Source organism: Niastella vici, from assembly GCF_002077945.1.
Taxonomy (GTDB): Bacteria; Bacteroidota; Bacteroidia; order Chitinophagales; family Chitinophagaceae; genus Niastella; species Niastella vici.
The window spans coordinates 173,015-288,357 of the sequence record NZ_LVYD01000113.1 but is presented as its reverse complement, the minus strand read 5'-3'; the positions used below and the strand labels follow the sequence as shown (position 1 = coordinate 288,357).

The 115,343-nt window shown below is 45.3% G+C and carries 86 protein-coding genes and 2 tRNA genes (1 of these 88 cut by a window edge); 55 read left to right on the top strand and 33 right to left on the bottom strand.

What is annotated here, in order from left to right; translation table 11 throughout:
* Positions 1-124 precede the first annotated feature (124 nt).
* The 4 genes from A3860_RS37490 (at position 125) to A3860_RS37470 (ending at position 5,750) form a co-directional block, all read left to right on the top strand.
* A complete protein-coding gene (locus A3860_RS37490; RefSeq protein ID WP_081155729.1) occupies positions 125-2,497 on the top strand; it encodes a TonB-dependent receptor in 2,373 nt (790 codons plus the stop codon).
* A gap of 48 nt (positions 2,498-2,545) precedes the next feature.
* Complete coding sequence (locus A3860_RS37485) at positions 2,546-3,418, top strand: DUF4249 domain-containing protein (protein WP_081155728.1); 873 nt, start codon at positions 2,546-2,548, stop codon at positions 3,416-3,418.
* A 239-nt stretch (positions 3,419-3,657) separates the two neighbouring features.
* Positions 3,658-4,833, top strand: coding sequence for a sensor histidine kinase (locus tag A3860_RS37480; protein WP_081155727.1), 1,176 nt, complete (start codon positions 3,658-3,660; stop codon positions 4,831-4,833).
* A gap of 473 nt (positions 4,834-5,306) precedes the next feature.
* Complete coding sequence (locus tag A3860_RS37470) at positions 5,307-5,750, top strand: response regulator (RefSeq protein WP_081155725.1); 444 nt, start codon at positions 5,307-5,309, stop codon at positions 5,748-5,750.
* A gap of 107 nt (positions 5,751-5,857) precedes the next feature.
* Here A3860_RS37470 and A3860_RS37465 read toward each other — a convergent pair whose 3' ends face one another.
* Positions 5,858-7,297 (bottom strand): PAS domain-containing protein, encoded by a 1,440-nt coding sequence (locus tag A3860_RS37465; protein WP_081155724.1) that lies wholly within the window; start codon positions 7,295-7,297, stop codon positions 5,858-5,860.
* Positions 7,298-7,567: 270 nt separating this feature from the next.
* Between A3860_RS37465 and A3860_RS37460 the strand changes: the two genes are divergently transcribed.
* Positions 7,568-8,128, top strand: a complete 561-nt coding sequence (locus A3860_RS37460; protein ID WP_081155723.1) for a DNA-3-methyladenine glycosylase I — start codon at positions 7,568-7,570, stop codon at positions 8,126-8,128.
* 15 nt (positions 8,129-8,143) lie between these two features.
* Here A3860_RS37460 and mtaB read toward each other — a convergent pair whose 3' ends face one another.
* Positions 8,144-9,439 carry a tRNA (N(6)-L-threonylcarbamoyladenosine(37)-C(2))-methylthiotransferase MtaB gene (gene mtaB, locus A3860_RS37455; protein WP_081155722.1) on the bottom strand — a complete coding sequence of 432 codons (1,296 nt, stop codon included), beginning with the start codon at positions 9,437-9,439 and terminating at the stop codon, positions 8,144-8,146.
* 316 nt (positions 9,440-9,755) lie between these two features.
* Here mtaB and A3860_RS37450 point away from each other — a divergent pair, with 316 nt between their 5' ends.
* From A3860_RS37450 to priA, 3 genes are all read left to right on the top strand, one after another.
* A complete protein-coding gene (locus A3860_RS37450) occupies positions 9,756-10,247 on the top strand; it encodes a DUF4258 domain-containing protein (protein WP_158085487.1) in 492 nt (163 codons plus the stop codon).
* A 118-nt stretch (positions 10,248-10,365) separates the two neighbouring features.
* Positions 10,366-11,112, top strand: coding sequence for a lysophospholipid acyltransferase family protein (locus tag A3860_RS37445; RefSeq protein WP_081155720.1), 747 nt, complete (start codon positions 10,366-10,368; stop codon positions 11,110-11,112).
* 77 nt (positions 11,113-11,189) lie between these two features.
* The gene (gene priA / locus A3860_RS37440) at positions 11,190-13,655 is read left to right on the top strand and encodes a replication restart helicase PriA (protein ID WP_081155719.1); all 2,466 of its coding nucleotides are present in this window, start codon (positions 11,190-11,192) and stop codon (positions 13,653-13,655) included.
* A gap of 54 nt (positions 13,656-13,709) precedes the next feature.
* On the opposite strand, the gene A3860_RS37435 is transcribed toward priA, so the two are convergent.
* Positions 13,710-14,417, bottom strand: a complete 708-nt coding sequence (locus A3860_RS37435; protein WP_081155718.1) for a hypothetical protein — start codon at positions 14,415-14,417, stop codon at positions 13,710-13,712.
* A gap of 133 nt (positions 14,418-14,550) precedes the next feature.
* Positions 14,551-15,222, bottom strand: coding sequence for an NAD(P)H-binding protein (locus A3860_RS37430; protein ID WP_081155717.1), 672 nt, complete (start codon positions 15,220-15,222; stop codon positions 14,551-14,553).
* 22 nt (positions 15,223-15,244) lie between these two features.
* Between A3860_RS37430 and murB the strand changes: the two genes are divergently transcribed.
* Positions 15,245-16,264 carry a UDP-N-acetylmuramate dehydrogenase gene (gene murB / locus A3860_RS37425; protein WP_081155716.1) on the top strand — a complete coding sequence of 340 codons (1,020 nt, stop codon included), beginning with the start codon at positions 15,245-15,247 and terminating at the stop codon, positions 16,262-16,264.
* Between the two features lie 3 nt (positions 16,265-16,267).
* On the opposite strand, the gene A3860_RS37420 is transcribed toward murB, so the two are convergent.
* From A3860_RS37420 to A3860_RS37405, 4 genes are all read right to left on the bottom strand, one after another.
* Positions 16,268-16,681: an SRPBCC family protein gene (locus A3860_RS37420; protein WP_081155715.1), complete on the bottom strand. Its 414-nt coding sequence runs from the start codon at positions 16,679-16,681 to the stop codon at positions 16,268-16,270.
* Between the two features lie 119 nt (positions 16,682-16,800).
* Positions 16,801-18,321: a sigma 54-interacting transcriptional regulator gene (locus A3860_RS37415; protein WP_081155714.1), complete on the bottom strand. Its 1,521-nt coding sequence runs from the start codon at positions 18,319-18,321 to the stop codon at positions 16,801-16,803.
* A 20-nt stretch (positions 18,322-18,341) separates the two neighbouring features.
* A complete protein-coding gene (locus A3860_RS37410) occupies positions 18,342-19,439 on the bottom strand; it encodes a vWA domain-containing protein (RefSeq protein ID WP_081155713.1) in 1,098 nt (365 codons plus the stop codon).
* A 227-nt stretch (positions 19,440-19,666) separates the two neighbouring features.
* Complete coding sequence (locus A3860_RS37405) at positions 19,667-23,050, bottom strand: protein O-mannosyl-transferase family (protein WP_081155712.1); 3,384 nt, start codon at positions 23,048-23,050, stop codon at positions 19,667-19,669.
* A 378-nt stretch (positions 23,051-23,428) separates the two neighbouring features.
* Here A3860_RS37405 and A3860_RS37400 point away from each other — a divergent pair, with 378 nt between their 5' ends.
* Both A3860_RS37400 and A3860_RS37395 read left to right on the top strand, forming a co-directional pair.
* Complete coding sequence (locus A3860_RS37400; protein ID WP_143774456.1) at positions 23,429-24,103, top strand: hypothetical protein; 675 nt, start codon at positions 23,429-23,431, stop codon at positions 24,101-24,103.
* A 66-nt stretch (positions 24,104-24,169) separates the two neighbouring features.
* Positions 24,170-24,529, top strand: coding sequence for a cyclic nucleotide-binding domain-containing protein (locus A3860_RS37395; protein ID WP_081155710.1), 360 nt, complete (start codon positions 24,170-24,172; stop codon positions 24,527-24,529).
* Here the strand turns inward: A3860_RS37395 and A3860_RS37390 are convergent.
* From A3860_RS37390 to A3860_RS37370, 5 genes are all read right to left on the bottom strand, one after another.
* Complete coding sequence (locus tag A3860_RS37390) at positions 24,467-25,618, bottom strand: aryl-sulfate sulfotransferase (RefSeq protein WP_081155709.1); 1,152 nt, start codon at positions 25,616-25,618, stop codon at positions 24,467-24,469. The genes A3860_RS37395 and A3860_RS37390 overlap by 63 nt on opposite strands.
* Positions 25,609-27,243, bottom strand: coding sequence for a RagB/SusD family nutrient uptake outer membrane protein (locus A3860_RS37385; protein ID WP_081155708.1), 1,635 nt, complete (start codon positions 27,241-27,243; stop codon positions 25,609-25,611). Before A3860_RS37385 ends, A3860_RS37390 begins: the two co-directional genes overlap by 10 nt.
* A gap of 25 nt (positions 27,244-27,268) precedes the next feature.
* Positions 27,269-30,532: a TonB-dependent receptor gene (locus A3860_RS37380; RefSeq protein ID WP_158085486.1), complete on the bottom strand. Its 3,264-nt coding sequence runs from the start codon at positions 30,530-30,532 to the stop codon at positions 27,269-27,271.
* Between the two features lie 209 nt (positions 30,533-30,741).
* Entirely contained in the window at positions 30,742-31,950 is a 1,209-nt protein-coding gene (locus A3860_RS37375; RefSeq protein WP_081155706.1) for a FecR family protein, read from the bottom strand.
* 55 nt (positions 31,951-32,005) lie between these two features.
* Entirely contained in the window at positions 32,006-32,623 is a 618-nt protein-coding gene (locus tag A3860_RS37370) for an RNA polymerase sigma factor (protein ID WP_081155705.1), read from the bottom strand.
* A 287-nt stretch (positions 32,624-32,910) separates the two neighbouring features.
* Between A3860_RS37370 and A3860_RS37365 the strand changes: the two genes are divergently transcribed.
* Positions 32,911-34,761, top strand: coding sequence for a glycoside hydrolase family 97 protein (locus A3860_RS37365; protein ID WP_081155704.1), 1,851 nt, complete (start codon positions 32,911-32,913; stop codon positions 34,759-34,761).
* A gap of 83 nt (positions 34,762-34,844) precedes the next feature.
* Here A3860_RS37365 and A3860_RS37360 read toward each other — a convergent pair.
* Both A3860_RS37360 and A3860_RS37355 read right to left on the bottom strand, forming a co-directional pair.
* Positions 34,845-34,917: transfer RNA gene (locus A3860_RS37360), tRNA-Lys, on the bottom strand.
* A 147-nt stretch (positions 34,918-35,064) separates the two neighbouring features.
* Positions 35,065-35,137, bottom strand: a tRNA-Lys gene (locus tag A3860_RS37355).
* 300 nt (positions 35,138-35,437) lie between these two features.
* On the opposite strand from A3860_RS37355, the gene A3860_RS37350 reads away from it, so the two are divergent.
* The 18 genes from A3860_RS37350 to A3860_RS37270 all read left to right on the top strand — a co-directional run bounded on the left by A3860_RS37350 (position 35,438) and on the right by A3860_RS37270 (position 55,476).
* Positions 35,438-36,244, top strand: coding sequence for an SDR family oxidoreductase (locus tag A3860_RS37350; protein ID WP_081155703.1), 807 nt, complete (start codon positions 35,438-35,440; stop codon positions 36,242-36,244).
* 65 nt (positions 36,245-36,309) lie between these two features.
* Positions 36,310-37,125, top strand: coding sequence for an SAM hydrolase/SAM-dependent halogenase family protein (locus tag A3860_RS37345; protein ID WP_081155702.1), 816 nt, complete (start codon positions 36,310-36,312; stop codon positions 37,123-37,125).
* A 129-nt stretch (positions 37,126-37,254) separates the two neighbouring features.
* Positions 37,255-37,404, top strand: coding sequence for a hypothetical protein (locus tag A3860_RS41410; protein WP_158085485.1), 150 nt, complete (start codon positions 37,255-37,257; stop codon positions 37,402-37,404).
* Positions 37,405-37,666: 262 nt separating this feature from the next.
* Positions 37,667-39,433 (top strand): ABC transporter ATP-binding protein, encoded by a 1,767-nt coding sequence (locus tag A3860_RS37340; protein WP_081155701.1) that lies wholly within the window; start codon positions 37,667-37,669, stop codon positions 39,431-39,433.
* 71 nt (positions 39,434-39,504) lie between these two features.
* Positions 39,505-39,828, top strand: coding sequence for an ArsR/SmtB family transcription factor (locus A3860_RS37335; RefSeq protein WP_081155700.1), 324 nt, complete (start codon positions 39,505-39,507; stop codon positions 39,826-39,828).
* 6 nt (positions 39,829-39,834) lie between these two features.
* Complete coding sequence (locus A3860_RS37330) at positions 39,835-40,317, top strand: SRPBCC family protein (protein ID WP_081155699.1); 483 nt, start codon at positions 39,835-39,837, stop codon at positions 40,315-40,317.
* Positions 40,318-40,328: 11 nt separating this feature from the next.
* Positions 40,329-40,715 (top strand): DoxX family protein, encoded by a 387-nt coding sequence (locus A3860_RS37325; protein WP_081155698.1) that lies wholly within the window; start codon positions 40,329-40,331, stop codon positions 40,713-40,715.
* A 6-nt stretch (positions 40,716-40,721) separates the two neighbouring features.
* Positions 40,722-41,303, top strand: coding sequence for a YdeI/OmpD-associated family protein (locus tag A3860_RS37320; protein ID WP_081155697.1), 582 nt, complete (start codon positions 40,722-40,724; stop codon positions 41,301-41,303).
* 11 nt (positions 41,304-41,314) lie between these two features.
* On the top strand, positions 41,315-41,881 hold the full coding sequence (locus A3860_RS37315) for a DUF4256 domain-containing protein (RefSeq protein WP_081155696.1): 567 nt from the start codon (positions 41,315-41,317) through the stop codon (positions 41,879-41,881).
* Positions 41,882-42,130: 249 nt separating this feature from the next.
* Positions 42,131-43,390, top strand: coding sequence for a DUF4062 domain-containing protein (locus A3860_RS37310; RefSeq protein ID WP_081155695.1), 1,260 nt, complete (start codon positions 42,131-42,133; stop codon positions 43,388-43,390).
* Positions 43,391-43,407: 17 nt separating this feature from the next.
* Positions 43,408-44,565, top strand: a complete 1,158-nt coding sequence (locus A3860_RS37305; RefSeq protein WP_081155694.1) for an AAA family ATPase — start codon at positions 43,408-43,410, stop codon at positions 44,563-44,565.
* Positions 44,565-48,785: a hypothetical protein gene (locus tag A3860_RS37300; RefSeq protein WP_081155693.1), complete on the top strand. Its 4,221-nt coding sequence runs from the start codon at positions 44,565-44,567 to the stop codon at positions 48,783-48,785. Before A3860_RS37305 ends, A3860_RS37300 begins: the two co-directional genes overlap by 1 nt.
* 259 nt (positions 48,786-49,044) lie before the next feature.
* A complete protein-coding gene (locus tag A3860_RS37295) occupies positions 49,045-50,679 on the top strand; it encodes an alpha-L-fucosidase (RefSeq protein ID WP_081155746.1) in 1,635 nt (544 codons plus the stop codon).
* Between the two features lie 20 nt (positions 50,680-50,699).
* A complete protein-coding gene (locus A3860_RS37290) occupies positions 50,700-51,716 on the top strand; it encodes an aldo/keto reductase (protein WP_081155692.1) in 1,017 nt (338 codons plus the stop codon).
* Positions 51,717-51,780: 64 nt separating this feature from the next.
* Positions 51,781-52,389, top strand: a complete 609-nt coding sequence (locus A3860_RS37285) for an RNA polymerase sigma factor (RefSeq protein WP_143774455.1) — start codon at positions 51,781-51,783, stop codon at positions 52,387-52,389.
* Between the two features lie 129 nt (positions 52,390-52,518).
* A complete protein-coding gene (locus A3860_RS37280; RefSeq protein WP_081155690.1) occupies positions 52,519-53,541 on the top strand; it encodes a hypothetical protein in 1,023 nt (340 codons plus the stop codon).
* Between the two features lie 6 nt (positions 53,542-53,547).
* Positions 53,548-54,111, top strand: coding sequence for a hypothetical protein (locus tag A3860_RS37275; protein ID WP_081155689.1), 564 nt, complete (start codon positions 53,548-53,550; stop codon positions 54,109-54,111).
* Between the two features lie 153 nt (positions 54,112-54,264).
* On the top strand, positions 54,265-55,476 hold the full coding sequence (locus tag A3860_RS37270; RefSeq protein ID WP_081155688.1) for a FecR family protein: 1,212 nt from the start codon (positions 54,265-54,267) through the stop codon (positions 55,474-55,476).
* Positions 55,477-55,534: 58 nt separating this feature from the next.
* Here the strand turns inward: A3860_RS37270 and A3860_RS41575 are convergent, their stop codons facing one another.
* Positions 55,535-55,768 carry a hypothetical protein gene (locus tag A3860_RS41575; protein WP_173820319.1) on the bottom strand — a complete coding sequence of 78 codons (234 nt, stop codon included), beginning with the start codon at positions 55,766-55,768 and terminating at the stop codon, positions 55,535-55,537.
* Here A3860_RS41575 and A3860_RS37265 point away from each other — a divergent pair.
* From A3860_RS37265 to A3860_RS37240, 6 genes are read left to right on the top strand one after another with little or no spacing between them, the layout of a single operon-like run.
* Positions 55,746-59,285 (top strand): SusC/RagA family TonB-linked outer membrane protein, encoded by a 3,540-nt coding sequence (locus tag A3860_RS37265; protein WP_245843709.1) that lies wholly within the window; start codon positions 55,746-55,748, stop codon positions 59,283-59,285. The genes A3860_RS41575 and A3860_RS37265 overlap by 23 nt on opposite strands.
* Positions 59,286-59,302: 17 nt before the next feature.
* Positions 59,303-60,850, top strand: a complete 1,548-nt coding sequence (locus A3860_RS37260; protein ID WP_081155686.1) for a RagB/SusD family nutrient uptake outer membrane protein — start codon at positions 59,303-59,305, stop codon at positions 60,848-60,850.
* Positions 60,851-60,878: 28 nt separating this feature from the next.
* Positions 60,879-61,820 (top strand): hypothetical protein, encoded by a 942-nt coding sequence (locus A3860_RS37255; protein ID WP_081155685.1) that lies wholly within the window; start codon positions 60,879-60,881, stop codon positions 61,818-61,820.
* Positions 61,821-61,855: 35 nt separating this feature from the next.
* The gene (locus A3860_RS37250) at positions 61,856-62,956 is read left to right on the top strand and encodes a thioredoxin family protein (RefSeq protein ID WP_081155684.1); all 1,101 of its coding nucleotides are present in this window, start codon (positions 61,856-61,858) and stop codon (positions 62,954-62,956) included.
* Positions 62,957-62,978: 22 nt separating this feature from the next.
* On the top strand, positions 62,979-65,276 hold the full coding sequence (locus tag A3860_RS37245) for a S9 family peptidase (RefSeq protein WP_081155683.1): 2,298 nt from the start codon (positions 62,979-62,981) through the stop codon (positions 65,274-65,276).
* Positions 65,254-67,815 carry a zinc-dependent metalloprotease gene (locus tag A3860_RS37240; protein ID WP_081155682.1) on the top strand — a complete coding sequence of 854 codons (2,562 nt, stop codon included), beginning with the start codon at positions 65,254-65,256 and terminating at the stop codon, positions 67,813-67,815. The genes A3860_RS37245 and A3860_RS37240 overlap by 23 nt, the downstream gene beginning before the upstream one ends.
* A gap of 214 nt (positions 67,816-68,029) precedes the next feature.
* On the opposite strand, the gene A3860_RS37235 is transcribed toward A3860_RS37240, so the two are convergent.
* The 8 genes from A3860_RS37235 to A3860_RS37200 form a co-directional block, all read right to left on the bottom strand.
* Positions 68,030-69,508, bottom strand: a complete 1,479-nt coding sequence (locus tag A3860_RS37235; RefSeq protein ID WP_081155681.1) for a glycosyl hydrolase family 39 — start codon at positions 69,506-69,508, stop codon at positions 68,030-68,032.
* A gap of 235 nt (positions 69,509-69,743) precedes the next feature.
* Positions 69,744-70,826 (bottom strand): efflux RND transporter periplasmic adaptor subunit, encoded by a 1,083-nt coding sequence (locus A3860_RS37230; RefSeq protein ID WP_081155680.1) that lies wholly within the window; start codon positions 70,824-70,826, stop codon positions 69,744-69,746.
* Positions 70,823-74,104 carry an efflux RND transporter permease subunit gene (locus A3860_RS37225; protein WP_081155679.1) on the bottom strand — a complete coding sequence of 1,094 codons (3,282 nt, stop codon included), beginning with the start codon at positions 74,102-74,104 and terminating at the stop codon, positions 70,823-70,825. The genes A3860_RS37230 and A3860_RS37225 overlap by 4 nt, the downstream gene beginning before the upstream one ends.
* Before the next feature lie 9 nt (positions 74,105-74,113).
* Positions 74,114-75,514: a TolC family protein gene (locus A3860_RS37220; protein ID WP_081155678.1), complete on the bottom strand. Its 1,401-nt coding sequence runs from the start codon at positions 75,512-75,514 to the stop codon at positions 74,114-74,116.
* Positions 75,515-75,643: 129 nt separating this feature from the next.
* On the bottom strand, positions 75,644-76,021 hold the full coding sequence (locus A3860_RS37215) for a hypothetical protein (protein ID WP_081155677.1): 378 nt from the start codon (positions 76,019-76,021) through the stop codon (positions 75,644-75,646).
* A 185-nt stretch (positions 76,022-76,206) separates the two neighbouring features.
* Complete coding sequence (locus A3860_RS37210; RefSeq protein WP_081155676.1) at positions 76,207-77,688, bottom strand: amidohydrolase; 1,482 nt, start codon at positions 77,686-77,688, stop codon at positions 76,207-76,209.
* 43 nt (positions 77,689-77,731) lie between these two features.
* The gene (locus A3860_RS37205; protein ID WP_081155675.1) at positions 77,732-77,965 is read right to left on the bottom strand and encodes a hypothetical protein; all 234 of its coding nucleotides are present in this window, start codon (positions 77,963-77,965) and stop codon (positions 77,732-77,734) included.
* Positions 77,966-78,032: 67 nt separating this feature from the next.
* On the bottom strand, positions 78,033-78,803 hold the full coding sequence (locus A3860_RS37200; RefSeq protein ID WP_081155674.1) for an acyl-ACP--UDP-N-acetylglucosamine O-acyltransferase: 771 nt from the start codon (positions 78,801-78,803) through the stop codon (positions 78,033-78,035).
* A 291-nt stretch (positions 78,804-79,094) separates the two neighbouring features.
* On the opposite strand from A3860_RS37200, the gene A3860_RS42190 reads away from it, so the two are divergent.
* The 3 genes from A3860_RS42190 (at position 79,095) to A3860_RS37190 (ending at position 81,206) form a co-directional block, all read left to right on the top strand.
* A complete protein-coding gene (locus A3860_RS42190; protein ID WP_262497357.1) occupies positions 79,095-79,226 on the top strand; it encodes a hypothetical protein in 132 nt (43 codons plus the stop codon).
* Between the two features lie 94 nt (positions 79,227-79,320).
* On the top strand, positions 79,321-80,610 hold the full coding sequence (locus A3860_RS37195) for an MFS transporter (protein WP_081155673.1): 1,290 nt from the start codon (positions 79,321-79,323) through the stop codon (positions 80,608-80,610).
* Complete coding sequence (locus A3860_RS37190; RefSeq protein WP_081155672.1) at positions 80,598-81,206, top strand: CDP-alcohol phosphatidyltransferase family protein; 609 nt, start codon at positions 80,598-80,600, stop codon at positions 81,204-81,206. The genes A3860_RS37195 and A3860_RS37190 overlap by 13 nt, the downstream gene beginning before the upstream one ends.
* Positions 81,207-81,209: 3 nt before the next feature.
* On the opposite strand, the gene A3860_RS37185 is transcribed toward A3860_RS37190, so the two are convergent.
* Genes A3860_RS37185 through A3860_RS37175 form a run of 3 tightly spaced genes read right to left on the bottom strand, consistent with a single transcriptional unit; the run spans position 81,210 to position 85,616 of the window.
* Complete coding sequence (locus A3860_RS37185; protein ID WP_081155671.1) at positions 81,210-82,070, bottom strand: beta-1,6-N-acetylglucosaminyltransferase; 861 nt, start codon at positions 82,068-82,070, stop codon at positions 81,210-81,212.
* A gap of 2 nt (positions 82,071-82,072) precedes the next feature.
* On the bottom strand, positions 82,073-83,413 hold the full coding sequence (locus tag A3860_RS37180; RefSeq protein WP_081155670.1) for an HlyD family secretion protein: 1,341 nt from the start codon (positions 83,411-83,413) through the stop codon (positions 82,073-82,075).
* Positions 83,414-83,429: 16 nt separating this feature from the next.
* Positions 83,430-85,616, bottom strand: a complete 2,187-nt coding sequence (locus tag A3860_RS37175; protein WP_081155669.1) for a peptidase domain-containing ABC transporter — start codon at positions 85,614-85,616, stop codon at positions 83,430-83,432.
* Between the two features lie 463 nt (positions 85,617-86,079).
* Here A3860_RS37175 and A3860_RS37170 point away from each other — a divergent pair, with 463 nt between their 5' ends.
* From A3860_RS37170 to A3860_RS42000, 4 genes are all read left to right on the top strand, one after another.
* Positions 86,080-87,726 (top strand): vitamin K epoxide reductase family protein, encoded by a 1,647-nt coding sequence (locus A3860_RS37170; protein ID WP_081155668.1) that lies wholly within the window; start codon positions 86,080-86,082, stop codon positions 87,724-87,726.
* A gap of 77 nt (positions 87,727-87,803) precedes the next feature.
* Positions 87,804-88,028 carry a hypothetical protein gene (locus tag A3860_RS37165; RefSeq protein ID WP_081155667.1) on the top strand — a complete coding sequence of 75 codons (225 nt, stop codon included), beginning with the start codon at positions 87,804-87,806 and terminating at the stop codon, positions 88,026-88,028.
* Between the two features lie 99 nt (positions 88,029-88,127).
* Positions 88,128-89,261, top strand: coding sequence for a TlpA disulfide reductase family protein (locus A3860_RS37160; RefSeq protein WP_081155666.1), 1,134 nt, complete (start codon positions 88,128-88,130; stop codon positions 89,259-89,261).
* 24 nt (positions 89,262-89,285) lie between these two features.
* Positions 89,286-90,614: a glycosyltransferase family 25 protein gene (locus A3860_RS42000; protein ID WP_245843708.1), complete on the top strand. Its 1,329-nt coding sequence runs from the start codon at positions 89,286-89,288 to the stop codon at positions 90,612-90,614.
* A 15-nt stretch (positions 90,615-90,629) separates the two neighbouring features.
* Here A3860_RS42000 and lepB read toward each other — a convergent pair whose 3' ends face one another.
* The 6 genes from lepB to A3860_RS37125 all read right to left on the bottom strand — a co-directional run bounded on the left by lepB (position 90,630) and on the right by A3860_RS37125 (position 94,620).
* Positions 90,630-91,283: a signal peptidase I gene (lepB, locus tag A3860_RS37150; RefSeq protein ID WP_081155665.1), complete on the bottom strand. Its 654-nt coding sequence runs from the start codon at positions 91,281-91,283 to the stop codon at positions 90,630-90,632.
* Positions 91,284-91,372: 89 nt separating this feature from the next.
* Positions 91,373-91,918: an SRPBCC family protein gene (locus A3860_RS37145; protein WP_081155664.1), complete on the bottom strand. Its 546-nt coding sequence runs from the start codon at positions 91,916-91,918 to the stop codon at positions 91,373-91,375.
* 24 nt (positions 91,919-91,942) lie between these two features.
* Entirely contained in the window at positions 91,943-92,950 is a 1,008-nt protein-coding gene (locus tag A3860_RS37140; protein ID WP_081155663.1) for a zinc-dependent alcohol dehydrogenase family protein, read from the bottom strand.
* A gap of 128 nt (positions 92,951-93,078) precedes the next feature.
* Positions 93,079-93,327, bottom strand: coding sequence for an aldo/keto reductase (locus A3860_RS37135; RefSeq protein WP_081155662.1), 249 nt, complete (start codon positions 93,325-93,327; stop codon positions 93,079-93,081).
* A 162-nt stretch (positions 93,328-93,489) separates the two neighbouring features.
* Positions 93,490-93,825, bottom strand: coding sequence for a hypothetical protein (locus A3860_RS37130; RefSeq protein WP_143774454.1), 336 nt, complete (start codon positions 93,823-93,825; stop codon positions 93,490-93,492).
* A 369-nt stretch (positions 93,826-94,194) separates the two neighbouring features.
* Complete coding sequence (locus A3860_RS37125; RefSeq protein WP_081155660.1) at positions 94,195-94,620, bottom strand: GNAT family N-acetyltransferase; 426 nt, start codon at positions 94,618-94,620, stop codon at positions 94,195-94,197.
* 96 nt (positions 94,621-94,716) lie between these two features.
* Between A3860_RS37125 and A3860_RS37120 the strand changes: the two genes are divergently transcribed.
* The 12 genes from A3860_RS37120 to A3860_RS37070 all read left to right on the top strand — a co-directional run.
* Complete coding sequence (locus tag A3860_RS37120) at positions 94,717-96,126, top strand: aminotransferase-like domain-containing protein (protein WP_081155659.1); 1,410 nt, start codon at positions 94,717-94,719, stop codon at positions 96,124-96,126.
* 107 nt (positions 96,127-96,233) lie between these two features.
* On the top strand, positions 96,234-96,725 hold the full coding sequence (locus A3860_RS37115; RefSeq protein ID WP_081155658.1) for a DUF2231 domain-containing protein: 492 nt from the start codon (positions 96,234-96,236) through the stop codon (positions 96,723-96,725).
* 10 nt (positions 96,726-96,735) lie between these two features.
* Positions 96,736-96,936 carry a hypothetical protein gene (locus A3860_RS37110; protein ID WP_081155657.1) on the top strand — a complete coding sequence of 67 codons (201 nt, stop codon included), beginning with the start codon at positions 96,736-96,738 and terminating at the stop codon, positions 96,934-96,936.
* 72 nt (positions 96,937-97,008) lie between these two features.
* Entirely contained in the window at positions 97,009-98,676 is a 1,668-nt protein-coding gene (locus A3860_RS37105) for a LamG domain-containing protein (RefSeq protein WP_081155656.1), read from the top strand.
* A 66-nt stretch (positions 98,677-98,742) separates the two neighbouring features.
* Complete coding sequence (locus tag A3860_RS41405; protein ID WP_158085484.1) at positions 98,743-98,916, top strand: hypothetical protein; 174 nt, start codon at positions 98,743-98,745, stop codon at positions 98,914-98,916.
* Complete coding sequence (locus tag A3860_RS37100) at positions 98,895-99,194, top strand: type II toxin-antitoxin system RelE/ParE family toxin (RefSeq protein ID WP_081155655.1); 300 nt, start codon at positions 98,895-98,897, stop codon at positions 99,192-99,194. The genes A3860_RS41405 and A3860_RS37100 overlap by 22 nt, the downstream gene beginning before the upstream one ends.
* Before the next feature lie 227 nt (positions 99,195-99,421).
* Positions 99,422-101,311 (top strand): RICIN domain-containing protein, encoded by a 1,890-nt coding sequence (locus A3860_RS37095; protein WP_081155654.1) that lies wholly within the window; start codon positions 99,422-99,424, stop codon positions 101,309-101,311.
* A 287-nt stretch (positions 101,312-101,598) separates the two neighbouring features.
* Positions 101,599-105,813, top strand: a complete 4,215-nt coding sequence (locus A3860_RS37090) for a hybrid sensor histidine kinase/response regulator transcription factor (protein WP_081155653.1) — start codon at positions 101,599-101,601, stop codon at positions 105,811-105,813.
* A gap of 138 nt (positions 105,814-105,951) precedes the next feature.
* Positions 105,952-108,834: a SusC/RagA family TonB-linked outer membrane protein gene (locus tag A3860_RS37085; RefSeq protein WP_081155652.1), complete on the top strand. Its 2,883-nt coding sequence runs from the start codon at positions 105,952-105,954 to the stop codon at positions 108,832-108,834.
* A 19-nt stretch (positions 108,835-108,853) separates the two neighbouring features.
* Positions 108,854-110,578, top strand: coding sequence for a RagB/SusD family nutrient uptake outer membrane protein (locus A3860_RS37080; RefSeq protein ID WP_158085483.1), 1,725 nt, complete (start codon positions 108,854-108,856; stop codon positions 110,576-110,578).
* Between the two features lie 26 nt (positions 110,579-110,604).
* Positions 110,605-113,688 carry a SusC/RagA family TonB-linked outer membrane protein gene (locus A3860_RS37075; protein ID WP_081155650.1) on the top strand — a complete coding sequence of 1,028 codons (3,084 nt, stop codon included), beginning with the start codon at positions 110,605-110,607 and terminating at the stop codon, positions 113,686-113,688.
* A gap of 19 nt (positions 113,689-113,707) precedes the next feature.
* Positions 113,708-115,343, top strand: partial view of a RagB/SusD family nutrient uptake outer membrane protein gene (locus tag A3860_RS37070; RefSeq protein ID WP_081155649.1) — the 5' portion only. 143 nt of this gene lie beyond the right edge of the window; the window shows 1,636 of its 1,779 coding nt (coding positions 1-1,636); the start codon lies at positions 113,708-113,710; the stop codon falls past the right edge of the window.

The window sequence follows — 115,343 nt, the reverse complement described above, 5'->3', positions numbered from 1 at the left end:
GTATAAGATTCTTGCCTTATATGAACCCCATGATCTTTAAAATGATGATTTTATAAAAAATATTGCAACGCAATAGGGGTGATCAACATCCCCGTTGTCTCATATTCTCAAACACACAATTTTTATGATCCGACAGTTGATGCGTTTTTCTGTTATCAGTTTTTTACAAATGCTACTCATTATGGGGGGCTTGCAGGCACAAACCGGCAAATTCACCGTTAACGGGTATATTAAAGATGAATCAAGCGGTGAAGTGTTGATCAATGCTACCATCACCATTCAGCCTTCCGGCATAGCCGTAATGACCAATTCATATGGCTATTACTCAGTTACCCTGCCGGCCGGTAAATATACCATGCTGGTCACCTATTCCGGTTTCAAGGCATCGCAAAAAGAAATTGAGCTGAAAGGCAATACCACTGTTGATGTGTCAATGGCCACTGCGGGTAAAGACATGCAGGAAGTGGTGATCACCGGTGAAAAAAAACTACGCCGCACCAATACCGTTGGTATGGGTATACAACAATTAAGCGCCAGCACAATAAAAAAGATCCCGGCCTTTATGGGTGAACCCGATGTGGTTAAAGCCCTGCTTACCCTGCCCGGTGTTACAACAGTGGGTGAGGGCTCTGCCGGTTTCAACGTACGTGGTGGTAATGTTGATGAAAACCTCATCATCATGGATGAAGCGCCCGTATACAACTCTTCGCACCTGTTGGGTTTCTTCTCTGTATTTAACCCCGATGCGGTAAAGAACGTAACCATGTACAAAAGTGCCTTCCCCGCCGAATATGGTGGTCGCACTTCTTCGGTGCTCGATATTCGCATGAAAGAAGGGAACAACCAGAAGTATAACGTGAATGGTGGTATCGGTAACGTGTTCAGCCGCCTGTCGGTTGAAGGTCCCCTGCAAAAAGACCGCTCTTCCTTTGTGGTGGCTGCCCGCCGTTCGTATATCGACGTGCTGGCCAAACCTTTCCTTAAAGAAAGTGACCGCAACAGTACCATGTATTTCTACGACCTCACTGCCAAAGTGAATTATGAATTGAATGAAAAGAACACCATTTACCTGAGTGGTTATTTCGGCCGCGATGTGTTTGGGTTTGGCAACCAGGTAAAATTCAAATGGGGTAATACAACCGGTACATTCCGCTGGAACCACCTGTTCAACCGCAAATTGTTCCTGAACACCAGCGTATATTATTCCAAATACGATTACAGCCTGAAATTTAAATCAGACGATGATGTGCAACAAGGGTACGACTGGACCTCAGATATTCAAACCTATGGCATTAAGCCATCGCTTACCTGGTATGCCAGCAATAAGCATACAATAAAAACCGGAGTGAACCTGATCTATTATGATTTCTTCCCCGGAAAAGGCGTAGCCAGCAGCGAAGGCAACAAAAACGAGATTTTGCTTAAACGCCGTTATGGCGCCGAAACCGCCGCCTTCCTGGAAGATACCTGGAAAATGAATTCAAAATGGCAGTTACAGGCCGGCGTTCGCCTCAACCGCTACGCATACCTGGGCAATACTTCTGTATTCTACTTCAGGGATACCACCGCCAATGTGCGCAAACCGCTCGACCATGTTGACAATGTAACCAGCAAAAGCCCGGTGAAAGAATGGTATTTCTTTGAGCCCCGCATTTCATTGCGGTATGAGTTACAGAAGAACACTTTCCTGAAAGCCGGTTATACCCGCGCTACGCAATATATTCACCTGTTGACGAACTCCGCTTCGCCCACACCGGTTGACCTGTACTTCCCCAGCACCAACAACATTAAACCTTCTTTAACTGATCAGTACTCAGTAGGGTTTGTTACCCAGCTTAACAAATGGCCGCTGGAAGTTTCGGTGGAAACATTCTATAAGAAAATGCAGGACCTGCTCGATTATATCGACAACGCCAACCTCGACCTGAACCAGTTGGTTGAAGCTGACCTGCTCACCGGCGAAGGAAAATCTTATGGTGTTGAAGTGGAAGTGAAAAAAGAAACCGGTAAATGGCAGGGCTGGATCAACTATACCTTATCAAGATCATTGCGCAGAACAGCAGGTATCAGTAACAACGACTGGTATTTGAGCCGCTACGACCGCACCCATGTGCTCAATACCTGTGTAATGTATACCTTGAACGATAAATGGTCGTTCTCGAGCAACTTTACGCTTGGTTCCGGTACCCCTTCCACTTTCCCCGATTCACGGTTAGACATACAGGGTATGGGTATCCCGTATAACAGCACCAATAAACGCAACGACTTCCGGTTGCCGGCTTATCACCGCCTCGATGTTTCGGCTACCATGCAGGGGCGCCAGGGCAAAAAAATGAAACAGGAATGGGTGTTTGGTATCTATAACCTGTACGCCCACCAGAATGCCTATAGCATCTATTTCCAGACAAATAAAGATGAGCCCGAAAAGAAAGAAGCCGTGCGTTTATCTATCATCGGCTCTCTCATTCCTTCTGTGACCTGGAATTTTAAATTCTAAACAAACCGAAGTTCGAGCGAAAGAAAAATAGGACAAACAAAAATAAAAATGATGCGAAATAAAGTAGTCAAATATATCTCTGTTGTATTAATAGGTGCTTCCTTTGCTTCCTGTACAAAGGTCATTAACCTCGATCTGCCCAAAGCAGATGATCTGCCTTATGTTGATGCCTGGATCACCGATCAGCCCGGGGTACAAACAATCAAGTTTTTAAAGGCAGTTGATTATATGAACAGGAATGCGCCCGAAGTGGTTTCCAATGCACAGATCACTGTAACCGACGTAACAGCGGGTAAGTCGTATCCGTTCACGTTTTCAAATGGCGCCTATAATTACGATGCCGGCAGCAGCTCCATTGGGGTAATTGGGCATACCTATAAATTAAGCATTACCTGGAATGGCGAACAGTTTGAAGCAACCGATGACCTGAAACGCAATACCAAAATAGATTCGCTGACATCTGAATTTAAAAAGAAAGATGGGGAAGATAAAGAAGGCTACTACGTAAAGCTGTATGTGCATGATGCAATAGGTGCGGTTGATTATTACTGGATCCGGACGTACAAAAATGGCTCGCTGAATTATCATGTGGGCGAAATGCTGAGCGCCGATGGCTCTTTTAGTGATGATGGCCTTACTGATGGATATGCTTTTATTCCGCCTTTCCGCGATGGCGTAACGCCAGGCGATCAACCTTACGAAAAAGGCGACGTGGTAAAAGTGCTGATCCGCGGGGTGTCGAAAAACTCGTATGAATTCCTGCAACAGGTGCAGCAGCAGCTTACCAATGATGGGTTGTTTGGCAAGGTGATGCATAATGTACCGGCCAATTTGAACAACCAGTCAACCACCGGTAAAACAAAAATTTACGGTTGGTTTGGCACGGTGTCCGAGATCTCGGCCACCAAAAAAGTAGAGTAACATTTCTGATAATTGATAGGTTAAAGGTGGGTCGCCCTGTAAGGGTGGCTCACCTTGTTTTTTAGTGGTCATTGTTTATACCACTGACCTTTTTTATTTATAGCGTATTTTGTGTTACCTTGGGTACAGGTTAAAACAGGCATTCCGGTTAGGCTCCCAACATCACAATTCCCAGATTTTTATTAGTAGCTGTTAGCGCATTATTGTATTAATACATACAGTACTAAAATCCTTTTTTCATGAAACAGGTAGCCGACTTCTTCCGGAAATTACTCGATACATCAGACTGGCCACCACGCTGGCATTGTGGTAAATGGTCTGAGTTTCACGGTTGGTTGTACATTATCAGCGATATCCTGGTATGGTCGGCCTATTTTGCCATTCCCCTCATCATTATCCGGTATATTTCCAAAAAGCACGACGCCCGTTTTATAAGGGTATACTTTTTATTTGCCGGTTTTATTCTGGCCTGCGGTTCTACCCATTTCTTCGATGCCGTTACCTTCTGGTATCCTGTTTACCGCATCAATGCCCTGGTACGGGCTATAACGGGTATTTTAAGCTGGATCACGGTTTTTTACCTCATCAAACTGCTGCCGGTGGCATTTTCCCTGCGTTCATCGGCAGAACTGGAAGCCGAGGTGGAACAGCGTAAAATGGCAGAGGAGAAGGTCAGGAATCTGTTGGAAACGCTCGAAAGAAAAGTGCAGCAACGTACGGCCGAACTGGAAAGAAAGAACAAGGAGCTGGAACAGTTTGCCTATGTGGCTTCGCACGACCTGCAGGAACCGCTGCAAACCACCTCGGGCTTTGTACAGCTATTGCGTAAACAATACCATGGCCAGCTTGACCCAACGGCTGATCAGTACATTGATTATATTGTTCAGGCCTCAGGTCGAATGAGGATCCTCATCAAGGACCTGCTCGATTATTCCCGCATAGGCCGCGGTAACGAAAGTCGCCCCGTTGATTGCAATGTGCTGGTTCAGGAAGTGCTGGCCGACCTGCATAATATGATCGTCGAAAATGAGGTGCTTATCAAAACAGGCCGGTTACCCGTATTAAATAATGTATTTCCTACTGAATTGAAATCACTTTTTCAGAACCTGATAAGTAACTCCATAAAATTCAGAAAACCCGGTGTTACACCGGCATTATTCATTGACGCCCTGCAAACTAATGGGTACTGGCAATTCTCGGTAAAGGATAATGGTATTGGTATCGATGAACAATACCTGGAAAAGATCTTTGTTATTTTTCAACGGTTACACAATCGTTCAACGTACGATGGTTCGGGCATAGGATTGGCCCATTGTAAAAAAATTGCAGAATTGCATGGTGGAAAGATCTGGGTACAATCGCAACCGGGAGTGGGAAGTACGTTTTACTTTACGATTGCTGATGGCGCACAATAATGATGTAGGGATTTCCAGATTTTGAGATTTGATCAAATCCCAAAATTCCGCAATCGCAAAATCAGAATTCTCGTCTGTATTCCTCATATTAAATCGCTTTAGTATACCTAACGTATAAGTGAAAATATATACATCAGTAAATTAATTATAATTTAATTCGGTTTATATTTTATCTTTATCCGGTTGCAAAATAAACCAGAAGGCCAGTAACCCTAAGAAAACGTACGGGATCATAAATTCTGCCGGTTTCCTGATTTTACCCTGAGTAGTTCCTGAATTTAAATTGGAAACTGCGCGTCCAACATCCCCCGCTCTGTATTTATACATAAACGAACAGGTTACTGTTTTAAGAAGGTTTTCAACCATGCCGGTTGTAAAGAAGTGTGTTTAAACCTTAACCCCTAAATGTTTTAAAACAGTACACAGCAGCTGAAAAATTACCCGTTTAAACCTATATTGAAACCATCTTTGTTATGAAGGTGAAATTAAATTGTATTCTGTTAGTTGATGATGATGAGCCTACTAACTTTTTAAATAAGATAGCGGTTGAAGAGTTGGAGTGTACGCATCATATTAAGATCATTCCTGGCGCCCGCGAAGCATTGGATTATCTTACCTGTGCGGGTCAGCCCGCCCCGTTAAACAAAGACTGTCCCAATCCCGAGATCATCTTTCTCGACATCAATATGCCTGCCATGGATGGTTGGGAATTTTTGCAGCAATACGAAGCTCTGCCCAATGCACGTAAAAGCAGCATCATTGTCATCATGCTTACCACTTCCTTCAACCCAGAAGATGAGTTAAAGGCCCGCAAAATACCCTCTGTGAAAGAGTTCAGGAACAAGCCGCTCACGTCGGTCATGTTGCAGGACATTTTAAAAAAATACTATCCTGATCAATGTGGTTTAGGGAGTTAGTTACCGGTTACCGGTTTCTGGTCGCCAGGAAAAAAATTCGGAGACTCCGACTGCAGGTAGAGTGATCGAAATTCAAGGCCCGGGAATGGGTAACTGGTAACCGGCAACTATCCTGGGATCTCTATCTTCAACGTACAGCCCTTGCCTGGCGCGCTGATGATCTCCATTTTACCATTTTGCATTTCAACCCGGCTAATGATATTGTTCAACCCAATACCCCGGTTCTTTTTACGGGTATCGAAGCCAATGCCATTGTCTTTGATATTCAGCTGAAGCCAGTTGCGCATGGTCTTTAGTTCAATCAATGCTTCCGTTGCGCCCGAGTGCTTCAGTATATTGTTCAACTGTTCCTGTACAATGCGGTACATGATGAGCTTTTTGTTGTTCGACATGTTTTCAATATGCTGGTCGTTGGCTTTTATCCTGATCTTTAGTTCGGGCGATACCGTCAGGTTTTCGATCAACTCAATCAGGGCTTCTTTGAGGCCAATATCGCCCAATGAGGGGGGAACCAGTGTTTTTGAGAGCGCACGTATTTCATTAATGGCCTTGGTGATGTTCTCATAGCTTTTGCTCAGCAGTTCCTTGCGGTGTTCTTCTTCATTGATGGCCATATCAACACACAGCTTGGCGGTGGCCAGTATCTGGTTAATGTTATCATGCAGCTCATGGCCTATTTCGCGCCGTTCCTGTTCCTGCGTTTGAATGGTCACCTGTGTAATAAGCTTTTGCGTTTCGATCTGGTTGCGTACCAGTTCTTCCTGCATTTTCTTGCGTTCGGTAATATCCATCATGGCGCCCAGGATGCGATAGGGTTTGTTGTGTTCGGCTTTTAAAATATAGCCCCGGTCATACACAAATTTATAAACGCCGTTGGCCGATTTATACCGGTATTCTTCCTGCCAGTGGTCAAGTCCTTCGCGCATACAGGCAGAAATGGTTTGCAATATGCGTTCGCGGTCTTCAGGATGAATATTTTGGTGATGCCATTCAATGGTGTTTTGCACTTCGCCGGGGGCGAAGCCAAAAACAGAAGAGATGCCTTCGTTCCAGAGTACATCATTGGTGCGAAGGTCCCAGTCCCAAATGGTATCGCTGGTTGCTTTAATGAGGGTGTTGTACCGTTCGAAATTCTCCACTACTTTTTGCAGGATCTTTTTTCTTTCAATACTGTATTGAATTGATTTGGCCAGCACCTTATCATCAAATTCTCCTTTTACCAAATAGTCCTGTGCACCGCGGGAAATAGTGTTCAGCGCAATTTGCCTGTCGCTTAAACCACTCAGTACAATAATAGAGATATGCCGTGCTTCTTCATTAAGCCGTTCGAAGGAGTTGATGCCATCGCTATCGGGAAGACTCAGGTCGAGAAAAATGAGGTCGGGTTGATGTTCGTGTACTAATAGTACTGCTTCGCTAAGGCGTTCGGCGCGGAATATATTTTTGGTGGGAAGCTTACTGAGCTTCAGGTACTCACAAAAAAGAAAAAAATCACTGGGATTATCTTCCACCACCAATATATTCAAAGAATGGTTCGCTGCAAGCATAGCATGTTTTTGAGTAGTGTATGTTTATACTACCCCAGAGCTATTAACCATGTTTTGTAAAAGTGAACCCGTATCAATTACATAACCAACTGTAAATGTGATACCATTCATCTGCTACTGTTAACCGACTGTAATCTACTCTATTTGATTAAATAAATTCGCATATTCATTCATTAATCAAGGAAACTACTTATTGTATAAGTGAAAACCCTAATTTGTTGATGTGTTTCTGACGCGCTGATCGATTCGCCCAAATCATTATTTTTGATTATGGAAAAACCTGCTAGCTACTGCGAGGCCGTGCATAAAATGGAAGCCGGCAATGTACATATACACTATCACGATAAAGAATATGGTTTCCCCATACATGATGATAATGAATTATTTGCCCGCCTGATCCTGGAGATCAACCAGGCCGGTTTAAGCTGGACGACCATCCTGAAGAAGAAAGATAATTTCTTCAAAGCCTTTGATGATTTCAATATTCAGAAAGTAGCGCGGTACAGCGATAAAAAGGTAGAGAAGCTGATGCAGGATGCCGGCATCATCCGTAACCGGTTGAAAATAGACGCGGCTATTGAAAACGCTAAACGCATATTGCAGATCCAGAAAGAACACGGTTCTTTCAAGAACTGGCTCGATGCCCATCATCCGTTATCGAAAGAAGAATGGGTAAAGCTGTTCAAAAAGACCTTCCGGTTTACGGGCGGCGAAATTGTTGGCGAATTCCTGCAAAGCACTGGCTACCTGCCGGGGGCGCATATTGATTCCTGTCCGGTGTATAAAGTAGTATTGAAACACAAACCGGCCTGGGTTTCTAAGAAAAAATAATAGGAGGAACGAGGCCTACAGCTTCCACTCAACAACCTTATTCACCCATTCCGCTTTGTACGGCGCTACCACCTTGATGTAATTATCGGTGTAGCCTTCCATCATTCCGCTTTTTTCGTTCTCTTCAAACAAAACGGTGCGGGTTTGGCCGGCAAACTGCTGGTTGAAGTACTGTTGTTTCATGTAGGAGAGGTTACGCAGGGTCTTGTTGCGTTCATGCCTTACGTTCACGGGTACTACCGGTCCCAGGGTAAGCGCATGGGTATTATCCCGTTCAGAGTAGGTAAATACGTGCAGGTAGGTTACATCGAGCTCGTGCAGAAAATCGAATGTTTCCTGAAAATCGGCATCCGTTTCGCCGGGAAAACCAACAATTACATCAACCCCTATAGCGGCATGCGGCATCAGCGTTTTGATGAGTTTAACGCGTTCGGCATACAGCTCGCGGCGGTACCTTCTGCGCATTAACCCCAGAATGCGGTTGCTGCCGCTTTGCAGGGGAATATGGAAATGCGGCATAAAGGTATTGCTGTTGGCTACCAGCTCAATAATTGTGTTGGTAAGCAAATTGGGTTCAATAGAGGATATGCGGAACCGTTCAATGCCTTCCAGTTTGTCGAGCGCACTGGCCAGCTCGTAAAAGTTCTCTTCGCGGTTGCGGGGACTGCCCGTGACCGCCGGATCTGGCTCATTGCCTTTTCCAAAATCGCCCAGGTTCACACCGGTGAGCACGATCTCCTTCACACCATTGGCAGCCAGCTGTTTTACATTTTCCACCACCCGTTCAATAAGGTCGCTGCGGCTTTTGCCCCGCGCCATGGGAATGGTGCAGAAAGAACAATTGTAATCGCAGCCGTCCTGCACTTTTAAAAAGGTGCGGGTGCGGTCGTGAATGGAGAACGAAGAATGGAAACCATTTACTTCCTCAATATCGCAGCTGCAAATTTTGGTGGCATCGCCCTTGGTAAGCTCTTTTAAATGCTGGGCCAGATTGAATTTTTCGGCAGCGCCCAATACCATATCAACGCCGGGGATGGCGGCAATTTCTTTGGGTTTCAGCTGGGCGTAACAACCGGTGATCACTACCAGGCTTTCAGGCGATTTGCGCTGAATACGCCGAACCAGCTGACGGCATTCCTTATCGGCATTATCGGTCACCGAACAGGTGTTTATCACATACACATCTGCCACATTTTCAAAGGCCGTCTTTTCAAACCCCTCATTTTCAAGCATGCGCGAAAGGGTAGAGGTTTCTGAAAAGTTCAGTTTACAGCCTAATGTATGAAATGCCACTGTTTTTTTTGCGCCCATAGAGGGCGCAAAGATAATCAAATGCCCCCTAACCCCCTAGAGGGGGAAGTAAGAGCGCTAACTCGATAAATAAACAGGGGCTCACTTAGGGCAACCAGCTGGAATTTGGTCAGAAAATCTGTAACGGTATTACCATTGATCTACAGATATTCCACCTCTAATAAGAGGCCGGTTATCTGCAGGTCATTAGTGGGTTATATGCGGGATATCTCCGGGATATCTCTGTCTTTCCAATAGAAAAACGAGGGTGTTTCCATTGAAAGCCAGTATGCCGTCTTCTACTTTCTCCCTAAATTGCCTTCCTTTTACGTTCATTATGAAGCAAATACTTTCCAGGATATTCGTTTTCGGCTTTGTTCTACTGATCGCCTGTCAAAATAATGGGGGGAACCAGGAGAGCCAGGGTAATCGCCGCAACCATCACAAACAGTATCATAAACAGGACCGTGAAAACCGGGCAACTTCTGATGATCAGTTCGGCAATGGCCCGCAGGCTGCCCCGGATAATGGCAATTCCGGTTCCGACCCTATCGATCGCCACCCCGGTCAACTCATTTTCACCAAACATGCCCGTTGCCGCATGGGGTGCCGCCATATTGACGAGGGGGAAGTGCAGGAGATCCTGGAGAAAGGCCGCATCAATTACCGCAAAAGCGAACCGGCCGGCCGCCCCGATCCCAAATATGCGCTGGAAGGCACTACCCACGATGGCCAGGAAGTGCGCATCATTTTCGCCCCCTCCAAACGGGGCATGGTGGTTGTAACAGTCATTGACCTGGGCACCGAATGGACCTGTGATTGTAAATAAAATACCCTTGTCAACTTGATCTGGCTCAATACTTTTTCAATAATAAGGCTGCGTACTTAATATCCGGATTATATGTAGTATTTTTCTAAAATATTTCCGTCTACCTATTGATACCCACATGAGATTCCTTCGAGTTTTCTATTGTTGTTATGCCCTGCTATTGTTCTTTTTGTGCATGCTGCTGGTAATTCCGCCGGTAGTGGTCGCTTCCTTTTTCGGCAAGGTGCGGGGCGGTAATTTTATTTACCGGCTTTGCGGCTACTGGGCCAGCGTATGGTTCTTTTTGATCGGCATTCGCCACCGCAACCTGTACGAACAACCCCACGATAAAAACAAACAATACATTTTCGTTGCCAATCATATTTCCTATCTCGATGCGCCGGTGATTGTAAAAGCCCTTCACCAAAAAGTACGGGCATTGGGTAAGGTGGAAGTATCGAAAGTGCCCCTGTTCGGGTTTATTTACCGCAATGCTGTTGTGACTGTCGACCGCAGCAGCGCTGCCGCGCGGGCCAATAGCGTTCGCATTCTGAAATCGGTCATTCGTAAAGGCATTTCCATTTTTATTTTCCCCGAAGGCACGTTCAATGAAACCGGTAAGCCGTTGAAAGAGTTGTACGATGGCGCTTTCCGCATAGCCATTGAAACACAAACGCCCATAAAACCCATTTTGTTCCTCGATACCTGGCATCGCATGCATTATTCCACGGTATGGAGTTTAAATCCCGGCCGGTCGCGCACCGTTTTCTTGCCCGAAATACCCGTGAACGCACTAACGGGGAAGGATGTGGGCGCCTTGAAAGAACAGGTTCGCCGGGTTATGGAGGAAAAGTTGAAGGAATATAATGCAGGATGGCTAGAATAGTTGTCAGATCTGCAGGGTTCCCAAAACTTTGAGGGGTGAAGGTAAACTGTGAACTAAGTCTTAACTTGGCCGGTGAAATGAGCCATTCCATTTTGTTTGCAGAAGTCATTATTCCCCTGGCGTTGCCAAAAAATTATACGTGGTCGGTGCCCGAAGCGCTGCGTGAGCAGGTAAAGGTAGGCGCACGCGTGGAAGTAGTGCTGGGTAAGAACAAGAAATACGCCGGCGTGGTGAAACGGCTTCATACCGAAAAGCCGGAAGCTTTCGACGCAAAGGACCTCCTTAATATCCTGGATGCAGAACCGGTTATTTTCCAGGAACAGCTGAAGCTGTGGGAGTGGATAGCCCGCTACTATATGTGCAGCGAAGGCGAGGTAATGGCAGCCGCGCTGCCCGCCCATTTTAAATTGAGCAGTGAAACGGTGCTTGTTTTTAATGAGGAATTCGGCGATAACTTTTCTACCCTCGATCACGATGAATACCTGGTAGGCGAAGCCCTGTTGCTGAAAAAGGAATTGAAGCTGGGCGAAGTGCAGCAGGTACTCGATTCGAATCGCGTATATCCGGTTATAAAACGGCTGATCGAAAAAAAAGTATGCTTTGTTTGGGAAGCGCTGAAAGAAACCTGGGCGCCCAAAAAAGAGACATTTGTGCTGCTGAATGCCAAATACGATAATGAAGAAGAGTTGAGTAATTTACTCAATGACGATAAAAAGCTGCAACGGGCCGAAAAGCAACTGGAGTTGCTGCTCAGCTATCTGCACCTGATAAAAACGCAGGGTGAGGTCACCAAATCGGAATTGCTGAAGAAAAGCGGCGCCTCCGATGCGCAGCTGAAAGGACTGGTCGACAAAAACATTTTGTGGCTCGAAAAACGGCAGGTTGACCGGCTGCAATACCTTCCCCGCAATATTCAAATAGACTTTGAATTAACCCCCGCGCAGCAACGGGCATTTGATGCCATTACCGAACAACTGGTAAGCAAACAGGCATGCCTGCTGCATGGGGTAACGGCCAGCGGTAAAACCCAGGTGTACATCAAGCTCATTGAACGGTACATACGGCAGGGAAAACAGGTGTTGTACCTGTTGCCCGAAATTGCCCTTACCTCGCAGGTCATTCGCCGGTTACAAAAGCATTTTGGCGGGTACATCGGCATTTATCATAGCAAATTCAACCAGAACGAACGGGTTGAGATCTGGAATAAAGTAAAGACCGGTGAGCTGAAAGTGGTGCTGGGCGCCCGCTCGTCGATCTTCTTACCCTTTACCGATCTGGGATTGATAGTGGTGGATGAAGAGCACGATACTTCTTACAAACAGCAGGACCCGGCCCCGCGGTATCATGCCCGTGATGGCGCTATTTATTATGCCTCTTTATTCAATGCGAATGTTTTGTTAGGCAGCGCCACGCCATCGGTAGAAAGTTATTTCAATGCGCAATCGCAAAAGTACGGACTGGCCCTGCTGGGCGAACGGTTCGGTGGCGTGCAACTGCCCGCTATTGATATCGTGGATACAAAAAGAATGTACGGGGCCGATAAGAACAAGATCATCATTACCCCGCCATTAAAAGCTGCTATTGATCATTCGCTTGAACAGAATAAGCAGGTGATCCTGTTCCAGAACCGGCGCGGTTATTCGCCCTACCAGGTTTGCCAAACCTGCGGCTGGATACCCCATTGCAAGTATTGCGACGTTACGCTTACTTTTCATAAGAACACCCATAAGCTGCATTGCCATTATTGCGGTACGGTATACCCGCCGGTACATGCCTGCATGGCTTGCGGCGGCGATAAATTTTCCCAGCGCAATTTTGGTACGGAACGCATCGAAGAACACCTGGAAGAATTATTTCCCAAAGCCCGCGTTGCACGCATGGATATTGACAGCGTTCGCGGAAAAACGGCGCACGATAGCCTGATACAACAATTTGAACAGAACCGGTTAGATATACTGGTAGGTACGCAAATGGTGGTAAAGGGGCTCGATTTTGAAAATGTGAACCTGGTGGGCATCCTCGATGCAGACAGCCTGCTCAGTTTTGCCGATTTCAGGGTAAATGAACGGGCCTTTCAGCTGATGGAGCAGGTGAGTGGCCGGGCCGGCCGTAAAGACAAGCAGGGCCACGTGTTCATACAGGTATCCAATACCCAGCACCCGGTGCTGTATTTTGTGCAGCAGCACGATTATGGGTTGTTTTACCAGCAGGAAATAGAAGGCCGTAAAGTGTTCTTTTATCCGCCCTTTTCGCGGTTGATACAACTCACTTTTAAACATAAGACGAAAGAAGTGGCCGAAGCCGCCGCCCAAATGATGACCTTCTCCATGCAGGCAGAATACGGAAAATTCCTGGTGGGGCCTGCAGAACCGGTCGTAAACCGGGTGCGCAACCAGTTCCTGATGGAATTACTGGTGAAATTGCCCAAAGATGGGGAACTCATACAGCGCTGCAAACGGTTTATTCAGGAGCAGGTAGCCGTGTTGCATAACGATAAACGGTTCAGAAGCGTGGTCGTAATTGCAGATGTGGATGCTATATAGTATTTAATTTGAAAATCCCGGCATCGCCAGGATTTTCAAATGAGCTAATTATGTTTAGGCTGGAATATCAGATCCGCCGCCATCACCATCGCCGGGGCACAACAGGAAGCCGCTGTTAGTGGTTCCATCATCGAAACTCTGATTGATCAACGTGGCTGTTTCATTCAGCTGCTGTGGCGTATAGGCCTTACTGCAACCGCCCAATACGGCTTCAGCCTGCGCCAGGAATTGAGCTACGGTTAAACCTTTGAAGGTACCGCTGCCAATGATCATATTGCCCAGGGCAACAGATGACTGGCCGAAGTTGGCATCTGCGGCATCGAATGAAACCGAAAGCTTCAGGGCAACCAGTTGACCCACCAGCACATTTTTAAGCGTAACAGGGTCTGTAGCATTGGCCTTTAAAGCCGAAGGCGTGCCACCAACCGGTAACAGGTCGGTAACCGCCTGGGCGCTCGTTAACCTGATGTAATAGTTGTTGGGATAACAACCCAGCGTTAAACCTCCACTAAAAGTTGCATTGAAATGGGCATGTAAATAAGTGCCAGGGTTATTGCCGGCAGGTTTGGCGCCCCAGCCGCCCTGGGTTTGTGTACGCAACATGCCACAGGAAGGCGCAAAAACCAGTGTACTTGATGTTGTAAGGGAAGAATTCGTTGATGCAGTTGTTTGTTCTGCATCGCTGGCGATCTGTTTTTGGCAGGCAAAAAGAGAACCGGCAACCAATACGGCTGCCACGAACCTCAGGATGTTTGTTTTCATAATCCTACTGTTTTTTCAGAGGGTAATTGATTAAATAATAAGCACAAAAACATAATAAATAGAATGCATAAGAGTTTTCTATTATTATATTTATCGCCAATATAAGGCGGGAATTTAATCCATGCAATAGCATTTATCCCATTAGCAATTTCCGCATTTCGTCGTATTCATACAGGTGAACACCGGCCTCTTCCTTATTGGCGGCGGCAACCATGGCTTTGGCTACGGTGGCGGCGGGAATGGCCCTGTATTTGCGCCAGGCGCCCAGTAGCAGGAAGGAAATGCCCTTCATAAATGCCTGGCCGATCTTTTCACCGGCGCGGAATTCTTCCCGTTTACCCAACAGCAAAGAGGGCCTGAAAATATGAATGCTTTCGAATGGGAGCGCGGTAACATCTTCCTCAATACAACCTTTCAATTGCAGGTAAAAATTGGCGGCGAGGGGATTGGCGCCAATGGCCGATACGATCAGGAACTGGTTAAAGCCATGCTGAACGCCAAGGCGGGCCGTAATGATGGGAATATCATAATCAACTTTGCGGTATTCGGTCTTGTTGCCTTTTACTTTTTTGCGGGTGGTGCCAATACAACAAAAGATCACATCGCCAATATCGATCTTTGCGGCTATATCTTTTTCATCATTGAAATCAACTACCTGTATATCGGCTTTGGGATTATCAATAGAAAAGGGCCGGCGTACCAGTATTCTAACCTTGCTAAAGAATTCGTTTTGTAACAGTTCCTGTACCAGGTGCTGACCAATTAATCCGGTAGCTCCCAGTACAACGGCGGTTTTTCGATGCATAATTTGTTATTTTGCCCTGCTGATGACGCAAATTCAACAAAATATTCCGCTCCGGCAATACAACACACTGGGTATTGACGCTATAGCCAGGTACTTTGCCGCCTTTACTTCGGTTAATGAATTAAGTGAATTGATCGAGAAAGACCCCATACCGGGAAAAACACCCTTTATTGTAGGAGGTGGTAGTAATATTCTTTTTAAGAATAATGTAAATGCATTGGTGCTGAAAAATGATCTTCCGGGTTTGGAGATCATAAAAGAGGATGCGGACCATGTTTACATAAAAGCCGGCGCAGGGGAGGTGTGGCATGGCTTTGTGCAGTTTTGCCTGCAGCACAACTGGGCCGGGGTCGAAAATTTGTCCCTGATACCCGGTTGCGTAGGCGCCAGTCCCATGCAGAACATAGGCGCTTATGGGGTCGAGATCAAAGAAGTGTTTGAATCGCTGGAGGCCTGGCATTTACATGAAAAAAAGATACATGTATTCAGCGCCAGTGATTGTGAATTCGGTTACCGCGAAAGTGTGTTCAAGGGAAAATACAAAAACCAGTATGTAATATTGAATGTTACCTACCGGTTAAACAAAAAGCCGCGGTTCAACACCAGTTATGGCGCTATTGAGCAGGAGCTGGAACGAATGGGCGTTCAGGAGTTGAGCATACAGGCAGTATCGCAAGCGGTGATCAACATACGCACATCCAAACTGCCCGATCCGGCGAAGATCGGCAATGCCGGCAGCTTTTTTAAGAACCCTTCCGTTGCAGCAGCTACATTTGAACAGTTAAAAAAACAATATCCCAATATCGTTGGGTATCCCAATACAGATGGCACCATCAAGTTGGCGGCCGGCTGGCTCATAGAACAAAGCGGCCTGAAAGGTTTCCGGCGTGGTGATGCCGGGGTACATGAAAGACAGGCGCTCGTGCTGGTGAATTATGGCCATGCTACGGGGAAAGATATTTATGACCTGAGCGAAGACGTGATGAAAAGCGTGTATGAAAAGTTTGGCGTATCGCTGGAAAGGGAGGTGAATGTGGTGTAGGGCTCAATTTCCCTCCACCACTTTCTTTAATGCCACTAAAATGGGTTTGAGCGTGGCAGGTGTAAAACCAAATGGCCGGTTGTCTTCCTGAATAAGCTCAATTTTTGTTTGTCCATTTTCGTTGGTCAGTATATAGCTGGTGATATTATAATGCGCTGGTTTATCTTCCACGCCGGGGGCGGGGGTGAACAAATTATATTTGATCAGTTCATTGGTGCGCATTTCGAGTATGGTGCCCCATTGTTCCAATACTTTTCCTTCGTTTTCTGCAATAAATTTTATGGCATGGCCCGGCTGCCAGTCTGATTGTACGGTTTTTCCAAATTGCCACAATTTTACCAGTTGGGGCTGCGTAAGGGCTTCAAACACTTTGGTTGCCGGTGCATCGATGGTGACGGACGTTGAATGAATTGCCATGAAAAGGGATTTTAATCTGGTATAATGACTGAATAGGGCAAATGGTTCTGAACGAAATTAATAAAAAAAAAGCGCCCTCCGTCAACCGGTGAAGGGCGCTTGTATAACTAAGTGAGCTATTAATTGAAATCATCGTTGTCAAACTCTTCTTCTCCATACGAGGTGGTATTGCCCAGCATGGAACCCATGAGGTCTTTGAACTCGATGCGGCTTTCCAGTATTTTTTTACTGATCATGGAAAAGGCGGCCAGTCCGTGCAGTACAAATTCCATCAGCAACGCGGCTTCTTTTTCATTGGCCTGTTTGAAATACTTTTTCACCAGGGCATGCAAGCCATCTACCTTATACAATTGCTGTATTTTATCTTCATCGCGGGTATGAAAAAGCAGGTTCAATGAATTGCCTTTATCGAACCACGAAGAAATTGACCGGTAAGGATTTTCTTCGGCTGCCTGCTGGTTGCGTTTTTTCTTCAGCGTTTCGGGGTTGGGAAAATACTGAATGAATTGGGTGCGAATGGCTTTATCCAACAGGTTCATCGCTACCTGGTAAGGGCCTTCCTGTTCGCCTTCATACACCAGTTCAATTTTACCGGTAATGGAAGGTATAAGGCCGATCATATCGCTGATCCATACCTGTGTGCTGTTCTCTTTATTGATCAACAACCGGCGTTCGGCCGAACTGATGGCATTTTCAAAGGCTGAAATGCTTAACCGGGCCGATACCCCGCTTTTTTTGTCAACCAGCTCGCTGGCGCGGGCTTCAAAGGAGATCTGCTCTATCAGCCGTTTCAGCAGGTCGCTCATCTGCACCTTTGATTTTTGTTCGTGCAGTATATCGGCTTCCTGTTCGGTGATGGTGAGCGCCGTTTCAATGGTTTTGGGATAGTGCGTCAGTATCTGGCTTTCGATACGGTCTTTTAACGGCGTTACAATTGAACCGCGGTTTGTATAATCTTCCGGGTTGGCAGTGAACACAAACAATATGTCGAGCGGCATCCGCAGTTTGAAACCGCGTATTTGCACATCGCCTTCTTCCAGAATATTGAAAAGTGCCACCTGAATGCGGGCCTGCAGGTCGGGAATTTCATTGATCACAAAAATACCGCGGTTGCTGCGGGGTATAATACCGTAGTGGATCACGCGTTCATCGGCAAAGTTTAACCGCAAATTGGCTGCCTTAATAGGGTCAATATCGCCAATAAGGTCGGCCACGCTTACATCGGGTGTGGCCAACTTTTCGCCATACCGTTCGGTGCGATGGATCCATTGAATAGGAGTGGCATCGCCGTGTTCGGCCAGTATATCCTTCGCATGACGCGAAATGGGGTTCAGCGGGTCGTCGTTGATCTCACTGCCTTCAATAACCGGTACATATTCATCGAGTAATTCGATCATCTGGCGGGCCATACGGGTTTTCGCCTGTCCGCGCAAACCAAGGAATAATATGTTGTGACGCGATAGCAGGGCTCTTTCCACATCGGGAATTACCGTTTCCTCGTAACCAATAATACCGTTAAAGGTGCTTTCCTGCTTTTGTAATTTGCAAATTAGGTTCTTTCTGATCTCATCTTTTACCGACTTTGGTTGATAGCCGCTCTTCTTTAATTCACCCAGCGTTTTTATTTTTGGTATACTCATATTATTTTTCTGTCTGATGGTTAATATACAGTCTTTCTTTTTCCATTTTCAAAATCACGGAATATGAAGGCGCCCAACCGGTCGAGCGAGGCAAAGAAGGCCTTGCCGCTGTTGGTTTCGGTAAATTCCTGCACAAACCGCTGCAAATAAGGATCGGTGGCGATCATAAAAGTGGTGATGGGCACTTTTAATTTTTTGCATTGCGCAGCCAGGTTCAAACAACGGTTGGTAATACGCCGGTCGAGCCCGAAGCTGTTCTTGTAATACCGTTTGCCAATTTTTAAACAGGTTGGTTTACCATCGGTGATCATGAAGATCTGTTTGTTGGGATTTTTGCGGCGGCGCAAAATATCCATGGCCATTTCAAGACCGGCAACCGTATTGGTATGGTAAGGGCCTACCTGTAAATAGGGCAGGTCTTTTATTTCAACGGGCCAGGCGTCGTTGCCAAACACCACAATATCGAGCGTGTCTTTGGGATATTTGGTGGTGATGAGCTCGCTGAGCGCCATCGCTACTTTTTTCGCCGGTGTAATACGGTCTTCTCCATACAGGATCATCGAGTGCGAAATATCGATCATCAATACGGTAGAGGTTTGCGATTTAAAATCGGTTTCCCTGATGGCCAGGTCATCTTCCTGCATGCTGAAACTGTCAATACCGTGATTGATCTGCGCATTGCGGATGGAGGTGGTGAAATCGATCTGTTCCAATGTATCGCCAAACTGAAAGGGCCGGGTTTCGGGATTTATTTCATCGCCCGAGCCGGGTTTAAACGTATGGTGATCGCCCTGTTTGGTCTTTTTCAGCTTGCCGAATATTTCTTCCAGCGATCTTTTGCGAATACCCTGTTCTGTTTTGGAAGTGATCTTTATTTCCCCGTTCACCTGGTTCTCCTGGATATAACCTTTTTCTTTCATCTCTTCAATGAAATCGCCCATGCCGTATTCCTCGTTGGTAAGCTCATATTCTTTATCGAGCTGGCTCATCCAGCTCAGTGCTTCGCTAACGTCGCCGTTGGTATAGGTAAGCAATTGCATGAACACATCAAGCAATTGCTCGAATTTCGATTTACCCTGTTGACGGGGATCGAATTTGGTGAAATGATGTCCTATCACGCTTATCTGTTTTTAAGGTTTATGTATTTCATCCCAATTTCGGGCCGACTAACCCAATTTACACATTAATATTCATTCAATGACGCATGTAATTTTTGTTAACAAGAACAACAAAAGACGGCAGCAATTGTTGAAAAACCCTTTAAAACAACAGAGCCATTCCGGTCTGTTAACCGGAATGGCTCTGTGCGTATAATTTTGATATATACTAATTTAATGCGCTGTATCTACTTTTTTTTAGCAGAGTCAGGTCCTGACAGCGTTGCGGGTGCATTCTCTGCGCCGCCTTTGCCGTTTCCGGCACCACTGCCGTATTGTTTTTCCCAATCGGCCATTTGCATCATCATCTGGTACGATGAAACAATATCCTGCGCAAACACTTCCTGTTTTTCTGACAAAATGCCGCCTTTATTGTTCAAATAACCCATGGCATTCATCGCCAGCTGTTCGTTATTGGAACCTTCATCGCCCAGTGAGCGATAGTATTTCATTTGTTGCTCCAGATCGGTTTTAACCGATTTGCCAACCTTACGCGCCAGTTCCATGTCGCCGCTGCGATAAGCCGCATACAGGAAGGTCATGGTAACCCGGTCGTGGAAGTTGCCGCGGTTCGAGGTCATGCCGTAAGGAACATTGCTTTCCGATACCTGGCTGTCGTATTTACGTAATTCCTTTTGAGCAGAATCTTTTCTACCGGCATCAACCAGCGACATACCCAGGAACGCATGCGCCTGGCGAAGGCTGTTGATGTGGCGGCGGTTCTCCTCATCGAAATAAACTGAAGATTTGCTGGCATTGCCGTAACCAAATTTCTCCATGATGTTCTTGTACGATACATCCATTTCCACATTGGTGCCTTCAACAGGTACCAGGCGATAGGAGAGGCCTTCCATACGCACATATTTTTCCAACCCAAGGTCTTCCAGTTCCTGGGTAGAAGTGAAGTAAATGGGACGTTTCCATTTATTACCGGCAATGATGGCCAGTACTGCCAGGTCATTCTTTTGCAGGTAACTTCTCTTGATATCCAGTTTCAGCTCGCTTACCACACTGTCGCCGGGGTTCAGCTGCATGTTCTTTTTCACTGCTTCCACATCAACCGGAATGCTCAATTTGTTCACAGGCAGAATGTTGCCCATATCTTCATCGTTCAATGGAACGGTGTATTTGGGATCATCGCTGGCAGTTACGGTTTTCAGCAGATCGTATGCGTTGTAATATTTATTCTGATCGTACCCGGCCAGTGGCGCATTGTAATTGGCGCGGCTCAGGTAAGAACCGGTGAATACCACATTTCGTTTATCACCTTCTATTTGTTGGGGTGTAAAGATGACATCGGTAGGCGCGCTTTCATTTACTTTATAACGCAGCTCATTGATGTACCAGTCGGTTCCCAACAGGCTGTAGTTGATCACGCGCAGGTCGGGACGGATCTTCTCCACTTCCTGTGCATACCAGAGCGGGTAGGTATCGTTATCGCCAAACGAAATGAGGATACCGTCTTTGGAACAACTTTCCAGGTAATCTTTACCCATGTCGCGGGCAAGCGTTTTTTTGCTACGGTCATGATCATCCCATTCCTGTGAGGCCATCAATACGGGAACGGCTAGCAAGCACAGGCCTAATGCGGCGTATTCGGGCATAGTGCCTTTCAGGTAGCGGCTCAAAAATTTCCACACCGAAATAACGCCCAAACCGATCCACACGGCAAACGCATAGAACGAACCCACATAGGCGTAGTCTCGTTCACGCGGCTGCTGGCCACTCTGGTTCAGGTAGATCACGATAGCAAAACCGGTAAAGAAGAATAACAGGAAGTTGATGAGCCAGTCGCGCCGGTTGTGGTTTAACTGGATTATAAAACCGAAAATGCCTAATATAAATGGCAGGAAGAATAATTTGTTATTGGCTTTGTTGTTGGAACCGGCGGTAGCGGGCAGTTCGGCCGGTGTGCTATGCCCGAACATTTTATCAATGAAATTGATACCGCTGTTCCAGTTGCCATCGCGGCGGTTGCCAAAGCCCTGCAGGTCGTTTTGTTTACCGGCAAAATTCCACATGAAATAACGCCAGTACATCCAGCGGAACTGGTAGTCGAGGAAGTAGCGGATATTGTTGAAGAACGAAGGTTGATCTTCGCTACTCATGCCGCCAAAAGTGCGGTACACATATTCCTGGTTGCGCTCGTTGCCATTGTCCCACATACGCGGGAAAATGTGGGGGCCTATTTTGTCTACATCCCACTCGGGGTGTTGTTGTTGCAGGCCTTGTTTGTCTTCATCGCTTGGTTTGGCGCCGAAGTCCTGCTTACGGGTTTTACCGGCAGGTACATATTTGTCGGTTCCTTTTACATACAGATCGCCGGTGGTTACAAAAGGCGAACGGTAAACGAAGTCGGGACCATACAAAATGGGCCAGTCGCCATACTGTTCACGGCTCAGGTAACCTACCAGGCTCACGGGGTTGTCAACATTGTACATGTCAACCGATGGGTTGGCCGAAGACCGCACCATGGTAGTAAAATAAGTTGAATAACCCAGTATGAGGAAGATGGCCGACCAAAGACCGATCTTCAAAAAGGAGATGATATTATTTTTAACATAATAGCAAAAGGCAATAACACCTGCCAGTGCTAATATCAGAAAGAAGAATGTTCCGCCTGATGTAATAAAAGGGAAGCAGAACAGGAAAATGATGGCTGATAACCAAACGGGGAAAAGCGTGAATTTTTTGATCTGCGTATCGTTGAACAGGAGACCCAGGATCAGCAGGGCGGTTAACAGCACGAAATAAGTGCCGAACCCTACAAAGAAGGGCGTACCCAGGTTGTTCACAAAGAAAATGTCGAATTGGCCGGCACCTTTGATCGACCATTGAATAATGGCAACCTGCACCAGTCCGGTTATAACACAGCCGATAAAGAAGGCGGCCACAGTTCCCCAACGGGTAACTTTATAGCGTTTGAAATAATACACCATTACAATGGCGGGAATTGTCAGCAGGTTCAGCAGGTGCACCCCGATCGACAAACCCATCATATAAAAAATAAATATCAACCAGCGGTCGGCACGGGAGAATTTATGGCCGTCGGTCTTGTTTTCCAGGTCAACTTCGTGTTCCCATTTAAGGATGGCCCAAAAAACTATGGCGGTAAACAGTGACGACAGGGCGTACACCTCACCCTCCACAGCGCTGAACCAGAAAGAATCGGAAAATGTATAGGCCAGGGCGCCTACAGCACCGGCTCCCATAATGGTGATCAGTTGCTGTTTGGTATACGGGGCACTATCTCTTTTTACCATTTTACGGGCAAAATGGGTGATGGTCCAGAAGAGGAATAATATGGTGAAACCACTGGCGATGGCGTTCATGAAGTTTACGCCGAGTGCGGCATTGGCAGGGTTATCGCCAAATAAGATGATGAAAAAGCGGCCCAATAAAACAAAGAGCGGGGCGCCGGGCGGGTGGGGGATTTGGAGTTTATAGGCACTGCTGACAAATTCTCCGCAGTCCCAAAAACTGCCTGTTGGTTCCATAGTGAGTACGTACACGCTGCAAGCAATCAGGCACACGATCCAACCCACTATGTTGTTCACTCGGTTAAAATTCATAAAGTGTTGGTTTAAAAGAATGGGCAAATATAAGTTCTCTGTTTTAAGTTTTGTGGTCAAAGTTTAGGTTAACTATTAGATTATTTGGGGGTTAGGCCAGGTTTCCGGCTGCCGGGGACCGGTTACCAGGGCTGGTTGGCAGTTACCGCTAACTGGTCAGGTTGTTTGAAAGTTGGGTGATTTGAGAAAAACGGAAGGCCGGTATAACTGGCGGGTATAGGTTTCGTATCATGCGGCGTATATATCCTTGTGATTGCTAAACGATTACTTTAGGCTATTTAGCGTAAATATATGTGGTTTTAACGATTAATGTTAGCAATAATACCATATATTACTTATGTTTACGTATTATCCAAAATCCAAATCCAGGTAAAAACCATGGCTTTATTAAATTTATTCAGGAAATCGAAGGAAGAGACCATTGCTTCCCCTATTGCTCCCGGCACCCACCTCGCGTTAGAAGATTTCAGTTTTTATTATTTGTATGGGTTTTCAAACGACCCTAATAGCACATCCTCTAATATTGAAGCGTTTCATAAGCTGTATCAACTGGTGATAGGCCGTATTGGCGGCGTTTGCATTACCAACTCCTTCCACCCTTATTTTATCATTAATGGTAAAGGCGTAACGGCATGGATGGATGCTTATTTAAAAGTTGTGGTCAATAAGAACAAAGATGAAATGTTCTTTAATATGAAGAACGAACGGGCCGTTTACACCATGAACGCGGCTTCGGCCTTTAATGAATTAAAGGTTTGGCCCGATACCAGGTTAACATATGAAGAAAACCCGGCTCTCAGCAAGTTTGTTCCCTTTATCATTCCTTTCCTTACGCTTAAATCGGAACAATCGACCAACTGGGACATGGCCCAAAAAACCACTAAAATAACAAACGGATACGCAACGGAATATCTGGAAGAGGTAACCAGCGCTATCCGGTTTTTTATGCCCGCTCCGGCCTTCGTACTTGGCTTTGACGAGTTTAATGGCGCCAATCCATCGGCACTTATCGACAAGTTCATTGCCTGTAAACCATTGCTGGGAATAAAATAACCGGGACGGAGTTGATATTTTAGCTGCAAATACACATTGCGGAGGCTAATTTTATTGAAAAATAGAATGAGCCTCACAAACCCGTATGCTAAAATATTCAGCTGCATTGACTCCATCATTTCAATGACGGATGAGAAAAAGCATAGGGTGGTCAATGCGTTTACCTTAAAGTGTATCCCTAAAAAACAGGTCCTGACCGCAGAAGGCGATACCGCCCAAACCCTGTATTTTATTAATAAGGGGGTAATCTGGTTATATTATACCAAAGGCGGTGAAACATTGACCGGATTAACCCATCCGGCTTTGGGAAACCTGAATACAACGCAATGGGGCATTGCGGCCTGGAAGCATATGGACCATCACTTAAGGCAGGCTGTCAATAAATTCTGCCCGGTATGGAATAAATCCGGTTCTAACCCGCCATAAAATTTTTCCGGTAGTATCCAGTAATGAAACAGATTGCGCCTGTGAGCTACAAACCAACAGGCTCGCCTCATCAACCCAATAAGCGCTTCCCATTCTTTCACTGTAAAGATTCAACGGCAGCTCAATAAACAGGTTTACATTCGCCTTACGGCCGGGCTCGTCTAACGTATAAGCCCAAACCCCTGACCGCTTTTTGTTGGTGCCGTTTTCAAACAGCAGCAACTGGTTTTTTGCGGTTCTATGCACCGCATGGGATTCATAAAATTCCCCGCCTTTGGGAAAACTAAAATCACCGCCGCGGCCTAATTTCCATATCAGCTTTCCGCTTTTTGCATCGATCTTCCAAACCTGGCCCGAAAGGTAGAATGACAACAAATAATTTCCGTCCCGGTCTATACTCAGGCCGTTGGCATGAAGCCAGTCAGCTTTATCCTTCAGAATATCCGGATCGGTGAGCGGGTCTAATACATCAAACACCGACCAGCTCCAAACCTTATTACCCTTGTCGTCTAATATCAGTATTCCATCTCCTGTTACTGTATCTGTTTTTGTGCCACCCAGTTTGCTTAGATCAAACACCTTCTTTTCAAGCGTGAGCGTAACCAACTGATGACAGGTATTATAGAATACTTCATGGTGAATGGTTTTGTCAAATCCGCTTTCTCCCTTTTTTAAATGGAATACCGTATCGCCGGCCAATGAAATTTCCAGTATTTCATCGCCATAACTGGTGGGGTAGGAAGGCGGGGCTACAATGGATAAAATGGTGGATGCTTTTGTAAAATGCGCCACTTTAAACCCTGCATCTTTGATGGTATGATACCATACAATATTTCCCTGCGCATTTATGATATACATTTGCCCCGGAAGGTCACGCCGGGCAATCAGCGAAAAGCCCTTTGAAAACCTGATTGGCAACGTATCCTGCATTTCGGCTGGCATCACCATTTCCTGAACGGCCAGGGGTATTTCTTTTGTTGCAAACTTTCTTACACCACCCGGCCTGCAGCCCGAAATCAGCATACAAAAAAAAGATACTACAGGCAACGCCTGTAGTATCCAAAAGGAACCTCTCTTCACTATTTCCATAATGGGTTTTGAGTAAGCTTGTTATTGGTTTGCAATTCTGCAGCGGGTATGGGGAAAATGTAATGCCTGGTTTCCACTTTATCGGCCCCCTGCTTAAGGTTTGAAGACAAATAGGTTTTCAGCGCGGCAGCAGCAGGATACCATCTTTTTAAATCGTTCCACCTGTTTTGTTCAAAATACAGTTCGAGTAATTTCTGGTGTTGAATTTCCGCCATCATATCTGCCGTGGCAGGAAAGTCGGTTGCTGCCCTGGTCACTAACCCGGCCCGTTGCCTTATCCTGTTGATGCTCTCCAACGCCTTATCTGGATGATTGTTCAGCAGTGCTGCTTCGGCGTGCAGTAAAAGCACTTCGGCAAAACGCATTGCCTCTACATTAGCGGTAGAAGGGGTTGCCGACCAATAGTTATCAGCGCCACCTACATTGCGCCATGCGCTGGTGAATTTTTTATTTAAGAACCTGCCTTCCGGAAAAGTTTTATAAGCAGGTTCAAACCTGTCAATACTGGTTGCTGCCGCAGCCCATAAATCATCAAATGTTTTGTTGTCGTACCAGGTTGCATCGGTTTCTCCAAAATCAGAATACTTCCACATCAACGTTGCGTACATGCGTTTATCAAATTTGGTATCGGAACCGCCGGGTCTTAATTCTTTTTTAAATTCCTTTACGAGAAACTGGGAAGGTATATACTTGAACCAGCCGCCACTGGCAGGGCTACCGGTAAGTTGCGGGCGATAGTTGTACATAGCATTGCCACCGCTTTCTTCATTCCATGGACTGTATGGGCTATTAATTGGACCATATACCCATTCCAGGACCGACTCTTTGTTAAATTCATTTTTGTCGGTGAAATTATCTTCGTAGTTGTCGATAAGATCGTAATTAAAAGGGGCTGTTTTCAGCTTTGCCAAAGTAGTTTCAGCATTGGGGTAATCTTTAATATACAGGTACGCCTTTCCGAGGAACGCCAATGCGGCGCCCTGTGTAACCCGGCCTTTATCTCCGGCCGTTCTTGTGAGCGGCAGGTCTGTAGCGGATTCCGAAAAATCTTTTATGGCATGCTGGTACACCTCGGCCACGGGCGAAGCGGCAATAAAAGCATCGCCTGAAGATTGTGCTACCCCTGTTTTAAGCGGCACATCCCCAAAGTTGGATGCTAAAATAAAATAAGACAAACCCCGCAGGAACTTAGCCTCTGCTACATAGCTTTTGGTGAGCGCTGCATCTAAATTTGCTTTAGCAGTATTTTCAATAACCAAATTAGCCCGGTAAATTGAACTGTACAATTTGGCAAATATGTCCTGGATATCGCCATTTTTTGCATCATTAATGAAGAAGGCAACCTGCATTGTTGCGGGTTCGCCTCCGGGTATGGTCAGCACATCGTCGCCCAGTGCATTTATATCCTGGTAACCTCTGAACGCGCCCCAATAACCACTCAGGGGTAACCGCATAGGGCTATATACAGCCGCGATGGCTGACTTTACATCCGCTTCTGTTTTCCAGAACTTATCTTCCGTCATCTGGTTAGGGTTGCTGGTTTCCAAAAAGCTTTTTTTACATCCTATTGCCACGGTGACAATTGTCGCAATGGCAATAAATGACAGCTTGAAAAAATTATTCATTATAAGAGGTTTAATATTTTAAATATTAGAATGATGCCGTGATACCTACCATAACCGCCCGTTGAATGGGAAATGCGCCATAGTCGTTCCCCCTGCTAAGCGGGCTGCCACCATTACCCATATCCGGATTATAGCCGCTGTATTTTGTTATTGTAAACAGGTTCTCAGCCGAGATATACACCCTTGTCTTTTCAAGTCCCAGTTTGTTCTTTGTAATCTCCGATGGCAACTGGTAACCGATCTCAATACGTTTTAACCTTACGTAAGAGCCGTTCTCAAGCCATCTGTCGCTATTGCTCCTTGCATTCAGGTTAGGGTCGGCCAGAATAAAGCGGGGAAAATTGGAATTGTTGTTAGTGGGAGACCATGCCTTTAAAGCATCGCTGGAAAAGTTAGTGTATTCATTCATCTTTTCCATCCAGTAGCGGGGATTGTTGTAGATCTTATTACCAAATACACCCTGGATCAGGATGTTGATGTCAAAACTTTTCCAGGTAGCGTTACCGCTAAGCCCCGTTTCAAGCGTAGGGATAGGCGAGCCAACGTATTGCTGGTCGTTGTTATCAATGATGCCGTCGTTGTTATAGTCTACAAATTTAAGATCGCCGGGCTGTGCGTTTGGCTGTATCTTTTTTCCGTTAGCACCCACATAGGCGTCAATCTCCTGTTGTGTTTTGAAAGTACCCTCATTCCTGATCAGGAAAAAACTTCCCAAAGGACGGCCCACAATCCCTCTTTGCAAATCGCCAAATTGCTGGTTACCGCTACCGATAGTTACCGCTACCATTTTGTTTTTGATGGCAGTCATATTCCAGCCGATATTATAAGACCAGTCCTTCTTCTTATCGCCATAATTCAGGCTCAACTCAATACCGGTGTTGTCAATATTGCCGGCATTTACAGCAGGCGAACCATTAATGCCAGTACTTAAAGGAATAGGTACGTTCAACAACACGCCCTTTGATTGCTTTTTAAACCAGTCGAAAACAATCCCCAACTTATTTTCAAATAAGTTGGCATCAAAACCAATATTTGTTGTGTTCGATTTTTCCCAGGTAAGATTTTTGGGTGATTGCGCTCCATTGGGTATACTGCCGATCACCATTCCGCCATCGGTAAGAAAATTCAGGTTAGAACTTAACAGGGCCTGAGTTGTATATAAAGAAATACGATCGTTTCCAAGTGTGCCTATACCACCGCGGATCTTAAGATAATTAAGACTATTTTTTATGGAAGAATTCCTGAAGAATGCTTCATTGCTCAGATCCCATGCGGCTGATATCCCATAAAACAATCCTTTGTTGTATGCAGGATCAAATATGGATGAAGCATCCTGGCGCAACGATCCATAAAGAGAATATCGATTGTTATAAGAATAAGTAACCCTTCCAAACTGAGATGTTCTGGTACTGGACTGGCTTGATCCATAAGGCTTGTCAAACGAGGTTGCCGCCGATATTCCATATAAACCTAAAGCCGGGTAATACGCGGTAACCCCAAAGTTATTTGAACTATCTTTTTGTGCAGAATAGCCCGCCATTGCTGAAAAACTATGTACCCCAATGCTTTTTTCGTAGCTGAGGATATTTTCTACCAGCCATTGATTACTCAGGGAAGAGCCCATATTGGTTTGAGGATTTTTGACAGTTGTACTGCCATCTGAGTATGGATTCAGGTAGTTGTTTTGATAGCTATGCTGGTTGCTGTAACCAACGTTTAACCTGTATTTCAACTGATCGATCAGCCTCACTTCGGCAAAGGCATCTAATACAATATTTCCGTTGTTGGTATAATTACGGGTTGCATCGAGGAAGGCAACGATATTCGTCAGGTTCTTTAATGCCGCAGGGCGCATTCCCCAGCCGCCATTTAGATTGGTTGCATCATAAACGGGCACAGTAGGGGAGGCTACCAGGGCCGTGATGATCGTACTATGTGTTTGGTCGGCACTGCCGCCGGAATAGTTTCTGCCGCCGGACTTATTATAAATAAATGTTTCTCCTACCTTCACCCTGCCTTTTTCATAAACAGATTTTATTCTGAAATTGGCATTGCTGTTATCCGACCGGATAATTGCTCCTGTTTGCTTCACATAACTTCCCGACAGGCTATACAAAAAGTTTTCGGAACCGCCGGTCAAATCAATATTTGCTTTATAGTTTGGTGCCCTTCGAAAAATCTCATGCTGCCAGTTGGTATTTACACCGTTGCCCGATGGGTAAGCGCCGCCATTGTCATTAAATAATTTGGTAAGCTGCTCGCTGCTCAGCACAGACATTCTTCTGGGGATACTGTTTTGTCCGTACACGCCATTTAACTGTATTTTGGGCGCTGAATTTTTCCGTCCTGTTTTGGTTGTAACAATTATCACACCTCCTGCGGCCCTTGCCCCATAAATATTGGCTGCCGAAGCATCTTTAAGAATATCAATACTCTTGATATCCGAGGGGTTAAGCCCGTCCAGGCTTCCGAAGGGAATTCCATCTATAACTACCAGCGGGTTATTGTTGCCCAATGTGCCTGATCCCCTGATCGTAATAGACAAGCCAGCTCCGGGGGCGCCGCTGTTTGATTCAACCGATACGCCGGCTATGCGGCCCTGTAATGCTGAGGTCACATTGTTTGAAGCGTTGGCGCTCATTTCATTCACTTTTACAGAAGCAACGGCGCCTGATACTTCCTTTCGCTTTTGCGTACCATAACCTATTACCACTATTTCTTCTGCTTTGTTATCAGCCAGTTTGAGCACCACTTTTACACTGCCATTTCCCGAAACAGGCAGTTCAGCTGTTTCGTATCCTATATAGGATATAACCAGGATACCGCCGTTATCGGGAATTTCGATCGAAAAATTTCCCTGGTTATCGGAAGAAGTGCCCCTATTGGTCCCTTTTAATTTTACCGTTGCCTTTGATAAGGGCTTTCCGCCTTCATCGGTTACCGTACCGCTTATTTTAACCGGTGGTGGCGGGGTTTCATCACCGGAAACAATAACATGGTTTGGTTTCACCACTACCGTATTTTCCTGAATGGAATAACTCAATGGCTGGTTTTTAAAACAGGCATTCAAGGCATCTGTGAGCCCAACATTTTTCATTTTAACGGTAACACGTTCGGCCTGTAGCAGCATTTCGTCGGTGTACAAAAATTCATACCCGGTTTGTTTTTTGATTTCCTTAAACAATTTTTCAAGGCGGGCATTTTTTGCAGAAAGGTTTACTTTCTGTGAATACCCGGTAGCGCCGGCAGTGAGTGAGGCCGAAACTAACAGAACAGCAATCAGTTTCATAATCCGCAGTGTTTTGGTCAATTGCCCCTCTAAAGCAGGAGGAACAAAATCAATCGTTAAATACATAACTTTGCTTGTTCCGGTTACCCCGGAACTGGTTTGGTTTTAATAAAAACAGACTTTAGCGAGATCTGTATATTAAGTAATCCAGGCTAATGACAGGGCCCCGCCCCACGGGGTCCTGTTTTTTGGGATTATCCTTAATTTTTTCAGGGTATAACTATTATTCGCTTCCCCTCAATTTTGAAATGAACGGCACCAGTGGTCTCAAGCATTTTAAATACTTTGGAAACTTCCACATTTCTTGAAATACCTCCTCTGAAATGCTGTTCTGCGGGCTTACCTTCATAAATGATCTCTACATTGTACCAGCGGCTTAACTGGCGCATTACCTCTTCTACACTGGCGCCTTCAAATTGGAAGTGTCCGTTCATCCAGGCCATTACTTCGTCCAGGTCAGCATCGTTAATAATTTTTATAGCAGATGAAACCTGGGCCTGTTCGCCCGGCTTCAGTAATTTGCTTTCCTTATGTTTACTGATACGCACGGCCCCCTCCAGGAGCGTAACTTTTACATCCGGCTCATCATTGTAGCTGTTCACATTAAAATGTGTTCCCAGCACTTCTGTAGTAACCTCATTGGCCTGCACCAGGAAGGGCCGCTTTTCCCCTTCCCATACAGAGGAGGCTACTTCAAAATAAACTTCACCGGAAACAACCACTTTTCTTTCTTTTTCAACGAAGGCCACAGGGTAAGTAAGCGAAGAACCAGCGTTGAGCCAGGCCTTACTACCGTCTGAAAAGGTGATCGCGGCCACCTGGCTTCCTTTCGGGTTGACCAGGGTATTATACCGTTGCTCATTGATGGTTTTACCATTTTCAGACCGGTAAACGATTTCGCCCGTAGCGAGCTTCACTAATTTCACATTATCCTGTAAGGCCAGTTGTCCTTTATTAAGGCTGTCGAGATATACTTTTTTACCATCGGCCAGTGTGATCATTGCCCGGCTGTTTTGCGGCGCCATTACATCTTCTGGTATTGGCAGCTGAGTGACGGTTACGGGTTGTGCTTTCTTATTGCGGCCGGTGATAATAAAATAGGAAACGCCCAGCATCATTATAATGCCGGCCACGGCGGCAGCAACCAGCCACCGGTTTTTGCGTGCGGTCATTTGCACCACCGTCGGTTGTTCTGGTTGGATCGAGGCTTTTTGATGGATCAGGCGCAACAAAGTTTGCGCATGTTGAAGATCACCAGCCTGTTCTTTTGAAAGGCTGGCCAGATAATCCTCCTGAAAATATTGCTGGAGTTCAAGCGGCGATTTTACCCGGATCAATTCCAGGTACCACTCATATTCTTCCCGTGTCCATTCTTTTTTGCTGAATAAATCGGCAAGCCTGGTTTTGATGTTTTCCAAAATAAAGTTTTTCTAAAAACACCGGCCTTATCAAAATGGGGGGCTCTGCAGACATTTATTTTTTTAAAAAGTAGTATTCAATTACAGAAGCCAGCACTATGACTGTGATCTTTGAGCTGGTAGACCCTTGCTGTTGAACATAAGAAAGAATTGTTTCCCTGGAGCGGACGAGGTGTTCTTTGACTGTATTTTTGGAAATGGAAAGTTCAGCAGCTGCTTCATCATAACTCTTGCCTTCAAAACGGCAAAGTTCAAACACCCGGCGGCGTTGTGGCGGCAATTGCGTAATGGCTTCTTCCAACAACCTCAATTGCGCTTCCTGGGAATTATCTTCCAGGGGCCAGTCGCGACTAATATCCTCCATTGTCGAAGTCTTTTGACGTAACCGCTCAGCAGAAAGATTGCGCAAATAATTCAGGGAACGATTGTAGCTGGTAACAAAAAGCCAGCCGCCTATTTTTTCGTACGATGCAAACTTTGCCCTTTTCTCCCACAAAAGAATAAAGATTTCCTGCAGAATATCATCAGCCACCACTTCATCCCTTGTAATTTTCAGGATATTCAACCGAACAGGTTCGTAATACTGGTAATACAACTTATCGAAAGCAGATGCTGATCCCTGCGCCAGTTGCTGAAGAAGGAGGGGTTCTGTATGATAAACTTTTGAGATCAAATCAGGTTACCAGGTATTGTAAATAATAATATTTATATAAAATTAAAAAATAAGTTAGACTGTTTTCCTGTTTCGCAATCCCGTGAGTATGATTAATTGCATATTACTTACTGTCTATTTTTTTAAAATCAAAATAGCATCGGATTAAGTCAATTTAGCATCGGTTCGCTTTAAGGATCAATCATATGTTTGCAACAAACTCCGTTATGTTTTAATTCATACAGCGTACTGTAAGCAATACTCGCTTAAATAACATTTTTAGATAGCAGAATTATTTGTTGTATTTTATGAAGACACAATTAAGTTTCTTTACTTTCTCGTTTTTATTATCGTTTGCAGCAAACCTTGAAGCGCAGCCTGTATCGGTTTTTGCAAAACTGGCATCTCCCGACGGTAAGTTAAAAGTTGAGTTTCTAAATGGCAAAAAAGGTACAGTCTACTATAATTTTATGGCCGATGACCATATCCTTTTACAACCATCGCTATTGGGGGTTAATAATATAGTTTGTCCGATATTAAAGAGCAAACAACAAAAATTGGTCAACAAGGTGTGGAAGCCATTATGGGGCAAGCGTAGTATTTGTCCTGATGTTTACCGCGAGTTGGTTTTGCAATTCGATGCTTATTCAATCAGGGCAAGGCTTTACAACGATGGTTTTGCGTTCAGGTATGAAAATGTGAGGGTAGATTCGGAATTTACCACATTTAATTTTGCGGGGAATTATCAGGCATGGTATTATAATGGCGAAAATCATAACATCGGACCTGAATATCTTACCGAAGCAACAGCCATTCGATATCCGGTAATGACTATAAAGATCTCGACCAGGCAATATGTTTCAATTCATGAAGCCTTTTTGCAAAGTGGAGAGCCATTGCTATTAAAACATGTTGCCGGCAAAACCATTTTTTATGTTGCATCAAAGAAAGCCTGTGCGTGGCGCGTAATTATGTATGGGCGTTCTCCGGGAGATTTAGCAGATACTCATTTGTTAGAGTTGTTGAATCCTGAGCCGGAGAAAGGAAGTGATTTTTCGTGGGTAAAACCCGGTCTGGCTGTATGGGATTGGCGTATTAATGGAGCCCTTTTCAACGGTTTCAGGTATGAAATGTCGCTTCCTTCCTGGAAACGGATGGTAGATTTCGCGTCTAAAAATAACATCCCCTACCTTGTTTTGGATGCCGACTGGTATGGTCCCGAATTTAGCAAGACCTCTGATCCCATAAATGGAGGTAAAGTTCAAGGCGTGAAAGAATTGATCAGGTATGCAAAGGAAAGAGGCGTGGGTATTTGGTTATATCTGAATGATGTGGGTGGTAGTCATTATCCGTTAGAGGAAACCATTAAGCAATACGGAGAATGGGGGGCAGTGGGAGTCAAATATGGGTTCATGCAAGGCAGTTTAGGGGAGAAGAACCCCAAGACACAAAATATCACTAAACTGTGTGCGCTGTATAAGCTGTTGGTTGACTATCACGATAATCCGGTTCATCCGTATGGGCAAATGCGAACTTATCCCAATGCGGTAACCCGGGAATTTTGCCAGGCCCAGTTAGATGCCCGCCGGGTATTTCAACCCAAAACATTTGTTACATCGGTGTTTGTAAATATGGTGGCTGGTCCGTTGGATATGAATAATGGAATTATGGATATGGAACAGAAAGGAAGAGTAGACAATGCCATGCCTGTTCCTTCAACTATTGTTGCCGAAGCAGCTCGTACGTTGATTACTTTTTCGGGTATTACCATACTTCCGGATATTCCCGAGTATTATGAAATGCACCCTGAATTACTCAAATTTATCTGTTCTGAAACAATGCCCTGGCAGGAAAGCAAAACTTTGAGCGGGGAAATCGGGGAATATATTGTGATGGCTCGTAAATCGGCGCAGGGAAAATGGTTGATCGCCGCCGTTACCAACGAACAGGAACGGGAGCTTATAATTCCGCTTTCGGTGATGGAGAAAGGAAATTATAAGGCGACCATTATTCAGGATTCAGAAGATGCCAGTTATTTAAAGAATAAAGATCACTATACCGTAAAAATGCAGATTGTCAACAATAAAGATCAGATAAAAGTGAAATTGGCGCCAGGAGGTGGAGCTTGTATGTTGTTGGAAAAGATAAATGCAAAATAAATTCACGAATAAGCCGTGCCGGCACTGCTTTCAGACCATAAAAAAAGAGGCTAACAATTTTTGATAGCCTCTTTGCATTTTTGTGATCCCGCTGGGACTCGAACCCAGGACCCCAACATTAAAAGTGTTGTGCTCTACCAACTGAGCTACGAGATCAACCTGAAATGTCTTATTATCAGAAAACCTATTTTAACCTTTCGAACCCAGGCACTCCCGATAAAATCGGGAGATCGACCTGAAATAACCTGTAAAAAAGAGATAAAAAAAGAGGCTACCAACTTTGATAGCCTCTTGTCATTTCTGTGATCCCGCTGGGACTCGAACCCAGGACCCCAACATTAAAAGTGTTGTGCTCTACCAACTGAGCTACGAGATCAACCTAAAAACTTTTATTAAACTTAAGGATTAACTTCCGTTCTCAATGCTTTTAAATTGAGCCGCAAGATAAAACTTATATTGCTTTTTTTGTAAGATCTGTCCCAAATTTTCTTTCCAACTGCTTCATTCTCTTTTCTTTCTGACCGTTTTTGTATCGGTATGTTTGATTTGGGAGTGCAAAAATAGGGGAAAATCATATGTTACCAAATTTTTTGAAAAAAAATCATGAACTATTTTCTCAACTTGTATTTTTTCAGCGCGTTAACTCCGCTATTTTTGTAATTACAAATATAACGCTATGTCATTTTTAAAAGATAAGGTGGTAGCTATTACAGGCGGAAGCGACGGAATTGGAAAGGCTTTAGTTGATGCGTGTATTGCCGCAGGGGCAAAAGTGGCTACCTGTGCGCGTAATTATGACAAATTATATACCCTTCAATTGCAGCATGCCAATGTTGAGCTGCATACCATCACCTGCGATGTAAGTAAAGAGGCCGACTGCCAGCGCTTTATTGAATCTACTATTAAAACTTTCGGCGGTATCGATATCCTCGTCAATAATGCCGGCATCAGCATGCGTGCTTTATTCAACGATGCCGATATTGAAGTGATCAAAAAGGTGATGGACATAAACTTTTTTGGTTCGGTGTATTGCACCAAATATGCATTGCCTTCTATCCTTGAACGCAAAGGAACCATTGTAGGCGTTTCTTCTATTGCCGGTTACCGGGGCCTGCCCGGCCGCGCCGCCTATTCTGCTTCCAAATTTGCCCTGCAGGGCTGGCTCGAGGCCATTCGTACCGAATTATTACATTCCGGCGTACACGTTATGTGGGTATGCCCGGGCTTTACGGCTTCCAATATTCGCAATGTTGCGTTGAACGAACAAGGTAACCCACAGGGTGAATCGCCACTCGATGAAGCCAGCCTGATGAGCGCAGAAGCCTGTTCGCGCGAAATTCTGAAAGCCATTGAACAACGTAAGCGTACGCTTGTTCTTACCTTTAATGGGAAAAGGACCATCTTTATGAACAAACTCTTCCCCTCATTAACAGATAAACTGGTTTACAAATTCTTTTTTAAAAATAATGAGCTTACTAAATAACAAATTGCAGGGCTGCCTTCACATTTTTATTTCTCATTTCTAATTCTTAATTATTAATTTCCAGAATGCCTTTACTAACCCTCACTTCTGATTTTGGTATGCAAGACTACCTGGTGGGCGCAGTAAAAGGCCGGTTGTTGCAACAGAACCCCGGGTTTACCCTGGTTGATGTTTCGCATACCATTTCCCCGTTCAATTATCCGCAGGCTGCTTATGTTTGCCGTAATGCCATAAAACAATTTCCTTCTCATACGTTTCACCTGCTGCTGATCAATTTGTATGAAAAAAAGCCTGAGCAGCTGCTGCTGGCCTGGCATCAGGAACAATATATTTTATGCGCCGATAACGGGTTGCTCACCATGATCCTGGAAGATAAGCCCGAAATGATCATTGGACTGCCCCTTGATCCCAAAGCCATCAAGAACACCCTGTATTTAACCCAGGTAATGGGTGAAGCCGTTCAGCAACTGCACGCCGGCGCCCGCTTGCAGGATATTGGTATGCCCGATGTGCCATTTATTGAAAAGAACCATTTGCGGCCGCTGTTTGGGGAGAACTGGATGGAAGGGCAGATCATTTTTATTGACCACTTCGAAAATATTGTGGTAAATATCACCCGCGAACAATTTGAAGAACACCGGAAAGGGCGTCCCTTCCGCATCGTTTTCAAGCGGAATGAAATAATCGACAAAATTGCCGAATCCTATGCCGATGTGGCTGAAGGGGAGAAGCTGGCCCTGTTCAATGCCGCCGGTTACCTCGAAATAGCCATTAATAAGGGCAATGCGGCCGGGCTTTTCGGTCTGCAGGGTTTTTCAGAACAGGCGCAACACCTCCAAAGCCGGCTGTTCTATCAAACCGTGAAAATAATGTTCGGGTAAGCACCCTAAACTTCCCTTATTTGCAATAGATGATCATGATCATCCGCCGGGATAGTCATGAACCATTGACTGGTTATTACGCATCGCCCAATTACCCGCTGGCACAACCTGAATAAAAACAACCGCATATTGCAGGTACTGGCTTTACCGAAAACACATTCTTATTTATTGATCTGTGATAATCCCAATGATGCATCCGATGCAGTGAAAGACAGGGATGGCGATGGTTATACCAACATCGAGGAATATATCAACAGCGTGGTGAAGGTGAAAATGTAATTAAAATTTAATAGAACAATACAGTTTAACAGGCCATTCCTGTGACTGAGGGTCGGGGATGGCCTTCTTTATTTCGGAAAAAATGCAGACCTTTGCCATTCCATTGTAAAAAGCGAATGATGAAAATGCTGATGGCCTTCACACACTAACTTGTACCAGGGTCTTTCCGCTGCATTCCATTTGTAGCCCGCTCCGATCCAACTTTCTCCCGGGAATTCGCCAGGAGGAAACCCTTTTGTTTACATTTCATTTATCAGAAAAAATGCCTAATCCATATATTTCTTTATTGCGCACCGCATGGCATTATGCCCGCCATGAACAAAAAAAATACGTACTGGTGTATACGTTATTCTTTATTGCCAATGTGATCTATTCGCTGAATCCCATTCTTTTCGGCTGGTTTATTGGGAAAGTGCAGCAGGACACCAAACAGGTTTTTCATTATGCCTTTCTATACGCCGTTGCTTATTTTGGAATGAAATTCGTTGAATGGAGCTTTCACGGTCCATCGCGCATTATGGAACGCCAGCTGGCATTTAACCTTAGCCGTAATTTTTTGTTGGAACGCTACCACCAGGCCCTGCATCTGCCCGTAAAATGGCACCAGGACCATCACAGCGGTTCTACCATTAACCGCATTCGCAAGGCATATGAAGCGCTGAAAGAATTTTTTGATAAAGGTTTCATGTACATTCATGCGCTGGCCAAACTGTTGTTCTCAGTAATAGCCATGTTGTATTTCTCGCCGGTGTTTGGGGGCATTGGTATATTGCTCGGTATTTTCACCATTTGGGTGATCATGAAATTCGACAAACCCTTCATTAAAACACTCGATGAAGTAAATGAGCGCGAACATGTGGTTTCTTCCACGCTGTTCGACAGCCTTTCGAACATCATGACCGTGATCACGCTCCGGCTTGAGAAAAGCATGGAAAGCGGATTACTGAGTAAAGTGCAGTTGATTGCCCGGCCATTCAGAAAGAATGCCACCATCAATGAATGGAAATGGTTTGTGGCCGATATGATGGTCACGCTTATTTATGTGGTGATCGCCGCCGGCTTTGTATACCAGAACTGGGAACCGGGCAGGGTTTTCCCTGTGGCCGGACTGGTTACCCTGTTGGGTTTTGTAAATCAGTTCACCACCGTATTCCATGATGTGGCCTGGCAATACACCGAAATTGTACAGTACAACACGCATCTGGAAACAGCCCGCAATATTGAAAAGGCCTACCACGAACAGCATCGCCCCGATCAGCTTACCGATTTGCCGGAAGACTGGAAGACCATCGAGATAAGTAATCTCAGCTTCTCACACCGCAACCAGTACGATAGCGAGCATGCGCCGCAAAGCCTGCATAACCTGCACCTCACCATTGGGCGGGGAAAAAAGATTGCGCTTATTGGTGAAAGTGGCAGTGGTAAAAGCACCCTGCTGGCCTTATTACGCGGACTGTACAATCCCGAAGAGGGCCTGCAGTTACAGGTTGATGGCAAACCCTTTGCATTGAGCACTATCAATGAAACCGTAACCTTGTTCCCGCAGGAGCCGGAGATCTTTGAGAACACCATTGCTTATAATATTACGCTTGGCCTGCCATTTTCTGACCAGGAAATTATGGCGGTTAGTGAAAGCGCCCATTTCACCGATGTGATCAGTCAGTTGCCGAAAGGACTGGAATCGGATATCCGGGAAAAAGGCGTGAACCTGTCGGGCGGACAAAAACAACGGCTGGCGCTTGCCCGTGGAATCCTGGCGGCCAGCGAAAGCGAAGTGGTGTTGCTCGATGAACCTACCAGCAGTGTTGATCCCAAAACGGAAGCCATGATCTACCAGAAGATGTTTAGCGCATTTAAAAACAAGGCGCTTATTTCTTCCATGCACCGCCTGCACCTGCTGTACCAGTTCGATTATATCTATGTATTAAAGCAGGGAAAGGTAGCTGCCGAGGGAACTTTTGAACACCTGCGCGAGCACAGCCCCATTTTCCAGGAATTGTGGAAACACCAGAAGGATACCACTAAATAAGAGGTCCCGCAAAAATATATTTGCGTAGTTAAATGACTACATTTATATTTGTAGTCAAATAGCTACATAAAATGAATTTACGAAGAGACGTATTTCAGGCCATAGCAGACCCTACCAGAAGGGCCGTCTTGCTATTGGTAGCCACACAGGCCATGACGGCAGGAGCCATAGCGGCCAATTTCGACACGGCAAGGCCCACCGTTTCAAAACATCTGCAAATACTTACCGAGTGCGAACTGCTTGAGCAGGAGCAGAACGGCCGGGAAATAATCTATCACATAAACGCCAAAAAAATGAAAGAGGTAGCCGACTTCATAGAACCATTCCGCAAGTTGTGGGATGACCGGTTCAATAAGCTGGAAGACATCATGAAAAAATACAAACCCAAAAAATAACATACCATGGAACGAAAAACAAAGGTCACTGCCGAAGATGGCAAACATGACCTGGTAATAACCAGGGAATTTGATCTGCCGGTTGAATTACTTTTCAAGGCGCATGTAGAGCCGGAGCTTTTTGAGCAGTGGATGTCGCATGAGTATGGAACAACCAAAGTGCTGCAGCTGGAAAATAAAAAGCATGGCAGCTGGGGATTTGAAACCGTTGATGCAAAAGGGAATGTGCTGTACAGCGCCGGCGGGGTATTTCATGAGTTTGTTCCGGAGCAAAAGATCACCCGCACCTTCGAAAGTGCCAATACGCCTTTTGATGTGCAGTTGGAGTTCCTGGAATTTGAAAAAATCACCGACGACACCAGCCGGCTCAATATGCACATCGTATTCAAGTCAGTTGCGCTCAGAGATCAGTTGCTGAAAATGCCTTTTGCGGCCGGCCTCAATATGGCGCATAACCGCTTACAGGAAGTTGTTAGTAAAGTAAAGTAAAATAATATCTTATGACAAAAAGAAACAAGATCATCTATTGGATCGCCACGCTGTGGCTTTCATTAGGAATGGTGGCAACCGGTATTGTACAATTGTTAAAAGTGCCGGCAGAAGCCAGTAAGATGGCATTCCTTGGGTATCCGCTGTATATTCTAACCATACTGGGCATCTGGAAATTGCTGGGCGTTATTGCCGTACTTATTCCTAAATTTCCATTATTAAAAGAATGGGCGTATGCAGGCTTCTTTTTTGCCATGTCGGGCGCTGTGTTTTCACATTTTGCCAGCGGCTCGGCAGCCAAAGAGTTTTTTGGACCAATATTATTAATTTTACTGACCGTATTATCGTGGTACTTCAGGCCTGCAGATAGAAGACCTATTTCAATTACCAATAAATGATGTAGTATGAATCCCAAGGTTGATTTCTACTTTGACAAAGCACAAAGCTGGCAAAAAGAGCTGGAGAAATTAAGAACGATCGCGCTCGATTGTGGACTAACGGAAGAATTAAAATGGGGTTGTCCCTGTTACCAGTATCAGGACACTAATGTCGTTTTAATACATGCGTTTAAAGAATACTGTGCGTTTTTGTTTTTCAAAGGCGCATTGTTAAGTGACCCCAATAGTATACTGGTACAGCAAACGGAGAATGTACAGGCGGCACGCCAGATCAGGTTCACCAGTTTGAAAGAGATCGTCAAACTGGAATCAACCCTGAAAGCTTACATCTATGAAGCCATTGAAGTAGAAAAGCTTGGCCTGAAGGTGCAATTAAAAAAGACCAAGGAATATGCGGTGCCTGAAGAGTTTCAAAAGAAGTTAAATAAAATGCCTGCGCTCAGAAAAGCCTTTGATGCATTGACGCCGGGCCGGCAACGAGGCTACCTGCTTTATTTTTCATCAGCCAAACAGTCAAAGACCCGCGAGTCAAGAATTGAAAAATATTTACAGCAAATTCTCGATGGAAAGGGATTGGAAGACGAATAATAATACGGCATATGAAAAATAATAAAAAGAAGTTGTCTTCGGAAGAAAATACAGCACTACTCAATACCCTGAAAACCCGTTTTGAGAAAAATAAAGATCGTCATAAAGGAATTGCCTGGGCCGAAGTGGAAGCAAAGCTCAATGCCGGCCCTGAAAAATTATGGTCGCTCCATATAATGGAAGAAACCGGCGGCGAGCCTGATGTGGTTGGTTATGATAAAAAGACGGGCGAATATATTTTTTATGATTGTTCCCCCGAAAGTCCTAAAGGCCGCAGAAGTGTTTGTTACGATCGCGAAGCACTGGAGGCAAGAAAGGAAAATAAACCAGCCGATAACGCTGTTGATATGGCCACTGAAATGGGCATTGAATTGTTGTCGGAAGAAGAATACCGCGCATTGCAACAGTTGGGTACTTTCGATACAAAAACATCGAGCTGGGTAAAAACACCGGCTGCTATCAGAAAGCTCGGCGGCGCTGTGTTTTGTGATTACCGTTATGGCACCGTCTTCCTGTATCACAATGGCGCAGAGTCATATTATGCCGCCCGGGGCTTCCGGGGCGCACTTAGGGTGTAATTACAGGTAACTTAACCATAAAGTTAAACAGGCCATTCCGGCTAAGAGTCGGGATGGCCTGTTTTCATTTCAGCCCACTTCTATAGAAAAACGTGAAAAACACCCATTTTTACCCCGCTAAATTGTCGTAATTAGGCATAACCATATTGTGGTATTGTATAAGAGTCAACTATTTCTTAATATTTGACAGGCTGATTCCCCATGATAATGAACAATATCCGGGTTAACACATAAACGTATACGTGACGAATGAGCAAGTTGAACGTTTATTTATCTTCCCCCTACATGGAGTTCAGGGACACGCGTGAGCAGTTCCTCACTGCTATAAAGTCACGTACATACCTGTATGAAATTACGGCTATGGAAGATTACCGGGCGGCCGACAGGGATGTGTTGCAGAAATGCCTGGAAGATGTAGATAACTGCAATATTTATGTACTCATTCTGGGCGATCAGTATGGTTCCATTGCTCAAAAAGATGGGCAGCCTTCGGGCAGGTCCTTTACTTATTGGGAATATGAACAGGCCAATAAAAGAAAGGCCAATGGCCATTCTATAGAAAGGCTGATCCTGCTCAAGGCTGGTACGCCACCCCCTGATGAGCCGCCCCTGTTAACGGCCTGGAAGCAGGAGATCGCCCGTTCGCAGATACAAACCGTGTATTACAACGAACAAACAGAGATACCGCAAAAAATACTGGAAAGCCTCGACTATTTTACTTTAAAACGCATTGAAACCGTTATTGAGAAAAAAGACCTGTTGCGCGACAAAATTTACCTGTGCGACAGAACGGAAGTGAACCAGGAATTTCTGTCCTCGATCGATGAAGACCCCATCCAGTTCTTTGTGTTGAATGGCCATGAAAACGATCTGCCGCATTATTTTATCCGCCGGCAGGAAATAGAATTTGAGGACAGGGAACTGGCGTGGAAAGATATCCGTATAGTACCGAATATTCCAGATACGGTGCAGGATTTTGACAAGGCCGAGATCTATATTAAAAGCGAGATCTTTAACCAGCTGAAGTATAAAAAGTTCAGGCTGCCAAAAGATGTAACGCCGCAGGGTGTCATCGATTATATGACGGAACAAAAGCTCGATTATCTTTCCATTTCCTGGTTCATCGAAAGCGCCCTGTGGAAGAATGACCGGCTCAAAGAGTTTGTGATCTCCTTTTACAAAAAGTACAATAGCATTAATGCCAGCCTGCAAACCGACAAGCGTATCCTCTTCTTCGGCATTTTACAATACGTAGAAGGCAATATGGTAACAGAAGAAGAATTCTATAAACGCATCAGCAATATTCGCTGGGAGCATACTCCCATGAAGCTAAACAAGATCGGCATACAGGACATCAAATTCTGGCTCGAAGATGCGGGAATTGAAATGCTGGAATCGCGTAAAGAAGAACTGATCAGTTTGTACCTGAAAGAACTGCATACCAGACCCCTGTTCTTCAAGGAAGTGGAAGGGTGCCTGGCAAGGATCATTGATCTGTATAACCGTTAATATTTAAACCATCAGCTATGTTCGACCTAAAGACCATCCGCACCAAACACGACACAGCGCCAGAACATTATGTGCTGGATGACGAAGGGCTCAAAACCGCAGTGCAAATGGCCATTTGGCTGGGCAAGCCTTTATTGCTTACGGGAGCGCCGGGAACGGGCAAAACCCAATTGGCCTTCAAGGTGGCGAATTTACTGTCGGCCGGGGGCAATAGCAATGTTGACAGTACCTGTCCGTTTCTCGACAAACCTTTTGTTTTCAATACCAAGACCACCAGCACGGGCACCGACCTGTTCTATTATTATGACGCCGTGCGGCATTTTCAGCGCCGGTATGTAGACGAAATGGAAAACGAAGTGAATGTATATGCGCCCACCGGAAAGGTCACAGTTACCAGTTCGGCCTCTGCTGCTCACGATGGAAGGGGCGCTGAAGAAAAAAAGGGGGCTACGGCCCATCCCTTTATTAAAATGAATGCGTTGGGCAATGCCATCTTGCAAGCCTGGGGCAAGGATGCCATTTTGCAAAATGAAGACCTGAATGATCTGCAATACCTGGCAGAATTCAATAAACTGGAAAAAGGACCGCGCAGCTCGGTAGTGCTTATCGATGAAATAGACAAGGCGCCGCGCGATTTTCCAAACGACCTGTTGTACGAGATTGAAAATCTGAAATTTTATATCAGTGAACTCATGAACAAGCCGGTTGCCATGCCGCCCACGCAGGCGCAGATCGTGGTGATCATGACAAGCAACTTTGAGAAAAACCTGCCCGATGCTTTTTTGCGCCGTTGTCTTTTTTATCATATCCCGTTTCCCGGTATCAACAGTCTTATGAAGATCGTGAGCACCCGATTGAAACCGCACCTGAATGAATTATATGGAAAAGAAGGGGAGAAGTTGGCGCGTGTAATGAGTAATATTAACGACAACCTGGAAGCTATTATCAAAAAATTCGAAGAGATCAGGAATATATTGACTGATAAACAGCCTGCCACGGCAGAACTACTTGAATGGGTGAAAGCGCTGGAGAAGCTGGGCTTCTTTAATGGAGGTGTTGACTTCAATAAGCTTAGCAGGGAACAACAGGCATCCTTTTACCTGGCGTTGCCGGTACTGGCTAAAAACGATGAAAGCCTTTCTGTCCTGAAAAAGAAGTATGCATACGCCGGCTAATGAGTGAACTGCTGATATATAAGACACTTTTGCTGCAAAGGTTAATATCAATATTGCAGGAGGAAGGTATTGAGATCACCACCACTACAGCTATAGATATAGAAAAGGTGCTTGCCAGGGTTAATTTACAGGAAGGGCAGTCGTTGGCTGGGTTGAAATACCTGCTCAGTCCGCTCATCTGCCGCAATAAAGAAGACCAGGAACTTGTGCATAAGGTTTTCGACAAACTGGAAGGTGTACTGGAAAAAGAATACAAACCGGCGGCGTTACCTCCGGCGCCAGTCATTAAGGCGGGCGGCCAAAAAACTCCAAATAAATTCCAGTACCTGTGGTTGGGTCTCCTTGCGATCATTGCCTGCGGGTTAATAACAATGGCCTGGTTTTTTGTGAGGAATTTTCACGCGGAGGGAAAGAAGATCAGGATCACTTCAATTAAGGGCAACATGCATTCCTTTATAGTAAACGATACTGTCGGGTTCACCGCTGTTGTCCTCGATAAAAGTATCGATACGGCTAACGTGCATGTTGAATGGAAAATGGCAGATACGGTTATCGGGAATCAGTTAACAGTAGTAAAAGTTCTTACACGGCCATGCTCTTTCTTATTAACGGTTTACCTGAAAAACAGTAGAGGCCGCATCATTGATTCGGATACATATCAGGACACTGTTTATTGTGAAGCGACGCCCTCCGTAGCTATCGACGAAAAAGATGTTTCATCCGGCAGCTATAAAGTGCCCGGCAAAAAGAAACAGTTTACCGCTCAGTTCACAAACCCTTCTCCGAAAAAAGATAAATATACTTACAGATGGTATGTTGACGATTCACTGGCTTCAACCAATGCGGTGTTCACCTATGCAAAACCGTACAATAGTATAGCGCTGGTTGTTGGTTGGCCCAGGGGCCTCCATTGCAGCATGGATTCTATGACGGCAAAAATATTTGCTACACCAGCTGTAAAAGCAACTTTGCAAACAAAAGGCCGGCCGCAGATAAACAACAATACCAACTGGGGCAATATACTGTTCAGTGTACTATGGCTGTTGTTGACCCCTGCCGTTATTGGAATGCTTGCGTTTCGTTTGCTCAGTGCCAGGAAGAGGCGTTTACCAAAAGCTGAGGTGTTGGAACCCGGCACCGAAGGTCCTTTTGCCATTGAATTTCCCGATCAGCATAATAATATCAATACAGAGCATGGGATCAGCAAACTGGCTGATGTACTTCGAAAACGTCAGGTGAGTGAAGTGAGTATCCTGAACATGCGCAAAACCATTCGTGCCACCATCACTGCCGGCGGTTTGCCGGTTTTACAATTCCGCCCCCTCACCAAACCTTTGAATTACCTGGTGTTTATCGATAAAGAAAAACCCGATAGCCACCTGACCAGGTTATTCGGGTATTTGATGGAAAAGCTGAAGAGAGAAGAGGTGAACGTGTATGTGTACGAATACTTCAAAGAACCGTTGTTCCTGAGCAATGAAAAGCTGAACCATAACCGCATTCCGCTCGAAAAAATGGCAGCCCTGTATCCCGATACCACCCTGTTTATTTTTGGTGATGCCCGCTATTTCCTGTACCCGGTAAAAGGCACGCTGAAAAGCTGGGTTTCGCGTAAGCTCGAAAGCTGGCCGGTAAGGTTCCTTATTACACCTTATGCAAAAGCCGATTGGGATAAAAAGGAAAAGCTGTTGATCGATTCGGGTTTTGTGGTGCTGCCGGCAGATCTGTCGGGTATACCAGTATTGGACAAAGTCATTAGCCGGCACATTGATATTCCTGCACAGAAGAAAGAACCGCTCGATGATGCCTATCGCAGCCGTACTCTTAATTTCAATGAATTTGAAGTACTGCAGCAATACCTTAACGATGCATGGTTATTGCAATGGGTATGCAGCCTGGCGGTATACAATGCCATTGACTGGAATTTTACGCTGGCTATGGGTAAGGCCATTGAGCAAAAAGCGAACGATAAGGGCCAGCCGGTGAGCCTGGTGAATTATACCAACCTGTTGAAGCTGGGCCGCATTTCCTGGATGCAGGATGGTATACTGCCGCAATCGCTGCGGGTGCAAATGCTCACTTACCTTAGCCGCGATGCAGAGGCTCTGGCCAGGCAGGTACTGGCCGGTCAGTTAGAATTGATAGAAGAAACCATACCGGATGATTCGATCGTTAAAACCCGGTTCGACAGGCACCGTAAGCTCAATAACTGGTTGTTGGCCATACACAATAACGATAGTACCTCCCGGTCAGCTGATGCTTATATCTGGAACCTGTTAAACAGCGATCAGTTAGATGAAGGCCAGGCCATCTTTCTCGAAAAAGGCCGGAATACCTTGCTGCGCAATCCGCTCAAGAAGGATTCACCTGTTGGTATTCGTGATTATTTCAAACTGAAGTTCCGCCATAACTTTTTTGTGACCGCCGGTTATTCGCTGCTGATAGTTGTAGGAGTGGCCGTAGCTGCTTTTTTCCTGATAAAAGAAAAAACTGATTATCTCACCTGGACAAAAACGCTTCCCGTGGTGCAGCGTTTTGTTATAACCGGGGCTACGGCATCAGTGAGAAATTTATCTATTAATTTAGGCAGGAACATTTCTGTAACACAGGTATTCCCAGTACCATTGCCGTTCCCATCAGATACCCCGCATTTTAGTTTTGATATATTACCCCTGACAGATACAAATGTTATGGGCGCCTATACTATTACTACAGACGGTGGTCAACTTCTTCTTCAGGATTCTTTCAGGGTGAATGCCGATACTTATTATATTGATCTGAAAGAAATACCTAAAACTCCTCTTGCCATTCTTTACGGCAATGTCGCAGCTGTTCCGTTGGCAAAATCCATTGCGGAAAACTTGCCGGCCGCATTTAATGTCGAATTGGACAATGTAAACTTAAAGGATACCACAGCCGCGCGGGTATATTATTTATCTGCCAACCATTTGCCCGATGCGCAACTGGCTGCCGCTACCGTGAACGATCTGTTGAAATTAAATATTAAGCCCGAACTGGTCGGTGATTTCACGACCCCCCTTGTAAACAAACCCGATCTGGCGATCTGGTTGAACCCACGGCAAAACTGTACGTCAATTGCAGCAAGCGCCTTACCTGCTTCGCTGAACGAGATATGGAAAGGCAGTACCAGTACCATTAACCGGTTTTTGCAAATTGATTTGGCGAACAAGGTGATGTATTATTCTACAGGTGACATCAATACCTATGGTACTTATGGTTTCGATGAGGTCTGCTTTAATGGCAATGGAGTTTACAGGATCATAACACATACCCGGCAGGGTTATAAGTTGTTTTTTATCCGGAATGTAAAACCGCAATCTTTTGAATTGAGCGTTTGTCAGGATTTTGCTGCTACCAAAGAAGAATTGCGGAAGCGCGATGAATCGTATTGCGACCGGTTCAATACCATGGGCCTGTTTTATCCCAATGATCCGGAACTTATTTATTTACCTGTGTCTGGTTATACACTGGTGCCATCGGAAAAAAGAAAGCTTGACCGGAAGGTGGATTCGATATATGGTAATATTATGAATCAAAAAGTATCAATGTATGGCGTTGCATCCAATGCTACTGATCAAAAGCGGTTACCGGACATGAAAAGGATTCTGGCCAATAGTAAGTATCCTGATGAGATAGATGACCTGTATATTAGCTTCAATACTGCGGCTGATCGGAGTTTTCTGCCATTCCAGCGAATTTGGCTGAAATTAAACCTGAGGTTTGAGAAGCTTGCGAAAGATGATCAAAAAGCTAATAGTCCTGTTCAGAATAACTATCCGGCGCAAACAAGCCAGGTTCCACCTGCAGCCAACAATCCGGTCATTGCTCCACAAAATATTGACCTGGGGTATTTCTATATGTTTGGTAATCGTACCACAGAAAAGGATAATGTCATTAGCTTTATTATCAAGGAACTTAAATCAAATGCTAAAGCTCGCCTGACTGTGAAGGAATACTATACCGAAAGCACTGACGAAAAACAGGCAGATTCATTTGTCATTTTCTTTGTTAAATTCCTTGGAGCATATGTAAAGGATGCTTCTAAACAGATCGATGTAGAGAAAATAAAACTCCCCCGCAATCAGTTGCCGCAGGAAGGAGGAAAGATCCCGGCTACAAAGAATGCTTCAGAAGTTATACACATAACCGGCGTTAATTTTTCTGCTGATTATAATACCCGCGGGGTCAAAAAAAGCTAGCTCATATCGACTTCACCAGCGAGCTGGACCCTTCTCCTTCATCAAAGGCATGTTTAAACAATATTTTATTCATACGCGTACAGCAGGTTTGAAAGTACCAAAAAGGTCGGATTTGTATAAAACAAAGTCTTATTCAGAAAATAGGGGAAATACTGCTGCGGTTAACTTTGTCAGGCTGGCAATTGATGAACCACCTTGCTATGGGGCGGATATCATTAATGCTGATCGCTGTAATTGCTATATGAATAAAAACCGAAAAATGAATAGAAGAACGCTTGTCAAATACCTGGGCCTGTCAATACCAAGTTACCTGCTCTCAAAACACGCAGGTGCCTCTTTGCTGGATATACCCGCCCCGCCTTTTGCCGCCGGGCCTTTTAATGCCAGTTGGGAATCATTACAGAACTATACGGTGCCCGAATGGTATCGCAATGCCAAGTTTGGTATTTGGGCGCATTGGGGCCCGCAGTGCGAACCCGAGCATGGCGACTGGTATGCCCGTGGCATGTATGAAGAAGGCAGCGATCATTACAAATACCATGTGCAGAAATATGGCCATCCATCCAAATTCGGTTTTAAGGATGTGATCAATCAATGGAAGGCCGATCAGTGGGACCCCGAACACCTGGTTGCCCTGTACAAACGGGTAGGGGCGAAATACTTTTTTGCCATGGCCAATCACCACGACAATATGGACCTGTGGGATTCGAAATATCAACCCTGGAATGCTATGAAGGTTGGTCCCAAAAAAGACCTGATCGGTGGTTGGGCAAAAGCCGCCAAAAATCAGGGGCTGCCTTTTGGCGTAAGTGTGCATGCCGCCCATGCCTACACCTGGTACGAAGTGGCGCAGGGCGCCGATAAAAATGGCCCCCTTGCCGGCATGCCCTATGATGGAAAGTTGACGAAAGCAGCCGGAAAAGGCGCCTGGTGGCAGGGCCTCGACCCGCAGGCATTGTATGCGCAAAACCATCCGCTCAGTGAAGGCGGCGATATGGGTAAGCATTGGGATTGGGGCGCGGGAGCGGCAAAACCGTCAAATGCGTATTGCGAGCTATTCATGAAAAGGACTATGGAGCTGATCGATAAATACGAACCGGAACTTATTTACTTCGATGATACCGTATTGCCTTTCTACCCGCTGAATGACACCGGGCTGCAGATCGCGGCGCATCACTACAACCAAAGTATTAAACGCAACAAGGGAAAGCTGCAGGCGGTGTTAAATGGAAAGATCCTGAATGAAATGCAACGCAAATGCATGGTGTGGGATATTGAAAGAGGACAAAGCAATGTAATAGAACCCTTCACCTGGCAAACAGATACCTGTATCGGCGGCTGGCATTATGATAAAAGAGTGTATGAGGGCAAGCGGTATAAAACCGCCAAAACCGTAGTGCAAACGCTGGTTGATGTAGTGAGTAAGAACGGCAACCTGCTGCTGAATATACCGGTTAAAGGCAATGGCACCATCGATGACCAGGAAACGGCCATTCTGGAAGAAGTGGCTGCATGGATGAAGCTGAATTCAGAATGCATTTATGATACAAGACCCTGGAAAGTATTTGGCGAAGGACCAGCCATGCAGGAAGCAGCGGCGCTTTCGGCCCAGGGCTTTAATGAGGGTAAAGGAAAACCATTAGGCGCAGGAGATATGCGTTTTACAGTAAAGGGCGATATCCTTTATACAATTTTATTAGGCTGGCCCGAAGACGGCAAAATAAATATCAAAAGCCTGGCCGCCGGAAACGCATTCAGGCCCGGCAGCATCAGCAAAATAGAAATGTTTGGCGGTGGAGAATTGCGGTTCCAACAAAATGCAGTGGCGTTGGAAGTAATGCTCCCCGAAAACAGGCCACCATTACAATATGCAGTAGTTTTGAAGATCAGTTAATAAATATTAAAGAATAGTTGATGAGTGAGCTCAACCTGCCAAAGGTCATCTTTGGCACCAGCGGCCTGGGTAATTTATATGTTGCCTTATCTGAGGCCGATAAATGCGCTATTGTAAAAGAATGTATACAACATTCAACCATACCCGCTGTCTTTGATTCAGCAGGTAAATACGGGGCCGGGTTATCCCTGGAATCATTGGGGAAATGTTTGCGCCAGTTACAGGTGAAGCCGGAAGATGTACTTATCAGCAACAAACTGGGCTGGTATCGCATACCCCTCACTACAGCCGAACCTACTTTTGAACCGGGTGTTTGGAAAGATATTCAATACGATGCAGAACAACGCATCAGTTATGAAGGAATACTGCAATGCTACGAGCAGGGCAACGAATTGCTAAATGGTTACCATGCACACCTAGTATCGGTTCACGATCCTGATGAATACCTGGCGGCTGCCAGCAGTGAAGCAGACAGGGCTCAACGATTTGAAAACATTAAAGAAGCATACCGCGCCTTATTCGAGCTCAAAGCAGAAGGGAAAGTAAAAGCCATTGGGGTAGGGGCAAAGAACTGGAAAATCATAAAAGAGATCACCGATCATATACAACTTGATTGGGTGATGATCGCCAACAGCATGACCCTGCATTCGCATCCCAGCGATCTGTTGCAATACATGCAACAGCTGAAAACAAAAAATACCAGCATCATCAACTCGGCCGTGTTCAACGGCGGTTTTTTAACTGGTGGGGATTATTATAATTACAAACTGGTAGAGGCCGGAAAACCCGGCCAGGATGCATTGCTGCAATGGCGGAAGGAATTCTTTGCCCGTTGCGCGGAATATGGGATTGAACCGGCGCATGCGGGTATACAATTTGGCATTCAGGCACCCGGAGTAACCAGTATTGCATTAAGCACCAGCAGGCCTTCGAAAGTGAAAGTAAATATCGATATGGCTACCATACCCATGCCGCCTGGCTTTTGGACCGAATTAAAGAAGCGCGGGTTAATGGCATATACAGGGCATCTTGATTAACTGCCAACAGTTTGAGAAATTTTGATAAATTTACCTGCAAAACTAAAACTGCAGATAAATTCCCGTGCCTCAATCGGAAATGTATAATGAGAAGGAGCTATTTCGGCGAATAGGGGAAAGCGATGAATCGGCTTTCGCCGTTATTTTCCACCGCTATAAGTCATCCCTTTTCGATTATGGCATAAAGATCACCAAATCACATACAGCGGCAGAAGAGCTGGTTCAGGAATGTTTTGTGAAATTGTGGCTTGCCCGGCAAAATTTACCAGCCATTGACAATCCCGCAGGCTATTTACATATGATGGCCCGCAATGCCGGGGTCGATTATTTACGCCGCCTCTCGCTCGACGCCGGCCTGCAAAAGAAAGTATGGGCCGGCATTTCGGAATCTGACAATCCCACATTACAAAAGGTACAGGTTAGTGAAACCCAGCGGCTTATTGATGAAGCCGTTGCACAGTTGCCGCCGCAGCAACGAGAAGTTTTTTTATTGAGCCGTTACGAAGGATTAAACTATGAGCAAATAGGTGAACAATTGGGTATCGCCGGCAACACAGTAAAAAATCACCTGGTGAAGGCCCTGAAGTTTGTCAGGGAATACCTGGGAAAAAAATATGGCAATCCAATTGTGCTGGTGCTGGTTACCTTTCCGGGGCTTCTTTTTATAAATTAAACCTTACTTCACTAATCGGTCTTATAAGGATAAAAAATATTCATCCTCCCGCTGGTCTTACCCCGTATTCATCCCGTCATTTTAATTGACTATAGTTAACCAACTTAATTAACCTTTAAATCGATTAAAATGAAAAAGTTGCAACCATTGTTACTGGTTTGCTTCAGTGTTCTTTTTGCTTGTAAGAAGCAAGTGGGCATTGAGACTGCTGACACGGCTAAAGCAGGTGTTAAATTATCCGGATCCATGTATTTTGATAAGAAAAGCAATCCGGATGTAAAAATCCCTGTGAAATTTGCTTCCTTATGGGAAGCTATAGATTTCATGACTAAAAATTACACCCGGGTAAATAAGGATGGTACCCCTTATGGAACTACCCAAAAAGCAACCGTTTCAACTGCAAATGGCCGAACAGCCAATACGCTTGATAATGATCAGATACCTTCACCCGTAGCAAGCATCAACAGCGCAAGTACCACCGGTATTATTTGGGGACAGGATCTTCCAGCCACTTATTTATGGGAAACCGATTGGAGTCTTCGTACGTATAGTGGCACCGTGTTCAGTGATGTATGCCCTTATTGGTTTAGTAGTCCATATGGTGCATTTTATATCGGGCCTTATGGGGGGTCAAAGATAGTAAAGCCGGCTTTTTCGGCCGTTTATGCAGAACGGGGGATATCATGTTCAATAAGTTTTTCGGTAAAATTTGCACCTCGTGCTAATGGCGCCTATCCGAAAATGATGTATGCAGAAGGAAATCAGCCGCCCGCTTTTTCAGTTTCGGGAGCCACAGGTATAAAATTTGGTCAATCTGCTGATATTCAGATAAATGAATTTGGTATTGGAACAGTACATGGTCAAATGGAAGAACAAAGGGTCTATATTGTAACCAATAGTGGGGCTCGTATGTTTAAGGCCGCCAGTTCGCAAAATTATCCCGTAGGAGCAGTGCTTCCTAATGGTGATGTTATTAAATATTCTATTGATGCACAAACAAGCTATTCAGTGACTTTCCAATTTCAGTTTTATGATAATGATATTTTACATGAAGATTATTACGACGGCTCTTGTAATTTTCCGCAGCAGGAAGTTCCCTTTTTGGTTTACAGTGACGGAGGATCCTATTTTTTAGGAATACCATCAAATTAATAAAAAATGAACAGGCATACATTGTTTAAACCCGGATACAAAGGCAGAACGATATTGTTGGCGGTATTTTTTTCAGTGTTGTTAACTTCTGCTTTTGCGCAGCAAAAGGTTTGCTTCTTTAAATATTCTGCCTGTCCCGATAAAAGAAATGGCAATAAATTGAATTTTGGCCCCAGGCTTCAAACGGAATTTACTACCAGGGTAGACTACAGCGACGCCAACCAAATTACGTTTATTTATGCTTATGGTACAAAAAGAGCAACCGCCGAAACATATAAACGGGTAACCAACAACCTTTTCAACAAAGAGCCAAAAGAGATCAGCGGGCATAGGTTGCTGGGTGCTTATTTTAATCCTGGTTTGGCTATGTACGAGTTATATTACCTGTCGTCAAACCATCAGTCAATGCTTCATAAAACATTTGCACACCCGGGTAAACTGTTCTGGTACGAATATTTGTCCAATAGCAGAACCTGCCATCCCTTCGAAAATATGGTGCTGCGGGTGTTTATGAATGATACTATACAATTAAGGACCCAGCCTGCCCCAAAGCAGAAGAATCTAAAATAACCCCGGTAATCATTAGCCACGCTGTCCCCAATGCAATTAAATGCACTGGGGATTTTTTTGGGTAACAAAGAAAAAATTTAATTTACAACTAGTCCATCTTATTTTCCCGCCCGTCACTTTATAAACAGCACCTTATCTTTTAATTAATTTATTATGTCGCAATCTATTGACGACCGAACCGCTTATTTAGTAAAACAATATATAACAGGTTCTTGCACCTATGAAGAATACCAGGAATTGCTGGCATTGCTTAAAGTGCAAACAGAGATAACGCAAATTGAGGAACTATTGCTGGAAGAAGTGCGTAACAGCCGGTACCACGAAGCGGAAGAACAGGTAAACTGGCAGCATCTGTTGCAGACGGTGCTGCAGCAACAGGAGGTTGCAGCGCCGTCGCCTGTTCGTACCATGCGGGTATTCAGAAAAATAGGCATTGCGGCCGCGGTAGTAGTTTGTATAGGAATGATCGCCTGGTGGTGGCTGCAAAAAGGTTCGGACAATCAAATTAACAAGCCCACTGTTGCCATGAAAACCGATATTATGCCCGGTAAGAACGGCGCAATTTTGACCTTAAGCAATGGGCAAAAACTGGTTTTGGATAGTGCTGATAATGGCGCATTGACCGCCCAGCCCGGGTTACATATAATTAAGCACGACAGTCTGATCGACTATGGCGAGGCTGCTAACGTAGGTAATCATAACGCCGCCATTGCTTATAACACATTAAGCACACCGCGGGGCCGTCAGTTCCGGTTGGTTTTGTCAGACGGTACAAAAGTGTGGCTGAATGCGGCTTCTTCCATTCATTATCCGGCTGTTTTTGAAGGAAAGGAACGTGTGGTGGAAGTCACCGGCGAAGCCTACTTTGAAGTGGCCAAAAATGCCGCCCGGCCATTTATCGTAAATATAAAAACGTCATCAGGTAATAATGGGCGGGTTGAGGTACTGGGTACTCATTTTAATATCAATGCCTACGATGATGAGGAGAATATAAAGACCACTTTGCTCGAAGGAAAAGTGAAAATGTCGTCACAGGTGAATGGTCAATCGTCAATATTAAGTCCTGGAGAACAGGTTTCCTTATCCCAGTCATCCCAATTATCCCAACCCATCGCAGTTCAGACAGATGTGGTAATGGCCTGGAAGAACGGTTTCTTCCAATTTGAGCGGGCTGATATTCAAACCGTGATGCGGCAGATAGCACGCTGGTACGATGTGGATATTCAATATAACGGGCCGGTTACAAATGACAGGTTCGGCGGCAGTATACCCAGGGACGCCACTTTGTCGCAGGTGCTGCATGCGCTGGAACAAAGCCTGGTACATTTTACCATTCAGGGAAAGAAAGTAATAGTGACCCCATAACAAAAGCTTTCAACTAATCAATATATCATAAAACCTACCTAACAAGCCGATCATAGTATTACCATGAAAAAACCGCTCCGGCTTCGCGAGCCGGAACGGTTAAGTATTGAGCTAATAAACCAAAACTGCCGGGCTGCTCCTCTTGTAAAGTACCAGCTGGCACATTGTTAACCCAACCAAACAAATGTATGCATTTAACTGCTAAGGGAATCGTCTGCGCTGTCAAAAAGAAAAGCGGCAGCAAGGCATTCCGGAAAACCTTGCGTTTTATGAGACTATTGATGTTTTTCATGGTGGCCGGCTGTTTACAGGTTGCCGGCCGGGGCCTGGCGCAATCTATTACACTTCGGGAAAAAAATGCTTCGTTGGAATCGGTATTGCAGTCGGTTAAACAGCAATCGGGGTATGTATTTTTTTACAACTACCGTATTCTCGAAAAAAGTAAACCGGTTACCGTGCAGGTAACGGGCGTATCGCTGCAGGAAGCCCTGGATGCCTGTTTTAAAAACCAGCCGCTTACTTATTCAATTGAAGGCAGGCTGGTAACGGTAAAAATGAAAGAGGCGCCGGCAGTTGAAGAAGAGAAACCGGCGCCCAAAACGATCATTAGCGGTATTGTGCGTGATTCGCTGGGAAGGCCAATTCCTGATATCACGGTGACCATTAAAGGGAAAGGAAAAAGTGTAAGGACCGATAAGAATGGCCATTTCAGCATACAGGCCGACCCGGGCGATGTGTTGCTCTTTTCCTCTGTTTCATTTACGCCCAAAAATATTGCCATCACCGCTGATAATACGGAGCTGGTTGTTAAGCTGGATGCCCGCATCGATAAGCTCGATGATGTGGAAGTAGTGCCTACCGGTTACCAGTTTTTAAAACGTTCACAGGTGGTAGGTTCAACCAATACCATAAAAGCATCTGAATTAAATTTCAATGGCATCAACACCCTTGAGCAGGCTTTGCAGGGTAAGCTGCCAGGTGTAGCTATTACCAATGAAAGCGGCCAGGTTGGCGTTCGCCAGAAGACCCGGGTGCGCGGTACTTCTACCTTATTCGGTAACCAGGACCCCATTTGGGTGGTGGATGGCATTATACAACAGGATCCACTGCCTTTCAAAGCCAGCACCCTCGATGCAGTAGGGGGCGTTACCAAAGACAATTATGATTATGTAAGAGATTATGTGGGCAATGCCATTTCCTGGCTGAACCCACAGGATATTGAGGATATCACCGTATTGAAAGACGCTGCCGCAACAGCCATTTATGGCATCCGCGCCGGTAACGGGGTCATCGTGATCACCACCAAAAAAGGAAGAACAGGGCCGGCCACCATTAATTATTCGGTAAATACCAGCATCTCAGAAAAGGTGACCTACGACAAGCTGAACCTCATGAACTCAAAAGACAGGGTGGCTGTTTCAAAAGAGATCTTTGAACGAGGGTTGATCTCTCAAAACAACTATAACACAAGTATTGGCTATGCAGGTGCGTTGAACGATTACCTGTTCAAGCGCATCGATTATGATGAATTTAACCGGCGGGTAAGGGCTGCCGAAACTGCCAATACCGACTGGTTCAATATTTTATTCCGCGCCCCCATCAGCGCTAACCACAACCTCAGCATAAGCGGTGGCAACTCCAATACCCGGTATTATGCCTCGCTTGGTTTCAGTGATGTAAAGGGAACGGCCATCGGTAACAACAATAAAGGGTACACTGGTAATTTATCAATCAACAGCCGGTTGACCAACAAATTAAATGTAGGCATCAGGTTGTCGGCGTCGCAAAGAAAGACCGACGGGTTTTTCAGGGTGAACCCGTACGGGTATGCATCGTTCACCAGCCGGGTAATACCGGCATATGATTCTGCAGGCAACCGGTATTTTTATGCCAATACGCTTAACAATGGCCCGGGATATACTTTCAATATACTCGACGAACTGGATAATACGGCTAGTTATAACAAAACATTGATGGCCAATGCTAATGTTGAAGTGAATTATAACGTGTTCAGGGACGTTACCTTCCAAACCCTGTTCAGTTACAGTGTTACGTCAACCAACGGCGTTAGCTACGCTACAGACAAGAGCAACTATATCGACTCCCTGCGTGGGTTCGAATACGGGACAGCTAAAATAACCGATGCGGCCTATATCAACAGCAAGTTGCCCATTGGCGGCGAATATAACCAGGATAATGAACAAAGTGTGGCCCTCAACTGGCGCAACAGCATCAACTGGGCAAAATTGTTTAATCATAAACACGCCGTCACGGTGTTGATCGGTGAAGAGATCAATTCTACTCATTATACCGGTTTTACCGAAACAACCTATGGCTGGTTGCGCGACCGGGGAAATGCATTTGCAGCAGTGCCATTGACCTATACTTCATCGAACGTTGCCAATCCCTTATTGCAAATGCCGCACCTCATAACCGACAAAGTGGTGAACAATATGGGCATGTATGCAACCGCCGGTTATACCTACGATAACCGCTATGTACTGAACATGAGCGTACGGTCCGACGCTTCGAACCGCTTTGGACAGGATACGCGCGAAAAATTCAACCCCGTTTGGGCCGGTGGTGTTCGCTGGAATGTGGCCAATGAAAAATGGTTCGATCGCAGTGCCTGGCTTTCGGAATTTAGTGTAAGAGCTTCGTTTGGTTTTCAGCGTAACCTGGCCAGCAATTTCAGTCCAGACCTGGTGCTGAAAATACCAACTACACCCGCCAGTACGGTTACCGACCAGTTTACCGGCGAATATCTGCTGACCATTTCGAACCTGCCATATGCCGACCTGCGCTGGGAAAAGAATACAACTATTAATCTGGGTATGAACATGGGCCTGTTTAAAAACAAGGTCAATGCTTCTGTGGAATATTACCAGAAAATGGGCCGCGATATCATCACTTACCTGGTGGTGCCTGAGGAATACGGGGTAGAGAGCATGCCCGTAAATGGCGGTTCCCTCAATAACCGTGGCGTGGAAATAGGCGCCTCATTCGTACCTGTTCGTACCAAAAATTTTTCCTGGTCAGTGGGCCTCACCCTGTCAAAGAATTTCAATGAGATCAAAAAGACGGGTACCGCTCAAAGTCTTACCTGGAAAACCGCCACCAGCGGACAATTATACAAGGCTGGTTATCCGGTTTCCGGTTTTTGGGCTTTCGATTACCAGGGTATAAATTCGTCGAACGGCTATCCTGTCATAAATTACAAACCCAAAGCTGGCGGCGATTCTCTTAACGATCCTACTTCTTATATGAAATATATGGGAAAGATGGACCCTGATCTTACTACCAACCTTTCAATGGTTTTCAGATATAAAATGCTGTCATTGTCAACTTCACTTTACCTGCAGGTAGGCGGCAAGAAGTTCCGTGCACCCGCCTATAAACTCACTACTTATCTGCCGTCTGAATTCGAGAACCTGTCGAGGGAATTGTTAGACCGCTGGACGCCCGGAAAAACAGACGCTGCCTTCCCCGGTTTGCCCGATAAGAACGTGGGTAATTCCACCTTGCTGCCAAATGGTAAAACCTATACCAATCCTTATGAAATGTACAATTACAGTACGGCCAGGGTGGTGAACGCGTCAACTTTGCGTTGCAACAATATTAACATCAACTACTTATTGCCCGCCAGGCTCATCACTAAGATGCGGCTTAAGACGGCTGGGGTAGGGGCTGGCGTTACATCACCTTTTGCCATTGTAAGCAAAGATTTTAAGGGCATCGATTCGGAAGTAGCAACCGGCAATCAGCCCCGCACAAGAACTTATACGCTTACCCTGAATGCCAGTTTTTAATTTTTAAAACGGGAAACATGAAAAAAATATTAAAGCAATATAGTTGGTTATTTTTGGCGGGTTTGGTATTCACCTCCTGCAAAAAATTTCTTACACAAACCAGCCAGGATGAGCTGATCCCTTCTTCAGTGGCCGACCTTACCCAGCTTATGAACGGCGAAGCATATCCTTATATAGCCGTGATGGATAGTTATATCGACCTGCTCACCGATGATATTCAATGCACGGGCATACCCGTGAACGGGTCGTTGACAACAGATGTATACAGGGGTTTTCTGAATTACGGCGCCCCCATATTTACTTTCGATGCCACCATGTTCGATAGCACGCAGTCGGTTAATTTGGTTAACCTCAGTGGTGTTGACTCCTGGAAGATCTACTATGGAAAAATAAAGGGCTGTAATGTGGTGCTGGATTATATCAGCAAGGTGTCGGGAACGGATAAAGAAAAGAGCGCCCTGAAAGGACAGGTATTATTCCTGCGTGGTTTTTATTATTTAAAACTGGTTACGCTGTATTGCCAGCCCTATAACGGCACAGGCATTGACCCGGCTACTGCCGCCGGGGTGCCGCTAATACTCACCAGTCAGGTCACCGATGAAAATAAACCGCGTAATACGCTGGGCGAAGTATACAGCCAGATCGAAAAAGACCTGCTCGAGGCTGCTGACCTGTTGAAGAATAATTTTGTGCCGGGCAATACCTTCCGCGCAGGTCATTTGGCTGCCTACGCACTATTAAGCAGGTTGTACCTGTATATGGGGCGCGACCAGGATATGGATAATGTTATTTTATACGCCGGCAATGTTTTGGCCGAAAAACCGGCGCTCACCTTTTTAACCACTTATTTTACATCTGCTACCGCATTTAATGCAGCTGGCATTTACGATCTTACCTATAGCCAGGAAGTGATCTGGCAATACAGCTCCAATCCCAAAGGGCTGGCTTATTTTTATCCCCAGTCATTACAATCGGGGGCTTCGCAACCGCCTTTCAGTGTTTCACAGGAACTGGTGAATCTGTACGATCAGGGTACAGGTTCAGGTACAGGCAATCTCGGTGATCTTCGTTATGCCGCCTATTTTGTAAAAACTTCCGGCTCGCCGGCCTGGCCTTACCGAAGCTATAAAGTGGGCTTAAACGTTATTTATGGCGATAAAGGATTGCGGGTGGCCGAGTTATACCTGAACCGTGCCGAAGCCCTTATACGGCGTTATAAAAAGAGTGGTGCGGCGGCCGACCTTTCCCTTGCCCTGAGCGATCTGAACACCCTGCGCATCAGCCGGTACGATACCCGCAATACCGCTTATGTACCGGTTACTATTACCAACCCTGATGCCCTATTGAGTTTTTGCAGGGATGAACGCCGCCGTGAGCTTTGCCTGGAAGACGGTCACCGCTGGGCCGATCTGAAGCGCTGGGGGCTTTCAGTTACACATCATTTTATTGATGTTAATGGGGTCGCCTCCGATTATACACTGGCTGGTAATAGCCCGTTATATGCGCTGCCCATTCCTTATACAGCCATAAACAGGAATTATAACCTGCAACAGAATCCCCGGTAAAATTTCCACTCACCTGAAAAAACGACTTATGTACAAGCTAACATATATAACAGCTCTGATCTTTATAACGGCACTGATGGTAACAGGTTGTAAGAAAGAAGGCGCATTGACTGCCTCGGAAGATGAGCAGGGGTATACGTTGCCGCAAGGTTATCATGGTTACGATACTACCATCCTTGATTTATACAATAAGTACAGCGCATATTTTTTGTACCGTTTTACAGATAAAGACACCTACTGGACACCCACCGGCTGGAAGAATGCTACCCTGAATTCCTCCGGAACCTGGAATACAGGATACGGGGTAACCAGGGCTGATACTAATTTCATTTCCAGCCAACTGGCGTTGATCAAAAAGTTATGGCTTTCCTATTACACGGATAAGTTCCTTGTCAAATTTCTGCCTGCAAAGGTTATGTTGTGCGCATCGGTCGATTCATTGTATACCACCTATGTATTTACGCCAACCTTTCAGGCTATAAATGCAGACAAAAGCGTAGGCGCCTGGTTCAACTATGATAACATATGTGTGAATTATGGTAATGCGGGGGTTACTGCTATGACATCCGGTGATTCTCTTAAATTCCTGGCAAAGACCAATCTCATCTTTATACAAAGTATCCCGGGTCGCAACCTGAGCGCCCCCACCAATGATTTTACTTCCGTTGCAAATTACAATGGAACGTTCAGCAGCCAGGCCAACGCCTATGCGCAAGGGATCATTACCATTTATTACAACGGTCGCAGCGCCCAGCTCGACTGGAATGCTTATATGGAGGCGATGGTCAGCCGGTCGGAGGCAAACCTGAAAAAGAGCACGGCCAATACCGATATGACCTACATGGGCATTTTAAACACCACCAAGGACAGCAACGGGAAAATAAGACAGCGCTATAATATTATCCGCAATTATTTTATCACAAATTATGGTGTTGACCTGCAGGCCATAGGCAATGCTGCAGATAAATAACCGGTAAACAGAGATCATTTAAACAACCTATATTCATGAAACAGGCATTTTTCGCCACCATATTGCTGTTTGCAGGCAATATGGTGGCCCAAAACAGGAGCATCAGTTTTGACAGCAGCAACCTGGAACACTCGTTCACAAAAGCAAAAAGCGATAACAGGTTGATCTTTGTTGACTGTTACACCTCCTGGTGTGGCCCTTGTAAAGAAATGAGCAAGTTTGTATTTACACAGGACAGTGTGGCCGACTTTTTCAATGCACATTTTGTAAATGTAAAGCTGGATATGGAAAAGGGTGAAGGACCTGCCATACAAAAAGAATTTCATGTAGAAGCTTTCCCCACCTATTTGCTGCTGAACAGCAACCGCAAGCTCATCTATCGTTTTGTGGGTGCAATGCCCGCCGATACGTTCCTGGCAAAGATCAAAAAAGGTATGGATACCCTGAACCGTGTGGCCATCCTCAACGAGCGGTATAACAGCGGCGAACGCACCAAAGACCTGTTACGGGAATATATTAAAATAAAGATCGAGGGTATGGAAATGTCAATAGGCGAAAAGGTTGCCGGTGAATATTTTAGTATGCTTACCCCGAAAGAAAAAGTAATGCCTGAGAACTGGTTCCTGTTTGGCGAAAACCGGTATTCTCTTTATTTGTCGAACGTGCATAGCCGAACGTTTATGTACCTGGCCGATCACTGGCGCGATTTTGTAAAAACAAATGGCAGGGAAGTGGTGGAAAACAAAATGCGTCATATGTACCAGCGGATAGCGGAGTTTTGTTTGCATGGCTGGTATTTGAAAGACAGGCTTAAGAACCCGATACCGTATGATAAAACAGAATTCGACCGTTACCGGGCGCAAATAAAAAGTACCGACTTCAAAGATAAAGCTCAATTGACCACCCTGATGAATATTGCCCAGGCGGCCTGCGAAAAAGATACGGAAAGAGTGACCACCCTGATGATAGAAAATATTGGTGGGTTCTCCAGCGAAAATCAACAGGTTGGTTTTGCTTACATGAGCATGTTCAATGCAACGCAATTGAGGCAGAACCCGCAGCTGAGGCGGGTAATTGACAACATCATTCAAAGCAACAGGAACGAAAATCTGGTTCGGTTTGCAAAAAGTCTGTAATCAATAAATACTGGAAGTCTTTATGATGTATTTGAAAAGGAGCTGTTGCTTCTTACTGGCTGTGCTATGGTTGCCGGTGATGGCGAATGCCCAATTGGCCAATTATGCCGCCGCAGAAAAGTATGATGTACCCAATCTGCAAAAAAGAGTGGGTTCATTGACCGTGCTGCCCTTCTTTTTCAAAAACGATGACCGGTTCTGGTTTGTTTATGAAGACCAGCTGGGCAGGAATTATTATTATGTTGATCCGGCAAAAAAAGAAAAGGGCTTCCTGTACAACCGGTCATTGGTGGCAGCACTGTTACAACAATTGCGGAAAGAAACTATTGATAGTGCGCTTATCAATTTTAACGCTCCCTTCAATATTGCCGGCAATCAGCAAACTGTAATTGTAGCCTATAAAGGACAGTCATATGCATATAATTTTTATAAGCATAGCCTGTTGGCCGCCGCCAGGGAAGAAAAAGTGCCCGGTTATCCAAAGGGAGCGGTGGGAACCCTGTCGCCCGATAAAAAATGGCAGTTGTATACGCTGGCCCACAACCTGTACCTGCAACAACTGGGCGATACAACAGAAATGCAGCTTAGTAAAGATGCGGCGCCTTATTATTCCTTTGCAATCAATGAAGGCGATACATCCCTCACACAAAAGCAACCGGCAGATGCCGTATGGCTGGCAGATAGTAAAAGGTTTTATCTCGTTCGCAAAGACAACAGGAAAGTAGGAACCTTATCGATTGTTCATTCATTGGCATGGCCAAGGCCCCGCCTCGAAACCTATAAATACCAGTTGCCGGGCGATAAGAACGTTACACAATATGAATTGTTTGCCGGGGATTTCGCAACCGGCCGTCTGGTAAAAATAAAGACTGCCAAATGGGAAGACCAGGAGCTGGAAGTGGTGAAAACCAAATTCGTTTCGGATGAAATTTATTTCCTGCGAAAAAAGCGCACCCGTGATGAAGTAGAGTTGTGCGCCGGTAATATGACAACCGGGGAGGTGCGCGTGATCATTCATGAAACCAGTAAACCCTATATCAATGAAGACCTGTTCAATGTGTCGGTCATCAACAATGGAAGGGATATCATATGGTGGAGCGACCGCACGGGGTGGGGGCATTACTACCTGTACTCGGGTGATGGCCAGTTAAAGGGCGCATTAACACAGGGCAACTGGACAGCGGGCAGAATAGTGTATATAGATTCCCTTACCAAAACGTTGTACCTGTATGGTTATGGAAAGGAAGCCGGCCGTAACCCGTATTATGCGCATCTATATAAAGTAAGCTTCGATGGCAAGCAAGCCGTTTTGCTAACACCGGAGAATGCCACGCATACAGTTTATTTATCACCAACAGGTCATTATTTCGTTGATAATTTTTCAACCATAAATACACCGCCACAGACCGTATTACGCGATCATACCGGTAAACTGATATTGACGGTGGCCCAACCAAACCTTGAAAAATTATACAACTATGGCTGGCGGCCGCCCGAGCCGTTCACCATCAAAGCGGCAGACGGCGTAACAGACCTGTACGGGATCATGTGGAAGCCTTTCGATTTCGATTCCACCAAAAAATACCCGGTAATATCACAAGTATATCCGGGGCCGCAAACCGAAACCGTATGGAGTGACTTTACCATTTTTGACAAATACAACAATGCGCCTTTGGCGCAACTGGGTTGTATTGTGGTTTGCATGGGGCATAGGGGCGGTTCGCCTTACCGGGAGAAGAAATATGCCACCTTTCAATATGGCAACCTGCGCGATGCGCCACTGGCCGATGATAAGCATGGACTGGAACAACTGGCGCAACGATATTCATATATCGATCTGAAACGTGTAGGCATCTTCGGTCATTCAGGCGGCGCTATGATGGCAACGGCTGCTATTTGCACCTATCCCGATTTTTATAAAGTGGCGGTTGCCTCTTCGGGTAACCATGATAATAAAATCTACAACCGCACCTGGGGTGAAACCTACCAGGGCATCACAGAGAAGACGGATACATTGCCCAATGGCAAACTGGTTACTTCTTTTCCTTTTAAAACAGATGTTAATCAAACGCTGGCAAAGAACCTTAAAGGCCATTTGTTGCTGGTTACCGGTGAAACAGATGCCAATGTTCATCCCGGAAATACCTTCAGAATGGCCGATGCGCTCATAAGGGAAGGCCGCGATTTCGATATGCTGGTATTGCCCGGGCAATCGCATCATTATGAAGGCATATACAAAACATTTTTTGAACAAAAACTGCGACGCTATTTCGCAACTTATTTAATAGAAAATACAAATGACACACTCAGTGAAAAGTAACAGGCAGGTATTGGTCGTGCATAAAAGAATAAAACAATTGATTGCTGTGACCTTTATTACTGTTTCAGGCTTTGCCCAGCAAAAACAATCTGAAGGGTCTGCCGCAACAGGCGGTGGAGGTAATGCAGGCGCTCAGCCGTCGCCGGCGGTAAAGGCCGCACCAAAAGCTTATAAGGATATTATTACCGCCAAAGCAGTATCCTGTACCGGTTTGTTCATTGTGCATAAGGTAGAGGATAAAATTTATTTTGAATTACCCGACAGTATTCTCAACCACGATATGCTGATCATCAGCCGCCTGGCGAAGGCCGGCGCCGATATGCGCTCGGGCAGTTCCATGTCGGGCTATGCAGGTGATGTGCTTAATGAGTCGGTAGTGCGGTTCGAAAAAGGGCCGAACAACAAGCTCTTTATCCGCGATATTTCCTATAGCGAACGCGTAAAAGATACTGCCAGTGATATGTATAAAGCGGTCATGAATTCAAACATACAGCCCATCAGCCTGGCATTTGATATTCGGGCAACCAGAAAGGATTCCATATCTGGCGTGCAACATACGGTTATTGAGCTCACCGATATCATTAATGGCGATAACGACCTCTTCTTCTGGGGCGGGTCAAAAGGTAAATTCAGCGTTGCCGGTTATCAACCCGATAAATCGTACCTGCAATATGTAAAAAGCTTTCCGATCAATACCGAGATCAGAACGGTGAAAACTTATATGAAAGTGGCCAACAATACCGCCAACCTGTTCAATGGCGTACTAAGCACCAATACGCCGGCCCCCAAACTGGTTACGGTTGAATTGAATACCAGTATTGTAATGCTGCCTGAAAAACCTATGCAGGCCCGTTATGCCGATGACCGGGTGGGTTATTTTTCTACTTCCTATACCGATTTCGACGCCAACCCCCAGGGCGTAAAGCGTGTATCCTTTGCTGAGCGCTGGCGGCTGGAACCAAAAAAGGAAGACATGCAGAAATATAATCGCGGCGAGCTGGTAGAACCCGTGAAGCCCATTGTTATTTACATTGATCCGGAAACGCCGGCTAAATGGGTGCCTTATCTTATACAGGGTATAAACGATTGGCAGGTGGCTTTTGAAAAAGCCGGGTTTAAAAATGCCATCATCGGGAAAATGGCGCCTACAGCTGCAGAAGACTCTACCTGGAGCCTCGAAGATGCCCGTCACTCGGCCATTGTATACAAGCCTTCAGCGGTGCCAAATGCAAGCGGTCCGCATATTGTTGATCCCCGAAGCGGAGAGGTTATTGAAACGCATATCAACTGGTACCATAATGTAATGAAGCTGGTGCACGACTGGTATTTTGTGCAGGCGGCTGCCGTTGATACGGCTGCCCGTACCATGCACTTTAGTGATGCATTAATGGGACAACTGATCAGGTTTGTTTCTTCGCATGAAGTAGGGCATACGCTGGGCCTCCTGCACAATTTCGGCAGCAGCTCAACAACGCCTGTTGAAAAATTACGCGATAAAAAATGGGTGGAAGCAAACGGACATACGCCTTCCATTATGGATTATGCCCGCTTCAATTATGTAGCTCAACCCGAAGACAGCATTTCAGAAAAGGGCTTATTTCCCCGTATAGGTGAATACGATAAATGGGCCATTGAATGGGGATACCGGTTAATACCTGACGTGAAAACGGCCACAGAAGAAACACCTACCCTGAATAAATGGATCATCGCCCGTTCAGCCGACAAACGCTACTGGTTTGGATACGAGCGAAGCGAAGATGACCCGCGCAGCCAGAACGAAGACCTGGGCGATAATGCCATGAAAGCCGGTGAGTATGGGATTAAAAACCTGAAGCGCATTATGACCCACCTGGTTGAATGGACAAAAGAAGACAACGAAGGCTACGATAACCTGCAGAACATGCATGTGCAATTATTTCAGCAGTTCAACCGCTATGTGGGCCATGTGCTGAAAAATATCGGCGGGCGGTACGAAACATTCAAGTCTGTAGAACAGCCAGGCCCTGTATATGAAGCGGTGCCCGAAGCCGTGCAATCGGAAGCCATGCGTTTTATTCATCAAAATGTATTCATTACCCCCACCTGGTTACTCGATAAAAAGATCCTTTCCTATACCGGCAATTACCCAATGGAGATCATAAATGCCTTACAGGATGGTGCGATTTCGAAGCTGCTCAGTTCACAAACTTTAAGCCGGTTGATGAATAATGAATCGGTCAATAGCAAAACCTATACAGCGCTTCAATTCTTTAACGATCTGTACAAAGGTGTATGGAGTGAACTGGAAACAAAGGCCCCCATCGATGTGTACCGGCGCAATTTGCAAAAACTGTACATCGACAGGTTATCATTTTATGTAAAGCCGCCTGCCGGTACCACTCCTTTAAAAAGCTCTGAAATATCGGCTGTAGGAAGGGCGCAACTGGTTATGCTCAGGTCAAAAATGAGGGGGGCTTTGCCGGTGGTGCAGGATACTATGACAAAATACCATTTACAGGACCTGATTGAAAAAATAGATAATACGCTCAGTACAAAATAATGTAAACACGAATTGAATTATTCCTGGAAAAACCCGGTCGAAACAGCACATTGTTAATCCGTATTCGATTACAAATGCAGGATTGGAGATTCCTGAATTGCTCTCATGTGATGCTTGTAATAGCATAAAAAGGGCTTGTTTTTACTTGCTCTTTTTTCTTGAAAAACAGGGAGGCTATCAATTTCTGATAGCCTCTGTTGTTTTTTATATGATCTTAATCTTTTATCTCCACCACCGCTACAGAAAATGGTTTTAATGTAACCAGGTTGCCTGTTATCGTTGTTTGTGCCGGCGGGTTTTCGCGCGTGTCTACATCAACCTGTTTTATGATGCGGTTATTCGCCTGGGGCAACAGCACCTGTTGCGGGGTATTGTGTTTATTGATGAGCAGCACCTTCTTTCCCTGTTTGGTTTTAATAGCCTGTGCAATTACATAGCCGCTTTTCCCTTTGCAGGAAGTATTCACCAGGATATCACCCGCACCAAAATTTTCTTTCAGCAGGCGCAACACCCAATACCGCGCATTGGGATTGCCATTTTCCCAGTTCATCATGCTTACATCAGGGAACTGGGTGGGATAGCCTACCAGTTGCGATTCGCCTGCTACCTCAATGCCCAGTTTTATTAGCTCAAGAAAAATATAAGCGTACATAGCGCCGGCGAGGTTCCAGTAATCATCGGGTATGGGCCCCGATTCGCGCGGTGAGCGCAGAATAACGCCGATCTCATTGATCGTGGTAAATACCTGTGGCGCCAAACGCTTTCTTATGCTTTCGATGTAACGCAGCTTGTCAAGAAAAGATTCAGCCTGCTCGAAAAACGTATACTGATAATTTTCGATAGTTTGCTGTGGCCAGGAAGGTCTTGAATAATGATGGTACGAAATACCTTCGGGCTGAATGCCGGGTTTATGATTGTTGGGATTGAGGAAATATTCAAAATATTCCGGTTCGCGTATATAGGCAAGGGATAACCCAATGAATTTTGTTTGGGATGATATTTTCTTCAGCTCGCCTACAATGGCATCGTACATTTTTGTATATAATTGAACCGGTATATGATGTTCCAGGTCTGGTTCATTAAGCACTTCCCAATAGGGAATATCGTAATAGTGTCCCGATTTGTGGTATACGCCCAGTTCATCGGTAAATCCGCCTTTTGTATACCAACTGAACAGCCGCGCAAAATATCCGGCTAATTCTTTCATAGTGGTGTCACGTAGTTCGGTGCCCTGGTTATAATCCCAGCCAAGGCCGTAAGGATCATCAGGGTATTTCACCGGTTTGGCGGTCTTCCACATCCAGGCCGGTGTGGTGCTGAAATTGATGACGGTTGAATGCCCTTTTGTAGCTTCCATCAGCGCAGCCATGGTACTGTCGAGGTAGGTAAAGTCCCAGTATGTTTTGGTAGCTGTGGGTGGTTCCAGTTCCGCTACTGCCATTTTAGGGTAGGGGAACCAGGGAACATAGCGAACATAATCGGCGCCTAATTCCTTCAATGCTTTAAAGGTATTTTTATGAATGGGGGAATTGGGCCGCACCATCGGGTTTTCGACCAACTGCAGGGTGGCTGTGGTTTTTGATACAATGAGCTGTTTATCCCAGTTAATGGTAACCTTGCTGGTGTCGGTTTGTGCAACCAGGGTTGAATGAACGAGCGCCAGGGCGCCGGCAAAAACGAATAGTCGATTCATTATGGCTGGTATCTTTGGTGTATACTGTAGATACGTAATAAATGACAGGTACCACCATCGATGTTCAAAAATGAGGAAGCCTCCCGATGAATCGGGAGGCTTCGGTATTAATCCAATATCCTATGAAAAACCGATGTAAAAATATCGTATTGGGGTTTTGCAGCAGTTGATGCTTGTCACCCGCACTTATGATTGTCGTTGAACGGTGGTCATAATGGAATTGTAGGCGTAACAATTATTTAATGACCGTTCCTTCTTTTATTTCATCCGTTGCATGTAGCAATACCTCATCGCCGCCGGCCAGCTCGCCAAATACTTCGGTCGAATCTTTTGTTTTAAGTCCTTCCCTGATATCTATATAGCTGGCTTTCCCGGCTTTAACGGTAATTACGTATTGGCGTTCTGTCGACCGTACAATGGCATTATTGGGCACCAGTAAAGATTTGGCCGCAGACAGCAGGGGGATCTTTACTTCGGCATACATGCCTGGTTTCAGTTCCTGGCTTTTATTCTGCACATCTATTTCAATGGCCTCTGAACGCATATTTGTAAGCGCATTGGCCGAACGGCTTATTTTGGCTTCCTGCGTTTTCCCGGGCATTGAGTTAAAAACAAAATTGACGGGTCTTTTCACATCAACCTGGTCAACATATGCTTCGGGGATAAACACTTCGAGCCGCAGCTTTTGCAAATGCTGCAATACCAGCATGGGCTGGTCGTTCGATTTGCTGCCGGGCCCCACCAGGGCGCCTGCTGAAATATTGCGTTGGGTAATAACCCCATCAAAAGGCGCTCTGATGATAAGATAGCTGTTAACGTTCTTCATCATATCTACATTCGATTTTTCAGCCATCACAATAGCATCATCGGCTTTCATGCGGGCCATGGCATTGTCGAGGTCTAATGGCGCTACAGCTCCTTCTTCCTTTGCGGCTTCTTTTAGCCGCCGGTATTTCTCCTTGCTGGCAATGGCATTTTCCTGTGCCTGCACATACTTTGAAGCGGCCTGTTGCACCTGCGATTCCATTTCAGGCGCCACCAGGCGCACCAATAGTTGTCCCTTTTTTACCACGGTACCGCGATCGGCGAACACTTCCTCCACAAACCCGTTTACCCGGGCATAAATGTTCACTTCTTCAAAAGGTTTTAACTGGCCGGGCAGCTTTACATAGCTCGATAAAGGGTTTTCAGTTACATGGCCGGTTTCGTACCTGCTGCTCTCGTTTACTGCTTTTGCCGTGAGGTCAATGGGTTTTTCAATTTGCGAACAGCCGAAAAGCAGCAGGCTGATCAGGAATGCGGAACAGCTTTTTTTCATGCGTTTATATTTACGGTTGAGTGGATGTGTGTATTCGTTTTGCCATTCATGGAATGCTCCCTGTCCTCAGGCTCCGGCATCAGGGAAGGCGATTGGTAGCTCGATTTTTTCTGTACCCAGGCAAAAACCTGTGGTAATATCAGTAGAGCGGCCAGGGTAGAAGCGGCTAAACCGCCAATTACGGCCCGGCCCAGCGGGGCCGATTGTTCACCGGCTTCTCCCATGCCCGAGGCCATGGGTACCATGCCTGCTATCATAGCGAAGCTGGTCATTAAAATAGGCCGCAACCTGATGGAGGCGCTCATGACGGCGGCCCTGGTGGCGTCGCGGTATTCCAGCCGTAATTTCTCGGCATTCGTAACAATGAGGATGGCATTGGCTACCGATACGCCGGTACTCATGATCATGCCCATATACGATTGCAGGTTCAGGGTAGAACCGGTCAGCAGCAGGGCGGCCAGCGACCCGGTGATCACCGCCGGAACGGTTGATAATACAGTAAGCGATAATTTGAATGACTGGTAATTCGCCGCCAGCAACAGGAACATCACCAGCACGGCAAACAATAATCCGCTTTGCAGGCTCGACAGGGTTTCTGTAAGCAGGCTCGACATCCCTCTTACCTCCGCGACCAATCCTTTGGGTGGCGCACCTATAGAACGTAATGCGTGTTGTACATCGGTAGTGGCAGTGCCAAGGTCTTTTTTAAAGATGTTGGCATTTACGGTAACAAAGCGCCTGGGGCCGCTGCGGTCATATTCTCCGGGTACGTAGGTGGTTTTAAATGTGGCTATATCACCCAATACGGGGCTGCTTTGCCCTTTAACGAGCGGGATCTCGCGCAGCTCATCCATGGTATTCATAACGTATTCGGGTATTTGCACCTGCACCTGGTAGGTATAGGCCTTGGCTTCATCGAGCCATTGGTTCTTTTCGCTGAACCGGCTCGAGGAGGTACTGGCTGTTACTGACCGGGCAATATCCTGCACATTCAATCCCATTTGAGCCGCCTTTAACCTGTCAATTGAAATAGAGACAACAGGAAATTTCAGCGGCTGGGCTATTTGTACATCGCGCAGGTAGGGGATCTTTTTGAGGCTGTCAACGATCTTGTTGGCATAACCTTCAATTTCATTCATATCTTTTCCTGCTACCCTGATCTCAATTGGCGTGGCGGCGCCCTGGCTCATGATCTTTTCCGTCATATCGATCGGTTCAAACAATACACGTACTTCCGGTACTTCATGGCGAATGTTTTTGCGTAAGGCGTCTTTCAGTTCATCCATATTCACTTTGTAATGTTCGTTCAGGTTCACCTGTAAAACGGCTTCGTGCGTACCCGTATTAAAAATGTACAGGTTGCTGGTGCCATAACTACTGGGAATTAACCCAATATAAGCCGAGCTGATGCTCACCTGGTGGTTCACTGTTTTATCGATCACCGTAAGCACCTGCCGTAATTTTTCCTCTGTGCGCTCGAGCCGCGTACCATCGGGCATTTTAATGCGTACCTGAAACTGGCCATTGTTCAGTTTGGGCATCATGTCTTTGCCTATGATAACAAAACCCAATGCTGCCAATGCCAGTACGGAGGCCAGGTAAACAATGACTGTTGCTTTCCGGCGTTTCATGCCGCGTTGTAAAAAATGCATGTAGCGGAGCTTGACCCGTTCGAACAAATCGTTCTTTTCCGGTTCCTTTTTTTCATTTTCCAGGTGATTGTTCACCTGGTTTATCTCCTGGTCATTGAGCGCCTGGGCGGCATGGGCGTGTATGTGGCCATGATGGTAATGCTGGTACCGCTCTGCTTTAATTAGCCAGTTTGAAAAAATGGGTACCAGTGTTTGCGCTGCGATGTATGAAACGATCATGGTGAACCCAATGGAAAGTGATAAGGGCAGGAACATGGCTTTGGGCACACCGGTCATTAAAAACGAAGGCGCAAAAACCGCCAGTATACACAGCAGGATCAATAGCAGGGGAAAGGCAATTTCCTCGCAGGCATCGTAGATCGCCTGTTTTTTGTTCTTTCCCATCTCCAGGTGCTGGTGAATATTTTCAATGGTAACTGTTGCCTGGTCAACCAGGATACCGATCGCCAGCGCCAGTCCGCTCAGCGTCATAATATTTATGGTTTGTCCAAACAGGCTTAATAGCAGCAGTCCAATAAAGATGGAAACCGGGATGGTAATAATAACGATGAGGCTGCTGCGCCAATCGCGCAGGAACAGCAGCACCATAAGCCCCGTAAGCAGGGCGCCGAGCGCTCCTTCGGTGGCGAGGCTTTTCACCGCATTCACCACAAACACCGATTGGTCGAATTCATACGAGATCTTTACATCATCGGGTAACAGGCTTTGGATATCGGGCAGTTTTGCCTTCAGGTCTTTTACCACCTGCCAGGTACTGGCATCGGCAGTTTTTACCACCGGTATGTAAACTGACCGTTTACCATTGATCAATGCATAATCGACCGTAATATCGGCTGCATCGGCTACGCGCGCCACATCTTTTATTAAAACAGGCACGCCGTTTTTGGTAGTAATGGGTATATCGCCGAATTCGGTCACATCCTTTATGAGGGTGTTGATGGTGGTTACATACATGGTATTGTTGAGCCGCAGGTTGCCCGAAGGCGACATTACATTGAATTTGGCGAGGGCGCTCACCACTTCATCAGGCGTAAGGTTGTAGCTGCGCAATTTATCGGGGTCAACATTTACGGTAATTGACCTTGAGTTGGCGCCAAAGGGCGGGGGAGCCGTTAAACCGGAAACGTTGGCAAATGAAGGGCGTATACGGGTGGCGGCCAGATCGTAGATCTCTTTCAGGCTGCGGGTTTTGCTCGAAATAACCAACTGCCCAACCGGCAGGGACGATGCATCAAAACGAATAACCTGCGGGGGCAGTGCGCCGGGCGGAAAGAACTTCATGGCCCGGTTCACCTGCAGCGCTACCTGGGCGCTTGCTTCGGCCATATCGGTTTTTTCATAAAAACTCAGTTTGAGCATGGTGAGCCCCTGGATGTTTTTGGTGGAAATGCTTTTCACGCCGTTCACATACAGGAACTGGTCCTGCAGGCGGGTACTGAAAAAGCCTTCCATTTGCTGGGCACTCATGCCGCCGTAGCTTTCGATCACATAGATCGTTGGCAGGTTCAATTGCGGGAATATATCAACGGGCATTTTCAATGTTGCCAGTACCGCAAAGAACAACAGGCTGATTGCGATGACTATATTTGAAATGGGCTTTTTAAGCGCCGATGAAACTAATGACATAATACCGGGTTAATTGGTGATGCGTAAAAGTGATTGTACCTGGTTCGCTGCAATGGCTTTTTCAAACAGTGTTTTGCAATACAGGTATTTCGCCATGATAAGGTCGGTTTCGGCGCGGTATAGCACGTTAAGGGCTGAATTGAGTTCTAAAATGTCGGTAAGGCCATTCTTGTATAAAGAAAGTTTTTGCCGGTAAGCGGCCTGCGCTGCTGCCAGCTGGTGCGGAATTTCCTGCAATCGTTCGCCGGCGGTCACCAGTTGGGCATCGAGCCTGTTCTCACTAAGCGATAACAGCATCTCCTGTTCCTGCAATTGCTTTTCGGCATAATTGGTATAGGCCTGCTGCGTCTTTAATTGTAATTGTTTCCGTTTCAGATCGAACAGGTCGTATTTAATGCCAACGCCAACGAGGTAATTGCCGCGTTCCAACCCAATACCGGTCGACAGCTTGCGGAACTCATCGGTGGTGGGGTTGATGCTGCTGCCACGCCCCCATACCGCGCCCTGTAAGGAAACGCTGGGGTAGTAGCTCTTCTTTACCAGTGATTCCTTTTCAAGGCTGTTGCGGTAAAGCGATTTATAATAAGTGATCAGCGGATGGGTCGCCAGGGCAGTATCAATGGATGGCGGCGCCTGGTTGTGTTCAACCAGTTTGTTTACATACCCGGTATCGGGTTGTAATTGTTCAGTGGGTATACTCGTAATGGCCGAAAGCATCAGCTTGTATTGTTGCCGCTGGCCTTTGAGCTCAACATAATTCAACCGTGATTTCGAGATCTCCGCTTCTGCAATGCTGGTATCAACACCGGCTTTAACGCCGCTGCGGGCAAGGGCCATCACCGATTGCCGTATTTCTATATTCCGTTGAATATTTAATTGTTGAATAGCCAACAGGTCTTCAATGCGAAGCCATTGCAGGTAGTTGTCGATCACCAGGGCCTGCAATTGATATTTCCGTTGATTGAATTTTGATAATTCCACCTGCACATCAGACGCAGCCAGCTGCTGTTGCGCTTTGCGTCCGCCAAAATCATAGATCGTGAAATCAACAGCGGCAATAGCCAGGTCGGTGAGTATAGAAGAAGAGTTGCCGATGGCGCGTACCTTTGAATTACCGGGTACCATGCCATAAGAAAAATAGCCGCCGGGCATATTATTATTGGTACCTATATCGGCCTGCATACCAACATTGAGATCGGGCAACCAATTATAGGTTATTGCATGTTGCTGTGCCTGCCGTATTAAAATAGCCATTGAATCGGCACGCAGAAAAGGCGACCGCTCATTGGCCTGGTCGAGTAATAGTTTTAATGCGGGCACAGCAGCTGACGTTTGGGCCTGTACCGAACTATAAATAAACGATAACGAGCAATAAGCGCAAATGAGATGCGCTTTTTTTAATAGTACCATGCTGATGAAAGTTTATGCCACATGCCTGATGGGAATGAATTGGCCGCTTAGGCAGTATTTTACTGCATAAAGGGGCGCGCATGCCAGTCTTTAATAACAGGAATTAATAGTAAGATAATCAGTAAGAGATCAGGCAACAGGTGGCCCTCGAAAAGGGGAGTGTAGCTGTTTAAAGCTTTGTAAGGTGGGAACGGGGTGAATGAATTGTTTGCGTTCTACAGCAAAAGCAACAGCGATGTGTTTGGGTAAATGATTAAGCTGATAAACCTGCTGATGAAAGTAACGCTTGTTAAGCTGGGGCTGTAAAACCGACAACTTTTTATCTGAGGGAGAAATGTACTTGCAGCTTTTTGCACTGTTGAGGTCATTGCCGGCAGCCGCAACTATGTTTATGTCGCTTGCATTGGGAAGGGTATACTTCAGGTTTAATTGAACCAGTAAGAAAAGTAGATACACCCCCAATATGCCGGATTTTCCTAATACAGACCTGAGCTTTACACGCTGCATGCGGTAAAATTATAAAAAAAATCAAAACCCCGGCTACGCCCTGGTAATTTAACGGGCGGGAACCGTTGTCAATAACAATCTGTTAATAAAATAATCGTTGTTGGCGCATCTTTCCCGCCAAAAAAATGACCCTGTTCGGGGCCATTTTACGATCACCATATTTGAATGGAACAAACTGCTGTTGGTCAATCCCGGTAATTCAATGCGGGCTTACGGTCGCCCAGCATGGGTCTGTATTGAAAACCGGCGCCTTTTGCCCGGTTAAATTCAGCCGTAGCTTTCCCGATCAACGCTGGTTGTGTAAACAGATCGATGCCGGTAAGTACAATAGCTTTGGCGGCATTGATCATGCCTTTGGCGCCTATCTCCATACCGCCTGCGGCTACCGCCTGCCAGCTATGGGCCGGTGTGCCGGGTACCCACGTGGCGGTGCTTAAACCCACGGTAGGCACCGTCCAGCTTACATCGGCTACGTCTGTAGAACCGAACCCTTCACCGCTTGTATCGGCTTTCAGGCTGTCTATTTTGCTGGCTGCCTCAACATCAGGGGCTTTAAAATCGAAGCTTGTTTGTATTTTTTTTGCATAGGCTTCTTCTGCTGCCGTATAGGTTACGCCCCCTACTTTAACCAGGTTTTTGTACATGGCTTCGCTCAATACCATATTGGGTAACAGATCGTATACGCCACCGGTAATTTCATAATCCATCGTAGTGCCGGTTCCCAATGCGGCGCCTTTGGCGGCATTCACCACTCTTTCAAATACGCTGCGCACTATTTCACGGTCCTGGTTGCGTACATAGTAATACACTTCACCGAAATCGGGCACCACATTGGGGGCTTTGCCGCCGTTGGTGATAATATAATGGATACGGGTACTCGATGGAATATGTTCGCGCATCATATTGACCATATTGTCCATGGCTTCTACTGCGTCTACTGCCGAGCGTCCTTTTTCGGGTGAAGCGGCCGCATGGGCCGAAATGCCATGAAAACGGAATTTGGCGCTGATATTGGCCATGCTTCGCCCTGCATTCACTGCATTCCGGTCGCCGGGGTGCCAGTGCATCACTACGTCAACGCCATTGAATAATCCTGCGCGCACCAGGTAAACTTTTCCGGAACCGCCTTCTTCCGCCGGGCAGCCATATACTTTGATGGTGCCTTTCAGTTTGCCAGTTTCGATCAGTTTTTTCAATTCCACCCCGGCAGCTACAGAGGCCGTTCCGAACAAATGGTGTCCGCAACCATGTCCGGCATTCACTTCTTTCATGTCGGGGCGTGGATGCTTTTCAGGACTGGTGTCCTGCGATAAGCCGGGTAGGGCGTCGAATTCTGCGAGTATACCGATCACCGGTTTTCCGCTACCGTACGTTGCTACAAAGGCGGTAGGCATTTCAGCTACGCCGCTGTCGACGGTAAATCCATTGTCGCGCAAAACCTGTTGCAATAAATGGGAGCTTTTGTATTCTTTATAACCCACTTCGGCATAGCTCCAGATCTGCTGCTCGGTTTTTTTGTAGAGATCGTACTGCGATTGAACATCGTTGAGGGCGGTTGTTTTTAGCGCATCGGCATTGCCGGTCGCTTTTTTTTGTGCGTACAGAAAGTCGCTTTGAAGAGCCAGTACCCCTGTTATGATCAGGTTGAGCAGGAATAATTTTCTCATATTATGCTGGTTGTTCTCTAAAGATAAATTTAATGTCGCTTAGTTAAGCTTTTCCACTTCGCGCAACGCTTTTGGGTGCTACCTTTCGACTACGGGCAGGGCGCTCAGGGCCCTGGTCGCGGTAATTCAGCGCCGGTTTGCGGTCGCCGATCAAAGATTGGTATTTAAAGCCGGGGCCTTTGGCCTGGTTGAACTCTTCGGTTGCCTTTGCGATCAGCGCCTGTTGGGTAAACAGGTCAATACAGGAGAACGCCATTGTTTTGGCTGCTACCATCATGCCTTTGGTGTTAATGACCACAGAAGCTGTGCCTCAGTACTGGCGCCTTGAAGTGGTTCACCCAATATTACCTGGTAATAATGCCTTTGCGGCTGCTGCGGATGAAGGTCAGGATCTCGTCTTTTTCTTCACTCATCATTAATTCCTCTTCAATCTTTAAGAGCGCTTCTTCGAGGGTGAGTCCGGCATTAAAAATGCTTCGGTAAATATCAAGAATATGATTGATTGAGGTGAGCGCATATCCTCTGCGTTTTAAACCGGTGCTGTTTATGCCTGCATAGCCCAATGGGGTGTGGGCGGCTTTAACAAACGGCGGCACATCTTTGTCGACCGTGCTGCCGCCTGCAATAAATGCATGTTTGCCTATATGCACATCCTCATTTACATAGCACATGCCGGCTACCCAGCCCCAATCATCTATGCGTGCAAATTCCTTGATCTGTGTACAATTTATGATAACACAATTATTGCCGATGGTACTGCCGCTGCCTACACAACTATAGGCGTTGATCATACAGTTTTTACCAATGGTGGTTTTAATGGGGTCTTTCAGGGGGCGGTCAATGGTCACGTATTCCCTGATAATGGTATTATCACCGATCTCCACGCAAATTTTATCTGAATACACTTCCTCTTCACCCTCTAAGGCAGCTATTACCACGCCGGGGAAAATGCGGCAGTTGGTGCCGATCCTGACGCCGGGCATAATAGTAACGTTACTGCCTATCCATGTTCCGCCACCTATTTCCACATTATCATAAATGGTCGTATACGGATCTACTTTTACATTCTGGGCAAGTTTAGCGCCGTCTTTAATATGCGTATAAGGGTGTATCATGCTGTTTTTCTCCTTGTGGCAAAATTAATCAGGCAATATACGCTTAATAACTTAATAATCAATGTGAACCCCAGTACAGAAATGATGGGGTATGTTTTTTTCAATGAATATGAAAACAACTGTCAATGAAAAGGTTGGCATTTTTGATAAGCTGCCTGTTCTGCTTCAGAAAAGATTGCCAGGAAAAGACAGTTCTCCATTCGCACCGATCTTGAGTATATTGTTGGTGAGCTTGGTAACTTCCCTTTAGAGAATAAGTACCGCTTAGGCTGGCATACCTATTTCACTTATATGCCATCTATTACCAATGAAGTTGGCTTTTTGATACATACCTATACCGGTCGCGATTATCTGAATAACCGGTTCGACGATATTGTTTTTATTGGCGAAGCCGGTTTGTATATGCGGATAAACAGAAAATAAGCGCTGTTTTCTAAAATGTTAAAATCCTTTTATTCACCATTTTTTGTATTATTATCGTTCTTTCAAAAACGGTAAACCCTGCCCGCTAACCCTTATGTTGAAAAAAAAGGAAAACCAAACGATCAACGCCTGGTGTTGGTACGATTGGGCCAACTCGAGTTATTCCCTGGTGATCACCTCGGCTATATTTCCGAGTTATTTCCTTAGTCTTGATACGGCGGGTAACGGTACGGCCTGGTGGCAAAAGCTCAGCAACTCCGTTTTGTATGCCTACATGTATTCATTCGCCAGCTTGTTCCTGCTGTTCTTAAGTCCGCTTTTTGGTTCTGTCGCAGATTATGCCGGCCGCAAGAAATTTTTCATGACCTTCTTCTCGGGCATCGGGGCCATCAGTTGCGCCCTGCTGTATTTTTCAACTTCTCAACAGATCCTGTTAACTGCTGCATTATTTATAATATCCAGTGTTTGCTATAGCCTTGGTGTGGTGTTTTATAATGCCTATATACCCGAGATTGCTGGTCCCGAACAATACGATACGGTAAGTGCCAAAGGATTTGCCTGGGGCTATCTGGGTGGCATGATCGCATTGGTGATCAGTTTGCTTATCATTCAATTTGCCGGAACCATCGGGTTCTCATCCGAACAAATCCACGCCGCCATCCCGGTGCGGCTTTCATTTGTCTTTATTGGAATGTGGTGGTTGTTATTTGCCGCCTATTCATTAAAGGGACTGCCGCCCGATCATAAGCATCATGCTATCAGTTTTAAAATAATTGTTCAGTCTTATGCGCGCATTGTGCAGGCTTTTCGCCAGGCGCGCAAGCACCGCATTATTGCGCTGTTCCTGCTGGCCTTCTTTTTTTACGATATGGGTGTTACCACTATCATGGGCATGTCGAGCGTATTTGCCACTAAAACACTCAATCTTACTACGGCCCATTTGATCGGTGTTATACTCATACTGCAATTGCTGGCCATTGCCGGCTCTTATGTATTTGTATGGGTCTCAAAAAAGTTCAGCAATTTGATGGCGGTAAAAATATCCGTATTGTTCTGGGTGCTTATTTGTTTCATCGGCTATTCGGTACAAAATAGTACGCAATTTTATATTATGGCCTGCCTGGTAGGACTGGTGATGGGTGGAACCCAGGCTATGTCGCGTTCCTTGTTTGCCACCCTCATTCAAAAAGAAAAGGATGAATATGCCACCTGGTTCAGCCTGTATGATGTGCTCGACAAAATAGGCGTGGTGATAGGCACGTTCTTATTTGGGTTAATGGAATACATGACGGGCTCCATGCGCTCGAGCGTGGCTACGTTGAGCCTGTTCTTTGTCATTGGTTTTATATTCCTTCAACTAATCAATAAAGCGTGGAAAAAATAAAAAAAGCGGTCCCTTTTTCGCTGGTGATCTTCCGGCTGCTGTTGGCGCCGGTAATGCTTGGCTACACTTTGCAAACCCATCGAAGCGGCTGGTTCCTGGTGAGTTGTTTGTGGGCCGGAATGATCTCTGATATCTTTGACGGCATCATTGCGCGCAATCTGGGGGTGGCTACCAACAGCCTGCGTAAATGGGATGCCAATGTTGATATTGTATTCTGGCTGGCGGCGGGAGTTTGTATCTGGTTGCTGAACGGGCAATTGCTGAAAGACCATCTGGGGTTTATTGCCGTGTTGTTTTTGCTGGAACCGGTATCGGATCTCATCAACCTGGTGAAGTTCAAAAAAAGCGGCTGCGCCCATAACTGGCTTTCCAAAACCTGGGGCGTTCTGTTGCTTTTTACTTTTACATTTCTGCTGGCAGGAACGCAGCCGCTCTGGTTGTTTCGTATTTGTTTGGTAACTGGTTTACTATCGCAAATAGACAGGATCATTATCTCTTCCCTGTTGCCCGGGCCGGAATGCGATATCCCTTCCTGTTACCATGCCTGGTTACGGCGGAAGGGAAGAACCTTTAAAAGATATAAGCTATTCAATTAGTTTTTAGGTTTTCAATTGATTTGCGAGCTCTTCAAAAATGATGCTGTTATGCTGGAAGTCAAATTTCCTTGCCCAGAGTTTGTCAGATCGTATTGCGACAGGTATATCATCAGCGGTTAATATTTTGGGGTGCGATTCCCCATCCTGAAAGTCAATGTATCTTAAATTATCATTTACTATATGGTCCTGTAAAGGAGAGTTCAGTACTATTGATTGAAAAAAAATTTCATCAGCAAATGCAGTTAATTCAAAATAATCCATGATCACCGGATTGAATTTGATATACTTTAATATGTATTTAATGCAATCATGCGTTAAGCACCACCATTGAGATCCGCCATAAGGCGCAAAATCTTTAAAGAATGCTCTCTTCAGGTTAACTTTTCTTTGAAGAATATAAAGAACATGACTTTCTTCATATCCTATTTTATCAATAAGCCAGTAGTAATTGATCCTGTGCGCCCCACCGTCGCGTCCCCAGCCACTATATGGAATAGTCCAGAAGTTAATGTATTCTTTTCCATAGTTGGCGTGTAAGTGATCATAAATATATTCGTTGCATTTTACCGGCATATCCTGGCCGCTTAGCAAAATGAAATATCCTTTCTTCTTCGCCGCTATTGCTGCTTTCATTAATAGCAGTGTTGCCTGTATCATACTGAACCCTGCCCAGTTTATACTGATCCTGTTCCCGGTAATTTTAACCCGGCTGTTTCTGTAAAACCTGTATTTTTTGATCTCAGCTGCAGGTACTTTTTTGTCGACATGGATAAAAAAGCTGGTTTTGTCATTATCAAGGGAATCAATCAACAGATCTAATTGTGCCAGGTTATTATGGGCTAATATTAAATAGTTGAGGTGCATAATTACTTTTTTCCTATTGAAGTTGATTTAATTAAACCATAATAGAGGCGTTGTAATAACCGCATGTCTTTAGTTATAATTATAGCCTGTGCCCTTAGGCCGTTTTTATAGGGAATGGTAAACTTATTATTAGTTGTCAAACCTCTTTCGAATTGTATGGTCGCCAAAAAACCACTATCTGATGCGACATTTGATATATAGTCTAATTTCCCATTAAGGATCCCTGTTTCCTGGTAAGGGTAAGCGTCTACTCTTAATTGCACTTTGGCACCAGTTGCTATCTTGCCAAAATTTTGTTGTGGCAAATAGGTCTCGGCATAAAAACGACTGTCACGGGGATTAATAAATCCAATTAATCTGCCTTGTTGTATAAACTGGTTTTCCTGCAATTGAATCACAAGGCTTACCTCTCCGTCGATAGGTGATTGCAGCACGTATCGCTTTATCCATTGATCAACCGAGCTTTTCAGTAAAAGAAGTGCCTGTTGAAATATATTTTCCTGTTGCGAAATATCGTGATCGATCTGTTCTATTTCCTTGCGCTTTTCTCTTTTTTGCACTTCATTGGAAAACAGTGACGCGTCTATTTTCGAAACATCCATTTGCTTATTTAATAAATTTGCCTTTTGTGTCCTTAGTTCTTCTGCAGATATGATCCTGTCTTTGAACAAAGTGTTATTCATATTGTATGATTCTTCAACCAGTTTAAGCTGCTGTTCGGTTAGGTTCTTTTGGTTTTGTATTGTTTGCCTGGTTCCTTCTAATGACTGTATATCATTTTCAATGTTCCTTTTCTTTTTAGTATAAAACCCGTTTGCGATATAGTCATTGAATAATTGCAATGAAGAAACAAACCCACGATATTCCTGTTGCAGTTCACCTAAATTGTTAAAATTGGTATTGAACAGCTCTGATACGGCAGCGTTTTGCCCTGTGCTTATTAATTCTATGCAACTATCAAGAAGAGTCGATAACTTTAATACTTCTCCATGATTGGCCGTGCTTTCTATCCAGGCTAACAGATCGCCTTTTTTTACAATGTCCTTGTTTTTAATAAATAGTTTAACTATTCTTCCCTCCTGATAAGGCATGATCTCTTTGGGCGCATTGGCTGCAGTAATAGTCGCCCTTGTTTCAATGATGTCGGGATATTGAACAAACCAGGAAGCGCCTGACAGGGCTATTAAAATGATCAGGAATAATGGGAAGGCCCATCTTTCAATAAATTTTGGTTTTCGGTCCAAAACGTCCTGAACTATTTCAGACCGCTGACTGATGGTTTCTTTAATACTTTCGGCAAAGGTCGTTTCTTTTGAAGCGCCATTGATATCTTTTTTATCCATAGATAAGGTTTTATTATTAATTGCCTAACTCGAGTTGATTTTTAACCAGTTCATAATAGGCGCCTCTGATCGAAGTTAATTCGGTATGCGTTCCTTCTTCAATTATTTTCCCGTTGTGTAATACAACTATTTTATCGGCGTCTTTTACTGTACTAAGGCGATGGGCTACTACGACAACGGTTCTGCCCTTAAAGATCTCATTCAGATTTTTTACAATTATCTTTTCGTTGTTGGCATCAAGTGAATTGGTTGCTTCATCAAAAAAAAGGTATTGGGGATCTTTATAAATTGCCCGCGCAATCAACAACCGTTGTTTTTGCCCCTGGCTTATACCAACTCCTTCTGATCCCAATTGGGTATTAAAACCATTGGGAAGTGTTTCAATATAAGAAAGGATATTTGCCATTTGGCAGCTATGTAAAAGCCTGTCTTCATCAATGTATTCGTCGCCTACTGCAATGTTGCGGGCGATTGTATCATTGAAAATATATCCGTCCTGTAATACTGCTCCACATTGATTTCTCCAGAAAGAATGTCCTATATGCTTAAGATCAGCTCCGCCAACCTTTAATTCTCCATTATACTGGTCGTAAATTTTTAATAATAGTTTTAAAAGTGTTGTTTTGCCGCTCCCGCTTATGCCAACTATTGCAGTTACCTTGCCCTGGGGGATCAATAATGAAATATCTTCCAATACCGGCTTGTTGCCATCGCCCTTATAAGTAAAGGACACACGGCTTAAATTGATACTTTTATTATGTGGCAATTGGGTTATAAAAGTTTTACCCGCAGGTTCTTCGTCTTCTATTTTGTATATGTCATTAAGTCTTTCGAGACTTATTTTCACGTCCTGCATATTTTGAGCAAGATTGACCAGGTGAGAAACCGGTCCGCTTAACTGGCTGATGATAAATTGAACAGCTATCATCGTACCCAGGGTCAACTGTCCCTGAACTACCATTTGAGCAACCATAAAACTTAGTATCAGGTCTTTACCCTGGCTAATAAATAAGGCGCCAATATTTTGAATTTGATCGTAGTTAAGGTTTTTGTAATTAAGTTTGAATTGCTGCACCTGCAAATTTTCCCAATCCCAGCGTTTCAATTGTTCGGCGTTATTCAATTTAATTTCCTGCATTCCCTGAATGAGCTGCAATGTTGTATTATTCATTTTGCTGGAAAGATGAAAGCCTGCATAGTTCATCTTTCTGCGAAAACGAAGAAAGAGCCGTATCCATCCAAAATAAAGCAGATTGCCGGTAAAGAAAACTACAAATAAGGGGATGCTGTATAAGCTCAGAATAACGGCATAAACAAAAAAGCTGCAAATTGAAATTAACATCGACAATGCCTGGCTGGTAAGAAATGATTGTACTATTTTGTTGTCGCCTATGCGCTGCAGTGTATCACCGGTATGGTGCGAAGTGAAATAAGATACCGGAAGCTTTGTTACTTTTATCCAGAAGTCGGAGAGCAGAGAAATATTAATGATATTGGAAATGCGCATTTGAAGCCTCATTCGGATAAACTCATTGATAGTGCTTCCTAAAGTAAGCGCCAGTTGTGCAAGCAATACAATGGTTATAAATTGTAAGTTGCCGGTATTGATGCCCGTATCAACCATGCTCTGGCTCAGGAATGGTAATATCAATTGGAGTAACATCCCTGTAAGTAAAGACATTAATACCTGCATTAATTGCCACTTGCCTGGTGTAAGATGCCTGGTAAGTAAACTCCAGGTCACCCTTTCTTCTTTTTCACTTTCAGACTCAAAAAATGCGGGTGTTGGTTCAAGCAGCAATACTGTTCCAATACCGCCGGCGTATGCAGCTTTGTTAGATATCCAATATTGAAGGAACTCTCCTTTTTTGTACGTTAAAATGCCTAAGGCCGGATCTGCTATAGTGGCCTTCCTTTTATTAATATCAGTCAATACTACGAAATGGTTGCTTGACCAATGTAGAATTGCAGGTAAAGGAACCATCTGTAATTTATCGAATGATATTTGAGCGCCTCTTGTCCTGAATCCAATGTTTTCAGCGGCTTCGCTTATTCCTAAAAGAGAAGTTCCTCTTTTGCTAAATCCGGTTTTTTGCCGCAGGGTTTCTGCATTATAATGCCTCCCATATTTTTTTGCCACCATTCGCAGGCAGGTAGGACCGCAGTCCATAGCATTTAATTGCTTATAATGTGTAAAGGACATTCTTTTTTCTTTTTAGATTAATTCTTTTTATCAATTCTTAAGGATAGTAATTTTTTTTGATCAGCCTTATGACCAGGATGTATCTTTTGTCACGGTTTTAACAAACTGGTTGAATAAAAAAAATTTTGGGAAACGAAAAAAACTAATAACTTCAGTACAGAAAGAAACCAGAAAGAAGTTTTTTGATCATTGTTGTACAAGAGTAGAAATTTCAATTCAATTCAACCCGGTAACAAACTCTTCAACAATCGGGGAAATAAAAGTAATAAAAAGCATCCGACTTACCTAAGCCGTTAATCAGACAGCGTAAACATTCGGGAAAAATTAATCAGTTGTAGTGATTGCATGTTGTAACATGCATGATCAGGTATTGTCATTTTGAATCGCTGGATATTCTTTAAGAGAATATTCAAATGGATAGTTATTGCATATCCTCTTTCTGTAAATTTTAAAAGTGCAAGTGATGTTCAACATTATCTATAAGCTATTTGAGCCTAAAACCAATTGCTTTGAATCCGCTAAATTGTTTGCTGATCTGCTACGGGTTAAAATAACGAATGCCTCACTTACAAAAGACATTGAAGAACATCCTGATTATCCAAGTCTTTTAAGTATTAGCGATGTGCTGAATAGCTATGGGATCTCTAATATTTCAGCCAGTTTCGACAAAAACAGTTTTTTTGAAGTGCCCACTCCGTTTATTACCAACCTAAGAGGTATAAAAAGACCTGTCAATTATTTTGCGGTAGTTTCTTCAATAAACAATGGTGCTGTTCGATATTACGATCATGAGAATGCCAGGTGGGAAACTTGTGGTGCTGATGACTTTTATGAAAGAAGTTCAGGCGTTATTTTAATGGCGGAAGTAGAAGAAGGTGCTGGTGAAATCGATTACAACAAGAAAATAAGGCAGGAGAATAATAAACAGTTTTTTCTTGCGGCTATTTCAATTTGTTTACCTCTTGTGTTTCTTGTTTACGGTGTATTTAGTTTTGCCCAACAGGGAATGAATGCTTTGCTCCCATTTTCAATGTCAATACTTACACTTGCGGGAGCAGTCGTTGGCGTATTACTGCTGTTATTCGAGCTGGATCAGTATACGCCCGTTCTTCAAAAAATATGTCGCCCCACGAATAAGATCAATTGTGGAGCGGTGCTTAATTCAAGGGGGGCTAAAATAGCCGGTATCAGTTGGGCTACCCTTGGGTTTACTTATTTTTCCGCACAAATATTATTGTTACTATTTTGGGGTATAACCAATCCCAGGGCGCTTTTTGTTATCTCCTGGCTCAATGCAATGGCAGCGCCTTACATATTGTTTTCTGTTTTTTATCAATGGCGCGTGATAAAACAATGGTGTGTGCTATGCCTGTCAGTACAATTTATTTTACTCCTGCAGTTGGTCACTTCCATTATAGCAGAATGGCATACGGCCATACCGGTTGATGAAGCCCTGTCTGCTTACATCCTGCTTCCGGTTGTTGTAGCAATTCTTGTCCCTTTTGTATCAGTAAGTTTGCTGGAGCCGGCGTACCGTTCGGCCAAACAAAGTAAAAGCAACAAGCTTCAATTGCAACGGCTTAAACATAGTCCCAAAATATTTGAAACATTGCTGGTTCGGGAAAGAAGTATAGATAGGTCAGTGGAGGGGATGGGGCTGCTGTTGGGGAATCGAAACGCAACTACCCGGATTGTTAAGGTTTGCAATCCATATTGCAAACCCTGTTCCGAATCTCATAAGATCATAGATGGTCTCCTGGCCAATAATCCTGATTTGCAGGTACAAATTATTTTTTTTACAGCCAACGAAGAAGATGATATAAGAAAACCTGTAGCAAGACACTTAATGGCGATAGCTGAAAAAGGCGATGAAACAATAACAAGAGAGGCGTTGGATAACTGGTATATGAGAAATATAAAAGACTATGAAATGTTCGAAAAAATGTACCCGCTGAATGGCGAAATTCAAGACCAGGTCAGCAAAGTAGAACGTATGCAGCATTGGTGTATGGAAAACAGGATAGATTTTACCCCCACTTTTTTTGTAAACGGCTATCAGTTGCCAAAAATGTATAATGTAACAGATCTAAAATATTTTCTTTCTGTTTAACCATGGTACAATGGAGGGAAATATTTCTTATCAAACTGATAAGATCTTAATTATTAAACAGTCCTAAACGAAAAAAAATGAAAAAATTGAAGTTGAAAGCGCTTGAACTCGGCGCTAAAGAAGTTCTTTCCAGAGATCAGTTAAAAAATGTGTTTGGTGGTTCTGTTTTAGACGATGGCGGAAGCGGCCAATGTTCTACGTTGTGTGTTGTGGGAAGTTCATATAAAGTGTGCAATACAAAGGTAGTTAGCGGTTATACACAATGTGTATGCCCCGACGGTTCCAATAGTTCCTGTCACTAATATTACCTGAAACCGGGTATCATTAATATTTCTCCAGGTTGCACCCGGGAATAACCTGGAGAAATATTTTATCTTTATAGGTACCTAACTTATTAGAATATGATGCGATATTTCATTGCTGCCCTTTCGATATACCTTGCGCAGGATTGTTATGCCCAAAAAAAGTTTACTACTGAGATCCGGTTTCCTGCAAATATAGATACCCGAAAGGTCATTATGCAATATGATAATGGCAAAACGGTATACCCGGTTGCCACAACGTTTAATGAAAATAAAGCCACCATTTCCGGTACGTTTTATTCAAAATATGTAATGCTTGCAGTTTTATACAGAAAGCCATCAGGGGCATTTTATAGTAATGAGTATTTCCTGAACGAAGGGTCTTCTTCACTTGTTTTTGCAGAAAGCAAAAATGGCGATACACCCGCTGATCCTTTAGATAGCTGCAAACTTTTAAATGCCATTGAGATCAGGAAATTGCCGGCAGCAGTAAAAATGCGCCTTTTTACAGCAAAAGAAACCTCGCAGCTGGATGAAATTATGGATTATTATGACAATAAAACTAACGAAACAAATAAGGATTCTGTTATGCAGGTCATGCATGAAAGGTCAGGTGTTCTTGTTAAAAAGCAACTGGAATTTGTAAAAAAGTATAATGATCAATATTATTCCTTTTGGGTGTTCAAACGGAATATTTCAGGAACTAACTTTATTAAGCCCGACGTTTTATCAAAGGTATTTGCTTCGTTTCCTGCAGCTGTTAGAAATAGTTTTGAGGGGAAAGAGACCGTTAGAGTTATGAATGGAATTGTGCACGCAAATAAAGGGCTAAAAGCGCCTGCTTTTTCGGCGAACGATATTACAGGCGTAACAATTAATACAGGCAATTACAGGGGGAAATATATTCTGCTGCAGTTTTGGGCATCCTGGTGCCGTCCCTGCCTGCAGGAAATGCCATCGATCAGAAAGATCCGTGATAATTACAGCGCCGATAGACTGGAGGTAATAAGTATAAGCATCGATTCAGATTCTTCAGCCTTCGCAAAGGCCATGGGTGTACATAAAATAAATTGGACAACCATTTTCGACCGCCAAAGGGAAATTTATACAAATTATGGTGGCAAACCAATTCCATTGATTTATTTGATCAATAAGGAAGGCGTAATTGTTTATAGCAGTGAAGAAGACAGGCCGGGTGTTCTGGTTGATTTACTTTCCAGGTCAGTTAAATGATATGTTATCAAATAAAAATTATTCATGTTCAACCATCCTATTCCTGTTTATGTGATCAATTTAAAGCACAGGACAGAAAGAAAAGAATACATTTTACAGGAATTTAAAAATAAAAAGGAATTCGATGTTCAGATAATTGAAGCCTGTTCACACGATATTGGCCCTATTGGTTTATGGAATAGTATCAAAAAGGTTATAACCATTGCTCAAAATAGGTCAGCCGATTTTATAGTAGTTTGTGAAGATGATCATCAGTTCACAGATGATTATTCGTCAGAAAAACTATTTAACGCCATTGCAGATGCAAAAAAGCTGAACGCTGATGTATTGTCTGGTGGGGTAAGTTGGTTCACCGGAACTATACAGTGTACAGAGCATGTGTATTGGATGGAAATGTTTTCGGGTACTCAGTTTCTGATAATTTTCAGGAATTTCTTTGAAACAATGCTAAATGCCGGTTTTAATGCCGGAGATGATGCCGATTATAAGATCTGTAGCTTAACAGACCGTAGATTTTTTATTTGTCCATTTATTTCCGTTCAAAAGGAGTTTGGATACTCCGATGCCACTGCAAAGAACAATGTAGAGGGCAGGGTGGAAGCATTATTTAAAAAGAGTTGCACCACAATTGATGCCATTAAAGACATTTCGGAGTTTTACCATAACACCCTTTCGCTAAAGGAAGAGGTGGATCTTTGCGAAATAGGATCATATAGAATTCCAACTTATATAATCAACCTACCTGAAAGAACCGAGCGAAGGAAACACATAGAGGAACAATTTAGAGGAAAAAATGAGTTCGACGTTTCCATAATACAGGCATGCCGTCATGAAGTTGGGGCAGTTGGTTTATGGTTGAGTATCAGGAAAGTAATTGAAGCAGCAATAGTCAATGATGATGATGTAATTATTATTTGCGAAGACGATCATGAGTTCACTGAAAATTACTCCAAAGAGATACTCATAAGAAATATTATTGAAGCACACGGTCAGCACGTTGATTATATGTCTGGCGGATCGGGCAAATTTGGATTGGCATTACCCGTTAGTGAAAACAGGGTATGGACCAATTTTTGTTTTTCAACTCAATTTATAATCATTTTTAAAAAATTCTTTCAATCTATTCTCAATGAACCTTTTGATGATTCTGTAATAGGTGACAAAAAGCTTTCTGAAATGACTGTAAACAAGATGTTGTTTTGCCCGTTCATTTCTCAACAAAAAGATTTTGGGTATTCAGATGTTACACCTATGCATAATGAAAATGCCGGAATGCTCAATTTCTTATTTGCAAAAAGCACCCACCGGATCAATCAGATCCACAATGCCTATATAATGCTTTTTAAAAAATAATGCCGTTTGCAGTTATCAAAATAGGGTAGTCAGGTAATTTTTCTTTTCCACCGGACCATTATACCTGGAGTCCATAGAACGGTACCGGTTATCACCCATTACAAAATAGGTATTGGCAGGAACGGTATAGGGCCCGAAATTATAGGGCGACCAGGGTTTGCCAAAAGTGCTATGTATGGCAGGGTCTTCTTTACTGTCAATATAGAGCCTGCATTTTTGTATGATGTCTTTTTGTTTAATAGTTTCCAGGGGCGCCAAAATGCTATCGCCCGGAAGCGGTATTGCTTCGCCCTCTTCAAAATCGAGATTGATTGCAATAGCATAGGGAATAACGTATAGTTTTTTCAGGTTAAGCGGTCCATCACTGTTTTTACCATTTACGAACAGGTCGCCATTTCTGATCTCAACAATATCACCCGGCATCCCGCATACTCTATGAAACCAGGTTTGTTTTTCGTATTCAGGGGCGGTTGATTTATAACAAATGAAATCGAATCTTTGAGGCTTAAATAAGTTGGAGGCCAGGAAATGTGAGCCTGTTTTGAAAGTGGGTTCATTTGATTTTGTGGGAACGCTGTAATATTGAAGTGCATTGGTTAAACGCCCGATAACGATTAATAAAACAAGGGCCCCAAAAACACTGATCAGGATGATTTGATACTTTTTCATAAGTAGGGTGCCAATATACAATTTTATTGGTAACCGGGAAAGGGCAAACGGGGCCGTCCCGATAAATCGGCACAACCCCGTTTGAAAAATTATGCTTTGCCTGTTGCCCCATGAAATTTCTCTTCATCTTCGGTCATGGGTTTGCCGCTACCGTTCGGCTGGCCTTTGCCTGTGGTAATTAAACCCATCAAGCTTTGCTGTATATAGTGCGTCCAGGCATTTTGGCAAACTTCAAAGCATTCATAGTCGGGAACCAGTCCGATATGAGTGAAGCGCACCTGCGTTTTGTTATCCTTTTCAGCAATTTCAAAACTGATTGTGGTACCTGTCCATTCGCTTTTGTCATGTGGGAACGGTTGCTTGCTACCCTTATTTTTCGACGTTTCATCGAAGATCCCCGGTTTGAAATAGTTGTCCATTACCAGCCAAACTACTTTTTTGTCAGGGATTACTTCTATTAATTTTATTTGACAACGGTGAATGTCTTCAAAATGATAATTGAACACATCATTGAGTGTATTGGTATTGCCTTCAATTTCTTCAGACCACCAGCCACGAACATTGTTGATGGCATTGAATGCTTCATGCGGTGTTCGATTGACCAGTATGGTTGTAGTAAAATCTGATGTAGTCATTTTTATAGATTTAAATTTGAATGTTTATAAGGTAACGATCACTTTTCCAAATGCCTTGCCCGATTTAAACCGGTGAAAGGCATCCTGAACTTTTTCCAGCGGAAAAACGCTGTCGATAACGGGTATGATGTTATTTTTTTCAATAGCGTTTACCAGGTCATTTAATTCCTGTGCATTGCCAACTGAATAAGCTTGCAGCCGGATGTAGTTCGTAATAAGCGGGATCAGGTCTATGGTTAGTTTGGTGCCTGTCATGAGGCCGATCAGGCCAACAAATCCGTGTTGTTTTACCGAGAGTATGCTTTGTTCAATAGTGTCTGTGCCGGCTACATCCAGCGTTACATCTACACCGGCGCCACCATTCAGGCGTTTTACTTCATTGCTCCATTGTGGAAATTCTTTATAGTTGATCACTTCATCGGCTCCCAGGTTTTTCAGTTGCTGTTCTTTTTCCTTTCTGCCGGTGGTGGCTATCACTTTCAGTCCAAATGTTTTGGCTATCTGTAATGCAAACAAACTAACACCGCCACTGCCCTGGATCAGCATTGTTTGTCCGGCCCGGATATTAGCCTGTTCAACAAGAATGGTCCAAACCGTTAGACCGCAAACTGATAATGGAGCTGCCTGTTCATCTGTACAATTTTTGGGTGTTCTTACCAACGTGTTTTCAGGTTGCACGGTGAATTCTGCCAAAAGGCCCGGACGTGAAAAGCTGGTTCGCAATTGGTCGTTGTAAGGAGTGTTTTTGCCTGCTTCCCAACGGGAGATAAAAGGAATGATAACCCGGTCGCCTTTTTTCCAACGTGACACTTTAGCGCCGACTTCTTCTACTATTCCTACGCCTTCAGAAACGGGAATAAGTGGAAGCGGAATGCCAAATGGGATCCTGTTCTCTACAATGATCAGGTCGTGAAACTCCAATGAAACGGCAGTGGTTTTCACCAGTACTTCATTTTCCCCAATTGATGGGGTTGCTATTTCTTTGAGTTGTAAATGCTCAATACCAAATTGTTCCAGCTGAATTGCTTTCACGATGCCAGGTTTTAGGCAACAAATGTACTGGCTATATTTCGCCCCAGGCGGGGCTTAAATGGACTTTATAGTGGGGTGAATTGGACAGTTACATAAAAAAACGTAAATCTTGTTTTCTGGAATATTTATCAATAGCCGCGCAATACATCTTCAATAAGTTTCAACTCTTCATCTGTAAAAGGGGCGGCTGCCAGGCATTTCAGCGAGTCTGTAAGCTGTTCAGGCTTGCTGACGCCTAAAAGGACAGAAGTGATCCGTTTGTCGCGCAACACCCATGATAAGACCATCTGGGCTAAATTCTGACCTCGCTCCAATGCAATTTTATTCAGCCCGTATACCTTCCTGATCTTTTCTTCTGTGATCGTGCTTTCTTCTATCGCTCCGTTACCACGGTGTGAAGAGGCACGGGAATCCTGGGAGCAAGCTTAGAAAGCGGCATCTCAAATCCACGCCCTCGCCAAAAGGGTAAATCAAATTCTCTGTCTCTTGTTTTTTACCTACGCCCCAATGTTCGCAACTTAGGCCCCAATGTTCGCAACTTAGACCCCAATGTTTTGAAGTTTCACCTCAACCTTAAAAACTTTCCACAAGAAGTTGCGATCAAGTGCCCCACCGTTTGCAACAAGCACCCCATCGTTTGCAACAAGTGCCCCATCGTTTACAACAAGTGTCCCATCGTTTACAACAAGCGCCCCATCGTTCACAACAAATGTCCCATAGTTTGCAACAAGTGCCCCATCGTTTACAACATATGCGGCATAATTAGCAACTTTGGGGCAGCATCCAGGAACTATGCAATTTTCAGTAATAACTATATAATATCCCGATATTACTATAGTGTATCCGGAACTCATAATGTCGTATCCAAATTTCATTATGGAGCGTCAGTAAGCAACATTGTGGTATCATTGGCTAAGAATTCGCCGTTCCAGGCTAAGATTTGGCTATACCTCCCTTTGGTATGGCCAAATCTTAGCCTGGGATGATGAAAATCCATTCGGGTATGATGTAAATCGAGTCTGGTAGGATGAAATTCCATTCAGGTATGGCTCAACCCGGGGCTGCAATGCGCTGAAGTTGCTCTGGTAAGTCGAAATGTTGAATCAAAATGCGGCATCCTTAAGTCAAAATGTGACATTTTGAGTCTGGTAAGGCGAAAACTTAGCCTGGTATGCTGAGCTCCAATCTTCCAAACTTATAGAGTTATCTGCACGAGATGCTTTGAGGAATGTGTATCGCAGACTCTATTTCAAATGAATGTCTGCATTAACAATTTCCATGAGGTTCGTAGGTGTGGCAAGTTCCTTAAACTGAAATTGGCGGTACAACCCATGCGCATCGCTGGTATTCAGCATTTTTCTGCGCAGGCGTTTACTCCAGGGCTGATCAAGAATATGCGAGAGCATTTTTTTCGAAATGTCCTGGCCCCGGTATTCAGGTAATACAAAAACATCGGCGAACCAGCCGAATGTATAATAATCGGTGATCACCCGAACAAAACCTACCTGCTTCCCATCTACAAAGGCGCCGGTACAAAAAGAATTTTCCATCGAACGTTCTACCAGCGTATAAGAGATGCCTTTTGCCCAATAAGAATCTACACTTAAATAACGATGTATCACATTGACATCCATATTTTCTTTTCCTGTTTTAATGATCACTTGCGACATATGTACCTGTATTTATTTATGCAAAACTAGTCTTGCGTGTTTGATAAACACAGTCCCAGTTTTGTGTATTTTGATGGACACAGTTATTTTTGTTGAATGGAAAAGGATTTTCTATACGTAGCCATCTCTAACAATATTGCCAGCCTAATCAGGAATGGCGTTTTAAAGGCCGGTGAACGCCTGCCATCGGTGCGACTATTATGTCAGGAACATGGCATTGGTATGAACACGGCAAAAAGAGTATTCCTCGAGCTGGAAGCACAGTCGCTTATTGAATCAAAACCTCAGTCGGGTTATTTTGTAAGTCCCTTGCCTTATCAGCGGCTGCCGCTTCCGGAGGTCAGCAAGCCATCATTGGTAAGTAGCCCGAAAGAGCCCTATGAATTGATCAGGAAAGTGTATGCTACCATGGGCCGTAAAGACCTGATGCTTTTTTCCATAGGCGCGCCATCCGGCGAATTATTGCCTTTGTCAAAACTGAATAAGGAAATAATGTATGCAACGCGCCAGTTACGTGGCAGCGGTACGGAATATGAACAGTTACAGGGCAATGAAAGCTTGCGCCGGATGGTTGCCGCCCGTTCTTTATCGTGGGGCGGGAACCTGCGCGAAGATGACCTGGTAACTACTGCAGGCGGCATGAATGCTTTATCCTTTTGCATGATGGCGTTGAGTAAACCCGGTAATACCATTGCAATGGAAAGTCCCTGTTACCCCGGTAGTTTGCAACTGGCCCGAAGCCTGGGCCTGAAAGTATTGGAGTTACCTACGCATCCGGTTACAGGTGTTGAAATAGATGCCCTCAGGAAGGTGGTTAACAAGATCGATCTTTGTTTGCTGGTCCCCAACTTCAATACACCATTGGGCAGTTGTATGCCCGACGAAAATAAAAAGGAAGTGGTACAGCTGCTGGCGAAACATAATATTCCGCTTATTGAAGATGATATTTATGGCGATCTGTATTTCGGCAATCAACGTCCAAAATGTTGCAAGGCATTTGATACAACAGGCACCGTTTTGTGGTGCAGTGCTGTTTCAAAAACGCTGGCGCCGGGTTACCGGGTAGGGTGGGTGGCCCCCGGAAAATACAGGGACCAGATAATGAAATTAAAACTGGTGCATGCCATTTCTTCTTCTACCATTACACAGGAAGCAGTAGCCAATTTTCTAAAGACCGGCCGGTATGAAAATCACCTGCGAAAAATGCGGCTGACCTTGCAACGCAATTATCAGCATTATATAGATGGCATTGCTGAATATTTTCCGAAAGGCACCAAAACCAGCCGGCCGCAGGGTGGCCTGGCTTTATGGGTTGCCTTCGATAAAAAAGTAAATACCTCGGAACTGTTTGATGTAGCCCTTAAACAAAAAATATGCATTGCCCCCGGCAGAATGTACACCCTGCAAAATCAATATGAAAACTGTATGCGGTTTTCGCTTGGTTTATATTGGACAGATGAAGTGCAACATAAATTAAAACAGCTCGGCAGGTTGATTGCTTCCTGATGTAGTATGATACATACTTCGTCCTATTTCTTTTTAAAAAATACAAAAGAGCCTGGCTAAGCCGGGGTATGGCACAGCTTTTACAGCAATTTTAATAAAGCTCTTTTATGTATTCCAAAATAAAAATTGCAGGGCACCCGGTGCATCCCATGCTGGTTGCCTTCCCCGTAGCATTTTATACAGCCGCACTTGTATGCTACATTGTGTACAATAGTAATAGCAATCCTTTCTGGTTTAAAGTGGCAGTAGTGGCCAATATAGCCGGTGTGGCCATGGCAGCCTTAGCGGCAATCCCCGGCTTCATTGATTGGTTAAATATCCCAACTGACTCAAAAGCAAAAAAGACCGGCATCTATCACATGCTTTGCAATGTGGCGGCGTTGGTATGTTTCGGTATAGCGGCGCTTGTTGAATATAAAAAATGGGACGATGCCACGCCTTCGCTGGGCCTGGCCATTCCGCTTACTGCCCTCGGCTTTATATTAACACTGGCCGCCGGCTTTTTGGGCTGGACGCTTGTTCAGAAACACCATGTAGGAGTAGACGATGACAAGCCGGAAATAAGTTTGAAAGAACGGATCCAAATAAGACAAGCATAAAATTTATCCAATGGTGGTACGCAATAAAGCAAGATGGCCTGTTTACATCCTGCTGATAATCCTTACTGGTATCGGTTGCCGGTTTTATTTTAAAACGGGAAGAGAGCTATCTCCACCCATGGATAAATTTAAAAGTCTCACCGATAAACAGGTCAATGCCATTTATTCCTACCTGCGATCAGTAAAGCCTGTGCCGCATCTTGTCAAATAATCAAAATAGCATATTTGTTTTCTGTCATTTCTTTTACCATCTTGGTGATCATTACCCAAGATCATATTACCAATGAAAACAATATTACCGGCCTGTTTAGTTGTTATAATATGTTTCACCCGTTGCCACCGCAACCTGGAAATTCAGCCTGATACAAAGAATGAAAATAAGTCCGCCGCCAATACGGCGCGCCTGGCCTTTACTATCAATGCAGCAGTAAGTCCGTATGATAATATGATCCTGGCCGATCAGCCGGTAGCTTTCTGGAATGATGCTTCAGGTACTGATGTTACCGGTCATGGCTATACCGGTGTATTGATGAACACGCCCACCACCACTGCTTTGCCTAATGGCGATCGCTCTTTGTTGTTCAATGGTGTTAATCAGTATGCCGAGGTGCATGCAGCGCCGGCGTTATCTGTTTCGGCAACCGGCGTCCTTACCATGGAAGCCTGGTTACGCCCCGATGTACTTGATTTTCCTGATATGGAAGGTACGGGCTATATAAACTGGATGGGTAAGGGCGAAAGCGGCCAGCATGAATATGTATGCAGAATGTACGCACAAAACCCCACCGGAAATGATCAGGGCCGCACCAACCGGCTGGCAGGCAATGCGTATACGCTTGCCGGTAGTTCAGCTGCGGGCTCATATTATCAACCAGGTGCCGACTGGGCAATCTCAGCCGGCGAATGGATCCATTATGTATTTGTAATAAATACAAAAGCTGTTTCCGCACAACAACCTTACGGTTATACGAAGCTGTATATACAACGCAGGAACAGCAATGGCGAGCTTATCAGTTTTGAAGACCAGGACCCTTTGAATGGAAGTGAATTATTGGCCGGCACCGCGCCATTTCGCATAGGGACCCGCAATTTGAGTTCTTTCTTCAAAGGCGCTATAGGCAAAGCGGCGCTCTACAGTTATGAACCCGACAGTGCGCGCCTGGCCCAACATGGCAACGCTATGTTTGGCTATGATAATCTTGTTCTGTCGGGGAATCCCGTTGCTTACTGGAATACGGCCGGAACCGATCTCACCGGTCATGGACATGCTGCAGCATTTATAAACAACCCCGGGGTAACTACCATGCCCAATGGCGATGCATCGCTGGTGTTTAATGGTGTTTCGCAATATGGGGAAGTGGCCAACGCACCCGCTTTTTCCGTACCCGTTACCGGCGTGCTAACGGTGGAAGCCTGGCTGCGCCCCGATATACTTGACTTTGAAAAAACAGAAGGTACCGGTTATGTGCACTGGTTGGGCAAGCGGGAGAACGGGCAATGCGAATATGTGGCCAGAATGTATGGGCAACATCCTACCGGGGAAGATAGCAACCGCCTGAACCGCATCTCAGGTTATGCCTTTAATTTACCAGGCGGCAAAGGTGCCGGTTCTTATTACCAGGCTGCTGCCAATTGGCCCGTTCAAACCGGGGAGTGGATCCATTATATGTTGATCATAAATACGATTGATATTTCTTCCGACTATCCAACCGGCTATACAAAACTGTATGTACATCGCAAAAACAACAGCGGCACCGTTGTTACTTTCCAGGATAAAGATGCACTCATCGGCTATTCCGTTGTGCCGCAGGCCGGTTCAGCCCCTTTTCGCATTGCCACCGCCGACACCGGTTCATTCTTTCATGGCAGCATTGGCAAAGTGGCCCTCTATAATTACGAGCTCACTGCCAATCAATCGCTGCAGCATGCGGAAAGGATCTTCAACCAGTAAAAACGGCCGAATTCGTCCCTTCTTTTTGCCATTTTTTTATTAAATTTGACTAATAAACAGGCAATTATGACAGCGATTGTAATAGACAAGAAAAAGTATGTTTTGATCCCGGAGAAAGATTTTCAGGCCTTACAAAAAAAGGCAGCGCTGAAAACAAAACCTGAAAAATTGTTTACTATCGAGGAAGCAAGGGCCCATAGTAAAAAAATGATCAGGAAATGGGCAGCAGAAAAGTCGTAGTAAAAAAATCAGCAGCAGATAATATTGCCGCTATTGCCTGGTATATTGAATCCAAAGGTTTAATTGCTACTGCCGACAAATTTGTTGATAATGTATATGATCACTTCCTGAAACTTTCGGATCAAAGGAAATCATATGCCGTTTGTAAAGAACCCTCCCGCGAACGTTTAGGTTATAAATGCACTCCATATAAAAAGAAATACACTATTGTATTTATTGAAACTGCCACAGAATTGATCATTTGCGAATTTATTCCTTCAAAATTAATTTATTGGTAACTAGGGCCCAAAATCAGTTATTAATCTCGAATAACGCGAGTTATTCACCATTCACCATTGACCATTCTCCTTTGGTCATTCCACCCCCTTTATTTGACCATTGCCCCCGCCTTCCTTTTTCCACCCCCCATTTATTTTTGACTATCCTCTCTTAAACGCTGCACCACTTATAGCACATGAAAAACAGGTTGTAATAAGTTAATTATTAAACCTCAATACTAACGATCATGAAAAAGAACCTTGTTCTTTGCTTGCTATTCATTGCCATTACCGCCCGGCAAGCTGCCGCACAGGCGTTTGTTCATCCCGGTTTGTTACACACCGAAGCCGATTTCACCCGAATGCGAACCAAGGTCAATGCCGGCGCTCAACCCTGGAAAGGGAGTTGGGACCTGCTTGTCGCCAATAGCCATTCGCAATTGGGGTATGTAGCCCGGCCTACAGATACCGTGCGAAGAGGCGGCACCAACCAGAACTATCCACAATTGTACAACGACATTGCCGCTGCCTATCAATGTGCGTTGCGATGGAAAATTTCGGGCGATGATGCTTACGCCGATAAAAGCATCGCCATCATGAATGCCTGGTCATCTACGCTGAAGGAGATCACGGGAAATGCCGACCGGTTTCTTGCTTCGGGCATTTATGGGTATCAGTTCGCCAATGCGGCCGAGATCATGCGCACCTACAGCGGTTGGGCCGCAGTCGATTTTACCCGCTTCAAGAACATGATGCTGAATGAATTTTATCCCCTGTGCGATAACTTTCTCCTCAATCACAACGGCGCCTGCATCACCAATTACTGGGCTAACTGGGACCTCTGCAATATGGCCGCCATTCTGGCCATTGGTGTGCTGTGCGATCGCCGCGACCTCTACAACCGTGCCATTGACTATTTCAAAACCGGCGCGGGCAATGGTTCCATCATGCATGCTGTTTGGTACCTGCACTCGGCCACATTGGGCCAGTGGCAGGAGAGTGGCCGCGACCAGGGCCATTGCACCCTGGGTATTGGTTTGCTGGCTTCTTTTTGTGAAATGGCCTGGAACCAGGGCGATGATATGTATGGGTACGATAGCAACCGTTTTATGAAAGGCGCCGAATATGTGGCACAATATAATATCGGCAATACCGTGCCCTACACTACATATACCTGGGGCAACGGTCAAAATTGTGCGCAAATGTCGCAAACAGTTATTTCTGACGCCAGCAGGGGCAATCTGCGCCCGGTTTGGGAAATGGTGTATAACCATTATGCCAATCGCCTCGGAATAGCTGTGCCCGGTATGGCCGCCTATGCTCAGCTGCACAGGCCCGAAGGTGGCGGTGGCAATTATGGCACCGCCAGTGGCGGATTCGATCAACTGGGCTTTGGCTCATTGACCTTTACCCGCGATCCCTTTGTGGCGAATACTGTTGCCAATGGCACCTATAAGATCTATGCCCGGCACAGTGGCAAGGCGCTCGATGTACTAAACAATGGAACCGCCAATGGCAGCCAGGTACAACAATGGACGGCGAACACCTGTGCATGCCAACAGTGGACCCTGGCGTTCCAAAGCAGCGGCAGCTATATGGTAACCGGCGTAGGCAGTGGAAAAGCGCTGGATATAAATTCCGCTTCCACCGCCGATGGCGCCAAAGTGCAGATCTGGACATCCACTGGCGGCAATAATCAACGGTTCACCTTTATTCCTGCCGGTAATGGGTATTATCGCATTACTCCGGTACATAGTGGCAAATGCCTCGATGTAAACGGTGGTTCCACAGCAGATGGCGCGCTTGTTCAACAGTGGACGTACCTCGCCGCCGCCAATCAGCAATGGCAACTCGTTCCTGTTTCAGGTGCAAGAATGGTTACCACCGAAAACGGCACAACAACCACTGAACAAAACACCTTGTTGATAACGCCCAATCCGGCTCAAAAACAGGTGACCGTTTATTTCAAAGAAAAAGCAACTATACAGGTGTATAATGCGAATGGGCAATTGATGTATTCGGCTAATGCCCAGGGCAGTAGGCATACCATCGATATTTCGAGACTGGCGCCCGGTTCCTATTTCGTAAAAGTGAACCAGGGAGCGGGTAATGTAGTCAGGACAATTATTAAAGAGTAGTTTACAGATTGTAAACGTTTACACATCAGAGCACCCCCCGACATTAGTCGGGGGATTTTTTCGTGGGCAGCGCACTGGTACTGAGCGCACTGAGCGTAGCCGAAGTATCGAAGGAGCGTGGCATGCGCTGAGCGATGCCTCCCGTCGAAGGATTAATCGATTGATTTTTAAAATATTCCTTTCAACAGTTTAAAATTCCCGCAAAAATATGGTTACGCATACAGCAAGAATTGTACATTTATGGTGTAACCAGAATTAGCTCTAAGTTGTTGCTTTAGTGCTTGCGTATGAAAATAGGAATTGTCAAAGCGACAGTATTGTCGTTACTGTTAATTAATCTCTTCCGGCCCCTCTATGCTACGGATTACCCGATCACCTCTTATTTGGGTATAGAACAGGGCTTATCAAACAATTCGGTACGTTGTATTTTCCAGGATCAAAAAGGTTTTGTATGGTTCGGCACCTATGATGGGTTGAACCGGTACGATGCCTATAATTTTAAAGTATTCCGCAATAATTTCAACAACCCGCTTTCTTTACCCAACAATTTCATCAACGCCATCGATGAAGACAACATTGGTAACATTTGGGTAGGCACCCGGCAGGGAGTCGCTGTTTACCACAGCCTGGCCAATAGTTTTACGCCCGTTTATTATAAAACAGGTAAAGGCCCGCTCGTTAAATTAACAAACGTGATCCGCGATCTCGAAAGCGATGGCGATGGCAATATGTTTATTGGCACCATTGATGCCGGCGTATATTTTTGCGCGGCAGGTGACAGCGTTTGTGTTCGCGTTCCTATGGATGGGGAGGCAGCAGGGCAGGTGCTCGACATTGCCTCCATTAAAAAAGGCACCGATAAAACGATATGGGTGTTTGTACGGGCAAAAGGATTGTACCGTTTTGATGCTGCCGCGAAAAAACTCCGCCTGGTAAACGCATCCATTACCAATGCCAGTTGCCTCGAGGTAAAAGGCGATCTTATTTGGGTGGGCAGCAGCAGAGGCATGCACCGGTACAGCATTAAACAAAACACCTACGATAAATATTACGATGAGCAAAATGGCCTGCACCAGAATGATGTGATCGCACTCACCTGCGACCGCAATAACAAATTATGGGTGTCAACCAATGCCGGCATTACCATCCTGGATATTGCAAACGACCAATCCATGCAATACCTGGAGGCTGACAAACAACGGTATTCGCTGAGTAGTAATGCCATCACTTCTGTTTTGGAAGACCGCGATGGCAGAATGTGGATCGGCTGTTTGCGCGGCGGTATCAATATTATCGACAACCGCAAGAAATTGTTCGGCAAAGTTGATGTTGACCCATTGGCGGCCAATACACTGCTCAGTAATTATATTTTTGCTTTTTACGAAGGATCCGATGGGAAATTATGGGTGGGAACCGATGGCAATGGCCTCAGCATCTGGGACCGCAAAACAAATACATTCCGCAATTACCGGCACGACCCGGCTGATGCGCATTCACTGAGCAACGATTATATTACCGCCATTACAAGCGATCCCGAAAATAAGGTTTGGGTAGCCACCTACAGAGGCGGCATGAACCGCTATAACAGTGCTGCCAATAATTTTGAACATTTCCGGTTTGTACAGGTGGCCCCATTCAGGGAATTCGTGAACGGCCTCACTTATACCATGTTCCAGGATAAACAAAACAGGTTGTGGACCGGGACCCTGCAATATGGACTTTTTGTATTGAATCGTGCGACCAACACTTTTGAGTTGTTCGATGACAAATTAAAAGACCTGTTATTGATCACCCAGGACAGGGAAGGAACTTTATGGGCCGGTTCTTTGTCGAATTTAATTGCCATAGATCCGGTAAAAAAACAACACCGTTTCTTTAATATTGGAAAACCCGTGCGTTCGCTGCAGGAAGATAAAGCCGGTAATTTCTGGGTTGGAACCGAAGGGGGCGGTCTCCTGTTGTTCGACCGAAAGACCGGAAAGATCGTAAAACGATACACTACAGACGAAGGGCTTTGCAGCAATTCCATTTTAAATATCCTCGAAGACCGGCAGGGCAATTTATGGATCAGCACCTTTAACGGCCTTTCCAAATTCAACGGGAAAGATCAACAGTTTACCAATTATTATCAGAATGATGGCCTGCAAAGCAACCAGTTCAACTATAACGCGGCCCTTGCATTACGATCGGGCGAACTGGTGTTTGGCGGCATAAAAGGGTTCAACATCTTTCAGCCCGCCGATATTATTGAATATAGAAATACCCGGCCCATCCTGTTCACCGATATCAAAATAAACAACACCCCCATAGAACAGGAAAATTCGGTGATTGAAAAAAGTACCGGCAACAGCATTGAGGTCATTAAAGTGCCATTTAACAAAGCCATTCTTTCCTTTGAATTTGCTTCGCTCGATTATTCGGCGCCCGACAAAATGCAATATGCTTATTTTCTCGAAGGGTGGGACAGGGGCTGGAACTACGCCAACAATTCCAGAACTGCGGTGTACACGCACCTGTCTGAAGGCAACTATACCCTGCGGGTAAAAAGTACCAGCACGCCCGGAAAATGGGATGGAAAGGAATTGCTGTTACAGATCATTGTACTGCCGCCCTGGTACCGCTCTGTTTGGGCCTATTTGATGTATGTGCTCATGGCAGGTGCTATTATATATGTATACAACAGGTATCGCATAAAACAAACCCGGCTGGCTTATGAAGTGAAAATTGCGCGGCTGAATGCGGAAACTGAAAAGGCTGAACGCGCCAAAGAAAAAGCGGAGCTGGAAAAAGAAAGGGCCGAACGGGAGCGCGAGCACGTGGAGCGCGAGGCCGAGCGAATGTTGAACGAAAAGGAAAGGGAGATCAATGAAAAGAAGATCTCCTATTTCACCACCATTGCACATGAATTCAGAACACCGCTTACCCTCATCATCAATCCGCTCAAAGACCTTTTCAAAAAACGTCAGGAGGAACAGGCAAAACCCGATGGCGAGCTGAGCATTGTTTACCGCAATGCGCGCCGCATGTTGAGCCTGGCCGATCAACTGTTGTTATTCCGCAAAGCCGAAAGCGGGCTGGATACTATTAAACCTTCCAGGTTGAACCTGCATCACCTTGCCTGGGATGTATACCTCTGCTTTGTGCAGCAGGCCCGTTCGCAGCAGATCACGTACACTTTTAATTGTGCCAATGAGGAATTGGAGATCTGCGCCGATAAAGAAAAACTGGAGATCATTTTTTACAACCTGCTGTCCAATGCCTTTAAATATACGCCGGCCAACGGTTCCATTACCTTCACGGTGACCGAACAGGATGAAAATGTGCAGATTGAGATCGCCGATAGCGGCGCCGGTATTCCGGGGCAGATCGGTGAAAAATTGTTTGAACAGTTTTACCAGGCCGAAAGAACCATCACCGGCACCAAAACCGGTTTCGGCATCGGGCTGTTCCTGGTAAAACATTTTACCGACCAGCATAAGGGGCATATCACCTACACCAGTGAAGAAGGCAAAGGCGCCACGTTCTTTCTTACCTTATTAAAAGGCGCTGAGCATTTTAATGGCATCCCCATTGTAGCGGAACATGAATCGGGGCCCGTGTTTTTACAAACAGTAAAGGAAGAACCCATCGAAGAAAGCAAAAAACAGGTAGAAGAGAAATTGCCTACGGCCGAGGTGGTCACCGATAAACAAACCATTCTGCTCATCGACGATGACGAACAAATAAGGAATTACCTCGCGCAGCTGTTCAGGGATACCTATATAATTCACCAGGCCGAGAACGGCGCAGAAGGCTTAAAGGCTGCAGTCACCTATTTGCCCGATCTTATCATTTCCGATGTACATATGCAGGAAATGAACGGCATTGAATTGTGTAAACAGATAAAAGGGAACGATTCGCTGAACCACATTCCGGTCATTTTGCTTACCGCCAGTACCTCCGATGAATTCAAACTGAAAGGCGTGGAAGGCGGAGCCGACGATTATATCATTAAACCGTTCGACAATACCTTGTTACAGGCCCGGGTAACTAACCTGCTTAAGACCCGCAACACCCTGCAGCGGTATTTTTATAATGAGATCACGCTTAATAAAAATAACCAGCGGATATCCCAGGAATACAAAGCCTTCCTCGAAAAATGTATTGCCATTGTGGAGAGCCATCTCGATGACGACAATTTCAGCGTAAAAACGTTGATGGCCGAAATGGGCATGAGCCATTCGAACCTGTTCCGGAAAGTGAAATCTGTTTCGGGGCAATCGGTAAATATCTTTATCCGGTTCATCAGGTTGCGCAAGGCAGCAGAACTGTTCATCAACTCCAATTATAATGTAAATGAAACGGCCAATATGGTCGGCATTAACGACATCAAATACTTCCGCGAACAGTTTAACAAGCTGTTCGGCATGAATCCTTCTGAATATATCCGTCGCTACCGCAATGTGCATGGAAAACAATTCACGGTTGATAAGGATAGCATTAATCCCGACAACAGGGAATAATTAAAGGGTATAACTAACCAAATGACAGATTTACCCCTCATTTAAGACATTTACCCCCCACATACCTCCCTTTTCTCCCTGTTAATTTTACAGGGTTAAGCCTATTTGTAACCAATACTGTTATTAAAACGATTGCTTATGATTGCCTGCAAACCCCCGGGTTCGGTTTCTCCATTATTATTATGGAGGGCCTTGCTGCTAGCCTGCCTCACTATTTCTTTTTCTGCACAGGCGCAGGATGATGATACCATTAAGCTGGCGCTTAAAACAACCAATGCCCCCTTATTGAAATCGCCCGATGTAGAACCGGTGCTTTTCGGTGTTCAAAAGAAAAGCCGGTTGCTTCAATCGACTGCTACTGTTTACACCAGTCAACTATCAACAACACCCAGTCCGCAGTTCTTACAGGCATTGCCTGGCCGGCTGGCCGGGTTGAATATCCGCTTTACCAGCGGCGGTCCCGGTCTCGATGGAAACGGGATGAGTTTCGACATTCGCGGTGCAAGGGCCCAGATCATTCTGGTTGACGGCGTTGAACGCGGTTATCTCTCACTCGATCCCGAACAGATCGAATCTATTACCGTACTGAAAGATGCTTTGTCAACTGCGATGTTTGGCCAGCGCTCTTCGTATGGCATAATTTCTATCAAAACAAAAAAAGGCGATGTAGGTAAACCGCGGCTTTCTTTTACCGCCCAAACAGGTTTTGAAACGCCTTCGGCATTGCCCAAACCGCTGGCTGCCTGGCAATATGCAACGCTATATAATGAAGCGCGGCAAAACGACCTGGGACAAACAACATCAACACCTGTTTTCAGTCAGGCGCAAATAGATGCCTACAAAGACCAGACCGACCCCTATACCTATCCCGATGTAAACTGGTACAAAACCGTGCTGAATAAAAATGCCCGCGTAACCCGTTATAATTTTAATATTCAGGGTAGCGGCAAAGGCTTCAGGTATTTTGTTGACCTCGACAAGCTCAATCAAAAGGGCCTGTTTAAAACCGATGATGACAAGAATCCTTATAATACCAATTCACAGCTCGACCGCTATATCCTTCGCTCGAACCTCGGCGTGGATGTAACACCCAGCACCTTTGTGCAATTAAATTTATTCGGCCGTTTTCAGCGCTATAACCAGCCGGGCGGGGGCGTAGCCAGTATTTTTTCTTCCCTGCTCACTACACCGCAACTGGCTTACCCGGTATATAATCCCAATGGCAGCTATGGCGGAACGAGCGTGTATGGCGAAAATGCAAACATCTACGGGCAGGCCGTATCGCGCGGTTACCAGTTCCAGGATGTGCGGGATATTGCCGTTGATCTTGAAGTAACCCAAAATCTGGATGTGCTCACAAAAGGTTTATACCTCAGGGCCAAAGCATCGAATAACAATACGGCGTATTATACTACCACCCGGGTGAAGAACTTTGAGGTGTATCAATATGCCGGTACTACTAATAGCTATACAAAATACGGCACCACTACCGAGCAAACGACAGGTGGCGGGGTCAATGAGCGCTCGCGCATCGTATATCTGGAAGGCGCTGCCGGTTATGAAAGAACTTTTGGCCGCCATGCCATTGATGTACAGGCAATAGCTAACCAGCAAAGCAGGCTCTGGTTCAATATCAACAACCTGCCTGAAAATTATACCGCCTATGCCGGTAAGGTGAATTATACCTATGACGATAGATATGTAGTTGAAGGGGCGGTGAGTTACGGTGGTTATAACTATTTAACGCCGGCCAAACGCTGGGCAACCTATTGGGCCTACGGTTTGGGTTGGAACCTGCACAACGAACATTTTATAAAAGACAACCTGCATTTCATCAGCAACCTGAAACTGCGCGCCAATTACGGGTTAACGGGACAGGTGAATGCCGGTTATTTCTCTTATATACAAACCTATTTCAACCCCGGAACGAACACCAATAATGCGGTGGCTTATTGGTATGGCGCCGGTATGTCGCTCGAAAGAAGCACCGGTGAAAATGCTATTTCAAATCCCAACCTGGGCCCCGAGAAAGCCAAAAAGGCGAATGCAGGTATTGATGTGGGCTTGTTGAAGAACCGGTTAACGGTCACCGCCGATTATTTCTATAATAAATTCTACGACCTGGTGGCCGCCCCTACTATGACAACAGCCGTGCTGGGCGCCGGCTATCCTGCGCTTAATTATCAGAAATTCAATTATTATGGTACCGAGATAACTACTACCTGGCAGGACCAGGTGAAGGATTTCGCATATTATATCTCTGCCAATTTCTCAATGGTGCAATCGAAAGTGGTGTACAATGCCGAACTGCCCAAACAATACGATTACCAGGTACTCACTGGCAAACCGGTTGGGGTATTATATGGTTATACGGCTACCGGACTGTTTAAAAGTTATGATGAAATAAATGACCCGGCAACGGCTGTAATGCCTGCTGCGCCAAAATCATCTTTGCGCCCCGGCGATATCCGGTACCTCGACCGTAATGGCGATGGCGTTATCGATGCAAATGATCAATCGGGTATTGGCAGTGCCAAACCTACTATATACTTCGGTTCAACCATCGGGTTACGCTTTAAAGGATTTGACCTCAGTGCGCTGTTGCAGGGAACCATGAACCGCCAATCGTACCTCAGCGGTGATTTCATGAATGGTTTTGGCAATAATGGAAATTATACCGCCTATGAATATAACCTGGGCCGGTTTACCCTGGCAACCGCTGAAACAGCTACCCAGCCACGGGTTTGGTTAGGCACTAACACAAACAATTCGCAAACTTCTTCTTTCTGGTTGTTCAATAATGATTTTGTGCGGCTGAAGAATGTGGAAGTGGGGTATACTCTGCCCGAAAAATTGATGCGCAGGATCGGTTCGCCCACTGTGCGCTTTTTTGCGAATGGGTTGAACCTGCTTACCTGGGCCGAGATCTATAAAGTGCGTAAAGACCTCGATCCGGAATCATGGGGCGCAGCCTATCCTATTATGAAGGTGTTCAACTTCGGCCTCAACGTTAAATTTTAACCTGCCAATGCTTTGTAGTATGAAAAAACATTTTTATTTATTTGGTATAATACTGGTGACGGTGGCAGCTTCTTCCTGTAAGAAAACATTTGAAGACAAACCACTGGAGCTGCTGACGATCGATTATATTTTTGATGCAAATGACCCTACCGGCGATCAGGCAAGTAAGTGGTTGACCTATATTTATTCAAGGATACAAACCGGTTATTCCCGGTATAACAGTGCGCCGCTCGAATCTATTTCAGACGATGCAGTACCCAGTGCCGATGGAAATGGTAACTGGAATGTGATCCGTGGGGGATACAGTCCCATCTCTACTTTTGATGATACCTGGGGCATTTGTTATAATGCCATTCGCGAGGCCAATGTTTTCCTGGCCAATTATCAGCGTGTGCCCTGGGCCGACTCTTCGCGTAAAGTATGGTTCCCCAATGAAGCAAGGGCGCTGCGCGCTTATTTCTATTACGAACTGGTGAAACGCTATGGCGGGGTGCCGCTGGTGGGCGACAAAGTGTATAATCCCACTGATGCCGAACTCACCCAGTTGCAACGCAACAGTTTTGAAGAATGCATTAATTATATAGTAAAGGAGCTCGACATTGCAAAGGACAGTCTTAGGCCCGATGCATCGTTGGCCAACAGGACCACAGATGCCGATTTTGGCCGCATGCGCAAAAGCGTGGTGCTGTCTATAAAAGCCAAGGTGCTGTTACTGGCGGCCAGTCCATTATTCAATCCGTCATCAACGCCCAATAAACCCTACACTGGTTATGCTTCGTATGATGCCGGGCGATGGAAGGCTGCCGGCGATGCGGCGAAAGCGGTGATGGACCTGAACCTGTACGATCTGGAAGCCAATCCATATACCCTCGTTTTGCAACGGGCCAACAAAGAGCATATCTTTTTCCGTACAAGTGATTCCCGTGTTTCCAATACTTACGCTTATTATATGTCGCCGGTGGGTTTTGCCCCCTCGGGCACCAAAAGCGAAGGCCGGGTGAGCCCCACGCAGGAGTTTGTTGATGCATTTGGTATGAAGAATGGTAAACCCATTACCGATGCCACTTCGGGTTATGATCCCGCCGCGCCTTATGCCGGTCGCGATCCGCGGTTGGAACGCACAGTATTCTATAACGGCGCCAAATGGTTGCAACGGGCCATTGAGACCTTTGAAGGCGGAAAAGACAAACCCAACAACCCAACCGTGGCGCCTGTTCAAACGCAAACCGGGTATTATGCCAAAAAATTCTGCGCCAACGACAGCAGCAGTACAAACTATACAAACACCCTTTATCGCGACAACGGTTTTGTGCCTGCCTGGTGTATTATTCGCTATGCCGATATTTTGCTAATGTATGCAGAGGCCATGAATGAATACAGCGGACCATCCACTGCCATATACAGTGCAGTAGAAAAGATCCGTCAACGGGGCGGGCTTTCACCCTATACGCTCACTGCCGGGTTATCGCAATCGCAACTGCGTGATGTTATCAGGAACGAAAGAAGGATTGAGCTTGCCTTCGAGGAACAACGCTTCTGGGATATCCGCCGCTGGAAGATTGCCAAAGCTGTATATGGCACTATGTTGCATGGCGTCACCATTACAAAGAATACCAATGGAACATTTACGTATACTTCCAAAGAGGTAACGACGCCTTATTTCACCGATGCCATGTACCTGTACCCGATCGCATTGAAGGAAACCCAGGTGAACCCGGGCATTGAACAAAATCCCGGGTACTAAACATCATTCACCTCAAACTCATTAACATGTATTTACGTTTAAATATATTATTAATACTGTTGCTGGCAGGCACCAGCGGTTTGCTGGCGCAAAGCAGGAAGGTGACCGGTGTGGTTACCAGCGATAAAAAGCAACCAGTGTCCGGTGCTACCATCACCGAAGAAAATAACGAAAAAAATAACGTCATTGCCGATGAACGCGGCCGCTTTACCATTTTGCTAACCGGTAAACACCGGCTTACCGTGAGCAATGTGGGTTATGTGACCCAAGCCGTTGAAACCGTTAACAGCAGTGACCTGTATATAAAACTGGCCACCGATGTAAAGGGGCTCGAAGATGTGGTGGTTATCGGTTATGGAAAAACGAAACGCATTACCAATACCGGCGCAGTAAGCACCATCAAGGGCGACGAAATAAGAACGGTTCCAACCGCCAATATTCAAAATACCCTGGTTGGGCGCATGCCCGGTTTCTTTTCCCAGCAACGAAGCGGGCAACCCGGGGCCGATGCCGCCGACTTTTTCATTCGTGGCGTAAACTCACTCAATGGTGATAACAAGCCATTGATCATTGTTGATGATATAGAATATGACTATACGCAGCTCTCGCAGTTGAACGCCAACGAAATTGAATCCATCTCCATTTTAAAAGATGCGGCTACCACATCTATTTACGGTTTGAAGGGCGCCAACGGCGTGCTGGTGATCACCACCCAGCGCGGACGGCTCGGCAAGCCGCGGATCAATGTAACTGCTGAAGCCGGTATTACCAAAGTGATCCGTTTTCCCACTTTTCTCGATTCGTATACCACCGCTTTACTGCGAAATGAAGCCACCATCAATGATGCGTACGGGCAATCGCAAACCCCCGTGCTGCCTTTTACGCAGGACGACCTGCAGAAATTTAAAGATGGTTCCGACCCATACGGGCATCCAAACGTAAACTGGACAAAAGAACTGTTGAACAGAATTGCTACCCAGGGCCGTTACAATATTGATTTCAGTGGCGGCAACAAACTGGTAAAGTATTATACCTCGCTGGGCTATTATACCCAAAATGGTATTTTAAAAGATTTCAAACCCATTGGTGATGAGGTGAACACGAATTTCTTCTATCGCCGGTACAATTATCGCTCAAACCTCGATATCACCCCCACAAAAACCCTCAAGATCCGGTTCGATGTAAATGGCCGGTTCGAAACAATCAATAACCCGGGTGGGGTGGTAGAAGGCGCCGGTTTGTTCTATGAGATCAGTGCATACCGTTACCTGGCCCCCTATGCAATGCCCGTTTATAATCCCGATGGTTCTTACCCCTATGCATCGCATACAGGCGCAGTTACTTCCGTTGGGCAAATCAGTCCGATCAACCGACTGGCTAACGGCGGCTACAAACGAAATTTTAACAACAACTACAACATTGTGGCCGGCGCCGAACAAAGGCTCGATTTCATTACCACCGGTTTATCGGCCAAATTCAACGTGTCGTATGCCGGTAATAACAATGAAGCCCGCAACCTTACACGTGCCGGTCTCGCTTCTTACAAATACGATCCTGTTTCCAATACTTACGCCATCAGGAATGCCGGGGAATACCGCACACCGGCCTACGGCGTAGGTGTAAGCAATGGCGCCTTTAATTCAACCACCATTCTGCAGGCCATGTTGAATTACAACCGCACATTCAATGGCCACCACATTACCGGTTTGCTATTGCTTAACCAACGGAATTATATAAACGGCAGCGCTATCCCGGTGAACTATCGCGGAACAACAGGCCGTCTCGATTACGATTACAAACAAAAATACCTGTTTGGCATTACGGTTGCCCGCAACGGTAATGACCTTTTTCAGGCCAACAGACGCTATGGAATTTTCCCGGCTATCTCCTGGGGATATAACCTGGCCGAGGAAGGGTTTTTCAAGGAGGCGTTGCCATTCTTCGATATGTTCAAGCTCCGTGGTTCATACGGACTGGTAGGTTCCGATGCCAGCTATCCCAGCACGGTTAATTCGGTGATCCAGTATACAACCACTGGAGGCAATAACTATGGCAACACCACAGTTGAAGGCGCTCTGGTAAACCCCGATGTGACCTGGGAAAAAGAACGTAAAACCGACCTGGGTCTTGAGCTTAGTATGTTTGGTGGTAAGGTTTCCTTCAGCGGCAGCTACTTCTATAACTACCGGTACGATCAGCTGATTGACCAGGGCGATGTGCCGCTGACAATAGGCCAGGCCCTGCCTAAGAAAAACATCGGTAGAACAGAGAATAAAGGGTTTGATGGCGCTTTAACCTACAAGAACCATTTTGGCCAGGTAAACGTTTCAGTGAGTGCGAATTATTCTTTCGCGGCGAACCGCATCCTCTATGTTAGTGAGGCGCCCGACTATCCGTACCTGGCAAAAACAGGCCGCGCCATCGGCGTGCTGAGTTCGCTCGGGTATCATAACCTTGGGTTCTATCAAATGGATGATTTTGACGGCAACGGAAAAGTGAAGAAAGGCGTTCCCGCCCCGGTATGGAGTGTTATTCAACCGGGCGATCTTAAATACGATGACCTCAATGGCGATGGCGTTATTACCGATGCCGACCGTACCTATTTGTCGAAACCCAATTTGCCAACCAATAACCTGGGGCTCGACCTGATGGTAAATTACAAAGGACTTACTTTACGCGCCCTGGTACAAAGCGCTTATGGCTATGCGGTACAGGTAACGGCCGAAGGCGCCGGCGATGCGTTCAATGGCAATTTGCGACCCTGGAACCTCGAACGCTGGACGCCTGCAACTGCTGCCACAGCCACCTATCCACGCATTGGGTTGAACACCAACATCAACAATATTTCCTGGGTAACCATTTCCGATTTCTGGTATGCCAATACCTGGTATGTTCGCCTGAAATCACTGGAGCTGGCCTGGCAGTTGCCACAATCATTTTTAAACGGGCTCAGGGTGGTTCAGAATGCGCGGGTATACCTCACGGGTTATAACCTGCTCAATTACCAGCAAATGGGCAAGTTTCAGCAGGATGCTGAGATCGCCAATGGTACCGGTGGTGCGTATCCCAATACCGCCAACTTTAATTTCGGTGTACAATTAGGTTTTTAACCCTAAAACAGCAATTAAAATGAACTCACTTAAATATTGCAGATCTTTGCTGGCCTTGCCGGTTGCCGCCCTGGTGCTGCTGACTGCCTGCAAAAAAGATTTCCTCGATCAAAAGACCCTTTCAGCCGTTGACGAAGGGGCTGTATTCAGAGACAGTGTGAAAACACTCGGCGTCATTAATAATTTATATTCGAATATCGGTTTCTCTTTTAATGCCCGGCGGGTCAACAATACCGGGCTCGATGCGGCCTGCGACGAGAGCGAACCCATCAGCGACCCCACCATTTTCTCCTATATCATTTCAAATGGCGGGGTGAACGCCAGTAATGCCGATAAAAATACCTGGACAACGGTTTTTACGATGGTGCGCGCTGCGAATATTTTTATGAAGAACAGGGACAGTATTCCCATAACTGCCGCCACCCGTGATTACTGGACCGCCCAGGTGCGATTTTTAAGGGCCTGGTACCTGATGATGCTGGTGAAGCATTATGGCGGCATCCCGCTCATCGGTGATAATATCTATGATGACGGCGACAAGATCGATGTGCCCCGCAGTTCCTATGAAGCCTGCGTTAGTTATATAGTGGGCGAACTGGATGCAGCCGCCGCTGCGCTGCCCGCCTCTTATCCAACTAATAACGTAAACCAGAACCGCGTAAGCAAGGGTACCGCGCTGGCGGCCAAGGCAAGGTTATTATTGTATGCAGCCAGTCCGCTCTTCAATAGCGGCCCCCGGGCCGATGATCCCGATCATTTGCTTTCCTATGCAACGGCCGATAATGAGCGGTGGAAAAATGCGTCAGATGCGGCCAAAGCCGTCATTAACCTGAACGTGTACAGCTTATATACCACTTCGGCAACACCCATGTATACTTTCTTCCTGCAAAATACGCCGCAGACCGAACATGTGCTGGCCTATTGGCAACCTGTAAGTACTTCCAATAATTTTTATGTGGAGAACAGCGCCAACCCGCAATCGCGGGGTACCACCAACGGCTATGTGGGGGCTAAGTACTTTCCTACACAGGAACTGGTCGATGAATTTGATATGATCAACGGATTGCGTATTACCGATCCCGCTTCGGGTTATCCGGGAATGGGCGACAATATGTACAAGAACCGCGATCCCCGGCTTACTACTACGGTCCATTACAATGGGTCTATACGCAATATGGGTACCCTGGGCGATCAGCCGGTGAATACCTATACTGGTGTGGTGCCAACGGGAAATGCAGCCGCCACCAGCGCCAGTGTGGATGGCATTTATTCGGCTACCGGCACCAAAACAGGTTATTTCCGCTACAAGATGTGTAACAATTTTGGCGTGGGCGGCGGCAGTGAATTGTATCGTCCCTGGGTAGTGATGCGCTATGCAGAAGTATTGTTGAATGCAGCAGAAGCTACCAATGAATATTACGGCCCAACATCAGAAATTTATGACTGGTTGAAATTGATCCGTGCCCGCGCCGGCATACAGGCCGGTACAAATGGGTTGTACGGATTGAAAGCCGGCATGACCAAAGACGAAATGCGCGATGCCATTCGCCATGAACGCCGGGTTGAACTGGCCTTTGAAGAACACCGGTTCTGGGACATCCGCCGTTGGAAGATCGCTCCGCAAACCGAGAACGCCGAAACACATGGAATGGAAA

Excerpts from the sequence above, each read along its gene's own strand:
- A3860_RS37490 (WP_081155729.1), top strand. The coding sequence starts at position 125 with ATGATCCGACAGTTGATGCGTTTTTCTGTTATCAGTTTTTTACAAATG.
- A3860_RS37485 (WP_081155728.1), top strand. The coding sequence starts at position 2,546 with ATGATGCGAAATAAAGTAGTCAAATATATCTCTGTTGTATTAATAGGT.
- A3860_RS37480 (WP_081155727.1), top strand. The coding sequence starts at position 3,658 with ATGAAACAGGTAGCCGACTTCTTCCGGAAATTACTCGATACATCAGAC.
- A3860_RS37470 (WP_081155725.1), top strand. The coding sequence starts at position 5,307 with ATGAAGGTGAAATTAAATTGTATTCTGTTAGTTGATGATGATGAGCCT.
- A3860_RS37465 (WP_081155724.1), bottom strand. The coding sequence starts at position 7,297 with ATGCTTGCAGCGAACCATTCTTTGAATATATTGGTGGTGGAAGATAAT.
- A3860_RS37460 (WP_081155723.1), top strand. The coding sequence starts at position 7,568 with ATGGAAAAACCTGCTAGCTACTGCGAGGCCGTGCATAAAATGGAAGCC.
- mtaB (WP_081155722.1), bottom strand. The coding sequence starts at position 9,439 with ATGGGCGCAAAAAAAACAGTGGCATTTCATACATTAGGCTGTAAACTG.
- A3860_RS37450 (WP_158085487.1), top strand. The coding sequence starts at position 9,756 with ATGAAGCAAATACTTTCCAGGATATTCGTTTTCGGCTTTGTTCTACTG.
- A3860_RS37445 (WP_081155720.1), top strand. The coding sequence starts at position 10,366 with ATGAGATTCCTTCGAGTTTTCTATTGTTGTTATGCCCTGCTATTGTTC.
- priA (WP_081155719.1), top strand. The coding sequence starts at position 11,190 with ATGAGCCATTCCATTTTGTTTGCAGAAGTCATTATTCCCCTGGCGTTG.
- A3860_RS37435 (WP_081155718.1), bottom strand. The coding sequence starts at position 14,417 with ATGAAAACAAACATCCTGAGGTTCGTGGCAGCCGTATTGGTTGCCGGT.
- A3860_RS37430 (WP_081155717.1), bottom strand. The coding sequence starts at position 15,222 with ATGCATCGAAAAACCGCCGTTGTACTGGGAGCTACCGGATTAATTGGT.
- murB (WP_081155716.1), top strand. The coding sequence starts at position 15,245 with ATGACGCAAATTCAACAAAATATTCCGCTCCGGCAATACAACACACTG.
- A3860_RS37420 (WP_081155715.1), bottom strand. The coding sequence starts at position 16,681 with ATGGCAATTCATTCAACGTCCGTCACCATCGATGCACCGGCAACCAAA.
- A3860_RS37415 (WP_081155714.1), bottom strand. The coding sequence starts at position 18,321 with ATGAGTATACCAAAAATAAAAACGCTGGGTGAATTAAAGAAGAGCGGC.
- A3860_RS37405 (WP_081155712.1), bottom strand. The coding sequence starts at position 23,050 with ATGAATTTTAACCGAGTGAACAACATAGTGGGTTGGATCGTGTGCCTG.
- A3860_RS37400 (WP_143774456.1), top strand. The coding sequence starts at position 23,429 with ATGGCTTTATTAAATTTATTCAGGAAATCGAAGGAAGAGACCATTGCT.
- A3860_RS37395 (WP_081155710.1), top strand. The coding sequence starts at position 24,170 with ATGAGCCTCACAAACCCGTATGCTAAAATATTCAGCTGCATTGACTCC.
- A3860_RS37390 (WP_081155709.1), bottom strand. The coding sequence starts at position 25,618 with ATGGAAATAGTGAAGAGAGGTTCCTTTTGGATACTACAGGCGTTGCCT.
- A3860_RS37385 (WP_081155708.1), bottom strand. The coding sequence starts at position 27,243 with ATGAATAATTTTTTCAAGCTGTCATTTATTGCCATTGCGACAATTGTC.
- A3860_RS37380 (WP_158085486.1), bottom strand. The coding sequence starts at position 30,532 with ATGAAACTGATTGCTGTTCTGTTAGTTTCGGCCTCACTCACTGCCGGC.
- A3860_RS37365 (WP_081155704.1), top strand. The coding sequence starts at position 32,911 with ATGAAGACACAATTAAGTTTCTTTACTTTCTCGTTTTTATTATCGTTT.
- A3860_RS37350 (WP_081155703.1), top strand. The coding sequence starts at position 35,438 with ATGTCATTTTTAAAAGATAAGGTGGTAGCTATTACAGGCGGAAGCGAC.
- A3860_RS37345 (WP_081155702.1), top strand. The coding sequence starts at position 36,310 with ATGCCTTTACTAACCCTCACTTCTGATTTTGGTATGCAAGACTACCTG.
- A3860_RS37340 (WP_081155701.1), top strand. The coding sequence starts at position 37,667 with ATGCCTAATCCATATATTTCTTTATTGCGCACCGCATGGCATTATGCC.
- A3860_RS37335 (WP_081155700.1), top strand. The coding sequence starts at position 39,505 with ATGAATTTACGAAGAGACGTATTTCAGGCCATAGCAGACCCTACCAGA.
- A3860_RS37330 (WP_081155699.1), top strand. The coding sequence starts at position 39,835 with ATGGAACGAAAAACAAAGGTCACTGCCGAAGATGGCAAACATGACCTG.
- A3860_RS37325 (WP_081155698.1), top strand. The coding sequence starts at position 40,329 with ATGACAAAAAGAAACAAGATCATCTATTGGATCGCCACGCTGTGGCTT.
- A3860_RS37320 (WP_081155697.1), top strand. The coding sequence starts at position 40,722 with ATGAATCCCAAGGTTGATTTCTACTTTGACAAAGCACAAAGCTGGCAA.
- A3860_RS37315 (WP_081155696.1), top strand. The coding sequence starts at position 41,315 with ATGAAAAATAATAAAAAGAAGTTGTCTTCGGAAGAAAATACAGCACTA.
- A3860_RS37310 (WP_081155695.1), top strand. The coding sequence starts at position 42,131 with ATGAGCAAGTTGAACGTTTATTTATCTTCCCCCTACATGGAGTTCAGG.
- A3860_RS37305 (WP_081155694.1), top strand. The coding sequence starts at position 43,408 with ATGTTCGACCTAAAGACCATCCGCACCAAACACGACACAGCGCCAGAA.
- A3860_RS37300 (WP_081155693.1), top strand. The coding sequence starts at position 44,565 with ATGAGTGAACTGCTGATATATAAGACACTTTTGCTGCAAAGGTTAATA.
- A3860_RS37295 (WP_081155746.1), top strand. The coding sequence starts at position 49,045 with ATGAATAGAAGAACGCTTGTCAAATACCTGGGCCTGTCAATACCAAGT.
- A3860_RS37290 (WP_081155692.1), top strand. The coding sequence starts at position 50,700 with ATGAGTGAGCTCAACCTGCCAAAGGTCATCTTTGGCACCAGCGGCCTG.
- A3860_RS37280 (WP_081155690.1), top strand. The coding sequence starts at position 52,519 with ATGAAAAAGTTGCAACCATTGTTACTGGTTTGCTTCAGTGTTCTTTTT.
- A3860_RS37275 (WP_081155689.1), top strand. The coding sequence starts at position 53,548 with ATGAACAGGCATACATTGTTTAAACCCGGATACAAAGGCAGAACGATA.
- A3860_RS37270 (WP_081155688.1), top strand. The coding sequence starts at position 54,265 with ATGTCGCAATCTATTGACGACCGAACCGCTTATTTAGTAAAACAATAT.
- A3860_RS37265 (WP_245843709.1), top strand. The coding sequence starts at position 55,746 with ATGAGACTATTGATGTTTTTCATGGTGGCCGGCTGTTTACAGGTTGCC.
- A3860_RS41575 (WP_173820319.1), bottom strand. The coding sequence starts at position 55,768 with ATGAAAAACATCAATAGTCTCATAAAACGCAAGGTTTTCCGGAATGCC.
- A3860_RS37260 (WP_081155686.1), top strand. The coding sequence starts at position 59,303 with ATGAAAAAAATATTAAAGCAATATAGTTGGTTATTTTTGGCGGGTTTG.
- A3860_RS37255 (WP_081155685.1), top strand. The coding sequence starts at position 60,879 with ATGTACAAGCTAACATATATAACAGCTCTGATCTTTATAACGGCACTG.
- A3860_RS37250 (WP_081155684.1), top strand. The coding sequence starts at position 61,856 with ATGAAACAGGCATTTTTCGCCACCATATTGCTGTTTGCAGGCAATATG.
- A3860_RS37245 (WP_081155683.1), top strand. The coding sequence starts at position 62,979 with ATGATGTATTTGAAAAGGAGCTGTTGCTTCTTACTGGCTGTGCTATGG.
- A3860_RS37240 (WP_081155682.1), top strand. The coding sequence starts at position 65,254 with ATGACACACTCAGTGAAAAGTAACAGGCAGGTATTGGTCGTGCATAAA.
- A3860_RS37235 (WP_081155681.1), bottom strand. The coding sequence starts at position 69,508 with ATGAATCGACTATTCGTTTTTGCCGGCGCCCTGGCGCTCGTTCATTCA.
- A3860_RS37230 (WP_081155680.1), bottom strand. The coding sequence starts at position 70,826 with ATGAAAAAAAGCTGTTCCGCATTCCTGATCAGCCTGCTGCTTTTCGGC.
- A3860_RS37225 (WP_081155679.1), bottom strand. The coding sequence starts at position 74,104 with ATGTCATTAGTTTCATCGGCGCTTAAAAAGCCCATTTCAAATATAGTC.
- A3860_RS37220 (WP_081155678.1), bottom strand. The coding sequence starts at position 75,514 with ATGGTACTATTAAAAAAAGCGCATCTCATTTGCGCTTATTGCTCGTTA.
- A3860_RS37215 (WP_081155677.1), bottom strand. The coding sequence starts at position 76,021 with ATGCAGCGTGTAAAGCTCAGGTCTGTATTAGGAAAATCCGGCATATTG.
- A3860_RS37210 (WP_081155676.1), bottom strand. The coding sequence starts at position 77,688 with ATGAGAAAATTATTCCTGCTCAACCTGATCATAACAGGGGTACTGGCT.
- A3860_RS37205 (WP_081155675.1), bottom strand. The coding sequence starts at position 77,965 with ATGATGGTAGCAGCCAAAACAATGGCGTTCTCCTGTATTGACCTGTTT.
- A3860_RS37200 (WP_081155674.1), bottom strand. The coding sequence starts at position 78,803 with ATGATACACCCTTATACGCATATTAAAGACGGCGCTAAACTTGCCCAG.
- A3860_RS42190 (WP_262497357.1), top strand. The coding sequence starts at position 79,095 with ATGCCATCTATTACCAATGAAGTTGGCTTTTTGATACATACCTATACC.
- A3860_RS37195 (WP_081155673.1), top strand. The coding sequence starts at position 79,321 with ATGTTGAAAAAAAAGGAAAACCAAACGATCAACGCCTGGTGTTGGTAC.
- A3860_RS37185 (WP_081155671.1), bottom strand. The coding sequence starts at position 82,070 with ATGCACCTCAACTATTTAATATTAGCCCATAATAACCTGGCACAATTA.
- A3860_RS37180 (WP_081155670.1), bottom strand. The coding sequence starts at position 83,413 with ATGGATAAAAAAGATATCAATGGCGCTTCAAAAGAAACGACCTTTGCC.
- A3860_RS37175 (WP_081155669.1), bottom strand. The coding sequence starts at position 85,616 with ATGTCCTTTACACATTATAAGCAATTAAATGCTATGGACTGCGGTCCT.
- A3860_RS37170 (WP_081155668.1), top strand. The coding sequence starts at position 86,080 with ATGTTCAACATTATCTATAAGCTATTTGAGCCTAAAACCAATTGCTTT.
- A3860_RS37165 (WP_081155667.1), top strand. The coding sequence starts at position 87,804 with ATGAAAAAATTGAAGTTGAAAGCGCTTGAACTCGGCGCTAAAGAAGTT.
- A3860_RS37160 (WP_081155666.1), top strand. The coding sequence starts at position 88,128 with ATGATGCGATATTTCATTGCTGCCCTTTCGATATACCTTGCGCAGGAT.
- A3860_RS42000 (WP_245843708.1), top strand. The coding sequence starts at position 89,286 with ATGTTCAACCATCCTATTCCTGTTTATGTGATCAATTTAAAGCACAGG.
- lepB (WP_081155665.1), bottom strand. The coding sequence starts at position 91,283 with ATGAAAAAGTATCAAATCATCCTGATCAGTGTTTTTGGGGCCCTTGTT.
- A3860_RS37145 (WP_081155664.1), bottom strand. The coding sequence starts at position 91,918 with ATGACTACATCAGATTTTACTACAACCATACTGGTCAATCGAACACCG.
- A3860_RS37130 (WP_143774454.1), bottom strand. The coding sequence starts at position 93,825 with ATGAAATTTGGATACGACATTATGAGTTCCGGATACACTATAGTAATA.
- A3860_RS37125 (WP_081155660.1), bottom strand. The coding sequence starts at position 94,620 with ATGTCGCAAGTGATCATTAAAACAGGAAAAGAAAATATGGATGTCAAT.
- A3860_RS37120 (WP_081155659.1), top strand. The coding sequence starts at position 94,717 with ATGGAAAAGGATTTTCTATACGTAGCCATCTCTAACAATATTGCCAGC.
- A3860_RS37115 (WP_081155658.1), top strand. The coding sequence starts at position 96,234 with ATGTATTCCAAAATAAAAATTGCAGGGCACCCGGTGCATCCCATGCTG.
- A3860_RS37110 (WP_081155657.1), top strand. The coding sequence starts at position 96,736 with ATGGTGGTACGCAATAAAGCAAGATGGCCTGTTTACATCCTGCTGATA.
- A3860_RS37105 (WP_081155656.1), top strand. The coding sequence starts at position 97,009 with ATGAAAACAATATTACCGGCCTGTTTAGTTGTTATAATATGTTTCACC.
- A3860_RS41405 (WP_158085484.1), top strand. The coding sequence starts at position 98,743 with ATGACAGCGATTGTAATAGACAAGAAAAAGTATGTTTTGATCCCGGAG.
- A3860_RS37100 (WP_081155655.1), top strand. The coding sequence starts at position 98,895 with ATGGGCAGCAGAAAAGTCGTAGTAAAAAAATCAGCAGCAGATAATATT.
- A3860_RS37095 (WP_081155654.1), top strand. The coding sequence starts at position 99,422 with ATGAAAAAGAACCTTGTTCTTTGCTTGCTATTCATTGCCATTACCGCC.
- A3860_RS37090 (WP_081155653.1), top strand. The coding sequence starts at position 101,599 with ATGAAAATAGGAATTGTCAAAGCGACAGTATTGTCGTTACTGTTAATT.
- A3860_RS37085 (WP_081155652.1), top strand. The coding sequence starts at position 105,952 with ATGATTGCCTGCAAACCCCCGGGTTCGGTTTCTCCATTATTATTATGG.
- A3860_RS37080 (WP_158085483.1), top strand. The coding sequence starts at position 108,854 with ATGAAAAAACATTTTTATTTATTTGGTATAATACTGGTGACGGTGGCA.
- A3860_RS37075 (WP_081155650.1), top strand. The coding sequence starts at position 110,605 with ATGTATTTACGTTTAAATATATTATTAATACTGTTGCTGGCAGGCACC.